The organism is Mucilaginibacter tolerans (genome assembly GCF_030519375.1).
Lineage (GTDB): Bacteria > Bacteroidota > Bacteroidia > Sphingobacteriales > Sphingobacteriaceae > Mucilaginibacter.
In genome coordinates, this window is record NZ_JAUMKB010000006.1 from 115,344 (window position 1) to 230,686 (window position 115,343).

The following is a 115,343-nucleotide window of genomic DNA, read 5'->3' on the forward strand; positions in this document are numbered from 1 at the left end:
TTTTTACCACTATAACCAATATAGTTTACCGAAATGGTTTGACCTTTAGGAACATCCTGCAGTGTAAATCTCCCGTTAGCATCGGTAACTGCTCCAAAATTACGTCCCTGAACTTTCACCGTTGCTCCGGTAAGTGGCAATCCGCCATCGCCGACTACTGTGCCGGTGACTGTATAGTTGTCATTGGGATTCACCCTTACCCCCTCAGCACGACTTTGTAATAAAGTTGGCGTAGGCGGCAGGCTCTTGGGTTTAAACGCAGATGCATTGCCCGCTTTTTTCTTAGATATATCACCAACCAATATGTCATTAGCGCCCAATGAATCCTTTTTAGGGCTCAGGTAACCGTATTCATATCCTTTATCTGCATTGGGTGATGGTTCAGCAGTAGCAGGTGCAGCTTTTGCTTTTGCTACTGATAAGTCAGAAGTTACAGGGGGAGCCTCCTTTAGCTCCACCTCATCAGCTTGCATGGTTGCATTTGACTTTGCTTCAACCTCTTTGTCTGCAATTACTTTTTTAGCTTGCGTTTGGGTTATCGCCTTATTTTCTTCGGTTCTCAGTGTATCTGCCGTAATTGTTGCATTTGAAGCGGCCGGCGTTTCCTTTTTTTCAGGAGCTAGGTTTTGAGCCACTACCCGCTTTGCTTCACTTTGACCATTCCGGTTGATAAAAAACCAAATACCTGCACCTAATATTACGATGATCGACGCAGCAGCAGATAATGGTATCCACGGAATAATTTTTCTCGTTTTCTTTTCAGTACGCTGATGTAAGCGATTGGCGAGTTCGGTCAGGCTGGCTTTCTGGTTACCGGGAGTTTGTTCAAAGCCTTCCATTGCATCAGCCAGGAAGGGATCGTCCAGAGCACGGCGTTCCAGCTCGTGCATGGCACGGGTGTTAAGCTCCCCGTTAAGGTACTTTCTTATCTGAATTATGTCGTCCGCTCTATCCACTACTTCTCTCCAAACATATTTTCAGGTTACGCTTCCCGTTCTGGATGTAACTTTTCACGTCATTCAAAGTAAAACCGGTTATTTCGGCTATTTCTTTGTAGCATTTCTCCTTTAAATAAAACAAATCGATACTTTGTTTCTGTACCGGGTTTAATTTTTCCATGCACCGCTCCAAAGCTTTCATTGCTTCTTCTCTGTTGCTTTCTTCAGGATGCAAAAGGGGTGTAAATTCCATAACCTCTTCCAAAGAAATTTCTTCAACCCGTTTTCCGGCCCTCAATTTCATCAGGCAGTGGTTTCGGCTCAGAACATAAACCCAACTTCTGAATTGTTTTATCTCGTGTTGTTTTACTTTTATAACCAGTTCTTCAAAAATGCCCATTACGGCATCTTTGGCATCTTCTTCATCCTTCAGGTATTTTAAGCAAACACCGTATATTAAAGATACATATTGTTCAAACAATTTACCCAATACTGCCACATCACCGCTTTCGCGGTAATTATTCAGTTGCGCTTCGTCGTCAGTATCGTTGGTTTTAACTGGTTTGCTAAAAAAGCTCATTTCAGACCGGCAAAATAAAATTTTTCATCCGCTTATGGAAATGTGAATTCTGCTGCATCTTATGAATAAAATCAACGATTATGAACAGGATCATATTACTTATTTTGACAATTTCATGTATCGCATCAATTAGCAGAGGCGATATACGACCCATACACGGAACTATTTATGATGCAACCGACAAATCTCCCATCATTGGGGCGATGTTAAAAGTTGAAGGTACATCGATAGCAACACAAAGCGATGCTCATGGCAGATATACTATAAAGGCCGATGAAGGAAAAACGCTTATTATTTCTTACATAGGCTATCAGACAAAACGAATAAAGATAGACTCTATTAAGAATAACAAAAGGATTGGTAACGACGCCTCCATTAGAATCGATATCTATCTGCAGCCCGCAACAAGCCAATTAAATGAAGTGGTGGTATCCGGATACGGAGTAAAGCATTCCAGGAGAACATTAGGGTATTCAACAGATAAAGTCACCAGCAAAGATTTGAACAAATCTTCAGGATATGTTGCTACCCAACTTTCCGGTAAAGTTTATGGCCTTTCTGTTGGTCCTGCCCCACAAGGTACCCCACCAGTCAATAGCAATATCAATACAAACAGCTACGGCTTCGCCGCACAAACAAATGATGAGCGCTATAAACCAATAACTGAAAATGCATTTTTAAGTGCGAAAGACAACCCCTTGTCTACTTTCTCAATTGACGTTGATGAAGCTTCTTACAGTAATGTACGGCGTTTTATAAACAACGGCCAGTTGCCCCCGGTTGATGCTGTACGGATAGAAGAAATGATCAATTATTTTAAATATGATCTTTCCGGTCCTTCTGACAACAGTCCTGTAGCGATACATACCGAGCTCTCATCGGCACCATGGAATCCTAAACATCGTTTACTCAGGATCGGGCTGAAAGCAAAGACAATTGATATGAATAAGCTACCGCCCTCAAACCTGGTTTTTCTACTGGATGTTTCAGGCTCAATGGGCGAGGCGAACAAACTGCCGCTTGTAAAAGCATCAATGAAAATGCTGGTCGATCAGTTACGTCCCGTGGATAAGGTTGCAATAGTGGTTTATTCGGGGCAAGCGGGGTTAAAACTGGCTGCTACTGCAGGGGATAAAAAAACCGAAATAAAAGATGCTATCGATGCCTTAGAGGCAGGGGGCTCAACAGCAGGTGGAGAAGGAATTAAACTGGCCTATAAAATAGCCCGCGAAAACTTCATAAAGAATGGCAATAACCGGATAATAATGGCTACAGACGGTGATTTTAACGTAGGTGACTCCAGCGATGGTGATATGGAAACATTAATTACCCGCGAACGCAGCAGCAATGTACCGATTACGATCATGGGGTTTGGAATGGGCAACCTGAAAGACAGCAAGATGGAAATACTTGCCGATAAAGGAAACGGGAACTATGCTTACATCGATAATTTGACCGAAGCGCGGAAAACACTTATCACAGAATATGGTGGCACCATGTTTATGATAGCTAAAGACGTGAAACTCCAAATTGAGTTCAATCCTGGAAAGGTCCAATCGTATCGTTTGCTTGGATATGAGGACAGATTATTAAACAAGGAAGACTTTAACAACGATAAGAAAGATGCAGGCGACATGGGATCGGGCCATACCGTTACCGCCTTTTATGAGATCATACCTGGGGGTGTAAAAGATGAATATAACTCAAGCGTGGATGCTTTGAAATATCAAAAGCTAAAAGAAAACTCGTCAGCAAACTCTTATTCAGACGAATTAATGACCATTAAATTCAGGTACAAACACCCTGATTCTAATTTAAGTAAATTAAATGTAGTAACGGTGCCAGACAAGCCGTTAGATTTTAATAATACTAGTAATGATTTCAGGTTTGCATCTGCCGTTGCAGAGTTTGGAATGCTGTTAAGGGGATCGGAATATAAACAAAAAGGAAGCTTCGACCAGGCCATCAAGATAGCGAAGGGAGCGAAGGGAAAAGATGATGATGGCTATAGGTCGGAGTTTATACGCCTTGCTGAAAGTGCAAAATCACTAGCCACAAATGGACAACTGGTCACCGAAGAATAACCCGCGCACTCATTAATTAAATTGAACATAGCCTAAACCTATCTATCCATCGCAGGGCCGGGTGAGAGCGGCCCTGCTTTTTTATTACAATATGGTATATTTAGCCATGGATGAAATAAAGGCTGATGTTCATGGTGCCCGGATGATCAACAAATATGGAGCACATCAACTTGTTTTGATGGCGTTAAATGAGCAATGGGCCGGTATTTTGTTGCATACCTTGGGTAAAGCGGTCCGTCTGAAATATCAATACGACGGCAGTGATATCACCTTTTACTTCCTGTTTGAACTGCCAGACATCAATAAAATGTTCAGCGTTCCGGTAAATGCAACCACAGAAACACGCAAGTGGCTAAGCCTGATTGATGGCAATGAGGTAACTGCCATCAGGGTTGGCTACCGAGATGGCAAGGGAGGGCTGTTACTTTATGGTGAACAGGTCCTTGTTATCTTGTAAACTCTGCCAGCGCTTTTTCTATACGACTGATCGTCTCCTTTTTGCCTAATAATGCAGCAATATCAAACACATGCGGACCATATTTACCGCCAACCAGCATAATACGGAAAGGCAACATCAGCTCGCCTGCTTTAATGCCATTTTCTTCAGCTAATGTTTTAAAAGCTTGTTCCAGGTCAACAGCTAATACATCTTCCGTATTGGCAAGTAAGCCCGTAAATGAAATAAAGAATGCTGTTTTAGCATCTGTCCATTTAGGTTTTACTGCATTCAGATCATATTCTTTTGGCTGCTCAAAAAAGTAAGACGATTGCTGATAAAAATCAGGCAACAACATGCAGCGTTCTTTTACAAGGTTAATTACAGTAAGCAGGTAGTCATCATCCTTAACCTGAACACCTTTCTCTCTTAACACTTTTAATACATCCGGCTTCAGTCTTCCACCTTCCGACCTCTTGATCCATTCTGCATTGAACCATTTGGCTTTTTCGAAATCGAATTTAGCACCTGCTTTATTTACTCTTTCTATAGAGAACTTTTCAATGAGTTCGCCCAAAGTAAATATTTCGTTATCGGTGCCGTCGTTCCAGCCCAGCATAACAAGCAGATTTAAGAATGCTTCAGGCAAAAAGCCCAGTTCACGGAAGCCGGGTGTCAAGTCTCCTGTTTTTTCATCAAACCAGTTCATGGCATATACCGGGAAACCCAACCGTGCACCGTCACGTTTGCTCAACTTGCCGTGCCCATCCGGTTTTAATATCAATGGCAGGTGTGCCCATTGCGGCATATCTGCTTTCCAGCCCAGGTATTCCCAAAGCAACAAATGCACCGGGGCAGACGGCAGCCATTCTTCGCCACGAAAAGCGTGGGTTATTTTCATCAGGTAATCGTCAACCACCACAGCCAGGTGATAAGTTGGCATACCGTCAGCCTTTAATAAAACCTTATCGTCACTCTGGCTGGTATCAAAGCTTACATGACCGCGTATCATATCCTCAAAATGGATATGCTCATTATCCGGCATTTTAATGCGTATCACGTGCGGTTCACCTGCATCTATCAATTGCTGGACCTGGTGCAAAGGCATGGATAATGAATTGCGCAAGGTATCACGGTAAGCATGCCCGTATTGAAAATTTGGTATCTCGCGACGATTGCGTTCCAGTTCTTCGGGTGTGTCAAAAGCATAATAAGCATGCCCTTGCCCAACCAAACGCTCGGCATATTCACGGTAAATCGATTTGCGCTCGCTCTGGCGGTAAGGCGCATAATGTCCGCCAGCAACCGGGCCTTCGTCAGGAGTCAATCCGCACCACTCAAGGCACTCCAGAATGTATTCTTCAGCGCCTTTTACATAACGGCTCTGATCGGTATCCTCAATGCGAAGAACAAAATCACCCTTATGTTTTTTGGCGAAAAGATAATTGAACAACACAGTACGTACGCCACCCAGGTGCAGGCCTCCGGTGGGGCTTGGCGCAAATCTTACTCTTACTTTTTTATCTGACATTATGCGGCAAAGATAGATGTTTTAGTCCGAAAGTCGGGAAGTCCGTGCAAGCCTGAAGGCTATATTGTTAATGGAGATCGATCATCCCGGCTACCGGACTTCTGCGGACTTTCCGACTCTACAAAAATTAACTATTTTATGTAATTTGGGCATGATTTCCGCGTTCCGTATTCAGTCGTTCTTACCGACTTTCGGCCTCCGGACTTCCCGACTAGAAAAATGAACCCATACCAACAAAGAAAACGCTGGAAATATTCATTGCTCGCTTTTGCGGTGGTCATAGCCAGCGGCTCTTTATTCTATACTGGTTACCTGGTTAAAAGCATCAAAAAGGCTGAGCGCACACGTGCCGAAATATGGGCGCTAAGTATCAAGCAGATCACCTCTTCGGACGACAATGATTTTTTAAACTACGTGTTCACCGTTCGCGATAGTTTAACGGTCCCGGCCATTATAGTTGATGACAAAGGAGAATTCATCACAACAAAAGGGCTGGATTCAACCAAAACTTACATTAAAATACCCGATATGCCGGGTGTAAAGACTCAACCGAAAAAAACATACGATCCGGAATATTTTAAGGCTGTATTAGAGACCATGAAAGCTCAGCATGAGCCTATTCGTCTTAAAGTATTTGGCGCCAATTGGTATGTTTATTACGAGGATTCGTTCGTGCTCACCCAATTAAAGGTTTTCCCATACATACAGTTGTCGGTAATAGCTATTTTCCTATTGGTAGCTTATACTGCGTTTAATACCTCGCGCAAATCAGAACAAAATCAGGTTTGGGTAGGCCTCGCTAAGGAGACCGCGCACCAACTGGGTACACCAATATCATCACTCATGGCCTGGGTTGAATTGATGAAGGAGAAATTTAACGCCGAAGACGACCCGCTGATAGCCGAAATGGAAAACGATATCAAACGGCTCGAAATAGTAGCCGACAGATTTTCCAAAATCGGCTCCAAACCAGTGATGGAAGAGTACTCGGTTTATGACGTGATCAAAGATTTTGTAGATTATTTCAAAGTCAGAGTAAGTAATAAGATCAACTTTGAAATTCATGGTAACCCATATCTGCGTGCAGGATTGAACATACCATTGTTCGACTGGGTATTGGAAAATCTTCTAAAAAATGCTGTAAATGCCATTGAAAATACCGGGAATATTAAGGTTGAAATATCGGGCAGTAAAACTAAAAAACAGGTTTATATCGATATTACCGATACCGGCAAAGGCATACCACGTTCTAAATTCGATACCGTTTTTCAACCAGGATATACGACACGCAAAAGAGGGTGGGGATTGGGCCTTTCGCTGACCAAACGTATGGTGGAGAATTACCACGACGGGCAAATATTTGTTAAAGACTCCGAAGTTGGCAAAGGCACCACATTCCGTATAGTATTAAAAAGTTTAACCCATGATACACAGACCACAGCCCAATGAGTACCCAACGTTCGCTCAGCCTTACGTTAGTTCAGTTCCTGATGAAAACGTTTTAGAGTTACTTGAAGATACCAAGCAAGTTACCTATGATCTGTTTAGTACCCTGAGTGAAGAGCAGGCCATGCATGCTTATGCTGAAGGTAAATGGACACTGAAACAGGTACTGGGTCATATGATAGATACCGAACGCACCTTTGCTTACCGCGCGCTTTGTTTTTCGAGAAACAACGTTGAACTGCCTGGCTTTGATCAGGACATTTATGTGAACAATACCGATTTTAACAGCCGTACCATACAGAGTCTTGCTGACGAATATCAAGCAACCCGCAAATCTAATCTGTTTCTTTACAACTCATTTAGCGAGGAACAATTACTTCGCGGCGGAAAAGCAAGTGGTTACCCCGTAACAGTAAGGGGGTTAGTGTATATGACCGCCGGCCATGAGCAATACCATTTGAGGCTGATAAAAGAGAGATACCTTTAGGTTGAGATGAAAGGAAGAACGGTCAAAGGCAAAAGGCTATTAAAAAGACAAGGTGAAAGATATCGGGACTAACCCTTTACCTTTCACCTTTGAGCTTTTACCTCCTCAACAAATTTATTCCTGCCCGTTACTAACCGGCATTTCTTTCTTTTCGATGCGGTAAGAGGCGAATAAACCTAATCCGCCGAAAATTGCGATCAGTGCAAAGTAGATGGCCTGATTATCATCTTCGATGCTTTTGAAGATGGTGCGGTCCATTAAATAAGCCAGGAACAACCCAGTACCGGCGCCTATTAATAATAACCCCCACTTTAATGTTTGATAAGGTGCAGATTGTGGTTTATATCTGCGTGGATCCATTCCCCTTTCTATCATTGCCATTCTTTCTCTTTTGTAGAGGTAAATTATTCCGAAGATCATGGCAAAGAAACCGAGGGAAATAATTATTCCCGTCATCATTCCAAATTCGGGTGTATCTAAATTATTCATCGTGTTTATTTTTTTAAGTTAATAATTTTTTGGCTTTCAAACCGCCCCAATGGCGTATTTGTAAGCTATGACGACATGCTTTTCGAGCAGGTTACAGTTGTTTTAAAAAAAGTTGTAGAAGTTGTAAGGGTTGGAGAGGGAGGGAGCGCAGGCTTTATAACATTTATAACTTCTACAACCTTTATAACAACTACAACCATTACAACCAAAAACCAAGTATATTTACACAAGGGCTGTAACCTAACCAGCCGTGAGGTCGTCAGAGAGAGTGTATACAATGCAAAGCAAGCTTTCGGATATAGAATTGATAGAACAGACACTGGCGGGGAACCAGGCGGCGTATGCTGATCTGGTAAAACGGCACCAGCGATTTGTTTTTACACTCGCCCTGCGTTTTGCAAAAAACCGGGAGGACGCCGAAGAGATTGCACAGGACTGCTTTATCAAAGCTTACCGCTCATTATCAGCATTTCAGCGGCAGTCAAAGTATAGTACCTGGCTGTATAGCATTGTTTACACCACGGCGATGACCTTCTTACGAAAGAAAAGGGTTGACACTGATTCGATTGACGATGAAAATACTTATATTCAGTTAGAGAATAGTTCATTGTCGCATGATGTTAATTCGGCCGAGAACAAATCGAGGTCGTATTACCTGAACCAGGCTATAACACAGCTGATGCCTGATGATGCGGCCATCATCACCTTATTTTATATGGGTGAACAATCACTTGAGGAAATCGGCCAAACGTTGGGCATTGAGGCTAATACGGTTAAAGTTAAACTATTCAGGGCGCGGCAGCGTTTGAAGGAGAAGCTGGAGCATACTTTAAAGCACGAGGTGAAAGAATTGATATGAATACGATAGAGGAAAAACTTTGGAACTATATTGACGGCACTTGCTCAGATGAGGAGAGGAAAGCCATTGATATATTAATTGGACAGGACGAGGTTTATCGCCGCAAATATGAACAATTGCTGGCCCTGAACAAGGAGTTCTCAAAAGTGGAGCTGGATGAGCCGCCCATGGCGTTCACCTATAATGTAATGGAAGCCATCCGTGCCGAACATGCCCGGCAGCCGTTAAAAGCAGGCATAAATAAAAGGATCATAAAAGGCATTTCAGGGTTCTTTATTGTCAGCATTGCGCTTTTACTAATCCTGACCATATCAAACGTACACACAGGGACTGCCAATATTTCAGTACATCTGCCTGACAACCTGCGACTTCCTGACATAAAAAATTATCTGAGCAAACCAGTGTTAGAAGGCTTCCTGTTTTTTGACATTGTGCTGGGTTTATTCCTTTTTGACGCCTGGCTGCGCAGAAAAGGTGTATCAAAACAAGTATAACGAGTCCGCGACTGTACTACAAAGGAAACACTTATGTAAAGAAAATTAAACAGTGTATAGGTTAAAAAACACATTGAAAAGTCAATTTGGACGCATAGGCTAAAAATGACATTGGCAAACGCCTATTGGTATAGTAATTGTAATACTTAATGTGAACTGGCATTCTTGCCGGTTTAATTGTGATAAGGTTTAGGTTGAAAGCCCCCAAACTGCAAGAGTGAGGGGGCTTTTATTTTTGCCCGAATTTTTTGCAATATTTTATTGCATAAGTTTCAAATAATCAAACTCCGCTATTGCTATTTTTCTTCGGCTTCGGCTTGCTTTTTCATTTTATCGTTCGCGACAATCACGATCTCAACCCTGCGATTTAATGCACGGCCTTTCGTAGAATTATTATCAGCTATAGGTTCTGTTGCACCCCGACCATCAATTTTCAGGCGAAATGCTTTAACCTGGTTATCGACCAGGTAGGCCTTTACTGCCGCTGCCCGTCGCACCGACAGGTCAATGTTACTATTACCATCGCCCTTATTATCCGTATGACCAACGATCAGAATATCTGTTTCCGGATTTTTCTCCAGCGAAGTTGCCAGGTTTTGAAGATTGGTTTGGCTTTCGGATTTTAAATCTGCTTTACCCGCATCAAACAAAATCCCTGAATCAAAATTGATAATGATCCCCTCGCCCTGCCGTGTTATTGTAGCTCCGGGGATGGAGCTTTTAAGTTCATTTGCCTGCTTATCCATATTGTGGCCGATAAAGGCACCCGCCGTTCCGCCAACTGCACCGCCTATTATTGTGCCTAAAGCTGTATTGCCCGCTGATTTTCCGATAAAACCACCAACTATTCCTCCTGTTCCGGCACCTATAGCGGCACCCTTCTGTGTTTTGTTCCGGGTATGGCAGGCAGAACCCAGAAGAAGTATGCAAACTGAAGTTATTAAAGATATGCGATTCAGGTTTTTCATTTTTCAAATACGTTCACACCTAAGTGTCAAAGCCGATGCCAACAGGCTAAACGGCAGTATATGAAGTCTTTTCAATATCCAAACTCATTAAAAGCCATATAATTGACCTTTTTTGAGGACGTGGAAGAACACAAAAAGCCCCGTTTACCGGGGCCTTTCCATAGACATGTTTGACAATCACTCAATCATTCGCTCCTGGTACGCTTGCAACACGGTATCCGGTACCATCAGCATCTTTAAATTCTTCGTAAAAAACATTATCAGGAGATACATAGAATTTCTTGTTATTCAGGGTGACTTTGCGGCAATCCTCGGGCAACTGATCTACTATATCACCAACTTTAAGGTTAGATGCATAAACTGTATTTTCTGACTGATCGGTACTGCTATTATCCATAATAGGGTCATCATTGTCAGACATCGGCTGATCATTTATAGTTGCATTTGCATTATCTGTATTCAATACGCCGTCTTTACCAGCCACTATGTATATCGAGCGGCCATTTTCATCCTGGCTTTGCTCATAGTACACTCCGTTATATTCATAATACAGTATACCGTCAATAGTGATTGGCTCCGCGCCCGATGGCAACGAAGGTACAGCCGCACCAACAGGTGGTACTACTACCTCATATCCGCCATTGTATGGCCTGTAGAAAGTTCCTCCGTAATAATAGTATGGATATGAATCCCAGTAGAATGAATAACACCCCCATGGCAAAACGCCCAGATACAACCCTATATGCGGATATCCCCATCCAAAGCCAAAGCGGAAGCCGGGGCCATAGTAGCCGTGATAGCCGTAATAATGGCCACGATAGAACCCGCCGCGGTAGGCCCCGTAATATCTGCCACCATGATAATAAGCGCCACCACGATATCCGTAACCGCCGCGATAGCCATATGTTCCGCGGTAACCATAACCACCGCGATAACTATTTACACCTACTCCACCTCTTACAGGACCACGATAGGCCATACCGGATCTGCCTCCGAATGACCCCCGATAAGCGGACCCTCCGCGAGCATCTACGTTACCCCGGAATCCACCTCCGCTGCGAAAAGCACTTCCCCCGCGGAAGCCGCCACCGGCAAATCCTCCACTATGAGCGCTGCCACCGCCACGAAAACCTCCGCCGTCATGAAAGCCACCTCCTCCACGGAAACCACCACCACTAAATCCCCCGCTATGACCGCCGCCGCCGTGGAAACCTCCACCGCCACCGCCATGGAAGCCGCCGCCGCCACCATGGGAGCCGCCACCACCACCGCGGTGCTGCGCATTTGCTGTGGCGAACAGCGCTATTGTCAGTAACCCTGTGAATGCGGATACCGACACATATTTAAACCATCTTTTCATAATCTCGTTTTCCTGAGTATAATATCTTATAGACTATTAACGATATGAAAGGTTTATTTGGTACGGTTTAAATTATTACACCGATCAGAAAACAAAAAAACCCGACCTGAGCCGGGCATGTTTGACATATGTAGATGATATTAGTTTTGCTTTTCGTCGTCCATCGGTATGCTGGCAATTCTGTATACCCTCATATTATTAGCATCGGTAAACTCTTCGTAGTAGATACCGTCAGGAGAGACAAAATATTTCTTACCGTTGAGTTTTACTTTGCGGCAATTATCTGGCAATTGATTTATAACATCACCAACTTGCGGCGCAGGGGGATTATCAACAGCGTCATCGCCATTAGTATTTAATACGCCATCTTTTCCGGCTATTACATATACTGTTTTACCTTTATCATTAACAATAGCCTGGTAGTAAACACCATTAAACTCATAATATTGCTGACCGTTTATTACAATTGAGCTGGCACCTTTTGGCAAGCCGGGTACTTCGGCACCCACCGGAGGGACAGTTACCTCATATCCACCACCATCATATGGCCTGTAAAATACCCCGCCATAATAATAGTACAGATCAGAACCCCAATAAAACGGGTAATAACCATATGGGAGAACAGCTATACGGAAACCCAAACCCGGGTAACTATAATATCCGCGCCCATATACACCCGTACGGAAGCCTACACCAACGCCACTGCGAAAACCGATACCACCGCCACCAAAGCCCCCGCCTACAGCAACCCGGACGCCCCCACTATGGAAACCACGCTGAGCATTAGCGGTCGAAACAAATGTTAGCGAAAGAAATCCTGCCAGCGCAAATACTGAAGTATATTTAAATAACCTTTTCATGATCTTTATAACCAGAATTTGTAATTCTTATTTTTTTTATTTGCTTTATTAGATTCAAAAATAGGTACCGGGTTTAAGCGTCAATCAATTTTAATGCAATTCTAATCTCTTTTAAAAACGGCCTCAGATTGACTATTTACGTGTATTTAACATAAATAGTATAACCCGGCAGCCCGGTTGCTGGTTTGTATCTGTTTTATTACAATTTTTTTGAACCCTTCGTCATTTTCACAGGCCACCATCCGGGCTATGCTTCCGTATTCTTCAGAATAACTTCAGTTTGTTTATGTAAAATTAACATAGCATTAACACGCATGTAACATGCAACCAATTATAAGCCGTGCATTCCACCGGGGGAATGCGTTATCTATTATTCCGTTTTTATTAATTTTAGCTGTAATTCCGTTTTCTGAATTGCTGTTTAATATTCTGCGTCATCAGTTCGTGAAGGGTGTATTTACATTCATCTTTGGTTTGCTGATCTTTCTTATACCCCTTTTTCTGTTCAGGAAACATTTAAGACTGTATCTAATATGTCTGATACCTATTCTTTTGATTGTTCCATTCAACCTGGCATATATACTCTACTTCCATTCTGAAATGTCAGAAGCAACCATTCTAATGATCCTGAATACCAACCACAATGAGGCCCTGGAATTACTACGGAGTTATTTCGTCGTACTGATCATCTTTATGGTGATATATCTATTTGGTCTTTATTTGTTGTACCTCAGGGTCCCAAACACGGTGAATACCAAAAAGACGGTTTACATTTCTTCCGTTTCATTAATGGCGTTGGCCATATCACCACTACCTATTTATGATCATCATGTCAGTTACTCTGAAAATATAAAAGACGCTCTATATGATATATTCCCCGGCAATGTAATAAATGGCATTACCCGTGTTTTTTACCAGGAAAAATTTGTTAGGGAAGGCGAAAGCGAGCGAAAAAACTTTTACTACCACAGCCGACAGGATACATCTATTAAAGACAAACAGATCCACATATTAATTATTGGCGAGAGCAGCCGCTATGACCATTGGGGGATTAATGGTTATCCGAGAAATACCTCTCCCAATCTATCAAAAAGAAAAAACCTTGTCTCTTTTAGCGATGCTGCCGCTGGAGGCTTTATGACTGAATGGGCAGTACCTCTGCTTTTAACTGGCGTCGGGGCTGATCATTATGAATCAAATTTTCATCGCAAAGGAATTATCGGCGCATTTAATGAGATTGGGTTTCAGTCCTACTGGATCACTAATCAGACAGATTATTTAGGGTATTTCAAAATACACTCGTTAGAAGCACAAAAAGGATATTATTTGCTGACTGATTTCAGATCGACCAAAAATGTGGTTATGGATATGCAATTGGTCGACACCCTAGAAAAAGTCTTGAACCAGCCTGGAAATAAGAAATTCGTTATCATTCATGGTTTAGGCAGTCATTATAGCTATAGCGCAAGGTATCCCGATCAATTCGACATGTTTAAACCAAGCAATAAAACCATCACCACCAAAATGACCGACAAGAAATTCAAAGATGTACTAATAAACAGTTATGATAATAGTATATGTTATACCGATGCGGTAATCGACAGTGTGATTGCCCTGGTTAATAAACAGAATGCCTTTTCATCAGTCACTTATATCTCCGACCATGGGGAGGATCTGATGGATGACAACAGAGGTTTAACTTCGCATCACCAGGGGTCGCCTCCAACCAAATATATAGCACATGTACCTCTTTTTGTGTGGTATTCGCCAAAACTGGAAGCTAAGTATCCCGATAAAATATCAAACCTGTTACAACACAAGGATGCAAGAGTTTCTTCACAGAATATTATTTACTCGCTTACTGGTATGGTTGGCATCTGTTATCCAACCCAGGATTCTCTTAAAGATATCACAAGCCGATATTATAAAGACAATAAACAACTGATAATGGGTGAGAGCCGAAAGATCTATCCTTGTCCTGCATTCAAATAGGTTATAGGAATTCCCTTTTGTAAGGATTAGCCTGCTTATTTCTTTACATCGAAAGTGAAACTTTGGCTGCCGGATTCCCCATTTGCGGTCATGCCCTGTATAATAGCAACATATTTTCCTTCTTCATCGGATGTATAAAACGATATTTGATTTTTGCCTGTAGTAGTAGTTCTTATTGTCGGCGCCCAATATAACAGGTTCCTGAAATCAGGCGTGTGGCTCGATATCTGTGCTTCCGTATCGTAAACGGGTGAATAGAACACCCTTTGCAATTGCATTCCTTCGTAATCCATCACCACAGCATGAGGGTCTACCTCTACACCGGCAAGATCAGATTTGTAGCTGGCATAACTCAATATACCCTCCGCATCAGCAGCCCCCCAGAAGTATCTGTCTTTAATCACATCGAGCCGTTTTATTTTTAATGGGTCGATTGCCATCACTTTGTTCATATCAAATATGGGTACGCCATCAAGCATCACCAGCGGATCACTATCCAAAAAGCCTTTATCGCCGATTATTCTTATTTCGAATGTTTTATGCGGGTGGAATACATTTACTTCTCTGATATATTCGCGCAAAACTTCTTCCATTGTGGTAAAACGGGTATAATCATCAAGCCTGTAAACCTTGTCGGGCCTTCCGTAGAAACCGGTACTATCTATGTATGGCTCATAAAATTGCTTAGTCTTACTCCCCGCATAAATATTTTGCACCTGCATTGCTGCGTTTTGCAATTCAAGGGGCTTTTGCATATCCGGAGTGAGCCCAAATGGGGGTAAAGGATTTTTTGAGAACTGTTCAGAAAACGGATTCTGGATATCGATATGATAGGTGGTATCGCGATGTGAATCGGTCTGAACCACAATTTCGCCTGGACCATACAAATCTTTGGTATTGAACAGGATGTGTCCGGCGGTATCGCTCTTGGCAGTAAACAATTGTACTCTTTTACCAGGTACAGAAAAATATGCGATCACATCAAATGCAGGTGTATTGGTTGCTGTATTGATGATCTTCCCCGCAACAATATGCCCATTATACTCGGGCAAAAAGGCAAATGAAGCCGGTTTATTTTGCAACACATCATTCCATTGAAAACGGCGCCAGCCCTGTGTCAGCATCAGGTTATCTGCTGCTTCTGTAGCTTCGGCTGAGTTATTCCGGATATAGTATTCCGGTGATTCTATATTTCCCCGCAGATCCGAACTTAACCAGAAATAACTTGCTATATCACCCGGTTCAAGAGTTTGATATGCGTCCAGGCGATATACAGACATGGATAAATTGGCCTCTGAAAGTTTGCCCGATTGATTTTTTGCATCCAGCAAAATATTTACTTTTTTTCGGCTACCGTAATTCTGCTGATCTGGAGCGGCATCAATTACCAGGTTTTTTACAGGACGTTTAAAATACAGTCGCTCACATACCGGGTGCCTATCGCCGTCAAAAAGCGTTAATTGCGATATACCCTCACCCAAAAGCGCCTTATCGAAAACAAAGGCTGCTCTACCATTAACTACCGGAGCTCTTTGTACCACCTTTACAGCCTGTCTGGTGTGCGCAAACAGGTAAACTGACCCGTCAGAACTAACGACATTGCTATTCACCGTAACCTGCAGTTTATCTGAACCATTATCGGTCAATGTCATTACGTACCCTTTTTCATTAACCTTTGGCAGGTCTTTTACAACAGGTGCATCACCGGCTTTAATCACTGCTTTATAGGTATTACCTTCAATGGGCGCAAATGAAAAATGTCCCATGCCAAATTTTAAGGGCTGAAATTTTACAACGGTATCATTTTTTTGATCGATCACCGCGCCTGTAAAATCAATACCCTTACCACTTTTGCTAATAGCTTTAAAACCAACCTTGCTGGTTAAGCCGTTTACCAGCTCGCCGCCTTCGGGAAAAAACTGGATATCGAAATCCGTTGTATTTATTTTAGTTAAAACAGGGACTCTTTGCGGGTTTACGATGGTGATTTTTTTATCAAAATAAAAATCAGGGCTAAAATTCTTCATCCAGTTGGTATATGCACGCAAATGGTAATTACCATTGTTCAGCGTTACAGGTATATATAACGATCCGCTTCCAGTGCCATTGTGCAGTTCCACCTTGGCCTGCATTACGGGGTTTAGAGCATCATCCAAAACTTCAACATAAGCCACTTTGCTCAGGTCAAATGGTTTGTGGAAACTGCCGTCCACAACATATACTTTAAACCAAAGTATCTCACCCGTCAGATAAGCCCCCTTGTCCGAATGAACGAATACTTTTTCCTGCAGGACAAGCTGGCTATGGTCTTTAAAACTGCTTTGTACCTCAGTCAACAGCTGAGCCTGTGAATTTAATGTAGCGAGCGCAGCCAGCAAAAAACCACATATTATATTTCTGAATAAGATTACCATATTTTATATCTTATAGTTTAGCCAACTAAACAATGTATTGCTCATTATTTCTTTATTTCCAGAATGATGGTATCGTAGTTGTACCTCTTATTGTGCAATCGGCACATTGCGCGCCAGTAGCCAGATAACCAAGCAAAGTGCCTCGCCGATCAGTAAATGGCGCAATCGCAAACTGCGTGCTCCCAAGTGGAATTAAAAACGAAGCCACCTGATTCTGACCAGTAAAGGAATGAAGAAACATACTATCTAAATCGCACTGGTATGGGTAAGCTGCCGTCCATGTTTGTGGCAATTGATCTTTGCTAATAAATACTCTTTTTTGCTGAATGTTAGTGACTCCAACGTAACCCAGCACTGGTTCTGATGGATCGGTAATGCAATGAATATTTCCTGGTACTTCAGACGGCTGTGCATCGAAAATGCTGCCTAATTGTTCGGTGTTCTTCTTAAGGTTCTGCCAAAAACTATATTCCTCCTTGGTCAAGGCATACTGCTTTACCAGAATACTGTATTTAGTTTCTAACTTCTCGGATGTTGACGATACCTGGGTTAACGGGTTCTGGTAAATAACATCATTTATTAATTTAGCCGAGGAAGCCAACACTATGTCATTTGAGAAATGATTTGCAAAACAAGTGTAAATCTGCTGTGCCTCCGTACGACTAACCAGCTCAGTACCGTTAGTAATATACCCTGCCTGGTACTTAGCATGAAAATTCCATGTTTCTGCATAATCCCAACGATAATAACGGGTATCATTGTTCGGATCATGCGTATTCACATATAATTGTATTCCATTGGGCTGTTGAATAAATCCTATACTATCAATAGCGGGGGTATTTTTTACAGATTCGTAGTCTGACATATATTCCTTGCCGGATTGCGTTCTGATATGTAAACGGTATTTGTTTGATACCGGAAGATTTAAGGAATACGAAACATATGTTCCATTCCCCAGTTCCTGCAAAGGATAAGTAGCATTTTGATCACTCTCTATTGTAAGCTGGGCGTTCTGTTCCGGGATTGCTTTTATTGATTCCGTTAAAGCTACTGTTCTGCTCAAACGGATAACCGTGGAATCCTGGCCGCTATTTATTACTCCTTCAACTACCAGGTAATTACTTTGCAAAGAGGGCAGTTTGGGGTTATAAGGTTTTTTACAGCTTACGGTCACAATGGTGAGTAAAACGAGCGCATATAAATAAAGATATTTCATCACTTAGAACCTTATATTATAATTGATAAATGGAATTGGTTTTGAAAATATTGAAAGTTGGTAGCCATTAATTGCTCCTCCCTGCTCACTAAAGAAAGTTGAATAAGCGTTAGCCCGTCCTGTAAGATTGTACACACCTATCGTCCATGAGTTGTGGGTTAGCTGATGAACCTTATGGTTACCTTCAATATTCATCGAAAAATCTGTCCTGAAGTAATCAGGTATACGGTATTCATTCCTGTCAGAATAAAATACTCTCTCTGATCCTGCGTATTCGTATTTAGCTATTGGCAACGTAATTGGTCGGCCCGTACTATAGGTGACATCAAAAGAGATGCTAAATCTATGGCTAAATCTGTAATTTCCGTTAAAGTTTACTGCATGTGGTTTGTCATAATTAGCCGGATAATAAGCGCCACCATTGATCAGCTCACCAGCATTCGGGTCGTCTTGTCTCAGGAAAGTTCTTGAATAAGTATAGCTCAGCCAACCGTTAAGTTTACCTGCCGTTTTTTTCACCAGGAACTCAACCCCGTACGCTTTCCCCTGCGTTTCCAATACATCTTGTTCAATATGGTGGTTTAGTATTAGTGTTGCACCACTTTTGTAGTCCAGATAATTGCTAATCCATTTGTAATACCCTTCTACTGACATCTCTATCGTATTTGATTGGTTATTATGATATATTCCTAACGATGCCTGTCTGCCAATCTGCGGTTTAATATTCGGATCACTTAGTTTATAGGTGTCAGTCGGTGATATCGCTGTTGTATTAGACAATAAATGAATGTATTGTCTCAGGGTATTGAATGATGCCTTTAGCGAGGTATTGTCGCTTATAGAATATCTTGCGGATAATCTAATCTCCGGTCCCTGATAAGTGTTGATCACTTTATTTTTGCTATAGGTGGTACTATCTATTATGTTTACGGTTTCCTTTGGTAGGTTAGGTGCATAATGGTCAACCGTTTGCGGGCCAAGATAGGCATACAATGAATACCTGATCCCTGCATTTACTGACAGTTTCGGGGTGATATCGTATTTGTCGCCTATATACAATGCACTCTCCAGCGCTTGCTCCATTTGCACACGGTCTGGTGCCAACAGCGATTTTGAACCGTTCGGTTCATTGTCGCCCGGATTGAGCTTATAGTAAATTGAACTAAGTCCAAAGTTTATCGCGTTTTTGGGATTCAGGTAATAGTTAAAATCTGTCTTCAAATCGTATTGCCTTACCGAGAACTTCAGCTTATAGGCATTCACCGGGTTGTCAGAACTGGATACATCATATTGGTAATCGTCTACACCAGTCATAAATACGCTGTATAGCTTGTTGTTATAGCTATGCTTCCACTTAATATTAGCGTTTTTGTTACTATAGCTGTAAGCCGTATCGCTGTTTAGCCGGAATTTATCCTGGCTTAAATATGTCGTCAGATACAAACTGTTTTTGTCATCTATCTGATGAGTGATTTCAAAGTTGCCGTCATAGAACGAGGCTGCGCTATGCTTATAGGCCTCAGGCAGCATGCTTAGCAGCCAATCGGAATAGGTTGTCCTCGCACCAAAGATAAACGAGGTCTTATCCTTGATGATTGGTCCTTCCACATTCAGCCTGCTGGTAAGCAAACCTATGCCGGCAGTTCCTGTAAATTTTTTCTTATTCCCTTCGCGATCACTTACATCCAGTACCGAGGACAGCCTGCCTCCATATTTTTCGGGAATAGTGCTTTTATATAACTCAATATTTTTTACAATATCCGGGTTGAAGGCCGAGAAAAATCCAAAGAAGTGTGAAGGATTATAAATGGTAGCATCATTCAGCAAGATCAGGTTCTGATCGGCAGAACCGCCCCTGACGTTAAAGCCTGTAGTGGCTTCGCCTACCGTTTGTACACCCGGCAAGGTCAGCACCACTCTGAGGACATCGGCCTCACCGAAGGCTGTTGGGATCTGTTTGATGCTTTTAATGTCCAGCTTATTCACCCCCATCTCTACGCTACGCACATTTGCCACCTTTTCTGCCGAAATCTTTACTTCTTTTAACGAAGTCACCTGTTCCTGCATCTCAATGTTCAGCTTTCCGTCCGAATACAGCACGATCTTTCTACGGGTGTCTTTCATCCCCAGTCCTTTAATTACCAGCGTTTGCCGGCCTTTAGGCAAAGTCAGCGAATAATAACCAAACTGGTCTGTAGCGATACCGATTTTAGTATCCGGGTTGTAAATACTTGCTCCAATTATCCCTTCGCCAGTTTTGACATTTTTTACATAGCCTGCCAGGTTTGCGGTGCCCTTTAAGTTGCCTGTCCTGAGTCCAATCTCATACATTTTGTTTTCTGTGGTTGCTTCAGGCACTTTTGCCGTTTTCTCTTCCGAATAGTCTACTATACTTTGAGGGGGATGTTCAGCGGCGGACGTTGAGGTAAAAAAGCCGGCGGCCAGATTGGGTCGCATTTCACGTCCTTTAGTTAAGAAAACGTTTTGGTCAAAAATTGAAAAATGATACTCTGTTTTATCAAAAACCATATACAAAATAGCCGGAAGCGTCCTGTTGGTTGCTTGCAGGGTGATTTTCAAACTATCAAATTGTGTCTGTTCGTAATAAAAATGATATCCGGTTTTTGACTGCAGATCATCCGCAAATTGTTGGATCCTGGCCGAATGAAAGTCGACATTTATTAATTTTTCTTCCTTATCCTGAGCGTTTGCCATTTTAAAGAGGACCAAAATACACAAGCCTAAAAGGTAAATTTTTTTCATTAGGATAATAGGGCGATAGTGGCTTTATAATTAGTTAGCTTTTCAGCGTGTTTCTATTGCTTGTAATGATTTTTTTACTAAGACACAAAACGTTAATTGGTCAAATGATCATAATATGACGCTATTTTAGCCATTGCTTCGTCCGGGTTATTCCCAAAATCAATATTATTTTGTTTAATATATTTTTGAAGCTCGCTTTTCTTTTCTTTCAATATTTTTAACATAGAGCCTTTGCCATTAATCTTATAATAGGCGTTCCCTTTTTTTAGATAATAATCATTCTTTTCATAAAAGTATGTTTCGGGACCCGTCGAGGCACTCAACGTGGTCTGAATGTTCTTCATTCTTTTTGCCAGAATTACTATTTTACCGGTATAAAGTTGTTCATAAAAACCCGTCGTTAGTCCCGCCTGGTTGTCACTGATCTGATCGGCGTCGAGCCTGATAAAACGGTGATTTAAATAGTTAAAATCGCGTACCCGGTCACTCAATAAACTAAACATTGAAAATTTGTTATACAAAAGCACAACGACAACGTTTTTGTTTACGTCATACATCATTGGTACATTCTCATACACTACGTCATCGTAATTTATATAACCAGGGGCCCAGGTTTTTGCCTCGTAAGGAAAAAGTGCACTGTTTTTTATTTGAGGATCGTAAGGCAAATATTCGTGACCATTGTATAATCGGGATTCCTCATTTATAGATTTAAAAAAGTGGGAAACTGTTTGTTGTAAATTAACGCTATCAGCAGATGCTGTCTGACCAAATGATCTGATGATAAAAAAAAAGCTTAAAAAGCATAAAATATATATTCTTAATATATGTTTCTCCATTCAATAATTTGGTTTGCAATTTGATCAGGCAAAGCGGAAGGAATTTACTAACTCTTTAGTTATAAACCAAATTTCTGGTCTAAATACGCGTCAATTAGCCTATTTGTATTAATCTTGTTACGACGTACCTCTTATTTTTTATCATACACAATAATTAGCTATCGATTCCGTCTAAAAATCGTTTTTATACATTTATATTAAATTGTGATTTAAATCGACTTTAAACCGAATATTTATGAAAGCGTTAAAGGTATTAGTGATTATTTTGCTCGCATCATTTAGCTATCATGTGGCAAACGCACAGACAGCACACCATCACAAAAGGCATCATAGTGTAAAACGCCATCATCACATGCTGAAAAGGCACTAAACAAAAAGGCTCACTGTAAGCAGCGAGCCTTTAAATTTTCAACGAGCTATAAATTAAAGCTTACGCTTAACTTCTACTATTTCATAAGCCTCAACAATATCACCTATTTCGATATTATTGAAGTTCTGGATATTCAAACCGCATTCATAACCTGCGTTTACTTCTTTCACGTCGTCCTTAAAGCGTTTCAATGAAGCTAACTCACCTGTGTAGATAACTACACCTTCGCGAATGATACGTATTTTGCTGTTACGGGTGATTTTCCCATCCAGTACCATACAACCGGCGATAGTACCCACCTTGCTGATCTTGAAGGTTTCACGAATTTCAACGTTCGCAACAATCTTCTCTTCAAAGGTAGGAGCAAGCATGCCTTCCATTGCCGCCTTGATCTCGTTTATCGCATCGTAGATAATTGAGTAAAGCCTGATATCGATCTGCTCCTGCTCGGCCAGTTTACGCGCACCGGTTGATGGGCGCACCTGGAAACCAATAATGATCGCATCGGAGGCTGAAGCCAGCAATACGTCAGATTCAGAAATCTGACCAACCGCTTTCGATATAATATTTACCTGGATCTGCTCGGTCGAAAGTTTTAGTAAAGAGTCTGATAACGCCTCGATTGATCCGTCCACGTCACCTTTAACGATGATGTTAAGCTCTTTAAAGTTACCCACAGCTAAACGGCGACCAATCTCATCCAGGGTAATGTGTTTCTGGGTACGTAAGCCCTGTTCACGCTGCAACTGCATGCGTTTATTGGCGATCTCGCGTGCCTCAACTTCACTTTCCATCGCATTGAACTTATCGCCTGCTGTTGGCGCTCCCTGCATACCCAACACCTGAACCGGTGTTGATGGGCCTGCAAATTCTACACGCTGACCACGCTCATTGGTCAATGCTTTTACACGACCGCTATAACAGCCTGCCAATATTGGGTCACCTACTTTCAGTTTACCGGCCTGTACCAATACGGTGGTCACAATACCGCGACCTTTATCTAAAGCGGCTTCGATCACTGTACCAACAGCACGTTTGTTCGGATTAGCTGTTAGTTCAAGCAATTCAGCTTCAAGCAATACCTTTTCCAGCAACTTGTCTACATTCAGACCAGTTTTGGCTGATATTTCCTGCGATTGGAATTTACCGCCCCATTCTTCAACCAAAATATTCATGGTTGATAATTGTTCGCGTATCTTATCGGCATTAGCGCCTGGCTTATCAATTTTATTGAAAGCAAATATCATGGGTGCGCCTGCTGCCTGGGCGTGATTGATAGCCTCACGTGTCTGAGGCATCACACTATCGTCAGCAGCGATCACAATAATTACAATATCGGTTACCTGGGCACCCCTGGCACGCATCGCGGTAAATGCTTCGTGACCCGGTGTATCCAGGAAAGTGATCTTACCTTTATTATCAGGTAGTGTTACTTCATAAGCACCAATGTGCTGCGTAATGCCGCCGGCCTCACCTGCAATTACGTTGGTTTTGCGGATAAAGTCGAGCAACGACGTTTTACCGTGGTCAACGTGACCCATGATGGTTACAATCGGCGCACGTGGCAACAAATCTTCCGGTTCGTCCGGTGTATCCAGATTGGCTTCTTCGTCTTCGGGTTTTACAAACTCAACCTGGTAGCCAAATTCATCGGCCACAATGGTTAAAGTTTCTGCATCCAAACGCTGATTAATGGATACGAACATCCCCAAACTCATACAGGTAGAGATGATCTGCGTAACAGGCACATCCATCATGGATGCTAACTCGTTTGCGGTAACAAACTCTGTTACCTTCAATACTTTCGACTGCAGTTCCTGTTCTAATGCCAGTTCTTCGGCACTTGCTGCAACATCATCACGTTTTTGACGACGGAATTTAGCACGTTGCGCAAATTTTCCTGATTTACCTGCACCGCTCAAACGGGCAAGTGTTGCCTTAATCTGGTCTTGTATTTCTTTTTCTGAAGGTTCTTCTTTAGGTGTACTTGGTGCACCTCTTCTGAAATCCGGCCGGTTACCGCCTGCATTTTGATTCCTGTTTCTGAAGTCCCCCTGCGGCCTGTTAGGATGATTCGGGGCACCATTACCCTGCGGTTGCTGGTTACCGCCTCCCTGTTGAGGGCCGCCGCCTTCTTTACGTTTTCTTTTACGCTTATGATCGGCTGCACTATTAGCGTTAGATGACGAAGCTACCGGCTGGTTGCGTTTGGGCTCATTTACCGGTAATTGTATTTTACCAACTACGTTCGGACCGCTTAAACGCTGTGCTCTTGCACGGATCACTTCATTTTCAGGTTCTTCGGCTACTGCTTCCGGTTGCTCTGCCACAGGTTTTTCAACCACTGGTTTGGCCGGCTCTTTAACCGGTTCCGGTTCAGCTTTTGCAACTGGTGCCTTTATCTCTTCTTTGGGTTCCGGTTTTACTTCCGGCGCCGGCTCTTTCTTAGCAACTACCGGTTCTTCTTTCTTCTCGTTACGATACGGTGCATCCAGATCAATCTTACCCACTACCTTCACACCCGGAAGATTTACATCGTTACGCTCTTCAGCCTTTGCTGGCTCTGGCTTCGGTTTCTCAACCGGAGTAGAAAAATGGCCGGTATTTTTGATCAGTATTTCCTCGTTTTCAAAATCTCTCGAACGGCGCTGTTCAACCGGTTTCTCCGGGGTCTGAACAGGCTCCTCCTTCCTGATCTTGCCGATACTAATCTGCTTGGCCTCTTCTTTAATAATTTTGTCAGCAGCAAATTCTTTCAACAGCGTATTGTACATATCACCGCTAAGCATAGCCATAGGCTGCTTTTCAACTTTATATCCTTTTGCGGATAAAAAATCGACGATGGTACCCATCCCAATGTTGAGTTCCTTTACTGCTTTTATTAATTTTATTCCTTTGTCTTCTGACATTTAATATTACTTTCTCTGCTTGGATAATGCAAAAATACGATTTTAATTTTGCTTATTTAGTTTATTCAAACTCAGCCTGCAGAATAGACAACACTTCTTTCACCGTTTCTTCTTCCAGATCGGTGCGTTTTACCAACTCGCCAACGCTTAAAGCCAGGACTGATTTCGCTGTATCAAGGCCAATGCGTTTAAACTCGTCAAGGATCCAGCTGTCTATTTCATCTGAGAATTCTTCAATATCCACGTCTTCATCCTGCTCATCAGCCTCACGGTAAACGTCAATTTCGTAGCCGGTTAATTTACCTGCCAGTTTGATATTATGTCCACCGCGACCGATAGCCAATGATACCTGGTCGGGTTTCAGGTACACTGCTGCTGTTTTCTTCTCATCATCCAGTTTAATAGATGTGATCTTTGCAGGCGACAATGCTCGCTGAATGTATAACTGTAAATTATTCGTATAGTTTATAACGTCGATATTTTCATTTTTCAACTCGCGAACAATACCGTGAATACGCGATCCTTTCATACCTACGCAGGCGCCTACCGGATCGATACGGTCATCATAAGATTCTACCGCAACTTTCGCTCTTTCTCCTGGTTCGCGTACTATTTTCTTAATGGTAATCAGACCGTCGAAAATTTCCGGTACTTCCAGCTCAAACAAGCGCTGTAAAAACTCAGGTGCAGTGCGCGAAATGATGATCTTCGGATTGCTGTTCATCATATCTACTTTGCTTACCACCGCTTTCACGTTATCGCCTTTTTTGAAATAATCGGCAGGTATCTGCTCTGATTTTGGCAGCAATAACTCGTTGCCTTCGTCATCCAGCACCAGGGTTTCCTTTTTCCAAACCTGGTAAACTTCGCCAGTTACGATCTCGCCCACGCGGTCTTTATATTTTTTGAAAATCTCGTCTTTTTCCAACTCCAGGATCTTTGAAACCAGCGTCTGACGTGCAGCCAAAATAGCACGGCGGCCAAAGCTTTCCAGTGTGATCTGCTCCACATATTCATCGCCTACTTCCAGGTCCTCGTCATATTTGTGTGCTTCTGCTAATTCAATCTCCAGGTCGTCGTCTTCAGAAAAACCATCTTCCATTACGGTACGCGTGCGCCAGATCTCTAAGTCACCATTATCGGTATTTACGATCACATCACAATTCTCATCCGTACCATACTTCTTCCTGATCATGCTTCTGAAAACGTCTTCCAGAACACTCATCATGGTTGGGCGGTCAATGTTTTTGAAGTCTTTAAACTCCTGAAAAGACTCAATTAAATTAATATTGCTCATTTTTTACTTGAATGATATTAAAACTTTTGTTTCTGTTATCTGTGCCAAAGGGACAGCGCTTTCAATTGCTTCAGCCTTTTTCCCCTTTTCTTTTTTTATTTCCTCTATTAACACGGCATCTTCGGTCATACCGGTCAGTCTGCCTTCTTTTTTGCTGCCATCGGCCATTTTTATAGCCAACTGCCTGCCCACGTTTTTTACATACTGGCGGGGCAGTACCAGTGGTGCATCGATGCCCGGGGACGATACTTCCAGGTTGTAGGCGTTCTCTATGATATTCTCTTCTTCCAAATGAAAACCTACATGTCTGCTGATAGCCGCGCAATCGGCAATACCGATGCCCTTATCACCATCGACCAATATGATCAGCTTTCCGCTTGAATGCATTTTTACACTCACCAAAAACAGGTCGGATCTGTCGGCGATCTTTTCCTCAACCAGTTGTGTCACCCTCTTTTCAATGTCCATTTATCCGTATTTTTAGGCCGATGATCATGCAGGTAAAATAAAAGAGGGGACTACTGCCCCCTCTAATTCTTTTAATTACGCTGCAAATATACAAATTATTATTTAAAATTCAATACCTGAGCGCATTTAATAGCTAAAAACCAAATCTTTATAGCTTATACTTCCGGGCCTTTTCTTTTCCCTAATATACTTCCAGGCGCTTGTTCCCTCACCATGCCGGAAATGCCTCAAAAAATAGGCCTGACCCCTTTTAAATGCGGTATCGGGAGTGAAGATTACCAAACTGTCCTTAACTGCGTATTTCCCCGGCTGAACATTTTGATAATCCTTCATATCAGTATCCGAGGGCATCTTATAAACCGGCAGCAAGCTTTCCCATGCTTCATTATTGGTGTCGCGACCGATATCTGCTATGATCAGCTTATCAAAGCCGGCAATTTTCAGCGAGCGGTTGCTATCTGTCAGGCTGATCTTTAAATCAACAAGTCTGGGATGATTGGAGCATCCGGCGAAAAGTATGATCGTTAAAAAAAGGATTGCTATTTTCATTTATCAAGCTAAGATACCTAAAAAGAAGTCCACTTATTTCTGCTTAATGGTATATTAGCAGCATGCCTGATATACCATTACAGGGAAACGGTTTTATTATCCGCGGTTGGAAAAAAGGCGATGAGGTATCGCTTCAAAAAAATGCCAATAATCCAAAGGTCTCCGCCTGCCTGATGGACCGTTTTCCATCACCCTATACAATAGAAGATGCTGTCAACTGGGTTAATGTTCTGGCCGGTCAAGATCCTGTCCTCAACTTTGCCATCACCATTAATGACGAGGTGATCGGTGGTATAGGCCTAGAGCCGAGGCAGGATGTTTATCGCAAAACGGCTATCATTGGTTACTGGCTAAGCGAAGAATTATGGGGCAAAGGCATAATGCCCGAAGCTGTAAAGCTGGTGACTGATTATGCATTTACATATCTCGATTTTATACGCATACAGGCAAGTGTTTATAGCAAAAACCCCGCATCTATGCGGGTACTGGAAAAAGCCGGCTATACAAAAGAAGGCATAATGAAAAATGCGGTCATCAAAGGCGGCGAGATTCTGGACGAACATTTGTATGCGGTTTTGAAATAGAGTTAGCGCGGGCAGCACGGGGGATGGCCTGAAAGAATCACGGAGCCATTACTTTCAAATCGAGAAAAACATAAGGCGGTGTCACATTGAGGTACTCGAAATGCAGTGCGGTATGGCCTTCCCCCGCTATGCTTCAAGTGCCTCAGCATTACACAACGCACGAACTTAATTTATTACTCTTCCACTCAGATCAACCGTTTTCGCAAAAGGGTTTAAATATTTGTTGGTTAGCACCGCAAATTCCAGACGCGTTATAGGGCGGTTCAAATCGAAAGTTCCTGTTAACTTAAACTGAGGCGCCCATGCTTTTTGCAGATGCAGCTGCAAAGTTTTAGGGTCCGTCAGTGTATAATCACTAATGAGCGAAAGCAGGTTCCCCAAAGTAAATTTATCGCCGGGCTTCTCTTTATTGAACCACAAAAATGCACGGGTATAAATCTCTAAGAGAACAGGCTTTATTTCTTCAGTGTTGACCATATCATTGGGCTCAAAATGTATTTCTATGCTATTTCCATTTGATTTTTGGACACCTTTTAGCAAGCCTGTCGCACAAACCTGCTGCACAGCCCTCCAATGAGGGTCTTTTTGTGCGATATCGGTGATTGGCAATAAATATCCTTTATAATCCAGTATTTCACCCTGTATGATTCTCACATGCAAATGTTTGGTGGTCGTTTTAAAGAAGGCGCAAAACGCGGCAGTTGCACCTACGCCTTGGCCCAATGTCATCTGCACTGACGGACACATGGTACTATTATTCACCTCATCGGTTACTGACAGTGCCTTTTCAGTTACCAGAACATTATCCAAATCGTTAACCACAATCGAACCTAAAGGAATAGTGTGAGATGGAAATTTGTCAAATTGAATACCTGTCGGAACAGCGTCACTTACTGCAATCGTTGTCCGGTACAATTTTGATTCACGTTCATAAGGTTTGGTGATATCGTCCATTACCATTCTTACCGCCCCTTTCACGTGCCTGCTTTCCAAAACTAAAGGAACAGGGGGCAAATTATCTGGCGTACCAAACTGACCGTCCAGCCCCAGGTTCTTATAGCCTAATTCCGTTTGCAGGTAATACACTAGCCCCAATGTGCGCAGTTTGGCCTTTTTATAAAGTTCGTCCTTATTCGTTATTGCGCCAGCGTTACTGTTGTTATACTTATCCCAATCGATCATATATTTATCATTGGGAATACTCCCGGCGCGAAGCATTTGCTTAATATCTTTGGCTTTTAGCCAGGAATAGGCCGATGCATCATATTCTAACGGTTTAGCAATGGTTTTATCGGCATTCCGCCCGAAATCTTTCAAAATAGCAATGCAGACTATTCGCTCCGTGTCGGTATTCCCTTCAAACTTAGCACCCGCCTTCGCCGCAACCTCGCCTGTTTCGGTCCCGTCTATCAGCACTTTGGTATCCACTTTAACCGCTTCTCCATTTACCATAATGGTTACTTCCCAGCCAGTGCCATCTTTTTTAACGGACGTCCAGGGTGTTTTCATTTTGACGGTAAGGTTCTTAACCGTATCGCATATCTTCTTCAAAATCTCAGCTCCGGTATAAGGTTCAAAGCGAAGGATAGAATTATGGGTAGTATCATAACCCAAACGCGGCCGGTAGTAATCAGTCACTTTTCTGTGAAATTCACCCCATATACCCGATGGTAAATTGCGGTTGGCTTCCAGCACAGACATACCACCCATGGTCATGCTACCGCCCAGCCAGGGACCGGGTTCAACCAATAATGTTTTTACCTTGCTGCGTGCACTTTGTATAGCCGCTGCAATTCCGCTGGCTCCGCCTCCGATCACCAAAACATCTGTTTTGATCGTCTCGGCACGGGAAAAAGTAAACACTAAAGACAGCAGGGGTATTAGTAATTTTTTTATCATCGGTTTAAATAAACACAGTGTAAACGCTAAAATATATGAAAGCTTGCCTCGCACCAAGACAACACATCGCTAAAATTGCTATTTTTACGCGAATGCTTGTTTGTCCTGAACAACATTCACCACATTAATCAACCCACAATCAATTAAAACTATGACAGACGAAGAATTAAGGTACCCCACCGGCAAGTTTAAACCACCCGTTTCGTATACGCAACACGCCATAAATGGTTGGATTAATGACATTAAAACTTTACCCGGCAAAATGCGCAATGCAGTATTGGGGCTTACCGAGCAACAACTGGATACACAATACCGCACCGGTGGCTGGACCATCCGTCAGGTAGTCCACCATGTTGCAGATAGCCACATGAATTCCATTATCCGATTTAAATGGGCATTGACTGAAGAAAAGCCGACCATAAAAGCGTATGAAGAAGCAGATTGGGCATTATTGCCAGATTACCGCCTGCCGGTCGAACCATCGCTTAAAATGCTCGAAGGTATACATCAGCACCTGGTGGCTTTATTCGAAAGCTTTACCGAAGAGCAATGGAACCGTACGTTCGTTCATCCTGAATCGGGCGACACCATACCCTTAAAACGCAATCTTGCAATATACGCCTGGCACGGCAAACACCACCTGGCACATATTACTGAAACCATCAAAAGATTTCAGAATTGAAGATTGACGGACTGATCTTCGACTTGGATGGCACGCTTTGGGATGCGTCTGAATCTTGTGTAAAGGCATGGAATAAAGCATTGCAAAATAAGGGCGTAACGGATTTTGTGATCACTCAGCAACATGCCCATGCATTTGCCGGTAAATTGCTGGATGATATTTTCGCGCAGTATTTCACCTTTTTGCCAAAAGAAGAATACCAGAAAATGGCTGATGCCTACGCTGAGCAGGAAAAATTTCACATGCGTGAACACGGCGGCAAGCTTTATCCGGATGTAAGAGAGCTATTGACCGCACTTGCCAAAAAATATCCGCTTTTTATTGTGAGCAATTGTCTTTCAGGATACATAGAGAATTTTTTAGATCAACATCAGCTTGAACATTTATTTACTGACCATGAATGTTCGGGCACTACCGGCAGACCTAAAGCTGAAAATATAGGAATGATCGTCGATCGAAATCAGTTGAAAAATCCCGTTTATGTGGGGGATACGATGGGTGATTTTGAGGCCGCGAAGAAGAATGAGATACCTTTTATATATGCGGAGTACGGGTTTGGGAAGGTGGATAGCGCTTTATATTCTATCAATCATTTTCAACAAATCCAAGATACCCTCGAAACAATTTATGTATAGTGTCATGCCGAGGCTGTCGACACATTGGCGGGCACAGGCCATTACGCACAACACTTCGACCAGCTCGTTGTGACACCCCTTTATTCTGCTCTCAATTCATTTATCTCGGCGAAATCCTCAAATAAACCTCAAAACCTACCGGCGTGCCGCCATATAGCGTCTTCAGTTCAGAAGGCGATATATTTAAAGTAGATTGAACTCCCGCCGTTAAATTTGTTTTGGCCATAGTTGCCAATATCCGGTTAACACCCAGCGTAAAAGCATTAATAGTAAAATTTGGATTGAGTGGATAAGTGTCAGTCAAGTCCAGCTCATCCGCATCTTTTTTTACATATTCATACCGACCATATACAGCCGTTTTATGCATTTGCCAGCTGCTTTCCAACAATGCCGATGGCAGCGTTTTATGGTTATCTGAGAAATGATTTTGTCCGTAAACCAGTGTAGTAGCTATGAAACTGTCATCGTCCAGCATTTTGGTATAAATGGCTGATGCTGTAAATCTATCCACATTTTGCTGTGGCTCGGCACCTTCAGGGCTATGTATCCAACCGTTTGATACCTGTAATGCCCATTCTTTGGATGGATTGTACGACAAGCGCAATGAGTAAGAATCAAATCTCATGGCATCAAAATTATAGCGGTACTCATCAGGCTCACGACCTGTAAATATTGATCCTTCCAATTTAATATCCTTATACCGGAAACCAAGCGTTGAAGTGCCGAAGGTAATATGTGTAGCATCAGCATAATGATGGGTAAGCGGTGCATCAGGGTTATTCATGGCTGATAAACGATGCATAAATACCGGCGGGCCCAATGCAGGTTCCCCCGGGTAACCGAAAGAAAGGGATACGTCAGCATCCTTAGCTATCCGCTGGGTATAGTTGACACTTAATTCAGCAAACAAGTCGTGCGGGTGTTGCATATCAACCAGCTTCTTTCCCTTGTAGGATTCGCCAGTCTGGAACAATAAAGGATAGCCGCCTGGTCCAACAAGAAAAGGGTCAAACGAGAACATTGTATTTACAGAGAACAATCCCTTTTTTCCTATTTGCCTTTGAGCCATCGCCATCAGCCAGTTGGGTGCATCAATTTTCCTTCCGCTCCGGTGCCCGGAATTAAACAGGTCCTGCTTGTTATATCTCAGGAAAAAACTACCGTGTATCATGGTCATCCACTTTTTCCCGTGAATCATATAGGCATACATCGGCGTTTCATCGGGCACCCACGACGTTCCCGAGCCATCACGGTTCATGGGTAAATCAAGCGAATATTGACTATTCATTTTCATGGACATTGTTGAGCCGGAGTCCATCTTCATATCGCCCATGTCCATGCCTTTCATGGAGGTATCCTTTTTCATGGGCTTTTTTTGAGCAGATGCCGTAGTTGCACCAATGGCAACGAATAATAGAAATATCTTAAATGTTTTCATCGATCATCATTAGTCGTTAAATAATAAATCTGCAGCGATAAAAGACTGCATAAAATCAGGGACGAATAACAGGGATCAGATACGGAAGATGTTGTTTATCAGGAAAAGACGAATACCCGGCGTTTTGGGAGGACCACGTTCGGTTACATTGGCAACTACCGGATTTTGAACAACCGGAGTAAAAATCACGAAGGCAGAAACCGGCAACGCTATCGGGAAGAATTGTGACCAGTGTAAAGGTGAATTGTTTTGATGGGCATCCTTCACCTTTATCTCGATCTTTTGATCTTTGCAGCATTTCATTTTGCTGCTTTGCAGTTTAGTGCAGGAATTAGCCTTAGCATCAACCTTAACAGAAGCCAAACGGTTAAAGCAATAATGCAGGTTCAGCGCAAAGCCCGACACTGTAGTTAAGTACAGCATCGCCAATACCATTATCACCGACCTTTTGAGCATAATACAAACTTAGGGTTTTACATTGTCATTACCAATACCCCACCATCTCGTAGTAATAATTAATATCTTAGTGCCATAAAACCAAAAAAATGAAACGCATTTATTTCTATCTGGCAGCCATGCTGATCGCATGTGTGTCGCAAAACAGCTATGCCCAAAACCTTAAAGTCCCGCAACTGAGCTCTACCCAAACCGTTACGCAGGATCTCGGCTTAGGGCAAATTACCTTAACTTATTCCCGCCCAAACGTACGTGGACGGAAGATATTCGGAAGCCTTGAACCCTATGGAACAGTATGGCGCACAGGTGCCAATGCAGCTACCATCATTAAATTTTCCGACGATGTAACCATTGACGGTAACAAAGTTCCAGCAGGCGAATATGGATTATTTTCCATTCCGGGAAAAGATGAATGGACCGTAATACTAAACAAAACTGCCCATCAATGGGGCGCTTACACCTATAAGCAGTCGGAAGATATTCTTCGCTTTAAAGTGAAGACGGTTAATCATGCTGAGCCTACTGAAACCATGACCATCCAGTTTAATGATGTGGATCAAACCAAGTGCGAGCTGGAAGTAAAATGGGAGAATATTTCTTTCTCATTTCCTATCAGTACCGAGGTTGACAGCAAGATTATGGCCAATATCGATGAGATCATGAACCACGATAAAAAGCCTTATTTTGAAGCTGCGATGTATTATTATGAAAATAATAAGGATTTGAAAAAGGCCCTGGAGTGGATAACCGATGCCGAAAAAACAAGTCCTAATGCACCATTCTACAAGGTTTGGAAAGCGCGCATCCAACTGAAAATGGGCGATAAAACCGGAGCACTCGCTACTGCACAAGAAGGCGTTAAACTGGCTAAAGAACAAAAAGACGCCGAATATCAGCGCCTGAACCAGGCCGTTGTCGATCAGGCAAAATAATTCTCCATCGTGTCATTGCAAGGCGGGTGGCGTGAGCAGCGCAACGAAGCAATCGCTTGCTATACAGGGCGAAGATGCATGGCCGCTCTGTATAGCAAGCGATTGCCACACTGCGTTTGCAATGAGATAGTTTTTTATTTTCCTTCCGCTCCCATCCTGGAAAATCCGGAAAAGGAAGAGGGCAATTTATTTTAAAAGCGCACGTTTTTGTTAAGTAATAATTAATTGGGAAGCTTTCTAATAAAGCAAAAAAAATAGCCGAACCTCGCGTCCCGCTATTTTCCCTAATTAATTTAATGCTATTATTTAACTAAAGGTAAATATAAAAACGATAATTTTAGTCGTGTAACCGGAATGTTACAATATGAAGGCTTATTGACTTAAAGCATAAGGACTTACCTTATAGTATATCAAGCTGATACTTTCCCCTGATTTTCAGCCTCATTCATAAATGCAATGTTGATCAGCCATGCAATGATGATCACCAGGAAACAACCAATGGCATTTAGCCACAAATAAGCGATCACTTCGTAAAAACCCAATATGCAGATAATAATTTCAGTTATTACAGCAGCTATAAATACGGCAGTGCCTTTTATTTTTTTAAGATAGAAAGCCACTATAAAAACGCCCAGTATCGTACCATAAATAAATGATCCCAGCTTGTTGACTGCCTCGAGCAAATTACCCAGCTTGGCCGCATACAAAGCCATCGCAATACACACCAGTCCCCAGAAAACTGTTGCCAGGCGCGAGGCGTTGAGATAAGTCTTATCGGATGCCGCAGGATTAATGACACGTTTATAAATATCCACCACCGTTGTGGAGGCCAGAGAATTGAGTGCACTGGCAGTAGATCCCATAGAGGCCAAAAACACGATAGCTATCAACAAGCCTATCAATCCATTTGGTAAAAAATGGATTACAAAATTCAGGAAGACATAATTGGTGTCGTCGGTGTCGGCCTTACTATTGTTTTTCTTTATCAGGCTTATGGCATTTTTCCGGATGGCTGATTCTAAAGCATCTGCCTGTCTCAAATTATTACTTGCCTTGTTTATTCGTTCTTGGTCTTTGCTGTCCAGCGCTTTCAATAAGTCATCAGCGTTACTTTTTTTCTGCAGAAATGCGAGCGCATATTGTTGCCTGAGATCGTTGTATTGATGGGCGTATTGTCCTGATTTAACCCGGTTTACTTCGTATTTATTAAAGAACAAAGGCGGTTGATTGAACTGGTAAAAAGCAAATACCAAAACACCGATCAATAAGATCAGAAATTGCATCGGTATCTTGATCAGACCATTCATAATCAATCCCATGCGGCTTTGACCTATTGAGCTTCCGGTTAAGTAACGCCCTACCTGGCTTTGATCTGTCCCAAAGTAGGATAACTGTAAGAAGAAGCCGCCAATCAGACCACTCCAAACATTGTAACGGTTACTCGGATCAAATTTCCAATCGATGACATTCATTCGGCCCAGTTTACCGGCTAAATGCAGCGCTTTAGTAAAGCCGACATTTGATGGAAGCAGGCTCACCACCATTACTCCGGCCAGGAACATCCCGAAAAAGATGATGCTCATTTGCAGTAACTGCGTGTAGCTTACTGCCTTTGTACCACCATAAACAGTATAGAATATTACCAATCCGCCAATAAAGAGTGTGGTGTAAACGGTGTTAATATCCAATATAGTGGATAAGATAATAGAGGGCGCATAAATGGTGATCCCGGTGGATAAACCGCGCTGGATTAAAAACAGCGCCGAAGTAAGCGCACGGGTTTTCAGATCAAAACGTTGTTCCAGAAATTCGTAAGCAGTATAAACCTTCAACCGGCTGAAGATCGGCACAAAGGTGATACACAGCACGATCATGGCCGGCGGCAAACCAAAATAGAACTGCACAAAGCGCATCCCGTCAGAATAGGCTTGCCCGGGCGCCGACAAAAAAGTGATCGCACTGGCTTGCGTTGCCATTACCGACAGGCCCACCGTATACCAGGGCATAGAACGGTTACCTACAAGAAATTGGTCGATATTTTGATTGCTGCCACTTTTCCAAACGCCGTAAACTACGATGGTTAAAATGGTAAGGGCTAAAACAATCCAGTCTATCAGGCTCATTTAAAGAGAATGGTGATGAGCCAAAATACGAAAATTAAAAAAACCAGCCATACGATAACGATACCGTAAAACTGGTTCCAGTTTTTTATGAATGAGGGTAATTCAGGATCAGTGTTGTCCACGGCCTCTTACAAATACCGCTACGAAAAGAAGAGCTGTCAATAAACCCAAAACACCACCAACAATGATCCATTTTATGCCAACTTCTAATACTGCGCCTGTCATCAGGCCAAATACCAGTCCAACCAGGTAATATAAATTGGTCACGTTAAATTCTTTTTTCTCTTCTTGATGATGATGTGCCATGGTATGCTTATTTACAACACTGCAAAAGTAATTGTTTCTGTAATGATTGCAATAGTTTTTTTACGGATTAGCTTTCGGCTTATTGATCATATTAATAAACAAACGGTACGCTCCCGGAACACCGGCGGGTAATTGCCTGAAAAATGCCAGCGAGGTATAAATAAAACGCCCTTTACCGTATTGGGTAGTGATCAGCGCGCCATCTTTTGATGATTCGCCGGGATCGGCCATTTGTAGCACCTTCTGGTATTGCGCATCAGCATCTTTGGTAAAGTATAAACCGCGTTCCTGCACCCAGCCGTCAAAATCGGCAGGGGTGATCTTATTAGGGTAGTTCAACACAGGGTTGTTGGGGTCGACCACGGTGATCTTGGCGTTCTCATCCGTCACGCGTTCATTTACTACCTTGAACGGATACGGACCGATATTTTTTGTCACCAAACCATTGCTGTTGTTATACTGCACCAGCAGGTTGCCGCCATTCTTTACATATTCTAACAGTTTAGGCTGCTCAATAGCCAAACGCGGGTCGACATTGTAGGCGCGTACTCCTACGATGATGGCATCATAAACAGACAGATCGCCGTTTAATATCTCATTTTCTGAAAGCTGGTGAACTTCGTAGCCAACTTGTTTCAGGGCTTCAGGGACCAGGTCGCCGGCGCCATTAATGTAGCCGATCTTTTTACCTGCAATTTTCAGATCAAGCTGAACCAGTTTAGCCTGTGCTGAGGGGAAAAGCGTAATGTTAGGGATATGATTATAATGGATGGACAGGATGCCATCTTTATAAGGCGTATTATCGCGGTCGTGGGTTACGGTAGCTTCTAATATACCACTTTGTGATTTGTTGCCTGAAGGCGTAATGGTAAAATCTTGCTCCCATTCATCACCCTTATTTTTATTGGTGAACTGAACCCGCTCCGGACTGATCTTCCATCCTGGAGGCGCATCAAGAGAAATAGCGCCTGAACCGATCTTTTCAAAAGCCTCTAATTTTACCTGAACGGTTTGCGGTTGCTGTGAGTTGAAGATGTAAACCTGGTCCTGAATATTGGCCGTTATCGGCGGGGCGATTTGGACAGGCTGATAAATCTCGCCTTTTGCCGGATCAGTATATTTATAAACCAACTGGCGCTCAAACTGGATTGGTGTTCCTTCCACAATAAACTCGTACTTTACCTTAGGCATATCCGGGTTTTCGGGATTACCTACTTTACGGTCCTCAGAGATGGCGTATGACCCTATGCCATGCGGTTGCTCTAACCAGTATGGTTGGGTAATTTTATCAGCCGGTATTCTGCTGTTAAAAGTTTGCACTTCATTTGCCGGGATAGTTTTTCCACTATTAAAATGCAACCCGTCAACCTGGGATACCTTTACCCTGTCGCTATACCTGTTTATGATCTGCGACCGTACATCGATACTATCGCCTAATCCGTAAGTCTGCTCGGCGGCATAACTTTCAAACCACAAGCCTGCACAAGCGGCAATCAGTTCGCTCACTTCTTTTGTTTTTTGCTCACGCCAATAGGTATCGTCTATCTTTTGAATACGGTCATACAGTTTTACCAATGTAGGAACCGATTTATCTGGATGGTTGGCATCAAATTCCTTAGTGATTTTTTCAATATCTGTACCTATTGCTTCTCCGCCTTTTATGCGCCCCCAGGTGGTGTTCACGCCGTCCAACAGGTCTTTTTCAGGAGCATCACCTTTCATTGTCTTAAAGTATTCGTACGCATCGCCGCGCTGCCTTGCCGAGCCAAAGCCCTGTGTTTTGTGGTTCGAGCGGCTTTCGGCAGCCATTTCGCCGTAGCCTTTACCTAATAAAGGATTGTAAACCCCAACATTCACCTTAAACTGATCAGGCGCTATTGTATTGGTATTGCCGAAGTTGAAGGTGTTCCATAGGATGCGTTTTGGCTGCCAGGTTTGCACATATTTTAATTGTTCAGGAAAGCGTTTCGGATCAGCTGCGGCTGTGAAAGCCTCCTGAGCAAGAATTGCTGACGCGGTATGGTTACCGTGACCGCCTTCACCTGTAGTAGGGAAGCGGCAGATGATCACATCCGGCCTGAACTTGCGGATCACCCAAACCACATCACTCAATATTTTTTCCTTGTTCCAGAGTTTCAGGGTTTCTTCGGGACCTTTAGAGAAGCCGAAATCAAGCGCACGGGTAAAAAACTGTTCTGCGCCATCTACTTTTCTCGCAGCTAAAAGCTCCTGAGTACGGATCAGCCCCAATAGTTCACCTTGCTCATTACCGATCAGATTCTGGCCGCCATCACCCCGCGTCATTGACAGATAACCGGTGCGATAATGCTTTTCCTGAGCCAGGTAAGCAAGCAAACGGGTATTCTCATCATCCGGGTGCGCAGCAACATACAGGACACTGCCTGCGACATCCAACTTCTTAAGATTCTGTTCGATAGTGACAATATCAGTAGGCGGTGCAGTTTGTGCAAAGGCACTACTTGCAACCAACAAAAATATAGGCAGAAAAAGGAAATGTCTCATAAAGAAAAAACAAGGGGTAAGATAGACGGATATTTTTAATACTTCAAATCTAAAACAAAACTGTTACGTTGCTAAATTGTTAAAAACTAATCAGTTGATTGAATTTTTAGACCCTCTTAATCAAATGATTACATTAAGATAACAAAACCCATCTTGACATAATCAATCGATTGATTAATTTTGTGCCATTGAAAGAAATGGATAAAGATAAGATCGATAAAAAGGAACATATCCTTGACGTTGCTGAAAAAGTTTTTTCAGAACTCGGATTTGATGGTGCTTCTACCCGGACAATTTCGGGCGAAGCCGGGGTGAATATGGCGATGCTGAATTATTATTTCGGTTCAAAAGAAGGATTATTCCTGGCAGTTTTTAACCGGAAGATATCAACATTCAGAAACCTATTGCAAAATATCGGCAGCGACGATACCACAACTTCGTGGGACAAGATCGAAAAGTACATCGACCTGTATGTGCAGCGAGTGGTTAACAACAACTGTTTCCAGAAGATGCTATACCAGGAGTTGACCATGCAACGCCGGGGTGATTTGGCCGACCAGATATCGAGCATACTAATGGCCAATGTTTCTGAGCTGAAAAAGATCATACAGGAAGGTATAGATAAAGGCGAATTTAATAAGAGTGTAGATATAGAGTTGGTAATAGCTACTATTTATGGCACAAAAAACTTTATCGTCAATACTCCTCAGCTTACCTCTGCTATGCTGGGATTCGACATTCAGGATGACAAAATACTGGAGGAAGTATTGAAACCCAGAATTGAAGTCTACATGAAAAAACTATTAAGAGCTTACTTAGTGAATGAACATGATAACACAAATAAATAACCCCCTTAATCACCCATTCAAAAAAATGGTGAAACCCCTCTACCGTTTCGCTATTGCGATTATGGTTCCAGGTTTAATGCTAACTTCCGCTGCTTCTGCCCAGGACAGGACACTGACTCTCGACGAAGCGATTAAACTGGGCATCCAGAATAGCAAGGTACTTAAGCTGTCACAGTCAAAAATTGATCAGGCTGTTTCAAAGTACAACCAGGCTAAAGATGAGGTATTGCCTACTGGCAGTGCAAGCTTTGGATACAACAGGGCCGAAATACCTGCCAATCATTTAGCTTTGGGAAAGGCCAGTTTTAACTTGCCGAGCAGCGCCGACGCCTATTTAGGTATTGTATCACTAAAAGAAACCATCTTTGCAGGCGGTAAATTAAAATTAGCCCAGCAATCCACTGATTTGCTGACCAGAGTTTCGCGTTTGGACGCAGACAAGGACAAAGACGAGATCGCTTATGATGTGATCACTTCATTTTACAACCTGTACAAAGTACTGCAAAGCAAAAAAGTTGTTGAGCAGAACCTAAAATCAATCGACGAACAGATCCACCAATCTCAACGCTTTTTTGATCAGGGTTTGGTAACCAAGAACGACGTGCTGCGTTTCCAATTGCAACGCTCAAATGTTGAATTGAACGGCATCGACCTGGAAAGCAACCGCAAGATCATCAACTACGACCTGGACATTCTGTTAGGCTTACCTGAAACTACGCAGATCAATATTGATCAGATCAAAGAAACAGATCGCCAGATTGGTTCAATAAGCAGCTATATTGATACTGCTATGGCAAACCGTCAGGAGGTACAGCAATTGGTACTGCAATCAAAGGTTGCTGATAACAATATAAAAACTATTCATGCCAATCAGTTGCCAACACTGGCGGCATCAGCAGGTGGTTATTATGTAGATGTTTCAGCAAACCCGCTTCCGCAGTCAGGTAAATACATTACCCCGTTGACTGTAGGCTTAACCTTCTCATGGAACTTCTCATCACTGTGGACCAATAAGAACAAAGTGACCGAAGCTAAGATCGAACGCGAACAGGTTTCGATTAACCAGGGCATCACTGCCGATAACATCCGCAAAGATGTAAACCGCAGCTACCAGGGATATGAGGAAGCTTTGAATAAGATCAAATTATTGCAAACCTCTATCGATCAGGCAGGTGAGAATGATAAGATCCTGCAATCGAAATATAAAAACAATGTAGCTTCTGCTACCGACAGGGCCGATGCCGAAACATTATTGTACCAGGCTCAGATCAACCTGGAACTAGCTAAAGCAGATGCAGGCCTTGCTTATTATACGCTCTTAAAATCAACCGGAAAACTTAACAAATAACAAAATTTAACTACCCAATACAATGGCACAGGAACAAGAACCAAAAAAGAAACCGAACAGGGTTATACCTATAATACTTGGCATAATACTCATAGGCGGTATTATATTCGGGATAAAAGAATACATCTACTATGGCAAACACATTGATACCGACGACGCGCAGATTGATGGCGATGTAAGTCCGGTAGTGGCCCGCGTAGGTGGTTATGTAGATAGTATCTTCTTTGAAGAAAACACCCACGTAAATGCTGGTCAGGTTTTAGTAAAAATCGACGACCGCGACTATAAAGTAAAATTAGAACAGGCCTTATCTGCTCAAAAAGGCGCAAGTGCAGGTGTTAATGTCGGTCAGTCACAAATCATTGCGACTGCGGCTAACTCATCAAGCGCCCGTGCACAGGCTGAATCCGCTGCTGCAAGATTAGAGAAAGCTAACAAGGATTATGCTCGTTACGCTAACTTGGTTAAAGACGGATCAATCACCCAGCAACAATTTGACCAGGCAAAATCAGATCGCGATGTAGCTGCTGCTACTTACCGTGCTGCTCAGGACCAATACAAAGCTGCTTTAGAACAGGTTGGAACAAGCCGTAATCAGTTGACTGTAACCAACGTTGGTGTTACTCAACGCCAGGCTGATGTTGACTATGCAAAACTGCAATTGTCATACACTACCGTTACAGCACCATCAGGTGGTATTACCTCTAAAAAGAATATCCAGCTGGGTCAGTTGGTGCAAGCCGGACAAACTCTATTTAACATAGTAAATGATAACAGCCTATATATTACAGCAAACTTTAAGGAAACACAGCTAACCAACATGAAGAACGGTCAGAAAGTAGACATCGAAGTAGATGCTTTCCCTGACTTGAAACTGCATGGCGAGGTTTACAATTTTTCGCCTGCTACAGGTGCTAAATTCTCACTGTTACCTCCGGACAACGCTACCGGTAATTTTGTTAAAGTGGTACAGCGCATACCTGTTAAAATTAAGATCGATGCTGATAAAGAAACACTGGCAAAGCTGCGTCCGGGTATGAGCGTAAACGTTTCTGTAATCTATAAAGACTAAATACAATGGCCGAAACTGGTTTTAAAAAATGGATCATTACTATTACGGTAATAACGGCCTCACTACTAGAGCTGATAGATACCACCATCGTAAACGTAGCCTTACCACAAATACAAGGCAACCTTGGCGCAACCCTTGAGAATGTTGCCTGGGTAGTTACCGGATATGCAGTGGCTAACGTAATTATACTACCCATGTCCGGGTGGCTGGGCAGTTTCTTTGGCCGTAAGAGCTACTTTATAGGCTCCATTGTATTGTTCACCGTCACCTCATTCCTTTGCGGTAATGCGCACAGCTTAAACGAGTTAGTTATATTCCGTATTATACAAGGCGTTGCCGGAGGTGGTTTAATATCAACCTCTCAAGCCATTTTGGTGGAAACCTGGCCGCGCGAGCAGATTGGAACGGCTACTGCCTTATTTGGTTTAGGTGCAGTGGTAGGACCCACCGTAGGGCCTACTATCGGGGGGTATATTACCGATCATTATACCTGGCAATGGATTTTTTATGTGAATATTCCGGTAGGAGCCGTGGCCGCGTTCTGTGCTTATACATTTATTAACAAAACGCCTAAGGATGCAAAAGGAAAGCCCATTGATTGGTGGGGGATACTCTTGCTGGCAATTGCTGTAGGCAGCCTGCAGGTAATATTGGAAAAAGGTGAGTCGGAAGACTGGTTTGCCAAAACTTACATATTAGTACTTACCATAACCGCTATTATTGGTACCATCTTATTTATCTGGCGGGAGACCACCTACGAGTTTCCGATAGTGAATTTCGGAATTATGCGACACCGGAGTTTCGCGGTGGGTATGTTCACCTCGTTTATATTGGGCTTTGGGTTGTATGGTTCGGTGTTCGTATTCCCGGTATTTTGTCAGAATTTGCTTGGTTTCACAGCACAGCAAACAGGTGAACTATTATTCCCCGGCGGGTTATGTACCATTGTGATGATGCCTTTTATAGGGAAAATGCTTAACAAGGGTATACCTGCGCAGTTTATGGCGACAGCAGGAATGTTCTTATTCTTTGTGTTTACCTTCATGCTCAGTGGTTCAACTTTAGAAACCGGTGAAGTTAATGTGTTAATACCACTGCTGATCAGGGGTGTAGGTATGGCGCTATTGTTTGTGCCATTAACTACCCTGGCTATAGCAGATTTGAAAGGACCTGAAATGGGGCAGGGAACAGGTTTGAATAACATGATGCGGCAATTGGGTGGCTCATTCGGTATTGCGGCCCTTACCACCATTATTCACATTCGCCAGGGCGTACACCGGAACAACCTGTTAACTAACATTAACCCGTATAATAATGCGTTTTTGCAACGCATGCACCTGATGGAGCAAGGCTTTATGGCGAAGGGCAAATCGGCTATTGATGCCACACAAATGGCTTACAGGGCTATTGAGGGTGCAGTTGTAAGGCAAACATTATTATTAACTTACAACGATGCCTACCTGATATCAGGGCTGGTTATGTTGTTTTCCATCCCTTTGATATACTTGCAGCCATTTAAAAAGGTCAAGGTAAGTGTGCCGACAGATGCTCACTAAATGTTAAAAGCCGTTCGGTTTTACAACTGAACGGCTTTCCCCAAAAAAAATTTTACAATTAAAAGTTTTGATATCAAACCCCAACGCCGGATCATTCCTAAAAATCACGCTTTGGAATTGAGTAATCTTATGGTTATAAAATTATGAGTTTTAAAACTATAATATCAAGGAATTGAATAAAATATTACTAACAAATTTAAATCTTTTCACATTTTAAAACGCTTCTGCCTCAATTCTGGCTGCATTTCGCTCATTATTCAGGCTGACTTTTCTAATTGCTTAGTATTTAAGCTCCTCCAAATATTTTTCTAAACAAAAAAGCTTAAAATTGGCTTATTATCGTGATATGAAAATGTTAAGCAGGCGCTACATTAAAACTTTATGGAAGGTTATCGTAGCCACTTTCATGGGTTTTATAAACGACAATGGGTTAAAGTTAAGTGCATCGCTGGCTTATTATACGGTCTTTTCACTTGCACCGTTAATCATATTAATTATTTCGATATCCAGCCTGGTACTAAGGCATTATGCGTTTAACGATGCATTATACGATCAGATGTCCCGGTTTATAGGGCACGACGCTACCGTTCAATTGCAGGAGGTGGTTAAAAACTTACAGCTTTCCGGCAAAACCGGCGTGGCCCTATTGTCGGGTATTATTATTTTATTAGTGGGTGCCAGCAGCATGTTTGTTGAGATACAGGATTCGCTTAATATTATCTGGCGGGTGAAAGCAAAGCCCAAAAAAGGTTGGCTGAAATGGTTGCAGAATCGCTTCCTTTCTTTTTCGCTGATCATAGGTTTAGGGTTTTTGCTGCTGGTAAGCCTTATTATTAATATCGTAATAAAGGCTTTAAGCACCCGCCTGGAGCATTTCCTACCTTACGTAACAGTAACTATTTTCGACCTGGTGAATCTTGCCGTTACCTTGCTGGTAATTTCAACTTTGTTTGGAATCATATTTAAATTCCTGCCCGATGTAAACATAAAGTGGAAAGATGTGCGTTCGGGGGCAATTTTTACGGCGCTCTTGTTTATGCTTGGGCAATATCTTATTGGTTTATATATACAATATACCGCCCAGGGCTCGGCTTATGGGGCCGCTGGTTCTGTTATCGTGATTTTGGTTTGGATATATTACACGTCCACCATTTTATACATTGGCGCTGAGTTCACTCAGGTATATGCCGAGGCCTCCGGGAGCAGAATAGAGCCCGCAGAGTATGCGGTACACATATTGCAAACCGAAATAGAGCATGAGGTTGCCAATCTCCCTCCACAAAACCCCGATTTACAAGGCAACCTAAAAAGCGTGAAAAAATCAGCGCATCAATAATTATCGTGGATATAGGTCATGATACGGACCATCTCATCACGAATTTCGCCGGTGGGCCGGGTGAAATTGTTATTCATGAACGAAAAAGCCAAACGTTTACCTTTCCTTGTTACCAGGTAACCACTTTGATTGTGATTATTAGATAGTGAGCCTGTTTTTGCCCATACAAAGGGTACACCGTTATCTGTTTTGTATGCCTTACGTATTGTCCCGGCAACACCACCTATCGGCATCAAACTATGTAATAAGTTATCATTCTTCATTTCATCAGATATCTTACAAAGTAATGCCACTATGCTTCTCGGCGTAAACAAATTATAGCGTGAAAGCCCGGATCCATCTACCCATTCCGGGGCATCCGGCAAATCATTCAGAAAGTGTGCTTTGGAATAAGCAATCACCGAATCGGCATTCATCACTTTAAACTTTACGGACGAGCAAACCAGTAATAATTGTTCAGCGATAAAATTGTCGCTTGGTTGCAGCATGTGTTTATAAACTGTATCGGCATTTGCATCATACACAATTTTAGCATTATCAATTAAGGGTAAATGCACTTCAGTTACCTCTTGCTTCAATGTATCCTGTAACAATGCTATGGCTAAGGCCGTGCTTGTTTTCCATGGAATTTCCTGATGGTAATCAACCGGAATATTCATAGCTGGATACACAAATGTATTGTTCAGGAATTCCCGCTGAACTTTATAGGCAGATGGTTTATAATTACTGTCACATTTTAAATATTGACTTAGATAAGACGGGCTGATTTGCAAAACTCCGTTTTTGTCAGCTGATAAAAAAGCGGCATTATTTTCAATGGGCAGTTCTGTTATCTCGGCCTGGTAATTGTCATTATAATCGTTCCAGGCCCAACCGTTTCCGAAGAAATCATTTTGATATTGCCCGGATGAAAAGAATAGTTTTTTATCTGAGCGTTTAAGAAAATCAAAACCCTTCACACCTTTCAGATCGGTATGCAAAAAAGCCGGATCGCCGGTGCCCCAGAATATTAGTGAATCATTTTGGGTAATATATTTAAAAGCAGGAATAGAATCACCTAACATCTTCAGGCAGGTATAAAAAGTAAAGAGTTTGGTATTGGATGCAGGCGTGAAATACTTATCCGAGTTCAGTTCATAAACCATCTTCTTTGCATCCATATCATACAATGCAAAACCTGTAAAATGATCTTTTACGATTAATGAGTGCTTAAAAAGCTTCCTGATTTTTCGCTTTCTGATTTTCCCTGCGTGGACGGCAGTATTTGTCAACAAAAATATTGTTGCAATTAGTAACATTCTCCTGCTTCTGCACATCATATAATTTTAGGTAACTAAAGTTTTATCGTAAATTTATTAATCCAATTATAAACAAATTGTTACTTAAACTATTTCATAAGACCAAGCTCCTGCCCGTTTTGGGTTTGATTTGTTTAATATGTTTTAGTTTTTTGCCGGCAAAGGCCCAATATTTCGACATCGACAACGGGTACAAATCAGTGCGGATACCCTTTAAACTGGTAAGAAACCTGGTGGTGATAAAATTAAAAATAAATGGCAGAGGGCCATTTAATTTTATATTGGACACCGGCGTAGGCCTGATGGTTATTACCGAGCCCAAATTAGTCGATTCCATAAACCTGCAAAATAAACGCACCATAAAAATGGGCGGCCTTGGCGAGGGTGATGCTTTCGAGGCATATGTGACCCCACCATTAAAAATAGAAATACCTGACCTGACGAGTTATGATGTTGCCGCAGCTATACTTAAAACAGACCATTTTAATTTGTCGAACTTTGTGGGCATACCAATTCATGGCTTGCTGGGGTATGAGTTCTTTAACAACCTGGCAGTTAAACTAAGCTTTGTAGATAGTACAATAACTGTTTACCGGCCCCGTGACGTACGCAAATTCAGGAAAGGCGAGAAATTACCAATGACTGTAGAGTATCACAAACCGTATATTCAGGCAAAAGTAAGGCTGCCCAATGGCACTGAACAAACGACTAAATTAGTGATAGATCTTGGAGCCGGTCATCCAATTTCGCTCGAAAACATGATCAAAAAAAACGGGCTTCCGCAGAAATTTATTATTGCCAACTTGGGTGTTGGTCTGGCGGGGCCTATTACCGGCTTTTTAAGCCGGATAGATGAAGTAGATGTTGGCAAATACCGGCTTAAAAAGGTAATCACATCGTTCCCAAACGATTATGACGAGGCAACAATGAAAAGTTTGTCCGTGCCCAGAGATGGTAATCTTGGGGTAGGAATACTAAAAAGGTTTACAGTAATATTTGATTACCAGGACAATGCCCTATATTTAAAGCCTAATACAAATTTTAGCGAGCCCTTTGAACATGATATGAGCGGCATCGAATATTATGCCGCAGGCGAGGGGTTTAAACATCTGATCATAAGCAGAGTTGAACCGGGTTCGGCGGCTGACGAAGTTGGACTTGAAAAGGACGACGAGATTACTTCCATTAATTTTAAGCCTGTCGGCGATATGACGATGGAAGAAATTGATAATATGCTTAAGTCAAAAAACGACCGCAATTTATTGATTGAGGTCTACCACGATCATCGGTTTGACAGGGTTATTCTCACGCTGAAGCGTAGAATTTAAACTCACGTCTATTTCAATTGGCTTATATTTTCGAAGAAAGCACTTTGCAAATCGAGTAATGATTTCACTTTTACTTTTTCTCCATAAGTGTCAAAACACAAAAACTCAACTTTTCCGGGCTGCCGGGTATCAATTTTTTCAAAAAAGTTGAAGGTTTTAAAAAAATAATGGCGGGTAATAATACTCTTTCTTTTGTTTGATCTGGAAGAATTTAGCCTGAACCCAAACGCATCAATCCATTGATGGATCCGGGTGTGAAGTGAGGATGCGATTTTTTTCATAGGTAATCTTTTCATTTCTAACGAAAAACTTTTCCCCTTGTTTTAATTGTGGGAGAATCGTTTTCACACACTCGTTCATAAAACATACTTAAACACAGCTAAAAACTCAGTGAATTTTTTTTCTAAAAATGAAATGTAACTTATTGAATAAGTTCGCGTACAAAGCTTTAATTAATTTATTTAACGTACCCTATATGAGACGAATTAGACACATATTACCATTAATATTACTAGTGTGCTTTATTAGTATTAATGGTTGTAAAAAAGACAAAACACCGGGTCCTTCAGGAGCTACCGGCGCTACTGGTGCCACGGGCGCACAAGGAGATATAGGCGCCACCGGTCCACAAGGACCGCAGGGCCCTGCCGGAGGCCCACAAGGCGCTACCGGAGCAACAGGTGCCACTGGTGCAACAGGCAGTACCGGTTCAAATGGAACTAACGGAACTAATGGCACAAACGGTGCTACAGGCGCAACTGGCGCTACCGGAGCAAATGGCGCTACTGGTTCAAATGGCACTAATGGTGCTACCGGCGCAACAGGTGCTGCAGGAGCAACTGGCGCTACTGGCGCCGCAGGGGCAACTGGTGCAACTGGTTCTGCAGGGGCAACTGGTGCAACTGGTTCTGCAGGAGCAACTGGCGCTACTGGTGCCGCAGGAGCAACTGGCGCAACTGGCGCCGCAGGAGCAACTGGTGCAACTGGCGCCGCGGGAGCTACTGGTGCAACTGGTGCTACCGGAAATGCAGATGTAAACACTTACTTATTTAGCAACAAGTCTATTTCAATAACAGGAACAAATTTCAATGTCCCTGCTATTACACAACCAATTGTTGATCAAGGCCTGGTATTGGTTTACATGAGCACATCATCAAGTGGCCCATGGTATCCGCTACCGTATACTCAGGGCGGTACAACGATCAGCCTGGTAAACTATAGCTTAGGTCAGATAAGTTTAATAGCAAGCACGAACCAAACCGGTATCTATCTTAAGGTTGTTGTAATACCGGGTAATTCGCTTACCCAATTGAGCACTGCCAACCCGCATTTAAACTTCAACAATTACAACCAGGTAGCTTCGGCACTGCGTTTGAAACAATAATCAAAAGTTAAAAATAACCCTGCCCTCTGATTGAAATCAATCAGGGGGCTTTTTGTTTGGCAATGTAACAATGCTATGATTTTTAACTATTTAATATTTTTAAGTTGAACCTTTGCGTTCTGTTAATGTCTTTATGATCTGACAATAGCACGATGTAAAGTATGAAACGCTTATTCCTTATTTTTCTTTTTTCTACCTTAATCTCGCTTTACGCCACCGCACAAACCGGACGGGAAGTTCATGGCACTGTAACAGACTCTACCAAACTCGGAGTACCCGGAGCTAATATTAAATTGATATCCGATAAAGGCGATAGTACAGTGACTATTACAGACCCAACAGGAAAATTTGTTTTTCCTGCAGTTAATGGTACCAAGCTTACACTTACTGTATCATCAATAGGTTATCAACGCATCAAGAAGCATTTTTCTTTGGATGCTGATACCAAGCCTGCTACTTTGGGTACAGTCATATTAAAACAGGAAAACAACACCCTACAGGGGGTAACCATAGTTGGTGTTAACCCGGTAACACTAAAAGAAGATACGGTTGAATATAAAGCCAGTGCTTATAAAGTACGGGAGAATGCACCGGTTGAAGATCTGATAAAGAAGCTGCCGGGGGTTGATGTTGATGTTAACGGGAATATTACCACCCAGGGAAAACAGGTAACCAAAGTAAGGATCAATGGCAAGGATTTTATGGGCGGAGACGTGCAAAGCGCCACAAAAAATCTTCCTGCCGATGTGGTGGAAAACATCCAGATGATAGATGACTATGGCGATCAGGCAAACCTGACCGGCGTAAAAACAGGTGAGCCGGACAAGATCATGAACATCACTATCCGTAAGGATAAAAACTATGGATATTTTGGTCAGGCTACTGCAGGCGATGGTGAGGACGCATTACCGAAAAGCCAGGGCTTGCCTGATGACAATCGCTATCTTTTCAACCTAAATGCATTCCGTTTTAATGGCGATCAGCAGATGGCTTTGCTTGGAAGCGTTAATAACACCAACGTAAACACTTTCTCATTTAACTCGAACACCGGCGGAGGTGGAGGAGGCGGTGGTTTTGGCGGGGGTGGCGGCGGCCGTGGAAACGCTGCTCGCGGCGCGCAAAACTCCGGAAGCCTGATTACCACACAAAATGGTATTACCGACGCCCACTCAATAGGTGCAAATTTCCGTGATCAATGGGGTAAAAAACTATCTGTTTATGGCAGCTATAGCGTATCCGACAACACAGTATCCACAAATAGTACTAACTTCCAGCAAAACACCAGTCTGCAAAACCCCAGCACTATTAATCAGCGGTCGAATGAATTGGATAAAAATTTTAATGAGCGTTTTACCTGGAATATGGAGTACAAGCCGGATACGGTAAATTATCTGAAAATCACGCCAACGTTTACCTATGCTACCACACGCACAACTGAAAATGAGGCTGATAGCACCAGGTTTCCTTACAACCCCATCAGGAACGCTGTGTTTAACACATATACCTCAAGTACCTCCAACGCACCCGCTTACGGTATAACTGCACTATACAATCATCGCTTTCACCGTAAAGGGCGCAATTTTAGTCTTAACGTTAATATCAACTCAGCACCTAGTACCCTATATCAGCACGTTGTATATAATTACACACTCGGCACGCCGCCCGGACCAGTTAACCAGGTTTTGCATACCAACAGCCGTACTACAACTATCGGTACTACATTATCATTCCTGGAGCCCATTGGAAAAAGAGACTACCTGGAAGTTAACTATGCCCTTAGTCACTCGCACACCACAAATAGCAAGTCAGCCGATTCTTCGATCGTTACTACTGATTTCCCGAGTATTCCCGACACCCTCAGGAGCACAGATTACAATTATAACTTCACAACCAACCGCTTTGGATTAAACTATCGTTTTGTTGAGAAGAAATATAACTATACGTTTGGTCTGTCCGCACAACCCGCAGTCCTGGATGGTTACTCGCCGCTAACCGGATTAACAACTCATGTAAATACTTTTAACTGGATACCTACCGCACGATATATTTATAATTTTTCGCGCAGCCAGGCATTTAGTCTCAATTATAACGGGTCAAGCAGTCAACCGAGCTTTACCCAGTTACAGCCTACTACTGATGTGTCAAATGCCTCCTATCCCGTGCAAGGTAACCCCTTCCTGAAGCCACAGTTTACCAATAATTTTTCTATTCGTTATAACCAGTTCAGCTTCGCTACGGGGAATATTTTATTTGCCAATGTTTCATTTCAGAAGATTGACAACCAGATCGTAACCAATCTTATTACCTATGCAAGCAAGAGTTCTATCCTCACCCAATATTTGAATGCAGACGGCTATTATAACATCAGCGGCAATTTCACATATGCCAAGCCATGGGACAACCGCAAGTTTACATTGATGTTTACGGGTACGGTAAATTACTCAAACGGTGTAAGTTACCTGACCAACGTCGGTGCCAGTGGCGATTCGGTAGCTAATAAAAATATCGCCAAAAACCTGCAAATGACTCCTGGCTTACGTTTCAGGGTAAATTTTACCGATATAATTGATGCACAGGTATTAACTAATTATGTTATCAACCGCACCGATAACTCTGTAAAAAACCCACTGAATCAGAACCTACTCACGCGTACGTGGAATATCGGCGTAAACGGTAAAAATTACTTCAAAGACTGGACCGTGAGTTATGACTATGGTAAAGCAATCAATTATGGCTATAGCTCAGCACTTGGGAAGGTAACCAACCCGAATATATTGAACATGTATGTGGAGCGGAGATTTTTAAAAGATCACAGAGCAACTATCCGCTTATCTGCATTTGACTTGTTTAATCAAAATACAGGATTTTCGACCAGCTCAGTACCTGGCTCATATACCGAAACTCATATTAACAGGCTATCGCGTTATTACCTGGCAACGTTTACCCTTCGTTTACAAAAATTTGCAGGGAAAGCGCCAACCCAAAACCCTGACAGAGACTTTAGGAGGGGAAATCGTGGTGATGGCCCGGGAGGTCCGCCACCAGGCGGTGGTCCGGGCGGAGTGCCGCAATAATGCTTAATAGTCATTTACAGAAGAGGCCGGTATTTTCAAAAATACCGGCCTCTATTCTTACACCAAATTTATAATCAATTATTATTGACCAATACATTATGGATAACCTGCTCCAGCTGCTGCAGATCAAATGGTTTAGCCAGGTAACTTTCAGCACCCGCATTACTTGCTAACAGTTGGATATCGCTATTTGCCGAAAAATAAATGACAGGTATATTTTTCAATGTGCTATCATTTTTCAAGGTCTGCGTAGCAACTATACCTCCGGCATCGGGTATCCAATTGTCCATCAGGATCACATCAGGGCGTATTCGCGAAACTTTTTCCGTTACATTATTACAATCTGTAAAGGCATGGACTTCCCAGCCTTGTTCTTCTAAAACATAACTGCAAATTGAAAGTATATCCTCATCGTCATCAAAAATGATAATCTTTTTCGTAGAGGCTTTATCCATATTATGGGGTCAAATCTTTAATCTATTTATACCTTTTTCGGGCTCAAATGTTTTAATTTTTTTTAATATAACGATATAGCTATATTTATGTGAGTTATCCCGTTTGCAAAGAACTGATTTTAACCTTACAAATCAATACACAATTGTTCCGGCTTCTTTTTTAATTGATTCTTTGAATTTAAAGGCAGATTTTGTCCCCTTAGAAAAAAATGTATACATACCTAATTAAATTGAGGTGAAGAAGGAAACAACTAATCCGGCGTTTGAAAATAGCCTGATGCGTACAGAAAATATAGACGCACAGCAAGAGCTTAGGGTGTATTTTAATGCTATGGATGAGGTATTCTTTTCGGTAGACATGATAAACAACCGGGTGATACAGATTTCTCCAGCCTGTGAAAAGCTCTACGGATATGACCCAGCCTATTTTTTTGAAAATCATTTATTTTGGTTTGATCTGATTCATCCGGATAACAAACACATTATTGAACAAGAGGATAGACAACTGGAACTCGGAAAAATTGTAGACAATCAATACCGTATCATCAGAAAAGATAAAGCTATCCGCTGGGTTGAAAATAAAATCATCCCAAAACTAGACGCCAATGGTAAACTGGTCAGAGTAGATGGTATCACCAGGGATATTACTGATAAGAAGATAGCCGAAGAGAAACTTAAGCAAAGCGAGGCGCGGTATCGCCAGATAGTGGAAACCGCACAGGAAGGCATTTGGACTATAGACAAATACGATAAAACCAATTTCGTCAACAAAAAGATGTGCGACATATTGGGCTATACCGCCGAAGCGATGATGGGTAAAGAGCTGTACGATTTTATGGATAAGGAAGGGAAAATATATGCCCTTGAGTGCATGGAGAGGCGGCGAAAAGGATCAAAAGAGAACCTCGATATCCGGTATATTACCAAAAGCGGTCAGGATGTATGGTGTAACATATCAGCCAATCCCATATTTGATGAAAAGGGTATTTATAACGGTTCCCTGGCAATGGTAACCGACATTACTCAACGAAAACGTGATGAGGAGACGGTCAAAAAATCGGAAGCTAATTTGCGCGCCTTATTTGAAAATACCGATACCGCTTATGTATTATTTGATTCCGATTTTGTCATTATTTCGTTCAATTCGCTGGCCCAAAAGTACTCTCAGGAGCAGAACAATCAGACCCTTTATGTAAATAGCTCGGTAAAGGATTACTTTACTGCCGAAAGGTGGCCCTTTATAAAAAATACGCTTGAAAAAGTTGCTAAAGGAGAGCACATAGCTTATGAAATAAGTTTGTCGAACCCGAGCGGAGTAAAATGGTATGACGTGCGCTGGCTCAATGTAAAAGATGCTGATGGAAAAAACACGGGTTTTATTTTGGCGAATAAAGAGATTACTGCAACTAAAAATGCAGAGCTGGAGCGCGAAAAGATAACTGCTGACCTGATACAGCACGATAAAGACCTGGAGCAATTTACTTATATCATTTCGCACAATTTACGTGCGCCGGTAGCCAATATTCTTGGGCTCGCGGGCATGCTTCACGACCATGACCTGGATGGCGAGGCCAAAATAGAAGTATTCGAGCGGGTAGCACAATCCATAAAAAACATTGATACGGTAATAAAGGACCTGAACCAGGTTTTACAAGCCCGCGAAATGGTGAGCGAAAAAAAGGAGACCATTTATTTTGATGACATTGTAGAGGCGTTTAAAGCCAGTATCCATGATGTCGTTCTGAATGAAAAGGTTCAGGTCAAATATAATTTTAATGAAGCTGAATCGATTTTTTGTATACCAAGCTATATTAACAGTGTTTTCTATAATCTCCTTTCCAATAGCATCAAATACCGCAAGCCGGGTATGTCGCCAATAATCACGGTAAAAAGTCGCAAAATTGCCGATAAAATAGAGCTTCGCTTTAAAGATAACGGGAAGGGCATCGACCTGGAAAAACACAGCCGCCATATATTCGGTATGTATAAACGTTTTGACCCTAGCATGGAGGGTAAAGGCCTGGGGTTATTCATGGTGAAAACACAGATCGAAGCACTTGGCGGAACGATAAAAATAAAAAGCAAAGCCGGCATGGGGACTGAGTTTGTGATACAGTTGCCTGGTTGACGCTGCAATATTTAATCAATCTCCCTGAACATAATATAAGCATCTACATAACCCAATTGCCGGTGATTAAACCCTTTAGGGATAACTCCGATGATCTTAAAGCTCAGTTTCTGCCAGAGTTGTACTGCAGCCTGATTGGTACTCACTACAAAATTGAACTGCATACCCTTATATCCCGATTCTTTAGCCACCTGCCAGGAATGATCAAACAATTGTTTACCCAAACCCCGGCCTCTGGCTTCCGGATGTACCATATAACCACAATTGGCAATATGCGCACCTAAACCGGGTTGGTTGGGTTTTATAAAATAAGTGCCCAATATTTTGCCATCTTCTTCAGCAACAAACACCTTCATGCCCGGCGCAAACCAAAGTTTAGAAAGATCTTCCCTTTGGCTATCAGGGTCGAAAGCGTACGTATCGCCGGTTTTGACAACTTGCTCGAAGATTTCCCAAATGCCGTCGTGATCGTTGCTAGTGGCTTGTCTGATGGTCATATAATTGTGGCGTTATGCTAGGATTAGGATAAATATAGATCGTGGGCTTGTTGGGGATTTATTGTTAAGATAAGGTTATTTTAAAAAATCTCCATCAATAATCAGCAGTTTAACGCCATTTTTTGAAATCGAGCGATGGCTGCTCAAACCGTCAGAAACAACATAGGTCATACCGGCAGTCAAAGTGAATTCCTCTCCGCTCTCCAATTCGCTTACAAATTCACCTTCTAAACAATGCACGATATGACCTTTTTGGCACCAATGGTCGGCCATGTACCCCGCCGAATAATTGACTATCCTGATGCGAAATCCGGGAAATTGCCAGGTTTGCCAGGTGGCTTCGCCGGTTTCACCGGGATGTATGGTTTTTACAATTTCCGACCAGTTAATGGCTTGAAAATCAATATTTGATAAGCTCATTTAGCGTGCTGTGAACAGCATAAAGCTACAAATAATGATCACATTGATTAGCACAATGATAGATACCGCATTCATATTGTGTTTGCTGATATGGGCCAGGTTATTATTTAACCGTTTTAGCCAACGGTTATTTAAAAGCACCAGATAATTCGCCAACATAAAAAACACCGCTCCAAACAGAAGAACAATATTTCCCGCCATACTGCCGGTTATCCATCCCGATCGTAACGCAAATTGGGCTAAAATCATTGCCGTTGTCAAAGTAATGATCAACAAGAAGCTCACATTAAATAATGATTTGAATTGAGGCAATTTACCCTGGCCGAAATTTCTGAATATCCACCTGTAAGACGCTACATAAATGGATTGATAAGACCTGATCATGGCTATAAATGTTTAAAGGTTAACGGCTTACAAATACCGATAGGGAAGGCATTTGCTTGTGATTTATTGGTTTAGTGTTATAACGCTTATATTTAAATAAAAGTATATTATTTCGAAATATTTTGTTATACAAAATAAAAAACAACCAAACAGGAAATATACAAAACTATATCAAACTATTGTATGGCTTCTTTTACATTAACCATGGCCAATAAATTCACATTTGGGTCAACAGTAATTGATGATGGTTTAGCTTTTACCGGAACAGACAAACTGGTTACTTTATTTTTAACCGAAACAATATGCGACTTGCCTGCGATGTATACTTCCAGTGGAAAATCGAAGACAATAGCTTGCTTTTGCTCCACTGTTAAATCGATTGATTTTTTTGTAGCGTCATAATGCCAGATAATGTTCAGGTGGGGGGCACCAGTCGTATAGATCCATTGTTTAAAAAACCGTTGCAGATTCTGTCCACTAGCGTTTTCCAGTTCGGCTCGCAGATTATCAGTGTTGGCATTCTTGCCATCATATTTTTTATAGTAAGCCCGGATGCCTTTCCAGTAGGCCACATCGCCCAGTTTGCGCCGGAGCATGTGCAATACCCAACCACCTTTTTGGTAACTGTTGGCATTGAGCAGCACCATGTAATTATCGTGAACAGTCGTATCCACCACAGCCGTTTTTCTCTTCTTCTCAAAATCAAAAACGGTTTCACGGTCCGCTTTCAGGCGTTTCTTCAAAGTGTCCACTCCATATTTATGCTCGAGGTAAACGTTGGTCATATAAGTGGCAAAGCCTTCGCTTAGCCATAGATGACTAAAGTTTGTCTCACTGGCAGCATCACCAAACCATTGATGCGCTATTTCATGTGCCATCAGTTCTTCGATCCCCCTATCGCCTACTGATTCCTCGAAATAAAAGATACAGCTCGAGTTCTCCATCCCGCCGAATATGGTTTTAGACTGAACATTGGCCAGTTTTTCAAAGGCATATGGCCCAACTTTACCGATATAATACGATAATATCTCTTTAGCTACAGCATAGCTTGTAAAACCCTTGTCTTTATTCTCAGGGAAAACATAGGTATAAACCGGGATATTATTGACTTCGCCTGTATGGTCTATCGCAAAGTCAGCCACTCCGATTACCATCACTTTGGTCGGGCATTGGGCTTTTTCGCTCCAATGAGTAAGTTTAAGATTATCAGGCAAGGCCTTTTCATCAACTTTTAAACCGTTTGATACTACCTGATAATGATCAGGTGCAGTTACTATGAAATCTACGGTCGCTTTATCGGCAGGCTCATCTACACAGGGCAACCAGTTATGTGCACGGTTGGGCCAGTTATCTCCAAAAAAGGTGCGGTGACCGAATTTGTTGGTGGAGATGATCAAGCCATCGGCGGGGATACCGCTATAAGTTAAGATGTAAGTATGTGCGGTTCCTGTTTTGCCATCTGTAGTAATAGTTAGATCGTCATCATTTTGGAGGAACGATACGGGCTTACCGTTTTCCGTCACACCACTTACTAGCATGCCTTTCCCACCTCCTCTTTGTTTTACCAGGTTGATTTGGAATGATCCGGCATCCCTCAGGTAACGCAGGCTTATTTCTGCCTGTCCTTTGATGGTATCATTTTTATCGTTCAATTGGATGTTGAAGCCATAATGTTGTACGTCGATAACAGCACCGGGCGATTGGGCTTTGGCAGATAAACAAAAAAGGGAGCCAAGGGATAGCAGGCAAAGAGTATACTTCCGCATAGTTGATTATTGATAATGCTAAAGATAAATTATTTAAACAAAAAGAGCGGCTTGCGCCGCTCTAAGGTTATTTTAGCATATTTCGAATTATATAAATTATCGATCCTCTGTCTGTAGTGTAAAGCTAAACGGCATTTCATACTCAACTTTAACGGGTTTACCATTTAGCATTCCAGGAAGCCACTCGCCTGTAATTAACTTTGCAATACGCAATGCTTCTTCATCACAGCCTCCTCCAATACGTTTGTTTATTTTATATTTTGAAACATCGCCATTTTCGTCTATGGTAAATGCTATTATTACTTTCCCCTGGATATTTTTCTCGCGTGCCTCGGCGGGATATCTTGTTTTAATAATAACTATTGCCAGCCGCTTCCCATCGCCGTCTAAATAAATCGGTGGTTGATCAAGCTTTCTCTTCGTAGTATCTGTTCCATTTATTATATCATATTCGCCATTTTTGCTGTTATCCCAGCGAGATTTTTTATAATCAATTAGTTTTTTGTGCGTGTAATCGTACACTATTTGTATGTCCCGATTATAATCATAACTGGTCCATACGCTGTCTTTCTGATTGTTTTTATAGAAACCCTTACGAAGCAACTTACTACTTATAAGAGCATACTCTCCCTGTCTGATATTTGTATCCGACTCTAAAACATCATACCTCTCTTTTAAGGATAATACGTCATCATACTTCGTTATCTGCTTGGTCTGAGCAAAAAGGCTTCCGGTTAAAGTAATGGTAATTAGTGACAAGATTAGTTTCATGCTTTAAATATAAATGGTATTTAAACAAGAAGAGCGGCTCACGCCGCTCTTAGGTTAATTTATCATATTTTAAATCCGACATCGTATATCCGACCTCCGAAATCATTTATCTTGGCATCCGGCGCATCATACTGGCCATGGCTGCCGGGTTGCTCATTTGCTTCATGACCTTGCGCATGTCTTCAAACTGCTTGATCAGTCGGTTTACCTCCTGCAGATCGGTCCCTGAGCCTTTCGCAATACGGTTACGTCTGCTTTGGTTGATGGAATCCGGGTTTTCCTTTTCATAGGGCGTCATCGAAAGAATGATCGACTCGATATTTTTGAAAGCATTATCATCAACCTCTACATTCTTCATCATTTTGCCAACGCCTGGTATCATGCCCATCAGGTCCTTCATGTTACCCATTTTCTTGATCTGCTGTATTTGGCTGTAGAAGTCGTTAAAGTCGAACTTGTTCTTGCGGATCTTCTTTTGCAGCTCGGCAGCTTCCTTCTCGTCAAATTGCTGCTGTGCGCGTTCAACCAATGAAACCACGTCGCCCATGCCCAAAATACGCGAAGCCATACGATCGGGGTGGAAAACATCCAATGCTTCCATCTTTTCGCCGGTACCGATGAACTTGATCGGTTTATTCACTACCGATTTGATCGATAGCGCTGCACCACCGCGGGTATCACCATCCAGCTTGGTTAAAACCACACCGGTAAAGTCGAGGCGGTCGTTGAACACCTTAGCTGTATTCACCGCATCCTGGCCGGTCATGGAATCCACCACAAATAGTATCTCATGCGGATTTACCGCAGCTTTTACCTGCTCTATCTCCTGCATCATCGCCTCATCAATCGATAAGCGACCGGCAGTATCCACAATGACCACGTTGTTGCCGTTCTGCTTAGCTTGGGCAACACCTTCTCTTGCAATGGCAATGGGGTCTTTTGATTCCAGATTAGCATAAACCGGTATACCGATCTGCTCGCCCAAAACTTTCAATTGCTCAATAGCCGCCGGGCGATATACGTCGCCTGCCACTAGTAAAGGTTTTTTATTTTTCTGCGTCTTTAGAAAATTTGCCAGCTTACCGCTAAAGGTGGTTTTACCCGCACCGTTTAAACCTGCGATCAGGATCACCGTTGGCGTAGCCGGAAAATTCAGATCAGCAGTGCTGCCGCCCATCAATTCGGTCAGCTCATCGTTCATAATCTTGGTAAGCAGCTGACCAGGGGAGATAGAGGTCAATACATTCTGGCCAATAGCTTTTTGCCTTACTTCATCGGTAAAGGTTTTGGCAGTTTTATAGTTAACGTCGGCATCCAGAAGAGCCTTGCGGATCTCCTTCATGGTTTCGGCCACGTTGATCTCTGTAATAGTTCCTTGGCCCTTCAGGACCTTAAACGCCCTGTCGAGTTTATCTGAAAGATTTTCAAACATGAGTATAAAATACTTTAATCTTTAAATTGAGGATGCAAAGTTAAGATTTTGAAGCAATTCCCGCTCCGCATAAAGTCAAAAAGCGAATCTTAATAAAAACCCTTTGCGCTTAAATTATGTGTTATTATCACCTTTAACTTTTTTTAACAAGTTGAAGTGTAACGCTCCGTGCTTTTTTCTCATCTTATAGCCATATACCTTATTGATGCGACTTTTTACTTTTCTGATTTTTACATTGCTCGCGGTTACCGCGTTTTCACAAACCACGGTTAAAAAATATGTTGCCACGCGAACTGAAAAGATCCCCAAAATTGACGGCGTTTTGGATGATGATGTTTGGCAAAATGTTCCCGTTGCCACTGATTTTGTTGAATTGCAACCTACTGCTGGTCGCCATGAAATCAAAGAAGAACGCACCGAAGTGAAGGTGATCTATGATAATACGGCCATCTATATCGCAGCCCGGATGTATGAAACGGATCCAAATAAAATAGCACGTGAATTAACAACCAGGGATAATGTAGCTGCCGACGACTTTTTTGGTATCATCCTCGATACTTACCATGATGGCATAAACGGTGTGGGTTTCTATGCCACAGCCGCCGGGGCTCAGTTCGACGCCAAATACACGCCACCTAATCAAAACGGGAACGTTGAGGATGCCAGCTGGAATGCAGTTTGGGAGAGCAAAGTAAATGTGGATGACAGGGGCTGGACGGCGGAATTTAAAATACCGTACTCCGCTTTACGATTTGCCAAAAAAGACGTGCAAAACTGGGGTCTTCAATTTATACGGGAGCGCAGGGGCGTAAACCGGCAGCTATTCTGGAATGAGCTTGACCCAAAGAAAAATGGCTTAATGAACCAGGAGGGTGAGCTTAATGGTATTGAAAAAATAACCCCTCCGTTGCGGCTTGCCTTTTATCCTTATTTCGCCACCTATGTTAACCATTATCCCTATAATACACCAGGACTCACCAACACCACCACTTCCTTTAATGGAGGTATGGACGTAAAATATGGCATCAACCAAAGTTTTACGCTGGATATGACCCTGATACCCGATTTCGGCCAGGTGCAGTCAGATAACCAGATTCTGAACCTGACACCATTCGAAGTAAAATACCAGGAAAACCGGCCATTTTTTACCGAGGGGACCGAGCTTTTTAATAAGGGGAATATCTTTTATTCACGCAGGGTAGGTGGTCAGCCGATCAATTATTCCGAAGCCTATGACAACCTGGCTCGGGGTGAAACAGTAATTAAAAACCCTACAGAAACCAGATTATACAATGCAACAAAATTGTCGGGGAGGCTAGCTAACGGATTGGGAATAGGGGTATTCAATGCCGTTAGCGCCCCGGCATATGCCACTATAAAAGACAGCCTGGGCCATACGAGACGATTCGAAACGGCACCGGTTACCAACTACAACATTATAGTACTGGACCAAAACCTGAAAAATAATTCGGCAATAACACTTATTAACACTAATGTAGAGCGGTTTGGGAAAGACTATTCAGCAGATGTCGGCGGGTTTGTTTTCAACCTGAACAATAAGAAAAACTCCTACAACCTGAGCGGATATGGTTTAATGAGTAACCTGTTTTATACTAATAGGAAAACCACAACAGGGTTTAACTATGAAATTAACGGCGGTAAAACACTTGGTAATTTTACATGGAACTTTGTTGAAGATCTGGTAGACAGCAAGTATAATCCAAATGACCTGGGAATATTGTTCAACAATAATTATTTCGATCACAACATCAACCTGCAATATGCGAACTATAAGCCTAAAAAATACTTCACCCAATGGGGCGTATTTTCAAACGTGTATTATTCCCGCCGTTTCAGCCCGTCTGCATATCAATACTTTAACCAAACTGTAGGCGGTTACGCCAATCTAAAAAACTTTTGGGGCTTCAATTTCAGGTTACAACATCAGGGTGCGGCAAATGATTTTTATGAACCGCGCACAGCCGGCCGCGTTTTCAGAGTGCCAGGCAGCTATATGATGGGACTAAATGCCTTCACCGACCAGGCCAAAAGGCTTTTCGGTGGGATCAGCGTTTTCCATCGCATATACACCACATCCGGGCGACAGGGCACTGATGCAGAGGCATTTTATAATTTGCGCATCAGCAATCGCTTCTCTTTAGGCCAGGATGTCACTTACAGCCCTTACATGCATTACACGGGTTACGAAACGATTGATAGCCTAAGCAATAACCCTATTTTTGCCCTACGCAATGTGCATACGGTACAAAATATTTTCAATTTCAAATACACGTTCACAAGCGACATGGGCATCACTTTCAGATTGAGGCACTACTGGTCAAAATTGAACGTTCTGCAATATTATGATCTTGCCCAAAACGGTTCGCTGGCTACTTTAACCTCCTCACATTTTAATCATGATAACGATCAGAACTATAATGCCTGGAATATTGATATGGTGTATGTGTGGCAATTTTCGCCGGGTTCGGAGATCAGCATCGCCTGGAAAAACTCGTCTTTAACCAATACCGATCAGGCTAAACTGGGCTATTTCCGAAACCTGCAAAACACTGTTAACGATCCGCAGAATAATAATATCTCATTTAAAATATTGTATTACATCGATTATCAGAATCTGAGGAAAAAGAAAAAGAGTTAAATCTCATGGGAAGGTATAAGTTACCCCCATAGCCAAACCTTCGGTCCCCTGTGCCCGGCTGGATGTATTCTTATCATACAGGAATGTACCGTTCATCGTTACATTGATCAGGCGGTTTACTTTTGCAGTAAGGGTTGCGTCTATACGGTGTGTAGTGTATGCCAGGGCCTGCTGATAAGGCACAAACAGGGCATAGCGTGCGTTGATATGCAAATTTGGCATCAGGTCCTTATCAATAGCTGCAACCATCTGAAAAGCAAGCTGATTGAGGAATGTATGATCTATTGCTACACCATAATTATCGGGCTGATTACGGTGAATGGTGGTATCCACTACAAAAGTCTGTTTCGCTGTACCTGTACCTAAGCGCAGATCGAAATATTTTACCGGCTTATATTCAAGACCGAGAGATTCCGTAAAATAACCCGGCGACATAAAATTAGATATCAACAAACCATCATCTACTGCATTTCCGTTGGCATCAGTATAGGTGTAACCCGGTGCAAACTGAGACTCAAAGCTAAAGGAGCCAAACAAATACCAATGTTTGGATAGCTGTGTGGCGATCTTATTATCCAAGAATATACGGTCATTGGTTTTGCGCTGTGTCTGGCCTTTATTTTTTGCAACACCGTATTGTAAGTTCAACTCGGTAGTATAATCCAGTGGCGATTTGTTGTATTCGGTTTTAAAATCAAAATTAGTACCCAGCGCCAATGAACTTACGCCACCCGCACTCCAGTTGCTGGTAAATGCTGATTGGTTAAAGTTTAACCCGAAAACGACGGTCTTACGCCAGTAACTTACCTTATAATCCAGCAATTGTACAGGTATTTGTTCTTCGCTGATCTGTAATGGTCTTACCCGCAGCGGCAATGCATTGCGACGTGGTTCCAAACGATATTTATTTAGTAAGTTGGTGTCTACTTTTAAGGTATCGGTATTTTGCGCGAAGGCTGAAGAGAACGAAAATAGAAGCAGAATTAGCCCAAGACCTATTTTTGACATAGTTGGCAAAGTAAAGGAAAAACAACTTTGTTTTAAAATCAAATCAATCTTAAACAGGATTTTTGCTTGTTTTATTGTCTGATAGACAATTGTAAAGCCGATTGCAGATAGTAGGCTTGGGGCGCAACCGACGATTAATATTAATTAGGCTTTGAAGCTTTATTGGCATTTAAAGATGGTTGTAAATAAATCCTTTTATTGCGCAGATATCTTTTTAGGCTGTTGCGGATATAAGTTATAAATTCATATTCCGTTGCCGTGGTAACAATAAAATAACCCGGGCGGTAATGTGTCATAAAATCTATCAGGTCTTGATCTTTCAGCTTTGTAATATTGGCTACGTATGAACGGTTAAAACGGTAGTCGATCACGTTTTGCTGGTAATCTTCCTCAATGATTCCCTGCAAATGTTTGGCTTCCCTTCCGCTGCGGCTCAGCGAATTCCACAAGGCGTCGATGCTGATGCCTGCCCCGCTCCCTGGAGACGAGGTGAAAGCTCCATCATATGCACTCGAACCATAAACCTTACTGAAGTTTCTTTTAGTGGCCTGCAAACGCTGAAGGGGAGTAACAAGCGTATCACGAATAGTTACTTCCTTCAACGGGATTGCCATGCGCCTCAATGAAATTAGTAAATTCGAGTTATCCTTTACCGTGAGGGTATCGGCCAGGTAATCAAGTTTCAGAAATACTAACTTATCACCGGTTTTGGCATCAATTTTAAATTCGCCTTTCAGATTATTATAGAAGGATTCCCCCGAAGTAAGGTTCATGATATTGGTACGAGCAACCCTTTCCTTAGTGTCTTTGTCGTACACAACACCTTCAACCGGGTTTTTATAATTGACAGCAGGTTTATCCTGGGCAGACGCCCCGAAAAACAGTCCGCAGAAAAGTAACAGCAGCCCAAGTCTCATTCTAAATCTAAAATTAAGCTTTTGGCCCTGCTTCATGCCACAATTTAACAAAAATTAACATCACTATTTCACTACAACCAGCTTTTGGCCAATCTTAATATTGTTGTCCTGAAGGCTGTTTAATGCTTTCAGATCTTCAACAGTTATGCCAAAACGCCGTGAAATAGAATATAGTGTGTCGCCTGTTACTACCGTGTACAATTTATTGCTCGTATCGGTTTGTATGGCCGAATCCTGCTTTGCAACAATTGTGTTATCATTTATTTGCGTCAGCACACGGTCTTCGCGTTTCTCTTTTTGCGGCTCGCTTTCAGGACTATCGTATTGAGTAAGATTGTACTTCTGAATTATATTGATCAACAGGTTCGGGTAGTTGGGATTGGTAGCATATCCTGCGGCTTTTAAGCCATTGGCCCAACCCGCATAATCATTCTTGTCAAGCTCGAAAAGCTTGGCATAGCGCGGGCGCTTTAAGAATTCAGAGTGATCCCGGAATGAATCCTCCGGCTTATCATATACCCTGAAGCAATCATTATGAGCGTCATCATCTTTATAGTATCCTTTACCCTTCCAGTCGCTGGTGCATTTAATACCAAAGTGATTATTTGCTACTCTAGCAAGCTCTCCGTTACCGCTGCCTGATTCAAACAAACCTTGTGCAAGTGTGATACTCGCCGGTATGCCGTAAAGGTTCATTTCCTGAATAGCAATGGTCTTAAAACGATCAATATAAGTCAGCGAAGTATAGGGAGTATAATTGGCAATGCCTTCCCGGTTTTCTCTTTGTACGATCGCGTTGTTTCGGTGTGCTTCGTGATTGCTGATCAGACCTTTGTGTACCGAACAGGAGCTGAATAATACTACGGAAAGGATTATAAGAGTAAAAAGTGCGGTTTTTCGCATAAGCAACAAATCTTAACCAATGGTATAAAATAATCTACGCCAAACTTAAGATTTAAAAATAAAATTATTGCTTAGTTTCTGCTAATTGCTTCTGATCCTGAGGATTTTCATCATAAGCGTTCAGATTGTACTTGCGAATAATAGCCAATACCTGCGCCGACCACTTGTGGCTGCTGCAGTACCCGCTTCTTTGGATGCCTTTTGCCCATCCAAGGTAATCGTAATGACTGAGGTTTTCGGCCAGGTGGCTGAACTGCTTGCGCTCTGTCATGATACGGGCGAAATCCTGGAAGGATTCTAATACCGAATTATATTTTCTATAATAGGTGCGCACCTTCTTGTTATCGTAGGTATATACGTGCGCATCATAGCCTTTTACACCAAACTGGTTGTTCAGGTTTCTGGCGATCTTGCTGTTGCCGTTGCCAGATTCGTGCATGGCTACTGCCAGTACTATACTTGCCGGAACACCAGTTTCGTGCATAATGCGAACAGCATTGTCCTTAAATTTCTCAATATAAGATTGCGAGGTGTTTTGAGCCGATACGGCTAATGTTGACACGATTAGGGATGTAATCAGTAATAGTTTCTTCATAATCTACTTTTTTCTAATGAGCATGATACCATCACGAACCGGGAGGATTAGCTTTTCAACCCGGGTATCGTTGGCAATCACATCATTAAGCTCGCGGATCGATCGGGTATCGGCATCGTCTTCGTTACCGTAAACCTTCCCTTTCCACAGAACATTATCAATTATAATTAGTCCGCCTGACTTTACTTTGTCAAATATTAACTGAAAATAATGTAAATTATTCTTTTTATCTGCATCAATAAAAACAATATCAAAATTATTTTCCTGTATTTCTACGATAATCTCGGCCGCCTGGCCGAAGTGTAGCTTGATTTTTTTATCCACATCTGTGGATTTGAAGTGTTGGACGAGCATCTCTTCCAGCTCACGGTTCACTTCAATGGTATGGATAATACCGTCCTCTGTCAGGCCTTCCGCCAGACAAATAGTAGCATAGCCTGTAAACGTACCTATCTCCAGGATACGTTTCGGCTGCATCATTTTGCTCAGCATGCTTAACAGCCGGCCCTGGTAATGCCCCGATAACATATGGGGTCGCAACACCTTTAAATAGGTCTCACGGTTAATCTTTTGCAAAGCCGCTGGCTCCGGATCGCAATGATCTTCCAGGTAGAGCTGAAGGTCATGGGGTAGGATCTCCATGGCGGCAAAGGTAAGAAAATTAAATTTAATGTGATTTTCCGACGGCTTACCCGTTGATTATCTTGGCGTTACGGATAATTAAAAATCCTGCATTGTGAGGTTCACCAAAATTAATGATTCTTCTCCATCCAGGATTGAAGTAAAATAATGGCAGATATATTGTCCACTAATTCCTTGTTCTGCCTTGCCTTTTTACCCATCCCGCTTTGAGCAATAGCAGCTGAGGCCATCTTAGAAGTAAAGCGCTCATCCAGCATTTCAACAGGGGTCTCGGGGAAAGTCTTTTTAAGAAGATTTACAAACCCTTTTACATGAATAGCCGATTGCGAAGGGGTATTATCCATCTGCTTCGGTTCGCCGACAACAAAACGCTCCACCTGCTCAGTTTGAAGATACTTTTTCAGGTAATCAACAATATCCTTCGGGTGTATGGTATCCAGTCCTGTTGCGATAATTTGCATAGGGTCGGTCACCGCAATACCGATGCGCTTGGTGCCGTAATCGAAGGCCATTACTCTCATTGCAGATATGAGATATGAGATATGAGATGTGAGAGCATAACGCCAAAGATATAGTTATTGGACGTAACTGTTAAATGTAAAAATATTGAATTAAGATGGCCTGTCTCAAATCTCATATCTAACATCTCAAATCTAATTCTTAATTTGCACCAAATGCAGTTTAAACACATAGCGGGGCAACAGGCTGTTAAGCAAAGGCTTATTAATACGGTGAAAGACAACCGTGTGAGCCACGCCCAGTTGTTTTTGGGGCCAGAGGGCTCCGGGAGCCTGGCGCTTGCTGTTGCTTACGCCCAATATTTATCTTGCGGGAACCGTCAGCCCGATGATTCGTGTGGGATTTGTGCATCCTGTCACAAGTATCAGAAACTGATGCACCCTGATCTGCATTTTTCCTATCCTTTCTTTGCCAAAGACAAAAATGATACGGCACTCTCTTTTATCGAACAATGGCGTGAGGCATTTTCAGCTAATCCTTACCTGAGCCTGGATATCTGGCGCAGTTACCTTGATGCCGAAAATAAGCAGGCCAACATCAATATTGCCGAATGCCATCAGATCATTAAAAAATTAAGCTTTAAGCCCTTTGAATCAGAATACAAAATACTGATCCTTTGGCTGCCCGAATATTTGGACAAGGAAGGTAATTCGCTGCTAAAAATTATCGAAGAACCGCAGCCAAATACGCTGTTTCTGTTGGTCGCCCAAAACCAGGACCAGATATTGAATACTATTTTATCGCGTACTCAACTGGTGAAAATTCCTGCGCTGACTTATGATGAGATCAAAGAGGAGTTGATGCAAAACCATCATCAAACTGAATTCGCAGCAGCGGAAATTGCCTATTTAAGCAATGGCAATCTGACCGAAGCGCTTTCCATGCTACAGCAGGAAAACAAAAGTTACCATACTTTATTTGTACACTGGTTACGTCTGTGTTTTGGCAATAAAGGATCGGAGGTAATGGATTTTGTAGAGCAAACCGCCAAAATGGGCCGGGAAAATCAGAAGAATTTTTTGCGCTACGGCATTAGCTTTATACGTGAGTGTTGTCTGCTGATGGCAGGCGCCGGAAACCTGGTTCATTTACCACCAAACGAGCTGGAAACGGCACAAAGGATGACCAACGTCATGAATACTGCCATGGCCCAGGCTATCAGTACCGAGTTGGAGAAGGCGCATTATCATGTGGAGCGAAATGCAAATCCGAAAATCTTATTTTTAGATGTATCTTTACAAATTATTAAAATTTTAAATTTTAAAACGCTCCCTGCTGGGACTCATTATATACCAAACTAAACTATGGGATGTGGAAGTTGCTCCTCAGGCGGATGTACCCCCGCCGGCTGTAAAAGTAATGGCTCGTGCCTTACTAACGGCTGTAGCAAATTAGATGTTTACGACTGGTTGTCCAACATGGACATGCCGGCAAATTATAAGGCTTTTTCTATTATTGAGGTGAAGTTTAAAGGTTCACGCAAGGACTTTTATGTCAACACCGATAATATTTACCTGGAAGCCGGAGAGCTGGTGGTGGTAGAAACACCTACCGGAGGTTTTGACGTGGGCCACGTCTCGGTAACCGGAGAGCTGGTTCGAATGCAGATGGTGAAACGCCATGTGAACGAAGCCGATGTAACCAAAAAGGTTTACCGTAAAGCCACCCCTGCAGACGTGGACAAATGGAAAGCTGCCAAGGAACTGGAGTGGGAAACCATGCACAAGACGCGCAAACTGGCGTTGGAGCTTGGCCTTTCGATGAAGATAAGCGATGTGGATTACCAGGGCGACAAAACAAAAGCAACTTTTTATTATACAGCCGAAGGCCGTGTCGATTTTCGTGAACTGATCAAAAAGATGGCCGAGGCCTTTAGGATCAGGATCGAGATGCGGCAGATCGGTATGCGGCAGGAAGCAAGCCGCTTGGGAGGCATCGGGTCATGTGGTCGTGAGCTTTGCTGCTCAACCTGGCTGACTGATTTCAAAACAGTTTCTACTTCTGCTGCGCGCTATCAAAATCTTTCACTCAATACTTTAAAACTGGCAGGCCAATGCGGCAAGTTAAAATGCTGCCTCAACTATGAGCTGGATACCTATATGGATGCGCTGAAATATATTCCGGATAATGTGAATATATTGAGGACCGAAAAAGGCGACGCCCGTCTGCAAAAAACAGATATCTTCAAAAAGCTGATGTGGTTCAGCTACCCGATGGAAGACAGCTGGATCCCACTGGAAATTGACCGGGTAAAGGAAATCCAGCAGCAGAATAAGGATGGCATATTTCCTCCGGATCTGGGCGAAAGCGTGGAGATAGAAAGCAAGCCGGTAAAAGTACTGGATTACGAAAACGTGGTTGGCCAGGATAGTCTTACCCGTCTGGATGAACGCAACCGCAACAAAAAGAAAAGCAAGAATAAGAATAAAAACAAACCCCAGGACAATAAGCCGCCACAGGGCGTAGTTGTTCAGCAACAGACGAAAGAGCAAAAACCAGCAGAAGCTAACAAAAACAATGGCCAGAATAATAAGAACCGTAACAACCGCCGTTTTAAACCGAACAGGAATAACCGGAACGATCAGAACAAGGGGAATGAAAGCGGCTCGTAATTTATTTTTTGCTGCATTGCCGGTTTTGGCTATGCTTTTTCTGAACGGTTGTAGTGATCCTGGCATGATCGTCGACCAGAACACACCCATTGATAATCATAATTGGTCATATGCCAATACGGTGAAAAATGAGGTTAAAATTGATGAGGCTTCTATCCTCTATAATATCTACATCAATCTGCGGGTAACCGGCGAATACAAATACTCCAACATATTTGTACTATTGCATAAAAGCGGACCGAAATTGAAGGGCACAACCCGGTTCGAGATCAAACTGGCCGACCTGGATGGCGAATGGTTAGGGAAGGGATCGGGTAATTTGTATAGCTACCAGGTGCCTATTATGACCAATTTTAAATTCCCTGAAAAAGGCACTTACACTTTTAGTATCGAGCAAAACATGCGTGATAATCCACTACATGAAGTAAACGATGTGGGTATGCGTGTGGAGAAAGCGAAGTAGTTTATTATCGGCGTTAAAAAATAACCTAGACTTGTCGGTCGCAAATATTTTTTATTTTTATACCTAAAATCGAAACCTCATCACATGAAGAAATTAATACTAATAGCCTGTTTTTCACCTTTATTTTCGGTTGCCCAAAAACAAACAGCCCTAAATGAGGATAGCATAAAAAATGTTAATGTCATTAAATATTATACCAAAGTTATCGCCAAAAAACCTAGTGACGATGCAGCTTACTTTAAACGGGGCGATGCGAAATATAATCTGAAAAAATATAAAGAAGCACTAACAGATCTTAACAAGGCAATAATTCTCAATCCCAAATACCTTGATGCCTATGTAGTTAGGGGATTGGCCAAAGTAGAACTTAAAGACGATAGGGGAGCTATCATTGACTACACTAAAGCTATTGGTATAAATCCTAAAGGTTCTGTGGCCTATTACGATAGGGGAATAGCAAAAGCCCGGTTGCGGGAATATAAGGGAGCATTAGCTGATTTTAACCAGGCAATTGCCATCGAGGCAACCGATGGAGATTATTATAATGAGCGGGGACTGACCAAAAATCACCTCGAAGACTATAACGGGGCAATTGAGGATTTTACCCAGTCGATCACACTTGATTCAACAAATGCGGCCCCCATTTATAATAGGGGAAACTCTAAATTTGAGCTTAAGGATTATAAGGGCTCCATTGAAGATTATAACAAGGCAATAATACTAACACCTAACGATCCTGATGCTTTTTATGCCCGTGGTGATGCCAAAAGGCTTCTGGAGGATTACAATGGCTCGATTGAAGATTATAACAAGGCAATAGCTCTAAATCCCTCTTTTTTGAATGCTTATAATAACCGCGGGATAGCGAAGTACAACTTAAAAGATTACCTGGGCGAAATTGCTGATGATACTAAAGCCATATCTATTGATCCCAAATACCCAAGCGCTTATTACAACCGGGCGTTGGCCAATGAAAAACTTAGCAATTTCAATGATGTGATTGATGATTGCGGTAAATACATTTTATTAAAACCCAAAGACCCAGATGGCTATTTGAAAAGAGGTGATGCTAAGTTTAACCTGGATGATTTCAAAAACGCTATTGTCGATTATAATATCGCGATCTCCATGAATCCCAAATACGAAGGTGCATATTATAGTCGTGGTTTGGCAAAACGAAGACTTACCCTATATAAAGAAGCTATTGAGGATTATAACAAGGCATTGGAGATCGCCCCCCAATATAGTGATGCTTACAACAGCAGGGGATATGCCAAATACTTGCTTAATGATAATACCGGCGCCTGCGCAGATTTTAAAAAAGCGGCGGATATGGGGAATGAATACGCACCGGAGAATATTAAAAAGTTTTGTAAATAATCATCTTCATTTAAATCTGCTAAATTTCCTACCTTCGTTTTGCTAATATTTTTATCAAATGAGTGTGGTTATCCTTGTCGTTTCTATCGTAGTACTTCTGATTGCTGTTGTTCTGTTCCTCCAAAAACCGAAAAGCGGGCATAGTGTATCAGACGAAGAACTACAACGTCTGCGCGAAGAAAATAACCGGTTGCAGATCACTTTAGCTAAGGCTGAAGAGCGGGCTACTGGGTTGATTGCGGAACGGGATAAAGCTGATAAAATATTACAGGACGAGCGTGTGCGGTATGATCAGGCTGTTACTAATCTGAACTCGGAATTACTTGCCGAAAAGAATCGTATGGCCAAAGCCGAAGAAGCCTTTAAAGCACAACGGGAACGCTTAACAGAACAAGAAAGGTCTATACAGGAAATACAGCAAAAATTTCAGCTTGAATTCCAGAATATTGCAAATAAACTTCTTGACGAAAAATCTCAAAAATTTGTTGAAACCAATAAGACCCACCTGGACATATTATTAAACCCGCTGAAAGAAAACATTAAAGCTTTTGAAGAGAAAGTTGATAAGGTTTATAATATGGAGGCTGCTGAAAGGAATACACTGAGAGGAGTAATATCGCAGTTGATGGAATTGAATAAGCTAATCAGCAACGAGGCACAAAACCTGACCAAAGCCTTAAAAGGTGACAGCAAAAAACAAGGTAACTGGGGCGAAGTGATACTTGAACGCGTATTGGAGCGTTCAGGCCTGGTCAGAGACCGCGAATACCGGATGCAGGCTAGCTTAATATCTGCAGACGGAAGCAGGCTGCAACCAGACGTTATTATTGATCTCCCCGATGAAAAACACTTAATTATCGACTCCAAAGTTTCCCTGGTTGCTTATGAACGGTTGGTTAATGCAGAAAGCGAAGATGACCGTAAGCTTTTTTCAAAAGCTCATGTGGAATCTATCAGGAATCATGTAAATGGCTTGTCCGCAAAAAACTATCACGACTTATACCAAATAAATTCACCCGATTTCGTATTACTTTTTATCCCAATCGAATCATCTTTTAGTTTTGCCGTACAACTAGATGCCGAATTATTCAGCGATGCCTGGGAAAAGCGCGTCGTGATCGTTAGTCCATCTACTTTGCTGGCTACCTTGCGCACAATATCCAGCATCTGGAAACAAGAGCGACAAAACCGTAATGTGCTTGAAATTGCCCGCCTGAGCGGCGCTATGTATGATAAGTTTGTTGGCTTCGTAGGCGATATGGAAAATATCGGCAAAAACATTAAACAAAGCCAGGCGGCTTATGATAGTGCGATTAATAAACTAACCGAAGGCAATGGCAATTTGACCAAAACCGCTGAAAAAATAAAAGGCCTAGGCGCCAAGGCCAATAAACAATTGGATCAGAAATTTATTGAAGACGGTGAATAATACTTATACTCCATAAACGATTTTCATTTCAATAACAGGATTAATATTATTGCACTAAAGTTTACAAATATGAGTTCACCAAAGAGAATGCTAATACTCATCATGATCATCTTTGCAGGGATGATGATCGTGAATGTAAACAGCATCATTAGTGGTATCGAGGAGCATCAGACCTGGCGTATTGTTGTTGCTTCCGGATCGTCAGTTATTATGATCGTACCAATTGTACTAATTCTTATCAGGCTATCCAGGATAAAGAAACAACAACCAACTGATAACAAATAAAAAATGCCCCAATAAAATGGGGCATTTTCATTGTATCATAATCTTTGTTAATTCGTAGCGCTCCACCCATCACTCCAGCCATTTCCACCGCCTTTGGTATCTTTTACCAGCTTTTCATATTTAGCTGCCTGGGCAGGGGTTAATACTGCTTTTATTTTCTTAACGGTGGCCTCGCGCAACGGACGTACGGCCACTACCATTTTATCGGTATTGCCTTTCTCATCCTTTTTTATTTTTTCAAATTTTTCAGCCGATTCTTTATAAATAGCGGCAATTTTCTCAGTCTGCTTATCGGTAAGTTTTAATTCCTTTTGCAAACCTTTGGCTTTTTCCGCAGGCGTGCCTACTCCGGGATGGGTTCCCTGAGCGCGTGCTGCTGTTAATCCTATAAACAAACAGCATATTAACAAAATTCTCTTCATGGGTTTTAAAGTTAAATATGACTTAAATATAGGTGTTATTTTGTTTATGGTTAACATATTACACATAATAATTGTTTATTTATCTGTACTGGCAGTCATAGGCATGCACATCGGGATACCGGCTTTGTGTTTGAACGTTAATTTATTCAAATGCACCGCCGTCACCTTATCATCACCCTCGGTTATATGCAAGAACTGATTTGGCGCCAGATTTTTAAAATGTTGCACTGTTTGGCTCCCGGCCCATTTAATTTCGATATCGTCAATCCGGTTAGCCAGGCCAATGCCAATCTCCTGTCTTAATGGCGACGAACCGAAGCTTCCGCCTGAATTGACATCTTTGTAAACACTCCTTTTTACTCCATTTTCAGTAAAAGTCACTTTAATGTGGCTGCCTATTGCGCAGCGGTTGGCCTTAACGCCTTCCAGTTTTAATGATATCCAGTTATTATTGCTTTGACCAGGGTTGACATACAACGAACTGTTGTACGAATCGCCTTTATAAGCGCCCCCCATTTCTATAAAAACATCTTGGATGCCCACATTCCTAAAATCAGCAAAGGCCACACCATGCCCTTTTTGCAAATTTCCCATGCGCGATGAAGTCGTTACATCAGCAAATCGTTTGCCATCTATATTTTTGAACAGCTTGTTAGGCACTAGTGAGCGGAAATCAGGATTACCGGTACCAAAGTACATATCCGGATAGCCGTCGTTATCGATATCACCAAAATTGGCGCCCATGTTAAAAACTACCTTATTCAGGCCTACTTCGTTTGTCACTTCTGTAAAAGTGCCATCATGGTTATTGTGGAATAAAAACGGATTACCCATCTTCGGGATAGGTCTCCCAAGACCCTCTGCGGCGGCATAGTACCCTAGTGGTACATTAGCCTTACCATTATAACCGCCAACCATTATATCGGGCCAGCCATCGTTATCATAATCAAAAAACCAGGTCGTAAAAGTGGGCTCTCTGTTTTTATCAAGCCCTGCCGCTATAGAAACGTCCTCAAATTCCACGGCTTTACCTGATTTGCACTTATTCTTTAACAAGTATTTATAACCATTCAGTGTTGATATAAATATATCTGGCCAGCCATCGTTATTATAATCTGCGGATGTTACCCCCTTTACAAAAGCCGTCAAATTGCAGTGTGCATTATCTGTAACGTTTGTAAATGTGCCGTCGCCGTTGTTGATGTAAAGCATACAGGTATGGGTCCCGCCGGCATCTCCACCACCAGAGTCTTCGGTACCAATAAATACGTCCAGATAGCCATCGTTGTTAAAGTCAGCCCATGTAGCCGCCTGGGTGGGGTGAAAATAAAGCAGTCCGCTGGGTATTGTAACATCCGTAAAAGTGCCGTCGCCGTTGTTACGTAGTAAGGATGGGGGTTGATTCCCAAAACCCTGCGTATTCCACGCGCCTCTTAAAACAAAAATGTCCAGATTGCCGTCGTTGTTATAATCCACCTGCTGAATATTCAAGCCGCCGGTTATTCCCTTGAGGCCACTTTGTTCTGTCACATTTGTAAAAGTGCCGTCTTTATTGTTTTGAAAATAATGCATAGGGTCGCTTATGTCCCAGCCAGAAGTAACTATATCCAAGTACCCATCATTATTAAAATCATCAACAATAACACCGCCGGCGCGGCCAAAAACGTCCAGGCCTAGGTCGGCAGCCATATCGGTAAATGGTTTTACCTTATAGCCGGTATCTGCATCTAAATTGGGAATCAGAAATTCTTTAGGCACTGCTTTAGGATAAGTGCCCAGAGTCATAAAAGCTACATTAAGCAGCCAACGTGACGACAGGTCGTCCGGATCAGATTTAAGTATGGATTCGTATACCTGGATAGCCTTTGTCGAGCCGGTTTTGATCCTGTGAACGCCTTCATCTTTTATAGGGAATATACACGACGAACCGGTATGATTGAGCATGCAATTACTGCGTTCGCCCAAACGCATATAGGCAATACCCATATCTGGAAGCATGTCGTTTACTGCGCTGAAATCCATTCTGTTTATCAGGTTTTCATAAATGTCCACTGCTTTTTGTTCCTGACCCTCTTTTAATAACAGTGGCGCCTTTACACTCAGCGCATACATATTGTGATTATTACCCCGCAGATTAAGAAGCGAGTCGATATAAACCAATTTGGGCTTGGCATTGAAAGGATTGGTCACAATGTCATTGTGCTTTTCCAACTTACGTAATAAGCTGATCATTTGCGCATGGGACGAAGGTCCCGCATTACGGTAGGCGATAAATCCTGTTATACACAACAATACCATCGCCGAGATGATAATTTTTGGTACGTACTTTTTGAGTTTCATGGTTTTTAATATTAAATGATCTTTAATATTTATTTTTCTACTTCAAGTTAGCGTTCATCGGCATACACATTGGGATGCCCGCTTTATGTTTAAATGTTAATTTGTTCAAATGCATAGCCATTGCCTTATTATCACCTTCGGTGATTTGCAAGAACTGATTTGGTATCATATTTTTAAAATGTTGCACGGTATGGCTTCCTGCCCAGGTGATTTCGATATCATCTATCACTTTCGCCTGACCAATTCCGATCTCTTGCCTTAAAGGCGATGAACCGAAACTGCCACCTGAATTGACATCTTTGTAGACGCTTCTTTTCACGCCATTTTCGGTAAAGCTCATTTTGATGTGGCTGCCTATGGCGCAGCGGTTTGCTTTTACACCTTCCAGTTTTAAGGATATCCAGTTATTATTGCTTTGGCCAGGATTTACGTATAGTGAACTATTATAGGAATCCCCTCTGTAGGCCCCGCCCATCTCTATAAAAATATCCTGAACTCCTACGTTCCGCAGATCAGCAAAGGCAACACCATGTCCCTTTTGCAAATTACCTGTGCGCGACGAAGTGGTTACATCGACAAATCGTTTACCATCAACATTTTTAAACATTCTATTCGGCACTAATGACTTAAAATCGGGATTGCCTGTACCCAGGTACATATCCAGGTAACCATCGTTATCCAAATCGCCGAAATTGCCGCCCATGCTGTAAACCACGTTGTTCAGGCCTACTTCCTTGGTCACTTCAGTAAAGGTGCCATCATGGTTGTTTCTGTACAGAAATGTATTACCCATTTTGGGAACTGGTTTCCCTAAACCTTCGGCGGCAGCGAAATAACCCAATGGTTTGTTCATCCGCATATTATAGTCACCGACCATTATATCCGGCCAGCCATCGTTGTTATAATCAAAAAACCATGTCGTAAAAGTCGGTTCGGTATTCTTATAAAAGCCTGCCTGCGTTGAAACGTCTTCAAATTCTATATCTTTGCCTTGCTTGCCCTTATTTTTCAGCAAGTATTTATCGCCATCCATTGTTGATACAAATATGTCGGGCCAGCCGTCATGATTATAATCAGCAGATGTTACACCTTTAACATATGCCGTCAGGTTGCAATGAGCCTTATCAGCAACATTGGTAAAAGTGCCATCGCCATTATTGATATACATCATACACGCGTGGACACCACCTGCGTCATGAAAACCAGCATTCTCAGCACCGATAAATACATCCAGGTAACCGTCGTTATTGAAATCGGCCCATGTAGCAGCCTGTGTCGGGTGGAAAAAGAGTAGTCCCGCGGGTATGGTAACGTCCGTAAAAGTACCGTCGCCATTATTGCGCAGCAATGATGGGGGCTGATTTCCGTAACCCTGGACGTTCCAGGCGCCTCTTAAAACAAAAATGTCCAGGTTTCCATCATTGTTATAATCCACCTGCTGAATGTTAAGCCCGCCTGTAATTCCCTTCAAGCCGCTTTGCCCGGTAACGTCAGTAAATGTTCCGTCCTTATTATTCTGAAAATAATGCATCGGGTCGCTTATATCCCAGCCTGAGGTAATAATATCCAAATAGCCGTCATTGTTAAAATCATCAACAATAACTCCACCGGCCCGGCTAAAAACATCGAGGCCGAGATCGGCAGCCATATCGGTAAACGGTTTTACTTTATACCCGGTATCCGCGTTCAGGTCGGGGATAAGGAATTCCTTGGGTACTGCCTGCGGATAAGTTCCCAGGGTCATAAAAGCTACATTGAGCAGCCACCGCGATGCCAGATCGTCCGGATTTGTATTCAGTATAGTTTCGTACACCTGGATAGCCTTTGCCGAACCGGTTTTGATCCGATGTATCCCTTCGTCCTTTATCGGAAATATACATGATGAACCATTATGATTAAGCATGCAATTGGTTCGCTCACCCAGCCGCATATAGGCAATCCCCATATCAGGAAGCATATCATTTACCTGGTAAAAGTTCATCTTATCCATCAGCTTTTCATAAATATCCACTGCCTTCTGCTCCTGTCCTTCCTTTAATGATAAGGACGCCCCAATACTCATTGTATAAATATTCTGGCCATTAGGCCGGCTAAACAAGGAGTCGAAATGGTGTAGTTTGGGTTTTGCATTAAAAGGATTAGACATATTATTGTTGCGTTGTTCTATCTCACGTAACAACCCGATCATTTGCTGATGAGAAGAGGGTGCTGAATTGCGATAAGTGATAAATCCTGTTATACATAGTAAGGCCGCCACCGCAATGATAATTTTAGGTATATGTTGTTTTAGTTTCATGGTATTAAATGCTAATGCATCATACTACAATTTGCACGGAGACATTTGCAGATGATCGTAAAAAAATTCTGTTTTTGCAGACTGACGTGTCAGATGATACTGATGTCAAACCGATTAAGAATAGTTGCATAATTGCGGCTGATACGCGCCTATAGCAGAGCACAATAAAAATCAACCAACCACACCAGCCCTCAGCGTGATGTGTATCTATTCCTAAAAATTGAGATTAAAATTAGCACTTGGGCGGTGGTGCCGGACTGGGGAGAATACATTTAACCAGGCCAGCATTAATACTTCCGGTAACATTGTCTATGATAACCACCGGAGAAGCAAAATGGTATTTTATTGCCTGTAGATTGTAATCGTTTAAAATACTTTGTTTACCAAAAGGCACATGATCTTTTTTGGCATTGGGAATATCTGCAATCTTTCGTGCAGTAATAAGATTTTGATTAATGAGCCTCGTCTTTTTATAATTAGGGATACACAGCAAGTACATGGTATCCTTTGTCATCCTCAGTTTAACGTAATTGTAGCTGTTGTTCTGAAACTGCACCTGGCCGGAGATAGCTGCATAATCTTTCCAGTCTTCAATGGTCGGCATTTTAACCGGAACCTTAACAGATACCAGATCATCCAAACTGTATTTATCCATGCTGATCTGCTCGGCAAACAATTTATCAGAACGATAAACAGAATAAAAGTACAATACCGTATGCCCATACAAGCTATACAGGTGTACCAAAAGCAGTGATATGGCTAATAGTTTTTTCACGAAAACGGCTAAAAACAGATCGCTTCTACAGGTTGATAATTTATAAAAATACAATCTATTTTCTAAATGTCAAGGAATCAACATATTTTAAACTAAAAATCCCGGTTATTATGCGTAACCGGGATTTGAGTCTGTAGATATATCGCTTATCTTCTTCTGCCGAAAATGCGCAACAGGAATAAGAACAGGTTAACGAAATCAAGATAAAGAGTTAAGCCACCCATCAAAGCCATTTTCTTGGCTGATGCATCGCCATATTCCAGACCGGCGCCTATTCTTTTCAGTTTTTGTACGTCGTAAGCTGTAAGGCCAACAAATACGGCCACACCTATATAGCTGATCAGCATACTTAATCCTGAACTATGTAAAAAGAAATTCACAATAGTTGCAACTATAATTCCGACTAACAACATCATCATTAAGGAGCCAAATTTGGTTAAGTCGGTTTTGGTAGTATATCCGGCAACAGCCATTATACCAAAGACAACCGATGAAGTTAAAAACACACCGGACACTGACGATGCGGTATATATTAGCAGGATGAAGCTCAAGCTGATGCCAGTGGCTGCGGAATAAGCAATATACAGTAATGATAGTCCTAAATAGGATATACGGTTAATGCCAAAGCTCATGATCAACACAAAAGCAAAGGGGGAAAACATGGCCACCCAGAATAAAATTGTAGCCTGACCTGTGGCAGGGTCCACTAACAATTGTAATAAAGAGGGTGTACTGGCAAATAAGTAAGCAGCAATTGAAGAAATACCTAATGCTACGAACATCCATGAAAACACACCTGCTATAAATTTACGGGACTGGTCCGCGTCTTCTATCTGGATCACGTTCTTATAAGTGTAATCCGGGTTTTGATTTTCCATTTTTAAAAAAAATTGATTTTTTATTTATACGAAGCTACGAATTTTTTGATGCAATTATCAATGTATGGGTATGCGGAGGTGCAAATGAGTAGATGTACAAATTAAGCAATCCAAATCATCTGTACATCTCCGCATACGCATATTGGCACATCAGTTGAGTCTCTTGATTAGTTGTTCTTCTACTTTTTTGAAGAACTGAAGCGGCTTAAGATTGCGCCAGATCATGTCGTCCAGATCACCGCCAAAGTTGATGTAGTAGTCGATATTGTTGCGTTTGAATTCGTCAATCACGTGCTGTCGAAAGTTGACCCCCGCTATCCAGCCATCTTCCACCTCCTGGAACCATTCTTCATAGTAACAATCATCCGATGAGTGAAAGTTAAGCACATTCTCACCTATCAGAACGAACTTATCTATTCCATTATCCATCATTAGCTCCAACAGCTCACGCTTTAGTAACATAATATCATTACTTATCGCGTCATTCCATTCGCCGATAAGCTCGATTATAGTATAACCACGGTCGTAATCGGCAAACAAAACTTTAAGGTATAAGGTATTTGAGCCAAATGAATCCCATTGCGGGTGTAGCAGATAGTTATACACCTGCTTATCAAACTCAAACTCATTATATTCTGTAGCATAAAAGGGTGAGTTCTCATCTTCAGATGCGATGTAGTCATCTCTCCATTTATAATATGGCTCTATCTCATGCATAGTCCAATCCTTCTTATTCTAATTGTAAAATCATACGCCCACTCACTCACCCTGCATGTGTACTTCGACCGCCCTGCGTACGCTTCCATATTTCATCAATAGTTCAGCTGCAGCGGTTTCATTCAGCCCGGTATAGTTCATCACCATGCGTGTACCACGATCAACCAGTTTGTTGTTGGTTAGTTGCATATCCACCATTTTGTTACCCTTTATGCGGCCTAACTGGATCATCACAGCGGTGCTTAGCATATTCAGCACCAACTTTTGTGCCGTTCCTGCTTTCATGCGCGTGGAGCCTGTCACAAATTCAGGGCCGGTTATTACCTCAACGGGATATTTCGCCTCTGCCGCCACCGGACTGCCTGTATTGCATACAATGCAGCCTGTAACGATATTTTTTTCGTTAGCCTTCCGTAAACCGCCGATCACATAAGGTGTAGTACCCGATGCAGCAATGCCAACAACCACATCGCGCTCGCTGACTTGGTAGACCGACAAGTCTCTCCAGGCCTGCGTCATATCATCTTCGGCAAATTCCACGGCCTTGCGTATAGCGCCATCGCCACCTGCTATCAGGCCCACTACCATATCAAACGGTACGCCAAACGTCGGTGGACATTCTGATGCATCAACCACTCCCAGGCGGCCGCTCGTTCCGGCTCCTATGTAAAACAATCGGCCGCCATTTTTCATTTTTTCGGCGGTAATTTCTACCAATTTTTCTATTTGTGGCAGTGCTTCAGCTACTGCATCCGCTACTGAATGGTCTTCCTTATTGATGTTTTTAAGGATCTCAGACACCGGCATTTGCTCCAGGTTATTGTAATGAGAGTCTTTTTCGGTAGTCCGTTCCATGGTAAATCGTTCTTTTAACAAAAATCGATAAAAATCATTAAATCCAAGTAAAGCGAGTATATAATTATTTGCCTTCAATTTCAATTGATTAACTTTGTACTCACAGTATGAAAAGAGCGGCGCAGATTATTTTCAAGTCAGCAATTCTTCTTTTGTTGGGTATCGCCATAGGCCTATACCTGGCTGAAAATACACGCCGTGGTTTTCCTTTCCCGGGCAGCAGTAAAGTCTCTAAAGTGCTGCAACTGGTACATCGAAATTATGTTGATTCGGTAAATGTAGATAGCATTGAGGGCGTTACCGTGAACAATCTGCTTCAAAACCTCGATCCGCATTCTCTTTATCTACCGCCTCAACAAGCTGAGTCCATTAATGAAAAGCTTGATGGGGGATTCAATGGTATCGGCATTGAATACCAGATACTTCGGGATACTTTGGTGATCACACAGGTGTATGGTGACGGACCGGCTCAAAAGGCGGGCATGGAGGATGGCGATAAAGTGATCGAAGTAAACAATAAGAAGTTTTCAGGCACCAATCTTACACCTTCAGCAGTAAATAAAGTTTTTAAAGGCGACAAGGATTCTCAGATAGCACTTTCTGTTTTAAAACCTGCAGACAAGTCCGTCAAAGTTTATCATCTCAAACGCGGTCACGTCGACCTCAGCAGCCTCGATGCATCCTACATGGCCGCTCCATCAATAGGCTATATTAAGATCAGCAAATTTGCAGCGACTACCGATCCCGACTTTCGCGACGCGCTCAAAAAGCTAAAGGAAAAAGGCATGCAGAAACTCGTGCTTGATCTTCGCGGAAATGGCGGCGGTTACCTGAGCGCAGCAACCGAACTGGCCAGCGAGTTTCTGGAAAAAGGTAAATTGATCGTATACACCAAAGGCGTTCATGAGCCGCGTGCCGAATATCTTGCGACAGATTCGGGCTTATTTAGAAGTGGTAAACTGGCAGTTTTGATAGATGAGTATTCAGCATCAGCAAGCGAGATATTGGCCGGAGCCTTACAGGATTTCGACCGCGCAGTTATTGTAGGCAGACGCTCATTTGGTAAGGGCCTGGTTCAACAACAGTTTACTTTCAATGATGGCTCGGCGGTTAACCTTACTGTAGCAAGATACTATACGCCCTCCGGACGGTCGATTCAAAAATCTTATAAAGATGGCACGGAGAGCTACCGCAACGAAGTGAACGAACGTGTTCAAAAAGGTGAGCTGTTTTCGGAAGAAAACTATTTAAAAGACAGCGCTTTTAAAAAAGCGGCTGTTTACCACACTTCATCCGGCCGCAAGGTATTCAGTGGTGGTGGTATTATGCCCGATGTATTTGTCCCCGCCGATACTACTGGTAATACCATGCTGATACAAGAATTAGGTAATCAACAGCTTTTCAATGCCTTTGTGATTGATAAAATGCAGGGCATACTGAACAGCTTTAAGACCGATGACAACTTTGTGAATGATTTCAAAGTAAGCGATAACCAGTTTGACGATTTTATAATCTACGCCTCCAAAACACTGAAGGAAATGGACTCCAAAGAAATAAAGATCTCAAAAGACAATATCAAACTATTACTCAAGGCCTTTGCTGCCCGCTTTAAATGGGGCGATACCGCTTACTACAAGGTATTAAACAGCGATGATGAAACACTAAAAAAGGCTATTTTGGCTATTGATTGAGCAAAACGGGCCCAGTATTATATATAATTGTTTTACCATCATCGTCCCGGAAAATAACTTGTGGATACCATGCATGTTTAGGTTTTACACTCCATGCTTTCACAAAGTTTGGTGTATGATCATTAGTGAGTACATTAAAATCGACATTCATATCGTAATATCCAAATTGCGCTACCACACAAGAATCTTTAAAGTTGACTATAGTAGTACCGTTTTTGCTTACCTCAGTCATATATAATTCCCTCAATCTTGGAAGCGATTGCGTTGAATGAGTATTCAAAGTAATTGCGTCATATCGGGCTCCTGTCACCTGTTGGAAGACGTTATTTTTAAAAGTATATCCAAAATCATAAGAAAGTACAGGAAGTCCGTTTAAATATTCGACAGCAAAAATATACTGGTAAACATTGGTGGTGCCATTTGTTGTAACGGTATCATGTAGTCTGATATACTCAAATTGCAGATCATTAGTTGGTAAATGATTTTGTGTAAGTAATTGAACAGCCGCTATGGAATCGGCAGCGGTGACTCCGAAACTCTGTCTCTTTATCTCGCTTATGCAGCCATTATCAATAGCGACGCCACTTTTTTTGCAGCTGGAGAATACGAATAGGGCAAACACTATGTAATATATCTTCATCATAATAAAAGTATTAGATTATAATAACTATTATTACGGGGCAAAGTATTCAAGTGTAACACCCTAATATGCAGAGGTGTAAATGCGTATGTTAATATAAATCATTCAAAAAAATATCTGCGCATCTCTTCATCCGCACATTTGCACGTCAAGACTACTTTTGTCTGAAGAATATCTGTACCGGTACACCCGAAAAATCAAAATTCTCGCGTAGCTTATTTTCCAGGAAACGATAGTATGGTTCCTTTAGGTATTGAGGCAGATTGCAGAAGAAAGCAAACATTGGAGAAACTCCGTTTATCTGCGTGATGTACTTTATCTTCACATATTTACCTTTGATGGATGGGGGGGGGAAGCTTTCGATAATAGGTAGCATTACCTCGTTCAGTTTCGAGGTAGGTATTTTCTTCTTGCGGTTCTCATAAACCTTCTCAGCCGTTTCTATTACGCGCAATACTCTTTGCTTTTCGGTCACCGAAGTAAACACGACCGGAACATCCGTAAACGGTGCGATCTTATTGCGGATCATCTCCTCGAAAACCTTGGTGGTTTTATTATTCTTTTCGATCAAATCCCACTTATTTACCACGATCACGATGCCTTTTTTATTCTTTTCGGCGAGGTGAAAAATATTGATATCCTGTGATTCGATACCTTCAACCGCATCAATCATCAATATCACCACATCGGCTTCTTCCAAGGCCTTGATGGTACGCATCACCGAATAGAACTCGATATTCTCTTTAACCTTTGTTTTTTTGCGTAGACCGGCGGTATCAACCAGCATAAAATCGTGTCCGTACTGGTTATAATGGATATGAATAGAATCGCGGGTAGTCCCGGCAATCGGAGTGACAATATTGCGTTCCTTGCCGATCAGTGAATTGATGATGGATGATTTACCTACATTCGGGCGACCAACAATAGCAAATTTCGGTAACGCGTTTTCTTCAAGTGGTTCGTCATCAAAATCCTTCACCACAGCATCCAGCAACTCCCCGGTTCCTGATCCGGTCATTGATGAGATATTGTAAATCTCGCCCAATCCCAGGCTATAAAAAACCGTTGCATCTGATTGTTGCGAATTATTATCCACCTTATTCACCACCACATATACCGGCTTTTTGCTACGACGTAATAGTGAGGCTATTTCATCGTCCAGGTCAGTAATTCCGGTAGTTACATCCACCAGGAAAAGGATCACGGTAGCTTCTTCAATAGCGATAATCACCTGCTCGCGTATAGCGGCTTCAAAAACATCTTCGGAGTGGGCCACATAACCCCCAGTGTCGATCACTGTAAACGGGCGGTTGATCCACTCGGCAACACCGTAGTGACGGTCGCGCGTAACGCCGCTAAAATCATCCACAATGGCTTTGCGACTTTCGGTTAAACGATTATATAAGGTCGACTTGCCCACATTCGGCCTGCCTACTATAGCTACTATGTTGCTCATTCTTGTTTAGATTTGAGACGTGAGAAATGAGAGTGAGATTGTTCGCGAGTCACTAAAGCAGTGTCTCAAATCTCATTTCTCATATCTCACATCTAAATTAGTCTTCGTACCCGAATTTCTTCAGGTAATTTTTTTTGCTGCGCCAATCGGGGATCACCTTCACAAACATTTCAAGGAAGATTTTTTTCTGGAAAAAATCTTCCATATCCTTTCGGGCGTAGGTGCCAACTTTTTTCAGACTTTCGCCGCCTTTGCCAATCAGGATGTTCTTTTGTGACTCTCGCTCCACAATAATTTCGGAACTGATACGGTACAGTTCGTCCCCTTCCTTGAAGGCTGTAATGATCACCTCTGTGCTGTAAGGAATTTCCTTTTCATACATCTTAAATATCTTCTCACGGATAATTTCTGATGCAAAAAAGCGGTCGTTCCGGTCAGTAAGAAAATCCTTTTCGTAATAAGCCGGATGCTCGGGCAAATGCTCCATCACAAAGTTCATCACGGCTACCACGTTGTGCTCCTTCAATGCCGAAACAGCGAATATGGCCTTCGGGTTTAGTTTTTCCTGCCAGTAAGCTATCTTTTGTTTCACAGTCTCCTCGTCCGATTTATCGATCTTATTGATAACCACGCATAACGGCGCGAATGAACCCTGTAATCTTTCCAGGATATCGCTCTCGTCATGTCTTTCGTTAATGTCCGTTACCAGCAAAACCAAGTCAGCATCTATCAGCGAACCATTTACCTGGTGCATCATAGTTTCCTGCAAGGCGTAGTGCGGTTTCATAATACCCGGCGTATCCGAAAACACGATCTGGTAGTCCTGGCCGTTTACAATTCCCAGTATACGGTGACGTGTGGTTTGTGCTTTTGGGGTGATGATAGACATCTTTTCGCCCACGAGCGCATTCATAAGGGTGCTCTTGCCTGCGTTTGGCTTCCCAATTATGCTTACAAAACCTGCCTTATGACTCATAGAAAAATAAATAAAATATTATTTGGACTGCAAAGAAACGAATTATATCTTTGCAGTCCAATTTAAAACGCCGATTTCGCTGTTGAGAATTGAAAATAGAGTGCGGGATGGAGCAGTTGGTAGCTCGTCGGGCTCATAACCCGAAGGTCGTAGGTTCGAGTCCTGCTCCCGCTACCTGAAAATGAGGCAGTTACTTTAGACGGTAACTGCCTTTATTTTTTTGTTAAAACAATGTTTAAACAAAGGCGATTTTGCTACTATCAGCTACCAGCCTGATCATTGTGGAAATTCCGAGACGCTTGACCAGGCGATTCCGTGCGGTTTAGTGCAGATAGTTGTGTAGTGATTAAGGGAAATCGCAATTAATAATCAATAAATTAACACGGTCAAAATGTCACGGAATTACCTTAATTAAAGTTCCAGAACGAGGTGGTCAACGGCACCGGAATTTCCAAACAGGATAATAAATGACACAGTTAATTGAGCACAACCCGCGGGCCGGCAGGGCAATTCCCAACCTTTTTACAAACAGCTAAATTTCGTACCATTCCTCCCACATAACTTCATCATGCTCCGTCCAAAACACGGAACTTTTGTTAAGAGTAGTGGCAATTTTGTGGAATTTATCGTAGTCAGTATCCAGCCAGTTTTCCCGGCTATCGAAGATATATGCTCCCTGCTCATAGGCGGCGGTGATCGTTTGAATCATAGACTGCAAGGAATCGAAATAGCTTACCGGGTGCTCAATGTAAAGCTGGGGGACAGAATAGAGATATATTTTGCCATAATGTTGACCTGGCTTACTGTTAAACAACAGCATCTCTTCGCCGTTCTCGCTGATCAACGGTAACAGCAACGGGTCGTAGTAAAATTTTCGAGAAAGCAACTTGTTTACAAAATCAAAGGTCAGCAAACCGCCATAGTCGGTCATTTGTCCATCCATCGGCATCCTTGTGCCTGCTTTCCATTGATAAAGTAATCTCAGGTCTTCATCCTCAATGGAAAAATTTGCCAGATAAACATCTATTTCTTCGTCAGTTAACGGCGGTAATAGGCCCCGATAAGCTACAGGGTTATGTTTCTGAAGGACCGTATCGAACGCATTAAGTAGTGTTTTGAACTTGTTCATTGTTAAGTTATCAAAATAAAAGTGAACTAATTTTCTTGATCGTTTCCCGGTTCACATTTTGTTTCGGCTGATATCCATATGTCCACACATTAGTGGTTGTTTCTTCCAACGTGATAATTAGCCATTCAGTTTATGCAGGACATCATTTTTGTAAACCTTGCCAACGGGCAGTTTCTTATCGCCAATAGCTATCTCATTGCCTTCAAAGAATTTAACCGCTTTGAGCGAAACCAGATAGGATTTATGGATGCGGGCGAATTTCGCGGCAGGCATCTGTTCTTCGAACTGGGTGAGGGTTTGTTTGGACATGATACGCTCCGCTCCGCGGTAAATAAAGATGTAATTCCCATAGGCCTCAACATAACTGATATCGTTAAAAAATACTTTGGTTAATTTTTTATCCGATTTGACCATTACGAAATCATGCTGATCGGCGTGTTCCGCCGCCGGATACCTGCTATGGTTGACTACTTTTTCTGTAGCCTGCACAAAACGAGGGAAGGAAAAAGGCTTAAGCAGATAATCAGTTACGGACAACTCGAAGCCTTCGAGGGCGTATTCCGGGTAAGCAGATGTAATAACGATGGCCGGGTATTTTTTTAATGTCCTGAGCATATCGAGTCCGCTAAGTTTAGGCATATTGATATCCAGGATGAGCAGGTCTGCCGGCTGCTTATTGATCAGCTGCATCGCTTCGAACGCATCGCGGCACTCGCCAACCAGGTTTAAATAGGGTACCTGTGTAATATAGGTCCGCAAAATGTCGCGGGCAATGGGTTCGTCATCTACTATGATACAGTTCAGGGTCATGTCAGTTCAATTGTAAGGTCAGTTTCAAAGCAGTCTGCATTCTTGTTTATGGTAAGGTTATGCTGACCGGGATAAATCAGATTTAGGCGTTGCCTGGCGTTCTCCATACCGAGCCCTCCTTTACGTTTTGCAGACGGCGTAGGCTCATAGCCGGGATCGATGGAGTTTTTAACGTTCAAATGCAGCTTGTCATCTTTCACCGAAAGCAGGATATGGATAAAAGCTGTCTTTTCTTTTGCCGTCGTAAAATGTTTAAAGGCGTTCTCCACGAATACAATCATGAGCAAAGGCGCTATGTATTGGCCTGTTGTATCGCCTTCAATGCCTAATTGAATGTCCGCGTTATTACTCAGCCGGATGCGTTCCAGCTCTACATAGTTAGCAATGTATTCAACTTCTTTTTGCAGCGTTACATAATGCTGACCGGTATCATAAAGCGAATACCGCATCAGATCCGACAATTTCAGCATCATGCCGGGCAGCTTTTCAGATCCAGTCACTGATAAACCATACAAATTATTCAGGGTGTTAAACAAAAAATGCGGGTTCAGTTGTGCCTTTAGATGACGCAATTCATTCTCCTTCTGTTCTTTGTCGCGTATCAGGCGATCAATGGCCACTTTGGCCAAGGAAGCCATAAGCGTAAAGGCCACCATGGTGAACGCAAAGTGCTGATCCTGCCAGTTAGTAACCACATCAGTAATATGAAACAGGTGCGCAAAGAGCCAGCCTATGGCGTTCAAGAAATAAGGCAATAACTCAATGAGCACCACCACCTGGACGACATAAATGACGATGCCGATAAGCCATTTGCGGCGCTTTAAGAAAGGCAGTACGAAAAGATTTTGCGTGTAACAGGGAATTGCCAGTTCCAGCATTTCCTGTAAGATTATACAAATCAAGGCTATGCCCGTCATTCGCGGGGGATATTCCTTCAGTAAGATGTACAGGAAAAACACGACGATCCAGAACGCCAATTGCGCATAAACCTTATAGGGCCAGGTAAATAAACGTGTCCAATCGAACTGTTTCATTATTCAAATAAACCAAGACTGGCAGTCACATCCAAATTTTGGTGATAAACGTACTTTATCTGGTGATGAACGTCGCCAAAGACGGATATCCCCAGCCTGTTTACGTTTGTCATCAATCATTGAAGGCTTGTCATTCTTATTTTTTTAGCTTTTTGTGCCTGGATACTTTTGGTTCATAATCTTAAAGTTTATGAAAACGAAACTCACCTTCATCATCTTATTTCTGGCCATCAGCAACGCTGTTTTTGCACAGCAGGACACGCTTATTAAGTCATTGCTACGCGACGTTCCCGTTTGGATGGCGCAGAACCATGTTCCCTGCACAGGCGTAGGGCTGATAGAAAACGGCCGCATTAAATGGCTTAAAACATTTGGCAATGTTCAGGGGGGACATCCGGCACCCATCAATACCTTATTTAATATTGCATCACAAACAAAACCCGTTACCGCCATGCTTACTATGCGGCTGGTACAGGCAGGTTTGTGGAACCTGGATGAGCCGCTTTCACATTACTGGATCGATCCGGATATTGCAGGCAACCCATACCTTAATAAAATCACTACCCGCACAGTGCTTAGTCATCAAACTGGTTTCCCCAACTGGCGTTCGGATAATAACGGCACTAAACTGCGTTTCAATTTTGAGCCGGGTACTAAATTCGGCTATTCGGGCGAAGGTTTTGAATACCTGCGCCATGCACTGGAAAACAAGTTTCATCAGTCATTGGACGTACTGATGAAAACCTACCTGTTTAAGCCGCTGGGCATGAACAATACGCAGTACTGGAGCGACGCTATTGATACTAATCGTTTTGCCGTGTGGTACAATGGGCAGGGCATCCGGTACAATATTTCAGTACAAACGTCGGTAAGTGCAGCTGATGACTTGATTACAACCGTTGAAGACTACTGTAAGCTGGGTATCTATACAATGAGCGGGCTTGGTCTGCCGGATACACTTTTTGCTGATATGATCCTTCCACAGGTAAAGGTAAAAGAGAACTATTGCCGGGGCCTTGGCTGGGGGCTGGTAATGGGCCTGCCCAATGGTGAATACGCATTGGAGCACGGCGGCTCTGATGTTGGCGTGCGCACGATGGCCATTTTTTTACCAAAGTCAAAAAGTGGTATTGTGGTGATGACTAACGCCGATAACGGCATGTTTGTAACAGACCTGGTCATCAAACGCGCACTTTCCTGCGGCACACAGGTACTGGAAACCATGAACAAAGGAGCCATTACCCACGAAAGAATAACTATTGCTAATGACGTGATCAAGAGCCACACCGGTACTTATGCCCAAAACAATGGCAAGCTGATGAAAGTTGAGCAAGATGGCAATGCTATCAAGGTATCCGGCGATGGCGTCCCTACCGCCGTGCTTTATCCCGAATCGACCAACAAATTTTTTCTCGAAGGCTATGATGTGCAATTGGAGTTCCCGGATAACAAGTCGCTGATAGTATATGAAAATGGTAAACAGGTAATGAAGATCAGCCGCCAATAATCATGAAAAAGTATTTGATCATCGCGGTTTTGGCTGTTATCGGTTTTAAGAGCGGCGCACAGAATATAGCCAATTTAAAAAAGGATATGTATGGTATTGCGTCCGATGCTACGCAAGGGCGGTTCACCGCTTCTGCCGGTTATTTAAAAGCCGCTAGATATGTAGAAGCGCAGCTAAGGGCTACAGGCATAAAACCGGGTTGGAAAGAGGCTGGCAAAAGAACATACCTACAACCGGTGCCCTTTAGCTGGGATGATTATTCGGGCAGCAAGATGAGGATAGGCGGCAAGATTTATCTTCATAGCGCCGAAAACTTTATCGTGGTTCAACGCGGCATTGCAAAAGAGGGAAGATGGGTGGTATTATCGCCCGGTGATTCAGTGAAGGGGAAACCGGTAGGCATTATCCTGCTTCCGAGCCAAAGCCAGGCCAGTAATTGGGAAACTACGGTTATCCGCCAATACCGGTTTGGGTATATGCACTATTTGCCCGATGGCACCAGTACCTCCGACGCTATGCCAACCATTGTGGTGAGCCCGGCACTGGCAAAAATGCTCACTAGAGGCGATAGTGTAAATGTAAAGCTCATCTACGTGTCTGAATGTAAAACCGGCTATAATGTAATAGGCATTGTGCCCGGAACAGATGGGAAGCCAGCGCATCAAGGCATAATAGTTGGGGCTCATCTCGATCATATCGGGCGCATCGGCAAACACATCTACAATGGCGCCAACGACGATGCCAGTGGTTGTGTGGCCGAACTAGGTGCAGCCAGGATGCTTGCTACGCATCCCGGCAAACGGGCAGTGATATTTGCATTTTTCTGCGGTGAGGAACTGAACCTGAAAGGCTCCCGCTGGTTTGCGGATCACTTACCTATTCCGCAAAGAGCTATTTCGATGACGATCAACCTGGAACAGCTTGGAAGTAAACACCGTTCATTCAACGGTGTATGGGCGCTGGGCGACCCCACTTTCAAAGCGGCATTTTATAAGGCCAGGACGGATTTTACCACTAAAGGATTGCAGTTCTCACCTACTGACTCGGTCAGAGAAGTGTTGAGTAACACAGATACTTATAGCTTCATGAAGAAGAAGATTCCTTCACTGCTGCTCGGTTCAGGCGGCTTTGACGAGCATCATACACCGCAGGATAAGATCAATTTGATCGATTTTGAGCATTTACAAAAGGTGACCGACCTGTTATATCATTTTATCAAAACTATATAATTATTTTAGAACGTATGACCAAAAAAGAAATTTTGTCAACGCTTGATAGCTGCCTTGACAACAAGTATTGGGGGTTCATCACGCTAAACGACCCCTATGCCTATATGGTCGACAGCCTGGAAATTCCGAGACGCTTGCCCTGGCGATTCCGTGCGGTTTAGAGCATATAGTTGTGTAGTGATTAAAGGGAATCGCAATTAATAATCAATATATTAACACGGTCAAAATGTCACGGAATTACCTTAATTAAAGTTCCGGAACGAGGTGGTCAACGGCACCGGAATTTCCACTTAGCCCGCAGGCAAACTTCTGCAACTATATTTAGATAATCCAGTGCCTTCGTTTCGACGCTTTTGATGTCACAGCGATTTACTCAAACTTACCATATGCTTTTACTATTTGTTATTTGACCAGTTAGTTCAAGGTCTTAAGATTGTCATTTGGATTCTGGTCAACCAGATATCCAAGCGGATCAATTGCCACAGTGTGGGGTTTACCTTTAACAATTATGGTTAATTTACGGTCCCCTCGTTTGAATTTGTATCGCTTAAGGTAAACAAAATGAGCCTTCGTGCTGCCTTCTTTGTCTTTGGTATCCTGCCCAAAAACACCGATGTCGATGTAGTCATTCATGTTTGATGCTGACGTGTCTTCGCCTTTATCATTAAGCCGGGTTTTATCAATATTCACATTGAGATCGATTTTATATTCATCCTTATTCCCGGTCGGTTTCACTGTGACTGAGCTAATCTTATTATCATAAAGCGTTACCCTTTGCCAGGTATCAGTCAGGTAATATTGCAACGAATCAGGAGTATGTTTCTGCAGATAGCGGTATAGGTCATTTGCCCCGGCAAAAGGGCCGGTACTTTTAAAAGCATAGGCACTTTTAAATTCACGCAAAGCATTGTTCAGGCTGTCTTCGCCTATTAATTCCCTCAAACCATACATTCCGACGCCGACTTTATCTCCCCACTCAAACCACTTATCAGCTTTGATAACGGGCTGTTCTTTTTCATCCATACGCCTGCGGACAAACAGGTAATACCACAATTGGTTCAGCACGACGGGGCGCATATTAGCCTTGCCATATTTCTTCTCGTTCATTACAAGTGCATCATAGTTAGCCAAACCCTCGGGTATTACAAGCGACCCGTTAGTGCTATTTGGCGCTACCTGGAAACGCCACCATTGTTGTGCAAGGGCCCTGGTAGCGTTTGAATATAAGTAGTCAAATTGATCCGGGTTAGTAAAGTTGGCGTTCCAGCCGTTGAGTTCTGAATAGGTATTCAAAGTAGTTGTCGCAGCTTCACGGGGGCCGTAAGGTGCGGTTTCAACTTGCCTGATATTGTTAAAGGGATAATTCCCGTAAACGCTGCTGTAGTATTTCAAGCCGTCTTTATAGGCTTTGAGATAACGATCGACGTTGTTGCCATGTTCCGGATCATAATAAACGTCAATGTTAACCTTGTGACCAACCATTACGCTGTCCTTCCGGTCGACATACCTGCCCGAGAGAATTCCGAATGGCACATACATACCCGGCTTATTTTGTACGTAATGAAAATAATTACGCCCGTTCTGTTTCCATTGCCTTATCAGATCGCCATGCGTAATGGCAAGCTGGTCATTCTCGGTGCTTACGGTTACATCGATGCTTACCAGGTCGGCCGCTTTCCCAGCTTTTAAATTCATAATGCCTGTAGGGTCGTTCTGCGATACTTCTTCTTCTTCCTTAGGTGGCAAACCAGCTTTTTTCCGAACATAAGGGCTGCTTATTTCATCGTCATCATCATAACCCAGGCCAGGCAGACCGCCGGTAAAAAATGTGCCGTTGTTTAATAAGTTATTAGCATAAAGGCCATTGGTAAACCCTTTGTGTATAACTGACGAATTTATCTGCAATATCGCAGAGTCTCCCGGAGCAAGCGGTTTATCGAAATTATATACCCTGAATTCGGCTGTATCCCGTTTCGATCCAAACCAACTGAAAAATCCGCGCGAATAGAGCAATGGATAAGTAAAAGCCATAGGCTTCCCATTTATACTGATAGAATAGTCAGTCAGTTCATCGCCGTCCAACAGCATTGCGTATATGGGCTGGCTGTTTTTATTGGTGATGGTTACCGCTGCTCTGACGAGTTCTTTCTTTTCGTACGGGAAAAGATCAACATACATTTTAATATGGGTAACTTTGGGCAATGGCAGGCTCTGGAAATGTTTAAGCGTCTTTTCATAAATGATGGAGCGGTCTTCGTTTTCAGTTTTGGTAAGGTACTCATTCACGTAGCTTATGTTATAATAAATATATCCTCCGGCTGCCAGGAACAACGGTAGTAAACCGAAAACAAAAAGTTTAGTCCTCCCATCGAACCTTTCAGGGACAAGCTGTAATCTTTCTTTAAATGATGAATTAACACCACGATTATAGAAAAGCGCCGCAATAATGATAAGCAACCCGGCTGCCAACAGCCAATACAGATCGAACCAAAGCACGGGTCTAACCATATGCCCCATACCGTCCATATCAGACATGCCGGATTTAGGGGTATAAGAGTATAATAGCAGGTGGTAGTCAAACGTGCCGGTAGTATCCAGGAAGAACATTCCTATCCATAGCGTGATGCCAAATGCGTAAGCTGCAAATTTATTATTGAAGATTACCTGAACCAGATAACAGAGAACTGCTGCCATGAGTAATTTAGGCAGTAGGATAATCAATATGTAGCAAAAGTAGGCCCCAAAATTGAGATGCGTAAACCCTTTAATTAATTGAACAATTACCCCCACTACCAAAGGCACCAGCGATAAGCCCGTTGCTATGACTAAAAGTGAGATCAGTTTTGACCCGTTCAATACCCAGTTTGGCGGTGGCAGCGAATCGTTGATGAAAGCGTAGCGCGTAAGTTTGTCACGCTGCAGGGTTTCACCGGTGTAGAACATGATGATGAAAAAGATGAAGAACGGAAAAGCGTCGGCGAAGATCCCAAGAAGTGAAACTGTTCGTGGCAGGTCAGGCACTCCATAGTTATTATCTCCCAGCCAGAATACAAATCCTAAAAACACGCTGCCTGCCCCTACGATTATCCAGAAATAATTATCGCGGATAATATTTACTAACTCGAGTTTTACAAGGCTTTTTAAGGTGATTTTGTTGTACTTGCCCGAAAAACTTACAGCCGGTATTTTGAGCAGTTTATTTGATCGCGTACCCGTTTCATCAATAGCCGCTTTGTCGCGTTTACCGGCAAAAAACCTCTCGAAATTGAACCGGAAATAGGTGATTATCAATACCACTAAACCAAGTCCGGGCCAAAGGAAGCGATTTACAGCCAGCGGGCCATTCATCGCGATGAGCGAGTTATTATGCTCTGCTGTACTCGAATTGTTCATTTGAAACCTTACGCCATTTAAGCCGAACGGGTCGGAGATACCAATAACAGTCGTGTTGGTAGTATGATCGAGAAAGAACAGGGCGATGAAATAAAAAAGGAATAATAATATGCCGCCAAAGTAGATCACCTTAACATTTCGGGTAATAGCGACCAGGCCGAAGAAAAGCGACGAGGTAAAGAATACGTTAGGTATTGCAATAAGCAGAAACGGATAAAGATAATAGATGAGCCGGTTTGGACCATATTGCGCTGGAACAGTCTTTCCCGTTAACGGCCCGATAAAAGTACTAAGATATATGGCTACCGGCACAGCAAGAGCGATTAATATCATAAATACAAAAGAGCCAAGATACCTGCCCCAGAAATACCCGTTTTTGGTAATAGGATAGGTAAGATAATAGTCTTTCGTCTGATATTCGATGTCCCGATACAATGCTGTTCCCATCAACGACGAGCTGATGAGCATCATCATCATGGTCATGCCGCAACACCAGAAAGTGATGAGATAGGGTGAGTTGATATGTTCCTTCTCGCCCACGGGTAAAGAACCGGTGGAGAAAGCGAACATTGTAAACAGCAATACAGCTGAAAAATAAAGGTAAACGGCGGGCCTGCGGACCCGATTCCGGATCTCGAACAGAAATATTTTTGAAAACATAAGCTATTGTTTTTGAGTGCTTTACATAGTATTCACATCTACACGTGTGGCAATATTGCTGAAGTAAACATCTTCAAGATTAGGGGCAGTTAAACTAAAACCATCCTGCGGCTGGTCATCCTCTTTTAATACCCTGATATGCAGCTTTCCCGATTTAAGCTGGGTGGATATTACATTGTAAACGTCCCGGTAATATTGTATCTCGGATTGGCTTATCGCCTTAGAATAGATTTTGCCTTCCAATTCTTTTACTGCTGTTTCGGGATCGCCTGCGTATAAAACTTCACCAAGACATATAATGGCGAAGTTGGAGCAAAGCGTACTCACATCTTCAACAATGTGTGTCGAGAGAATTACGATGGTATTCTCGCCCAACTGACTCAGCAGATTGTAAAACCGGTTTCGTTCAGCCGGATCGAGACCTGCTGTCGGTTCATCAACGATGATCAGTTTGGGGTCGCCTATAAGTGCCTGCGCTATGCCAAAGCGCTGTTTCATACCGCCGGAATAAGTACCCAGATGTTTTTTGCGATCTTTAAACAGATTGACTTTCTCTAACAGGCCAAGGACCAGGTCTTTCCGTTCACCTACATTGCCTACGCCCTTTAGTTGTGCTATATGATCAAGCATCCGTTCGGCTGATATTTTGGGATATACGCCAAACTCCTGAGGCAGGTAGCCCAGCAATTGCCTAACCTGCGTTTTGTTTTTTAATACATCCAGGTCATCCAGGAAAACACTGCCTGAATCCGCTTCCTGCAGCGTGGCGATGGTGCGCATCAACGATGACTTGCCTGCACCGTTGGGACCAAGCAGGCCAAACATGCCATTTGTAAGCGTCAGCGAGACATCCTTTAAGGCTGTTACACCGTTAGCATAAGTCTTAGACAAAGAATTGATTACTAATTTCATAGCTATTTAAGATTTAAAAGATGTTTTACCGCCGCGCCGTTTACTACCAGCGTCGCGCTGTCGGCTAAATGATAATTTAAGTCGGCCGATGTGCCGCCCTTGATCACCAGCTGGCTTTTATTGCAAATATCCAGGTTGCTTTTGGCGAATTTGTTGTTGCCGCCAATGGTTAAAGCTGATCCGCTCCCGCTACTTTGGCCAGTAACGCCATTCAATATATTGATCCGATTATTTTCAAGAACTATATTACTCGCATGATCTGCCTGTATTTTAAGGCTATCTAAACTGAAACCTTTAATTAATGTGGGATACCATCTTATATCCCGCGCCACAGTATCGGTTACCGGTGCACCGTTTGTAGTGTATCGCGCATCCGTTTTCAACAAAGAAAGCTTAGAACAGGAAATGTATAGGACATAGTTGGCCGCAATATTTCTGTAATGATCCGGAAAGGCGGCGTTTATCACCAGTCGCTTGCCTTGCTTATTTACACGCAGGAAATCTTCAGCGCCTGGATTAGCCAGCACTTTATATGGTCCTTGAACAATGATGATATTTACTGCAGTGGATGCGTTCAATTCGATCTCATTAAAGTCATGATAGTTTAAACTGATATAGTCACGGTACGGATTTGTGTAATCACCTTTCCGGTACTCCGCTCTGAGACTAAGGTCATAAGCAATCAGGCTGATGATTAATATAGCCAGGGTTATTATTAATATCTTATTGCTTGTCTTCATGTTCTTCCTTGTTCGATTTAGTAATGGATTGTTTAGCCAGAAAATTTTCATACTGCTGCCGCACCTCGTCTATGGATATGTCCAGCAGGTAGATATTTTTAAAAAAATCGGGCAGATTTTGCTGCACAAACTGTTGTTTGCGATAAGCCTTTACCTTCTCAAACCCATCGTCGGCTACAAAAAGGCCCAGGCCACGTTTATTATAAACTATCTCCAGGCTCTGCAAAAATTCGTAAGAGCGCATCACCGTGTTAGGGTTAACTTCCAATTCTACAGCCAGATCGCGCACCGAGAGTATCTTTTGCCCGGCTGTCCATTTTCCGGCCAGGATATTCTCGCACACAAATGCGGCAATCTGCAGGTATATCGCTTCGTTATCTTTAAATTCCATATCAAACCTGCTTTTCCCTTAACCTGAAATAAGCTGCAACCCATATTAACACCGCCGAAATGCATAGGACGGTCAGGATCGCCTGTGGGGGTATGGCCTTCGTAACAATGGAGTAATACTTATCGCCTACATTGAAATTGAGAAAGCCGAAAGGCATAGCAGCCTTAATCACATCAAGACCAATAATGGCTTTAAGGAATACCGTGTTGAAAATCATCAGTACCACATAACCGATAAAAAATGCGAACCCTGTTTTAATAAAATGCAGCTTATTGAAAAATATAGCTCCAAAAAGGGCAATTGCATGAAGCAGGGAATAAATAGTCAATACGGTATAAAAGCCCCTTTGCTGAATGCTGAATAAAACAAAATGTTGATTGGGCTCCCAGTGTTTCGCATTTGCCAAACCAATAAGCCCCAGGTAAAATACAGCCGTATAAATCAACAGGAATATGAGATAAGAATATAGCCAGCCAACAAGAAATTTTTCAAATGCAGTTGCCGGGAGCGTTAATGCAGCCATAGCTTTTTTCTTATCGCCAAAATCGCTGAAAACGGTACTGGTAAATATGGTCCCCGCAATAAGCATAAGTATGACGAATATTGCTGTTTGCAAACCCGGATCAGGTGGTTCGGGTATAACAAAAAACAGAAATGCTCCGCCAAGTAATATAACCCCCGCCAGTACGGCTATAGACATAAGATAGATGCGGTAATGCTCGGCAGTGTGCTTAACAAAAAGACGGCAAAAGCGCCGTAAGCTAAACAAATTATTCATTGCCGCCTCCTTCTTCGAGTATTTGAGGCACTTTGCTACTGCCGGAAGTAACAGCATTGAAAAGCAGTTCAAGATCCATTTTACTGAATTTGCCTGATGTATTTTGAACAATAGCATGTTTACCTCGCATGCTCTCCTCTTCATAAAGCACATTTACCCCGCTGGTATTCTCAAATACGCCGAACAGTAATTTATCGGTGAGCGTATCGACTGAACTATTTACGGCGATCTTGTGGTCATTCAATATCAAAACTGTATCGATCAGGCTATCAAGATCGCGAACCTGGTGAGTGGAAATGATAATGCAGCGCTCGTCATTCAGAACAGATGCGATCAATTTCCGGAACTGCACCTTTGAAGGGATGTCGAGACCATTAGTTGGTTCATCCATAATCAATACCGAAGCGTTGGTAGCTACTCCAAAGGCGATCATAACCTTTTTTTGCTGCCCGTAAGACATATTGCTCATCGTCTGTTCAGGATCAACATCCAATGTTTTCAGGTAAGCATAAAAATCAGTTATGCTGAATTTTGGATAGAAGGCAGCGGTGTTCTTTAAAAATTGTCCTGGCGTAAGTGCCGGAACGTAAACCTCCTCTGCAAGGAAGAAAACGTTCGCAAGTGTATGAACCATCCTCTCTGAAGTTTCAGCGCCGTATATAAAGCATTTCCCGTGTGCCGGAAAGGACAGGCCCGAAATACATTTCAAAAGGGTGGATTTTCCTGATCCATTCTTTCCCAATAAGCCGTAAATATGTCCCGGAACAAGCGAAAGGTTCAAGTTTTTAAAAACCGGTCGGCCTTTTTTATACCAAAAGTCAAGATTTTGAACTTGAATCATATTAGTGTATTAGTATAATAGTACACTACAAATGTAATGATCGTTCTCATAAATCCAAGAAAAATGAGATATTTTATTTCTGCGTTGAAACAGATAACCCTTGCAGGGTGATTAAAAATTTATAAGTTTAAAATAATTTCAATCAGGCCCCCTCATGATTACTGCAAATGATCCATGTTTAGACCCTTACTTGCGGCTTGTTTCTTTTTTATCTCCGTATCTGCTGTTTTTGGCCAGGACGCTGATTTTTTTAAACCAAACCCGCATCGTCGCGAGTTAAAGGCAACAAAAATTCCGGGCAATATAAAGGTAGACGGCATTTTAGATGAGCCCGAATGGAGTTTAGCCATAGGTGCTTCAGATTTTATCCAGGTTGAACCATACCAGGGTCAGCCGTCAAATTATACAACAGTAATTAAAGTACTGTATAACCAGAAATACCTGTATGTGGGCGTCGTATGTAAAGATCCCAAGGGTAAGAGAGCGATCATGGCGACAGACTTTGTGCGGGATTTTGACTATCTGAGGCATGACCTAGTGAACCTGGCTTTTGACACTTTCAATGATCAGCGCAATGCCATGGTTTTTGCGACAAACGCTTATGGGGTGGAACGCGATCTGCTCGCGTTCGATGATATTTATTATGACATAGATTGGAACGGGCTCTGGACTGTAAATACATCACGCAGCGATTCGGGCTGGGTTGCTGAGATGGCCATTCCCTGGAAAACATTAAGATACCCCAAAAGTAAGGACAGTATACAGAGTTGGGGTTTCAATGCATATCGCAACCGGAGACTTACTAACGAAATCAGCGCCTTTTCACCCTTTCCCCGCATATTTTCATCTGCCCATATGAATTATGCTGGTGTACTAACCAACCTGCAGCCCCCGCCACCTGCTACGAATATCATTGTCGACCCTTACGTTCTGGCATCTGAAGATCACTATGCAAATTTTGCAGGTGCAAAGCCACATACCTCAAGTTTTAAATATGGAGGAGATCTGAAATGGGCGATCAATCCAAATACAGTGCTTGACCTTACAGCGAATACGGATTTTGCTCAGGCAGATGTTGACCAGCAAGTAAATAACACTACCCGTTTTAATGTTTTTTTCCCTGAGAAACGCCAGTTTTTCCTTGAGAACGCGTCACTCTTCGGGGTTCAAATCAGCATGAATGGCGATCAGGCCGGCGGCAATATGCGCTACCAACCTTTTAATAGCCGGAACATCGGTTTGGATACAAGCGGCAATCCGATTCCGATAGTTGGTGGGGGACGTTTTGTTTACCGTTCGGCAACGGTGAATTATGGCGCAATGGCAATCCGTCAGCAAGGGTATAACGGGGGGTCAGCAACCAACTTTTTTGTAGGCAGATTCTCGCAAAACTTTGGTCACCAAAGTCGTATTGGGGGCATTGTTTCACTTAAAGAACAGCCCGGCGCAGCCAACTTTGAATCCACTATGGACGGTTTTTTTAGGTTCAATGAATCCAATTCCATCAATGCGATTGTTACGCAATCAACTACAACCAATACCGGAGCTAAAGGATTTGCAGGCGTGGTTCAGTATTTCAACAATACCAACAATCATGAAATATGGTTGACAGAATCGGTTATAACAAAGGATTTTGATCCGCAAATGGGTTTTGTTTCACGCAGTGATGTGATTGCGACCACACCTGGTATAAACTATTTTTACCGGGGCAAACTGCTCCCGTTTAAGAGCTTCCTGTTAGCTTATGCGCCAGGCATTTTACCGGAAATTTATTATACAGCATCTACGGGAAAGTTTGCAGAGGCCCATATCCCTTTTTACCCTGTTTGGTTTAATTTTAAAAATGGCGGCTATTTTGGATATGGTTTTGAATCGATATGGCAACACCTTACTTCGATTTTTTCGCCCCTGAATCTCAACATTGCACCTGGGGATTATCATTACTTTAATCAGCAGATATATTTATCGACCGACCCATCAAAAATATTGAATGCGATGATCTCGTTTACGTCGGGGTCTTATTTTAATGGAAGATTAACAACTATCGATTATAAAGTACAATTCGCTCCAAGTCCACATGTATCTTTAATAGGGGAGTATAATCGGAATCATTTCGATCACGTAGGAGCCGACAATACCAGTGAACTTGTTAACTTGTATATTTTACAGGGCCGTTTTGCGCTTAATCCTCATCTGCAATTTAGCGGCATATACCAGAAAAACTTACTCAACAACTCTAATGCATACAATCTGAGATTAGCCTGGGAGTTTTCGCCACTGAGCTATGTGTACTTTATTTATAACAGGGGTATCAACAACCAACTGCGTACGCGACCGATAATCGACCAGACAGAGGACCACATTATTTTCAAACTGAGTTATTTACAGCAGTTTTAACCAATGGGAAGCATAACAAAACAATTAAGTATATTCAAACCATCTGAAATTTATCAACCAATTTTATAACCTTTTTAAACTATCAAATCATTTATGAGTAAGAGCACTACTTATCTTGAATCCAAACAGCACTATCCTATCCTCGATGGTTTGCGCGGCGTGGCTTCTGTTGTGGTTATTGTTTTTCACGTGTTTGAAACCTTTACGGGTGGTAACCGCTTTATTCAAATCATTAATCACGGCTACCTGGCAGTGGATTTCTTCTTTTTATTGTCGGGTTTTGTAGTTGCCTATGCTTATGACGACCGCTGGACTAAAATGACCCAATGGGATTTTTACAAAAGAAGGCTTGTGCGTTTGCAACCCATGGTTGTATTGGGCTCTATTATAGGGGCAGCGCTGTTTTATTTCCAGGTTAGCCCTGTTGCTTTTCCAAATATTGCCAGCACACCCGTGTGGGAGGTATTACTTCTAATGGTTATAGGCGCTACATTAATACCCGTTCCTGTTTCAATGGATATCCGTGGCTGGCAGGAAATGCACCCATTGGACGGCCCGGCCTGGTCATTGTTTTTCGAATATATTGCCAATATTCTTTATGCCCTTGCTGTCCGTCGTTTTTCAAAGCTTGCTCTTTCTATTTTAGTATCACTGGCAGGGTGCATGATGATAGGTTATTTAATTTTTGGCCCGCAGGGCGATCTCATCGGTGGCTGGTCAATTACCGGCGATCAACTCTTTGTAGGGTTTACACGGGTGCTTTATCCCTTCTTTGCCGGGGTTTTGCTTTGCCGCATCGGCGGAATCATCCGTATTAAAAATGCCTTTTGGTGGTCCAGTCTGATGATTCTTATCGCACTTAGCATTCCCCGCATAGGCGATGAACATCATCTGTGGATGAATGGCATTTATGATGCGGCTTGCGTAATCTTCGTGTTCCCGGTTATTGTTTCGATAGGGGCCGGCGGAATATTACATAGCGCGAGGTCGGAACGTATCTGTAAGTTTTTTGGCGATATTTCTTATCCGCTTTATATTACTCATTACCCTTTGATCTATGTATTCACTGCGTGGGTTGTCAACAACAAAATACCATTGGGGGTTCACGGCATGTTGATGGGGCTGCTATTGGTGATAGTGAGCATTGCAATTGCATACGCTTCCTTGAAACTATATGATGAGCCCGTTCGCGAATGGTTAAAGAAGAAAGTTTTAATGAAAAAGGCATAGTACGTTGGCGCAAGCGCATTTAATAACGAGAGCCATGAATTGGTTAATTCATGGCTCTTGTATTTTTTATATGCCGCCTCATTTTGCATTCGCCTCAGCAAACTGCTGAATGTCATTTTTGCTGAATGTTACCAATTCGATAATGTTTGCGTGACGCCGTAAAAATGGAGGAACAGTCTGAAGTGCTTCTTCCTTGTTGTCAAATTCACTGATAAAATAGGATTTATGAACACCGGATTTGCAACCCCAATAGGCATGTGTAAGCAAATGCGAACCAGACTCTACAAATAACTTAATCACATGCTGACACTCAACGGTGTTTTCTGAATGTGGTATTTCGATTAAAAAAGTTGTCATTTTGTTCAGATTTAATATGATAATCGGTTAACTATTATGCTCCTATTACAACCCGAACCAACGGGCCTTTCTGCTTGATCCAAAATATTGTTTATCTATTACCAGTGCTTCAGATGCATCGTGGTGAATGCCAAAAGGCTTCGGGCCAGAGAAAAAGTCAACATCCACACGGGCCACTTCTCCCTTACCAAACTCGATATAACAGGAGCCAGCTCCGGTATAAGTCGCTTCGTTTTGCTTACCATGATAGGTGGCTATAATAGAAGCAGCAGCAATTTTTGCAGCGCCTTCGGCAAATACACCGGCTTTAGGTGTTCCTACGCTGGTCACATCACCAATAGCATACACATTAGGGAACCTGGTCAATAAGTTCTGTCTGTCGACAGGTATCCATCCGTCAACTGTCAACCCGCTTTGCTGCACCACATCAGGCGCGACATGTTTTGGGATACCGAGAAACAAATCGAATGGTATTTCAGTGCCATCATCAAGCACGGCTATTTTCTCACGAAGCGATGCTACCTTATGCTGGGGAATAAAATGAATGCTTCGCTCTTCAAACGCCTTAATTAACGCTTTCGATGAATCCGGTGAAGGAGGAATAGGTGATCCAAACGGTATCACAAGACTGATCGTACAATCATTGCGTATGCCTGCACTAACCAAATAATCATGCAGCATCAACGAGCCTTCGCTTGGTGCGGGTGGGCATTTAAACGGGGCACCGCATACACCCACTACCGCATGCCCCTTTTTAAAGTCCGGGATCGTATCTCTTAGTTTTACAGCACCTTCAAAAGTGTAATACTCGTTGCCAAATTCAGCAAGGCCGGGCGTTGCGTTGATGTCATAGTTTGCGCCAAGCGCAACCACTAATACATCGGCTTCATAGATGCCGTTTTGTGTAGTAACCGCTCTTGTTACAGGATTTATAGCCGTTATAGTTTCCTTGCGAAACTTTACCCCCGGCTTTACAATACTGCTATAAGGAATTTTGATCGAATCCGCCGCCTTGTGACCAAACATGACATCGAGCTTTGAAAAGCCGAAATAGAATGTGTCATTCTGATCTATTAGGGTCAGATCAAGGTTGTCACCAATAGTTTCGGAAAGGATGGAAGTAAGTTCCAATCCTCCAAACCCGGCACCCAATACCACTACACGTAGTTTCATGTTCTATTTCTTTAACGGTTGTTTAATAAAGATTTTTGAGATTACGGTCAGCGACGGGCATAACCCTGTAACGGCCCCGAGAATAAACCCGGCCGCAGGAACATAGAGCACCCAGTTTGCTTTGGAGAAACCTGTAAGATAAATGCCAGTCCATAAGATCGTACCTACAAAGGCAAACCAAATGCGCATGGATGTTGATGCTCTCATAATTTAATGCTGTGCCAGGGGTAAGTGATTTCGATTAATTCATCATACTTGGTTGAGCTACAACACGCAGGTATGGTTTAACAATCTTCCAGCCGTTCGGATATTTCTCCTTTGCTTCGTCATCCGATACTGCCGGCACAATGATCACATCCTCACCCTTTTTCCAGTTAACCGGAGTGGCAACTTTGTGCGCTGCAGTAAGCTGCATGGAATCAAGCACGCGCAATATTTCATCGAAGTTGCGGCCTGTTGTCATGGGATATGTTAATTGCAGTTTTACTTTTTTATCGGGGCCTACTATAAATACCGAACGTACTGTTTGATTGGTAGCCGCGGTTCTGCCCTCTGAAGTGCCGGGCTCATCAGCAGGAAGCATATCGTATAATTTAGCTATGGCCAATGCCGGGTCGCCTATCATCGGATAGTTTACAGCATACCCTTGTGTTTCTTCAATATCCTTTTCCCATCTTAAATGACTTTCTACCGGATCTACACTAAGACCAATAACCTTACAGTTTCTTTTTGCAAATTCAGGTGCCATTTTTGCCATGTAACCCAGTTCGGTAGTACAAACCGGTGTAAAATCTTTTGGGTGGGAAAACAGAATAGCCCAGCCATTACCAATCCAATCGTGAAAATTGATGGTGCCTTTTGTTGTTTCGGCTTGAAAATCTGGTGCGATGTCGCCTAATCTAATACTCATGATGTTGTTTGTTTAATTGTTTGACGATAATGGTGAAGTAGAAATATTGTTTATAGTAAAATATGCTTCTTTCTGCAGTTCTCACATTCGTAGGCTTTCGGCTTAACCGTTCCGAATGAGATCAGCTTTATCACAGTGCCAACAAATGTTTTTTTTTATAATCGATCAGATTACCACCACATGCCGTGCACCGTATCCCAATAACTGTCCGTTTAATAATGATCTTATCCAAATCGAGCAATGCCATAACAGGATTAAAGTTGTACCCGATTTAAAAAAATCTGAAATAAAAGGGACGAATATTCGCCGTTAGGGATGAATGATAGAAGATTTGTGAAGAAGAGCAGAGTTGCGTATTAGTTTTCGCTTATTCCCAGGGCCTTGAAGAGCTCTTCCCGGTATGATTTACCAATGGGAATCTTAGTTCCATTGACGGAAACTTCAGTAGGGAAAACGTCGTCTATAAGGTTAATGTTTACCGAATAACAGCGATGGATACGCATGAACTTTTGCACATTGAGTTGTTCAATAAAGTCGTTTAACGTAGATCGGACCATCACTTTCTTTTGCGATTTAAGATGTAGTGTGACATAATTGGCATCACTCTCCAGGTAGAGTAAGTCGCTAAAAAATATTTTTCTGAACACATAACCGTCCCTTACAAACATGAACTCTTTCGCAGTATGAGCGCTCCGTTGTTCCGGCTTTGTATCGCTACGATTACCGGCAAAATTGCTGAATGCGATTTCAATGGCAGCAAACAGTTCTTCTTTGGTAAAAGGTTTAACAATATAAGCATGGGGCCTTACTTTTTTTGCCCGGTCAATTGTTTCGCCATCGCTATTGGCGGTTAAAAAAATAAAAGGGATCGGGTGCAATTCATTCAGCTTTTCGGCTACATCGATCCCATCCTTTTTACCCGACAACTGGATATCCAGCAATAATAGGTCAGGCTTGTCCTTTTCCAGCATTTCTATCGCCTCTGTGTAATTTATCGCAGGCCCGCAGTGAGAATAACCCAATTCATTAAGCGTGTTTAAAATTGTTCTGGCTATTACCAGTTCATCCTCTACAATACCTATTTTTAAAACGCTCATCTGCTTTAGTCTTCTTGCTTACGTAAATTGCGGTTAGTAAAATTAATGATAAATACAGCGCCGTTCTTATAATCGTATTTCACCCGGCCCCCAATTTGCCGGCTAAGATCATGGATCAATTGCATACCCAGAGTTGTTGTGCGGGTCAGATCAAAATCCGACGGCAAACCCGGACCATTGTCAGAATAGATCAACTCATATTTACCTTCATCCATAACGCGAATTTCGATATCTATTTCTCCTTTCGCTACACCATTGAATGCGTATTTGAAAGAATTGGATAGCAATTCATTCATAATTAACCCAAGCGGGACAGCCGAATCAATATCAAGGTACAACACGGGCACTGCCACATTCATTGATATCTTATTTTGCTTCTTATATACACTCTCCACCTGACGGGATAAGTCATCTACAAAGCGTTTCAACTCAATGCTGCTCAGGTTTTCAAACTGATACAGGTTTTGATGTATCAGAGCTATGCTCCGAACACGGTTGCGCCCCTCCATTAATGCATCTTTTGCGGCATCGTCATTCACAGTTTTACTTTGCAACTCCAGCAGACCCGAAATAACCTGCAAATTATTCTTAACACGGTGATGGATTTCTTTCATCAGCACATCTTTTTCCGATAGCAATTCGGCCTGTTCTGATAATGATTGCTTCAACTGACCTGTTCTCTCGTTTACCGTTTGTTCCAATTTATTTTTTTCTATGGCTAATTGTCTCGTTCTCCACTTTATTATCCAATAAATTGTGGCTATTAATACCAGTGTAAGTAATGTAACAAACCACCATTTAAAGTAGAATGGCTTTAAAACCAGCAATGGAATAGTTAACTCGCTTTTACTCCACGCCCCTTCGCGGTTTTGCGCTTTGATATGCAACAGGAGTGTCCCGTATGGCAGCCCGCTGATGCGGATCGAGTTTTCATTGATATAGTTCCAATCTTTATCTACGCCATCGATTTTGTAAGCATAATGATGTACCTCGTCCCTAGCATAATCCAGTAACTGAAATTCAAGGGTGAAAAAGCGGTCGGTAGGCGCCAGCGTGATTTGCGAGGAAGTAAGCAAATCATTGGTTTTATTAATCAGCTTGTTTTGGGAGCCTACAAACTGGTTAAAAGCAATGATACGCAAAGGCACGTTTAAGGATTGAACATCTGTTCTGAAATCTGCAGGATTAAAAGCGACGATGCCGTCCAACCCGCCAAAAAAGAGCCGGCCGTCTTTCGCCTTAAAAGACGAGGTTCTGTTAAACTCGTTGTTTGTAATGCCATCTGTGGTGGTATAGGTATTGACAGAAAACGTTTTTTTGTTGAAACGGACAAGGCCGTAATCAGAGCTGATCCAAAGGTTATGATATTGATCCGGTTCAATCCGGTACAACACATCCGACGGAAAACCGCTGGCAATATTGAATTGCTGAAATGTATTTGCTTTTCTGTCCCAGCGGTATAAACCTTCTCCGTTTGTGGCCAGCCAGAAAATACCGTCGTTGTCAGCATATGCGTCCTGTAAATTAAGCTGGGAAATTAAGGGCGACTGATCATTGGCAACGGACCATTGATCATCATGGTCATTCTTAATCTTGTATAACCCATTTTCTGCGACTGCCCATATTCTGCCTGCTCCATCCTTAAAAAATCTATATACAAACTTCGCTTCCGGCTGCTTTTTTGATTCGTAATGAAGTGAATCAAACCTTTTGCTGTTGGAGTTGAAAATTGTAAACCCGTTCGTTCGTCCCAACAACAGCAAGCTATCATTTGCCGAGAACATCGACCATATTTCATTCCTTTGACTATCCGGATATTTAGAGAGTGTATTATTCTTAACATCATACCCGTACAGGTTATAACCACCGCAATACAAGGACGAATGATGATTGATAAGTGCATATTTGTATTGATCATCAGTGGCGTTTTGCATTCGGCTACCTTGTTGCTGGAAGATATGGGTCCATATATTTGCCACAACTCTGCCGGTTTCATCAGCGTATATACCCCTGGCCTGGTTGTTTTTTTCGACAGATTGTTGTTTGGTGGTAAAGTAGGGTTTAAACCGGTTCTTTTCTATCTTCAACTGCAACACGCCGAGCGAGGTGCAAAGCCAAAGGTTTCCAAAATTATCGGGGAAAAGCTTGTATATAAATAAATTTTCGAAGGTTTTTATTTCTGATTTTGAAACTATTTGAAAAAAGACATTTTCATTCCATAGGTAAAGCGCGTCTGTGCCGATATATAATATGCAGGATTTGCCGTCCGTAGAGCTTGCTGCCTGGTACCAATATTTTGCTTTTAGACTGTCTGTATTAAATCCTTTTACATTGGCTGGAAACTTACTATCACCTCCATGCGTTATCATACCGATACTAAATGTATTGGGTTGCACGGCAGTTGTATAAGTAATTAAAAGATCGTGCTGACTGTTGAAACCGACAGGCCATGATCTGAGCGCATCTTTTTGTGTAAAGCCAATCACGGTATCCGGCGTTACTAAATACTGGGTGGTCTGGTTGAATATTTTCAACAACGCTTTTCCCATGCCGAACATACAGAAGGGGCCTGTAGCCCGATAATCTAAAGAGGATAAGGCATCCGGTTTATCCCAGTCTTTCATTTCATAGCGAAGCGTAAATCCCTTTTTGGAAGTATATTGCCAAAGCCTGAAAGGATGTGCTGCGAGGAAATCAATTTGATTAGTGCCGTCATTCGATATCCAGTAAACATCCTGCTCTTTGAAAGGAAGGTTGGGGAAAGCGGCGGTAAGTGTTTTAACCTCCTGCGTAACTGCATTCATTACATCCACCTTACCATTAGTGGTGAGCTGGAATCCGGTGCTGCCGTATTCAATGAAAACATTATTGGCATCATCCTTTGCCAATTGAACTACTTTGTTTTCCTGCAGATGATTTCGCTGACGGGTAAAAAGCAAACAGTTTTTACCATCATAACGGTTTAGGCCATTGCGCGTGCCAAACCACATGAAGCCTGCCTTATCCTGCAAACCGCAAAAAACTTCATGCGAGGCGAGTCCATCTTCTATAGAGATCAGCCTTTTGTTGACAGTATATTCTGCGCGAGTATTATGTTCGGGGTTTCCCTGTCCAAAAGCAACAGAAGCGGCTATCGCTAAAAACAGAATAAGCGCAATGCGAAAAAAAGTAAAGCGGCCCATGATAGCATTGAAGGTACATTATATTATTCAAAAGCTTTAAAGTCCGCTAAAAAGTCCATAGTCTTTATTTCACAATCTGGGACTACTACGTGCCGTAATCAAATTGAAATGTAATATTTGCTTAATACGAAACCGATGCGAATTGCTTTCGTAAAAAGTGGTTATATTTGCGTTACCTCAGCCTCGTCGATCATAAACTACGGTTTATTGTCATCATCAAAATTTTTATTAAAAGGTTTAGCATTACTTACTAAAAGGATAAGTATTGCATAACGTGCGCGAGTATAATTCGGTATAAATGAATTACGTGGAGTCAGGGTGCATTTCTGCTTTCAGGAGCATTAATGACGTTTGGGCAATAGTTTTTGTTATAGATAAAATGTCTGCATTACCCCTTTTTGCAGCACTATTTGGTATAAAATATCCAATTAAAGAACCGGCTGAATAATTACTACATATGGATGAAGGCTTGCATAGGGATCGACCTGTAGTAAGGTTAAGAGCGTTTCGGGCAATTGACGACCCCGTTGCCTGCGAGCTTTTTATTGAAGGGCACACACATGTATTGACAAGTATAGGGGTAACCAAAGTCACCTCGTCCAGGCATGAATGGACCAGTAATCCGGCGGCTTTCGTCATTATTGTTGAATCGTTGGACGGTAAAAAAGTATATGGCGGCGCTCGCGTACAAGTAGCGGGTGGTACTGAGCCTTTGCCCATTGAACAAGCCACTGTTGGATTGGATTCATCCGTTATTAAGCTCGTATGGAAATATGCGCAGTTTGGCACCGGAGAAATATGCGGCTTATGGAACTCGCGCGAAATAGCAGGTTATGGTATTGGCAGTATATTTTTAACCCGGGCCGCGGTAGCAATTTCCACCCAGATCGGTTTGACTTCGCTTTTTGCATTGTGTGCCCAGTATACGGTCGCCATGGCACAGAGTGTAGGCTATCACCTTGAAAATAGTGTCGGCAACAGTGGTACATTTTATTATCCCAAAATGGATCTTCTGGCCACTGCTATGCTGCATGAAGATATTGAAACGCTTACCACTGCACAGGATGAAGACCGGAATGCCATATTAAAATTAAGGGAAAGCTTAAATCTTATCCGGATAGAAGTGCTGCGAAAAAAGTCGATCGAGATACACTACGAGCTGAAAATTCCTCACCTCGAAAACTGGGATCTTCAGGCCACAATCGCAAATGCTAAAAGGACTTTTAAAGAAAAAGACTGGACCGAAGCACGGCTCAATTTATTGTAGCGAAACATTGGTTCCCTGGCAAACTTTTTCGTGACAATTAAATTATATTTGCTTATAGTTTTATGAATCCTATCGAAGAACTCATTACACATCCTGAAAAATCAGGTAATATTTATACTCCTATCATTCTGAGGCTCAATAAGCCGGAGGATAAGAAAACATACGACAGACTCTTATCTGAAAAGATCGCGTTGTTTATCTCAGACGAAATAGAAAGCCAGTTAAAGGAGCTTATCAAAAGCCAAAGGCCCTGGGTGAGGATAAAACACGATGAGTATCCCGGACTGATCGCTAACTATCTTAATGGAATAGATATTAATACTTATGGTGTTTGGGTTTATTATCCCTGGAGCCGCAGGCTGGTCCATTTGCTGGATGAGGAAGAGTTTACAGAGGTTCGCACCAACCGTAATCAATATAAAATTACACGCCGCGAAAGAGACCAACTGGCCACAAAAAAGATCGGTATTATCGGTCTTTCCGTCGGGCAGTCTATCGCGCTTACACTATCTATGGAGCGGGGATTCGGCGAATTACGCCTAGCAGATTTTGATATACTTGAACTGAGCAATCTAAACCGTATTCGTACGGGTGTACACAACCTTGGTGTGCCTAAAGTAGTTATTGCTGCGCGTGAAATAGCCGAGATCGACCCATTCCTTAAGGTAACTTGCTTCTTTGATGGCCTGACCGACGCAAATATGGATGATTTTTTTACCGGTGGGGGCAAACTGGATATTCTGGTAGACGAATGCGACGGCTTAGACATTAAGATACTCGCCCGATACAAGGCCCGTGAACTACGCATACCAGTGTTAATGGATACCAGCGACCGAGGCATGCTGGATATCGAGCGTTTTGACCTGGAACCTGACCGCCCATTGCTGCATGGCACGGTTAGCGGGATCAATCCTCAAAACATTAAGGAATTATCCAACGAAGATAAGGTGCCCGTTATCCTGCAAATGCTTGGTGTAGACAATATATCATCACGCGCCAAAGCGTCAATGGTTGAAGTGGAGCAAAGCATTAATACCTGGCCCCAGCTAGCCAGTTCGGTAGCATTGGGTGGTGCAGCGGGCGCCGATACGTGCAGGCGAATATTGCTGGACCAGTTCCGGGCATCAGGTAGATATTATATCGATTTTGATCAGATTGTTAGCGATACCAAAATAAATCTTGCACCACAAACTAACAGAAGTAATCCGTTCAAACCGCTTTCGGAAGAAGAAATGCAAAGGCTGGCAAAACAAGTATCCGCCGAGACCAGCCCTTCGGATATCATGCCATCGGACCAGGTCATTAAGGACCTGGTTAATGCGGCTTGCGCAGCTCCTTCAACCGGGAATGATCAGCCCTGGAAATGGCTTTACCATCATGGTACACTTTATCTGTTCCATGATGAACACCGCTCTTTCTCATTTGGCGATTACCGTAACATAGCGTCCTATATTTCCTTTGGGGCAGCTTATGAAAATTTGAATATCCATGCGCTGAAGCAGGGCCTCGAACCCTATTACAAATTTGTTGCCAGAGATGGCAGCAAGATGGTTGCCGTAATCCGCTTTAGAGCAATTGAAAATAAACTATTAGTTCAACAGCTTGAGCCACTGGACAAGGCAATATTTAAACGACTTACCAACCGTAACCAAGCCCCTAAGGCAAACATCCAATCCGATATTTATCAGCAACTGATTTTGTTCGCCGAGTCGATACCGGGGGCAAAACTCCAGGTGTTTACGGATGAAACCGTACTTAGTGAGCTGGCAGGAATCATTGGCTTCTGTGACCGGGTAAGATTACTAAGCAAAGAAGGCCACTTTGATTTTGTTCATCGAGAAATGCGGTGGACCGGCGATGAGGCCGAAAAAAGCCGGGACGGTATTGATGTCAAAACACTTGGTCTGAGCAATTCGCAAATGGCAGCGCTTGGTGTTATTAAAAGCGAACAGGTAATCAGTACCATTAACGACCTGGACGGCGGTAAGGCATTGGATATGCTGGCCAAACGTACTGTATCAACGGCGTCTGCACTTTGCCTGCTTACTTTACCTAAACATGAATTAAAGAGCTTTTTTGAAGGAGGCAGGGCGATGGAACGTTTATGGCTGGCAGCTACCAATCTTGGATTAGCCATTCATCCGTTGATATCACCACTGTATTTATTCCCGCGAGTTGTTTATGGAAATGGAGAAGGTCTCGATCCAAAATTTGTACCTGTTTTACGGGATTTACGTAAAAAGTTTTGTGAGCTGACCGATATGGATGATGACCGTGCAGAAGTGTTCCTGGCTAAAATTGCAATTGCTCCTGAGCCGGAGTTAAAGAGTTTCAGATTACCTTTAGAGAAAATGCTTATAATAGAATAAATTAAACCCTATTACCTGTCATGCTACTGGCAGAACCTGATTTACATGAAAAGGATCATTTTTTTACTGCTGATTTTACTAATAGCGCCCGCTGCAAAACTGGCTGCGCAATCGCCCGTAGCTTTTACCGGCGAGAACACCATCATTGGTAAAAATGTATCTATACTAAAAGACAGCGCAAACCATTATGATTTGCAAACCGCCAGCAAATCAACCGCTTTCGTGCCATCATCTATCGAAACGCCCAACCTGCAGTTAAGTAAATCGGCATTCTGGCTTAAGTTTTCCATTCACAATAAATCATCATCCGACCGACTGTTGCTGGCGCTTGATTACCCCACACTTTCTGTATGTGACTTTTATTACCCTGAGAATGGCCATTATCAGGTACAAAAACTTTCCGATACTTTACCATTCGGGCAAAGGAAATATCAGCATCAAAACTTTTTGTTTGATCTTAAATTACCTAAAGACAGTACTGCCACCTATTACCTGCGTGTAAAAAGCTCTGAGCAGATGGTGTTACCACTTATCGTTGGAGAACCGGCGCAAATTGCCCAGTCCCTGCTTGTGAAAAATATCCTATGGGGGATTTTTATTGGGCTAATTGTTGTAATGGTGGCCTATAACTTCTTTATTTATCTTTTTACCAGGGACCACAGTTATGTATGGTATGTATTATATGTTTCGTTCATAGGTCTTACGCAAACTACCTTAAGCGGTTATACTTATCATTTCCTGTTCCCGCAAATGCCTTTACTCTTCCATAAGAGTATTATTATTTTCCCGGCGCTGGCAGGTATTTCGGCAATGATGTTCGTTAGGGAATTTTTGGATACTAGAAATCGGACACCAACACTACACAAAATTTTCCCGGTAGCCATCATTTTGTATAGCTGCGCTATTATATTCCGGCTGGCAGGTGTTGACCAGGTGAGCTACCGAATGATCGATATCTCTGCAATCTGTACTACATTTCTTATTTACGCGGTTGCAGTAAAAATATCCCGCCAGGGTTACAGGCCGGCACGGTATTTCCTGTTTGCCTGGACTATCTTTTTTGCGGGCATCCTTATGTTCACCTTGCGCAACCTCGGCGTATTACCATATAATAGCTTCACCAATTACACCATGGAATCAGGCATCGCTATTGAAGTTACCTTGCTTTCTATTGCGCTGGCCGATCGTATCAATGTTTTGAAAAGGGAAAAAGAACTATCACAAGCCGAAGCCTTGCGCACAGCCCACGAAAATGAAAGGATCATAAGAGAGCAAAATACGTTTCTTGAAATAAGGGTTAAAGAACGTACTTCCGAATTGAACACCGCGCTGGAAGATCTGAAACAAGCACAATCCCAACTGATCGAACAGGAAAAAATGGCTTCATTGGGTCAGTTAACTGCCGGCATAGCGCACGAAATCAATAACCCCATCAATTTTGTTACATCCAATGTC

At 42.5% G+C, this 115,343-nt stretch carries 97 protein-coding genes and 1 tRNA gene (2 of these 98 cut by a window edge); 37 read left to right on the plus strand and 61 right to left on the minus strand.

Features of this window, described 5'->3' with window-relative positions; translation table 11 throughout:
* Together Q3A68_RS10455 and Q3A68_RS10460 are read right to left on the minus strand one after the other, a co-directional pair.
* Positions 1-956, minus strand: partial view of a TonB family protein gene (locus Q3A68_RS10455; RefSeq protein WP_302901028.1) — the 5' portion only. Its footprint begins 367 nt before the window's first position; 956 of the gene's 1,323 nt are visible here — the first part of the coding sequence; the start codon lies at positions 954-956; the stop codon falls past the left edge of the window.
* A complete protein-coding gene (locus Q3A68_RS10460; protein ID WP_302901029.1) occupies positions 949-1,518 on the minus strand; it encodes an RNA polymerase sigma factor in 570 nt (189 codons plus the stop codon). The genes Q3A68_RS10455 and Q3A68_RS10460 overlap by 8 nt, the downstream gene beginning before the upstream one ends.
* 80 nt (positions 1,519-1,598) lie before the next feature.
* Between Q3A68_RS10460 and Q3A68_RS10465 the strand changes: the two genes are divergently transcribed.
* Both Q3A68_RS10465 and Q3A68_RS10470 read left to right on the plus strand, forming a co-directional pair.
* The gene (locus Q3A68_RS10465) at positions 1,599-3,602 is read left to right on the plus strand and encodes a vWA domain-containing protein (protein WP_302901030.1); all 2,004 of its coding nucleotides are present in this window, start codon (positions 1,599-1,601) and stop codon (positions 3,600-3,602) included.
* A gap of 106 nt (positions 3,603-3,708) precedes the next feature.
* Entirely contained in the window at positions 3,709-4,059 is a 351-nt protein-coding gene (locus Q3A68_RS10470) for a hypothetical protein (protein ID WP_302901031.1), read from the plus strand.
* Here Q3A68_RS10470 and gltX read toward each other — a convergent pair.
* Positions 4,049-5,569, minus strand: a complete 1,521-nt coding sequence (gene gltX, locus Q3A68_RS10475) for a glutamate--tRNA ligase (protein WP_302901032.1) — start codon at positions 5,567-5,569, stop codon at positions 4,049-4,051. The two genes, Q3A68_RS10470 and gltX, sit on opposite strands and share 11 nt — an antisense overlap.
* Before the next feature lie 219 nt (positions 5,570-5,788).
* Here gltX and Q3A68_RS10480 point away from each other — a divergent pair, with 219 nt between their 5' ends.
* Positions 5,789-7,018 (plus strand): sensor histidine kinase, encoded by a 1,230-nt coding sequence (locus tag Q3A68_RS10480; protein WP_302901033.1) that lies wholly within the window; start codon positions 5,789-5,791, stop codon positions 7,016-7,018.
* Positions 6,993-7,502, plus strand: coding sequence for a DinB family protein (locus Q3A68_RS10485; RefSeq protein ID WP_302901034.1), 510 nt, complete (start codon positions 6,993-6,995; stop codon positions 7,500-7,502). Before Q3A68_RS10480 ends, Q3A68_RS10485 begins: the two co-directional genes overlap by 26 nt.
* 114 nt (positions 7,503-7,616) lie before the next feature.
* On the opposite strand, the gene Q3A68_RS10490 is transcribed toward Q3A68_RS10485, so the two are convergent.
* Positions 7,617-7,991: a DUF6249 domain-containing protein gene (locus tag Q3A68_RS10490; protein WP_302901035.1), complete on the minus strand. Its 375-nt coding sequence runs from the start codon at positions 7,989-7,991 to the stop codon at positions 7,617-7,619.
* A gap of 277 nt (positions 7,992-8,268) precedes the next feature.
* Here Q3A68_RS10490 and Q3A68_RS10495 point away from each other — a divergent pair, with 277 nt between their 5' ends.
* Positions 8,269-8,850: an RNA polymerase sigma factor gene (locus Q3A68_RS10495; protein WP_302901036.1), complete on the plus strand. Its 582-nt coding sequence runs from the start codon at positions 8,269-8,271 to the stop codon at positions 8,848-8,850.
* Entirely contained in the window at positions 8,847-9,344 is a 498-nt protein-coding gene (locus Q3A68_RS10500; RefSeq protein WP_302901037.1) for an anti-sigma factor family protein, read from the plus strand. The genes Q3A68_RS10495 and Q3A68_RS10500 overlap by 4 nt, the downstream gene beginning before the upstream one ends.
* Before the next feature lie 296 nt (positions 9,345-9,640).
* On the opposite strand, the gene Q3A68_RS10505 is transcribed toward Q3A68_RS10500, so the two are convergent.
* The 3 genes from Q3A68_RS10505 to Q3A68_RS10515 form a co-directional block, all read right to left on the minus strand.
* The gene (locus tag Q3A68_RS10505) at positions 9,641-10,312 is read right to left on the minus strand and encodes a YiaD family glycine zipper/OmpA-like lipoprotein (protein WP_302901038.1); all 672 of its coding nucleotides are present in this window, start codon (positions 10,310-10,312) and stop codon (positions 9,641-9,643) included.
* Positions 10,313-10,493: 181 nt separating this feature from the next.
* Positions 10,494-11,672, minus strand: a complete 1,179-nt coding sequence (locus Q3A68_RS10510) for a DUF6515 family protein (protein WP_302901039.1) — start codon at positions 11,670-11,672, stop codon at positions 10,494-10,496.
* Between the two features lie 140 nt (positions 11,673-11,812).
* Positions 11,813-12,532 carry a DUF6515 family protein gene (locus Q3A68_RS10515; protein ID WP_302901040.1) on the minus strand — a complete coding sequence of 240 codons (720 nt, stop codon included), beginning with the start codon at positions 12,530-12,532 and terminating at the stop codon, positions 11,813-11,815.
* A 321-nt stretch (positions 12,533-12,853) separates the two neighbouring features.
* On the opposite strand from Q3A68_RS10515, the gene Q3A68_RS10520 reads away from it, so the two are divergent.
* Entirely contained in the window at positions 12,854-14,524 is a 1,671-nt protein-coding gene (locus tag Q3A68_RS10520) for a phosphoethanolamine transferase (RefSeq protein WP_302901041.1), read from the plus strand.
* 35 nt (positions 14,525-14,559) lie between these two features.
* On the opposite strand, the gene Q3A68_RS10525 is transcribed toward Q3A68_RS10520, so the two are convergent.
* The 4 genes from Q3A68_RS10525 to Q3A68_RS10540 all read right to left on the minus strand — a co-directional run bounded on the left by Q3A68_RS10525 (position 14,560) and on the right by Q3A68_RS10540 (position 21,756).
* A complete protein-coding gene (locus Q3A68_RS10525) occupies positions 14,560-16,938 on the minus strand; it encodes a hypothetical protein (protein WP_302901042.1) in 2,379 nt (792 codons plus the stop codon).
* 52 nt (positions 16,939-16,990) lie between these two features.
* Positions 16,991-18,154, minus strand: a complete 1,164-nt coding sequence (locus tag Q3A68_RS10530) for a DUF4249 domain-containing protein (protein WP_302901043.1) — start codon at positions 18,152-18,154, stop codon at positions 16,991-16,993.
* Positions 18,155-18,157: 3 nt separating this feature from the next.
* Entirely contained in the window at positions 18,158-20,869 is a 2,712-nt protein-coding gene (locus Q3A68_RS10535) for a TonB-dependent receptor (RefSeq protein WP_302901044.1), read from the minus strand.
* A gap of 140 nt (positions 20,870-21,009) precedes the next feature.
* Positions 21,010-21,756, minus strand: coding sequence for a hypothetical protein (locus tag Q3A68_RS10540; protein WP_302901045.1), 747 nt, complete (start codon positions 21,754-21,756; stop codon positions 21,010-21,012).
* Between the two features lie 235 nt (positions 21,757-21,991).
* Here Q3A68_RS10540 and Q3A68_RS10545 point away from each other — a divergent pair, with 235 nt between their 5' ends.
* Positions 21,992-22,126: a hypothetical protein gene (locus Q3A68_RS10545; protein WP_302901046.1), complete on the plus strand. Its 135-nt coding sequence runs from the start codon at positions 21,992-21,994 to the stop codon at positions 22,124-22,126.
* 53 nt (positions 22,127-22,179) lie between these two features.
* Here Q3A68_RS10545 and infB read toward each other — a convergent pair whose 3' ends face one another.
* The 4 genes from infB to Q3A68_RS10565 all read right to left on the minus strand — a co-directional run bounded on the left by infB (position 22,180) and on the right by Q3A68_RS10565 (position 27,349).
* A complete protein-coding gene (gene infB / locus Q3A68_RS10550; protein ID WP_302901047.1) occupies positions 22,180-25,035 on the minus strand; it encodes a translation initiation factor IF-2 in 2,856 nt (951 codons plus the stop codon).
* 61 nt (positions 25,036-25,096) lie between these two features.
* Entirely contained in the window at positions 25,097-26,332 is a 1,236-nt protein-coding gene (nusA, locus tag Q3A68_RS10555; protein ID WP_302901048.1) for a transcription termination factor NusA, read from the minus strand.
* Positions 26,333-26,335: 3 nt separating this feature from the next.
* Positions 26,336-26,800, minus strand: a complete 465-nt coding sequence (gene rimP / locus Q3A68_RS10560; RefSeq protein WP_302901049.1) for a ribosome assembly cofactor RimP — start codon at positions 26,798-26,800, stop codon at positions 26,336-26,338.
* Positions 26,801-26,926: 126 nt separating this feature from the next.
* Positions 26,927-27,349 (minus strand): hypothetical protein, encoded by a 423-nt coding sequence (locus Q3A68_RS10565; RefSeq protein ID WP_302901050.1) that lies wholly within the window; start codon positions 27,347-27,349, stop codon positions 26,927-26,929.
* Between the two features lie 62 nt (positions 27,350-27,411).
* Here Q3A68_RS10565 and Q3A68_RS10570 point away from each other — a divergent pair, with 62 nt between their 5' ends.
* The gene (locus tag Q3A68_RS10570; protein ID WP_302901051.1) at positions 27,412-27,933 is read left to right on the plus strand and encodes a GNAT family N-acetyltransferase; all 522 of its coding nucleotides are present in this window, start codon (positions 27,412-27,414) and stop codon (positions 27,931-27,933) included.
* A gap of 165 nt (positions 27,934-28,098) precedes the next feature.
* Here Q3A68_RS10570 and Q3A68_RS10575 read toward each other — a convergent pair whose 3' ends face one another.
* The gene (locus tag Q3A68_RS10575) at positions 28,099-29,832 is read right to left on the minus strand and encodes an FAD-dependent oxidoreductase (RefSeq protein WP_302901052.1); all 1,734 of its coding nucleotides are present in this window, start codon (positions 29,830-29,832) and stop codon (positions 28,099-28,101) included.
* A 151-nt stretch (positions 29,833-29,983) separates the two neighbouring features.
* Between Q3A68_RS10575 and Q3A68_RS10580 the strand changes: the two genes are divergently transcribed.
* Positions 29,984-30,514 carry a YfiT family bacillithiol transferase gene (locus Q3A68_RS10580; RefSeq protein WP_302901053.1) on the plus strand — a complete coding sequence of 177 codons (531 nt, stop codon included), beginning with the start codon at positions 29,984-29,986 and terminating at the stop codon, positions 30,512-30,514.
* Positions 30,511-31,149, plus strand: coding sequence for an HAD family hydrolase (locus Q3A68_RS10585; RefSeq protein WP_302901054.1), 639 nt, complete (start codon positions 30,511-30,513; stop codon positions 31,147-31,149). Before Q3A68_RS10580 ends, Q3A68_RS10585 begins: the two co-directional genes overlap by 4 nt.
* Before the next feature lie 100 nt (positions 31,150-31,249).
* Here Q3A68_RS10585 and Q3A68_RS10590 read toward each other — a convergent pair whose 3' ends face one another.
* Both Q3A68_RS10590 and Q3A68_RS10595 read right to left on the minus strand, forming a co-directional pair.
* Complete coding sequence (locus tag Q3A68_RS10590) at positions 31,250-32,587, minus strand: hypothetical protein (protein ID WP_302901055.1); 1,338 nt, start codon at positions 32,585-32,587, stop codon at positions 31,250-31,252.
* Positions 32,588-32,662: 75 nt separating this feature from the next.
* Positions 32,663-33,043 (minus strand): HYC_CC_PP family protein, encoded by a 381-nt coding sequence (locus Q3A68_RS10595; protein ID WP_302901056.1) that lies wholly within the window; start codon positions 33,041-33,043, stop codon positions 32,663-32,665.
* An 89-nt stretch (positions 33,044-33,132) separates the two neighbouring features.
* Here Q3A68_RS10595 and Q3A68_RS10600 point away from each other — a divergent pair, with 89 nt between their 5' ends.
* Entirely contained in the window at positions 33,133-33,975 is an 843-nt protein-coding gene (locus Q3A68_RS10600; protein ID WP_302901057.1) for a DUF2911 domain-containing protein, read from the plus strand.
* A gap of 410 nt (positions 33,976-34,385) precedes the next feature.
* On the opposite strand, the gene Q3A68_RS10605 is transcribed toward Q3A68_RS10600, so the two are convergent.
* The 3 genes from Q3A68_RS10605 to Q3A68_RS10615 all read right to left on the minus strand — a co-directional run bounded on the left by Q3A68_RS10605 (position 34,386) and on the right by Q3A68_RS10615 (position 38,927).
* Complete coding sequence (locus Q3A68_RS10605; RefSeq protein ID WP_302901058.1) at positions 34,386-36,098, minus strand: sodium:solute symporter family protein; 1,713 nt, start codon at positions 36,096-36,098, stop codon at positions 34,386-34,388.
* 108 nt (positions 36,099-36,206) lie between these two features.
* Complete coding sequence (locus Q3A68_RS10610) at positions 36,207-36,404, minus strand: hypothetical protein (RefSeq protein ID WP_302901059.1); 198 nt, start codon at positions 36,402-36,404, stop codon at positions 36,207-36,209.
* Between the two features lie 60 nt (positions 36,405-36,464).
* Complete coding sequence (locus tag Q3A68_RS10615) at positions 36,465-38,927, minus strand: PIG-L family deacetylase (RefSeq protein ID WP_302901060.1); 2,463 nt, start codon at positions 38,925-38,927, stop codon at positions 36,465-36,467.
* 197 nt (positions 38,928-39,124) lie between these two features.
* Between Q3A68_RS10615 and Q3A68_RS10620 the strand changes: the two genes are divergently transcribed.
* The 5 genes from Q3A68_RS10620 to Q3A68_RS10640 all read left to right on the plus strand — a co-directional run bounded on the left by Q3A68_RS10620 (position 39,125) and on the right by Q3A68_RS10640 (position 45,087).
* Complete coding sequence (locus Q3A68_RS10620; RefSeq protein ID WP_302901061.1) at positions 39,125-39,775, plus strand: TetR/AcrR family transcriptional regulator; 651 nt, start codon at positions 39,125-39,127, stop codon at positions 39,773-39,775.
* A gap of 25 nt (positions 39,776-39,800) precedes the next feature.
* On the plus strand, positions 39,801-41,123 hold the full coding sequence (locus Q3A68_RS10625; protein WP_302901062.1) for a TolC family protein: 1,323 nt from the start codon (positions 39,801-39,803) through the stop codon (positions 41,121-41,123).
* 22 nt (positions 41,124-41,145) lie between these two features.
* Positions 41,146-42,195 carry an HlyD family secretion protein gene (locus Q3A68_RS10630; RefSeq protein ID WP_302901063.1) on the plus strand — a complete coding sequence of 350 codons (1,050 nt, stop codon included), beginning with the start codon at positions 41,146-41,148 and terminating at the stop codon, positions 42,193-42,195.
* A gap of 5 nt (positions 42,196-42,200) precedes the next feature.
* Positions 42,201-43,751, plus strand: coding sequence for a DHA2 family efflux MFS transporter permease subunit (locus Q3A68_RS10635; RefSeq protein ID WP_302901064.1), 1,551 nt, complete (start codon positions 42,201-42,203; stop codon positions 43,749-43,751).
* Between the two features lie 346 nt (positions 43,752-44,097).
* Positions 44,098-45,087: a YihY/virulence factor BrkB family protein gene (locus tag Q3A68_RS10640; protein ID WP_302901065.1), complete on the plus strand. Its 990-nt coding sequence runs from the start codon at positions 44,098-44,100 to the stop codon at positions 45,085-45,087.
* Here the strand turns inward: Q3A68_RS10640 and Q3A68_RS10645 are convergent.
* The gene (locus Q3A68_RS10645) at positions 45,081-46,406 is read right to left on the minus strand and encodes a D-alanyl-D-alanine carboxypeptidase/D-alanyl-D-alanine-endopeptidase (protein WP_368045667.1); all 1,326 of its coding nucleotides are present in this window, start codon (positions 46,404-46,406) and stop codon (positions 45,081-45,083) included. The two genes, Q3A68_RS10640 and Q3A68_RS10645, sit on opposite strands and share 7 nt — an antisense overlap.
* Before the next feature lie 131 nt (positions 46,407-46,537).
* Between Q3A68_RS10645 and Q3A68_RS10650 the strand changes: the two genes are divergently transcribed.
* Positions 46,538-47,713: an aspartyl protease family protein gene (locus Q3A68_RS10650; RefSeq protein ID WP_302901067.1), complete on the plus strand. Its 1,176-nt coding sequence runs from the start codon at positions 46,538-46,540 to the stop codon at positions 47,711-47,713.
* Between the two features lie 8 nt (positions 47,714-47,721).
* Here the strand turns inward: Q3A68_RS10650 and Q3A68_RS10655 are convergent, their stop codons facing one another.
* Entirely contained in the window at positions 47,722-47,994 is a 273-nt protein-coding gene (locus Q3A68_RS10655; RefSeq protein ID WP_302901068.1) for a hypothetical protein, read from the minus strand.
* A gap of 194 nt (positions 47,995-48,188) precedes the next feature.
* Here Q3A68_RS10655 and Q3A68_RS10660 point away from each other — a divergent pair, with 194 nt between their 5' ends.
* Positions 48,189-49,097, plus strand: a complete 909-nt coding sequence (locus Q3A68_RS10660; RefSeq protein WP_302901069.1) for a hypothetical protein — start codon at positions 48,189-48,191, stop codon at positions 49,095-49,097.
* A 161-nt stretch (positions 49,098-49,258) separates the two neighbouring features.
* A complete protein-coding gene (locus Q3A68_RS10665; protein WP_302901070.1) occupies positions 49,259-52,171 on the plus strand; it encodes an outer membrane beta-barrel protein in 2,913 nt (970 codons plus the stop codon).
* Positions 52,172-52,245: 74 nt separating this feature from the next.
* On the opposite strand, the gene Q3A68_RS10670 is transcribed toward Q3A68_RS10665, so the two are convergent.
* Positions 52,246-52,626: a response regulator gene (locus tag Q3A68_RS10670; protein WP_302901071.1), complete on the minus strand. Its 381-nt coding sequence runs from the start codon at positions 52,624-52,626 to the stop codon at positions 52,246-52,248.
* 235 nt (positions 52,627-52,861) lie between these two features.
* On the opposite strand from Q3A68_RS10670, the gene Q3A68_RS10675 reads away from it, so the two are divergent.
* Positions 52,862-54,754 (plus strand): PAS domain-containing sensor histidine kinase, encoded by a 1,893-nt coding sequence (locus Q3A68_RS10675; RefSeq protein WP_302901072.1) that lies wholly within the window; start codon positions 52,862-52,864, stop codon positions 54,752-54,754.
* Between the two features lie 11 nt (positions 54,755-54,765).
* Here Q3A68_RS10675 and Q3A68_RS10680 read toward each other — a convergent pair whose 3' ends face one another.
* The 6 genes from Q3A68_RS10680 to ffh all read right to left on the minus strand — a co-directional run bounded on the left by Q3A68_RS10680 (position 54,766) and on the right by ffh (position 60,024).
* Positions 54,766-55,251 carry a GNAT family N-acetyltransferase gene (locus Q3A68_RS10680; RefSeq protein WP_302901073.1) on the minus strand — a complete coding sequence of 162 codons (486 nt, stop codon included), beginning with the start codon at positions 55,249-55,251 and terminating at the stop codon, positions 54,766-54,768.
* Positions 55,252-55,326: 75 nt separating this feature from the next.
* A complete protein-coding gene (locus tag Q3A68_RS10685; protein WP_302901074.1) occupies positions 55,327-55,671 on the minus strand; it encodes a DHCW motif cupin fold protein in 345 nt (114 codons plus the stop codon).
* On the minus strand, positions 55,672-56,055 hold the full coding sequence (locus Q3A68_RS10690; RefSeq protein WP_302901075.1) for a hypothetical protein: 384 nt from the start codon (positions 56,053-56,055) through the stop codon (positions 55,672-55,674).
* A 176-nt stretch (positions 56,056-56,231) separates the two neighbouring features.
* Positions 56,232-57,821, minus strand: a complete 1,590-nt coding sequence (locus Q3A68_RS10695; protein ID WP_302901076.1) for a M1 family metallopeptidase — start codon at positions 57,819-57,821, stop codon at positions 56,232-56,234.
* Between the two features lie 96 nt (positions 57,822-57,917).
* The gene (locus Q3A68_RS10700) at positions 57,918-58,592 is read right to left on the minus strand and encodes an energy transducer TonB (RefSeq protein WP_302901077.1); all 675 of its coding nucleotides are present in this window, start codon (positions 58,590-58,592) and stop codon (positions 57,918-57,920) included.
* A gap of 106 nt (positions 58,593-58,698) precedes the next feature.
* Entirely contained in the window at positions 58,699-60,024 is a 1,326-nt protein-coding gene (gene ffh / locus Q3A68_RS10705; RefSeq protein WP_302901078.1) for a signal recognition particle protein, read from the minus strand.
* 205 nt (positions 60,025-60,229) lie between these two features.
* Between ffh and Q3A68_RS10710 the strand changes: the two genes are divergently transcribed.
* On the plus strand, positions 60,230-62,683 hold the full coding sequence (locus tag Q3A68_RS10710; RefSeq protein ID WP_302901079.1) for a DUF5916 domain-containing protein: 2,454 nt from the start codon (positions 60,230-60,232) through the stop codon (positions 62,681-62,683).
* Between the two features lie 3 nt (positions 62,684-62,686).
* Here the strand turns inward: Q3A68_RS10710 and Q3A68_RS10715 are convergent, their stop codons facing one another.
* The 6 genes from Q3A68_RS10715 to ruvX all read right to left on the minus strand — a co-directional run bounded on the left by Q3A68_RS10715 (position 62,687) and on the right by ruvX (position 67,269).
* Positions 62,687-63,691, minus strand: a complete 1,005-nt coding sequence (locus tag Q3A68_RS10715; RefSeq protein ID WP_302901080.1) for a DUF3078 domain-containing protein — start codon at positions 63,689-63,691, stop codon at positions 62,687-62,689.
* A 140-nt stretch (positions 63,692-63,831) separates the two neighbouring features.
* A complete protein-coding gene (locus Q3A68_RS10720) occupies positions 63,832-64,608 on the minus strand; it encodes a hypothetical protein (protein ID WP_302901081.1) in 777 nt (258 codons plus the stop codon).
* Positions 64,609-64,671: 63 nt separating this feature from the next.
* Positions 64,672-65,511: a glucosaminidase domain-containing protein gene (locus Q3A68_RS10725; protein ID WP_302901082.1), complete on the minus strand. Its 840-nt coding sequence runs from the start codon at positions 65,509-65,511 to the stop codon at positions 64,672-64,674.
* A 64-nt stretch (positions 65,512-65,575) separates the two neighbouring features.
* Positions 65,576-66,106 (minus strand): glucosaminidase domain-containing protein, encoded by a 531-nt coding sequence (locus Q3A68_RS10730; RefSeq protein WP_302901083.1) that lies wholly within the window; start codon positions 66,104-66,106, stop codon positions 65,576-65,578.
* A 3-nt stretch (positions 66,107-66,109) separates the two neighbouring features.
* Entirely contained in the window at positions 66,110-66,748 is a 639-nt protein-coding gene (locus Q3A68_RS10735; RefSeq protein ID WP_302901084.1) for an O-methyltransferase, read from the minus strand.
* 110 nt (positions 66,749-66,858) lie between these two features.
* Positions 66,859-67,269 carry a Holliday junction resolvase RuvX gene (ruvX, locus tag Q3A68_RS10740; RefSeq protein WP_302901085.1) on the minus strand — a complete coding sequence of 137 codons (411 nt, stop codon included), beginning with the start codon at positions 67,267-67,269 and terminating at the stop codon, positions 66,859-66,861.
* A gap of 153 nt (positions 67,270-67,422) precedes the next feature.
* On the opposite strand from ruvX, the gene Q3A68_RS10745 reads away from it, so the two are divergent.
* From Q3A68_RS10745 to Q3A68_RS10770, 6 genes are all read left to right on the plus strand, one after another.
* Positions 67,423-68,568, plus strand: a complete 1,146-nt coding sequence (locus Q3A68_RS10745) for a DNA polymerase III subunit (RefSeq protein ID WP_302901086.1) — start codon at positions 67,423-67,425, stop codon at positions 68,566-68,568.
* A 3-nt stretch (positions 68,569-68,571) separates the two neighbouring features.
* Positions 68,572-69,879 carry a PSP1 domain-containing protein gene (locus tag Q3A68_RS10750; RefSeq protein ID WP_302901087.1) on the plus strand — a complete coding sequence of 436 codons (1,308 nt, stop codon included), beginning with the start codon at positions 68,572-68,574 and terminating at the stop codon, positions 69,877-69,879.
* Complete coding sequence (locus Q3A68_RS10755; RefSeq protein ID WP_302901088.1) at positions 69,863-70,342, plus strand: gliding motility lipoprotein GldH; 480 nt, start codon at positions 69,863-69,865, stop codon at positions 70,340-70,342. Before Q3A68_RS10750 ends, Q3A68_RS10755 begins: the two co-directional genes overlap by 17 nt.
* Positions 70,343-70,426: 84 nt before the next feature.
* A complete protein-coding gene (locus Q3A68_RS10760; RefSeq protein WP_302901089.1) occupies positions 70,427-71,722 on the plus strand; it encodes a tetratricopeptide repeat protein in 1,296 nt (431 codons plus the stop codon).
* Between the two features lie 58 nt (positions 71,723-71,780).
* Positions 71,781-73,151 (plus strand): DNA recombination protein RmuC, encoded by a 1,371-nt coding sequence (locus Q3A68_RS10765; RefSeq protein WP_302901090.1) that lies wholly within the window; start codon positions 71,781-71,783, stop codon positions 73,149-73,151.
* Between the two features lie 69 nt (positions 73,152-73,220).
* Positions 73,221-73,436, plus strand: a complete 216-nt coding sequence (locus tag Q3A68_RS10770) for a hypothetical protein (protein WP_302901091.1) — start codon at positions 73,221-73,223, stop codon at positions 73,434-73,436.
* 47 nt (positions 73,437-73,483) lie between these two features.
* Here the strand turns inward: Q3A68_RS10770 and Q3A68_RS10775 are convergent, their stop codons facing one another.
* From Q3A68_RS10775 to murQ, 7 genes are all read right to left on the minus strand, one after another.
* Positions 73,484-73,858, minus strand: a complete 375-nt coding sequence (locus Q3A68_RS10775; RefSeq protein WP_302901092.1) for a Spy/CpxP family protein refolding chaperone — start codon at positions 73,856-73,858, stop codon at positions 73,484-73,486.
* 75 nt (positions 73,859-73,933) lie between these two features.
* On the minus strand, positions 73,934-76,198 hold the full coding sequence (locus Q3A68_RS10780) for a CRTAC1 family protein (RefSeq protein WP_302901093.1): 2,265 nt from the start codon (positions 76,196-76,198) through the stop codon (positions 73,934-73,936).
* A 37-nt stretch (positions 76,199-76,235) separates the two neighbouring features.
* Positions 76,236-78,494: a CRTAC1 family protein gene (locus tag Q3A68_RS10785; protein ID WP_302901094.1), complete on the minus strand. Its 2,259-nt coding sequence runs from the start codon at positions 78,492-78,494 to the stop codon at positions 76,236-76,238.
* Between the two features lie 232 nt (positions 78,495-78,726).
* Positions 78,727-79,269, minus strand: coding sequence for a hypothetical protein (locus Q3A68_RS10790; RefSeq protein WP_302901095.1), 543 nt, complete (start codon positions 79,267-79,269; stop codon positions 78,727-78,729).
* A gap of 146 nt (positions 79,270-79,415) precedes the next feature.
* A complete protein-coding gene (locus Q3A68_RS10795) occupies positions 79,416-80,147 on the minus strand; it encodes a Bax inhibitor-1/YccA family protein (protein ID WP_302901096.1) in 732 nt (243 codons plus the stop codon).
* Between the two features lie 150 nt (positions 80,148-80,297).
* On the minus strand, positions 80,298-80,864 hold the full coding sequence (locus Q3A68_RS10800; protein ID WP_302901097.1) for a hypothetical protein: 567 nt from the start codon (positions 80,862-80,864) through the stop codon (positions 80,298-80,300).
* Positions 80,865-80,906: 42 nt separating this feature from the next.
* The gene (murQ, locus tag Q3A68_RS10805; RefSeq protein WP_302901098.1) at positions 80,907-81,719 is read right to left on the minus strand and encodes an N-acetylmuramic acid 6-phosphate etherase; all 813 of its coding nucleotides are present in this window, start codon (positions 81,717-81,719) and stop codon (positions 80,907-80,909) included.
* A gap of 107 nt (positions 81,720-81,826) precedes the next feature.
* Between murQ and Q3A68_RS10810 the strand changes: the two genes are divergently transcribed.
* On the plus strand, positions 81,827-83,410 hold the full coding sequence (locus tag Q3A68_RS10810; RefSeq protein ID WP_302901099.1) for a S41 family peptidase: 1,584 nt from the start codon (positions 81,827-81,829) through the stop codon (positions 83,408-83,410).
* Here Q3A68_RS10810 and Q3A68_RS10815 read toward each other — a convergent pair.
* The 3 genes from Q3A68_RS10815 to era all read right to left on the minus strand — a co-directional run bounded on the left by Q3A68_RS10815 (position 83,400) and on the right by era (position 86,482).
* Positions 83,400-84,053 (minus strand): hypothetical protein, encoded by a 654-nt coding sequence (locus Q3A68_RS10815; RefSeq protein ID WP_302901100.1) that lies wholly within the window; start codon positions 84,051-84,053, stop codon positions 83,400-83,402. The two genes, Q3A68_RS10810 and Q3A68_RS10815, sit on opposite strands and share 11 nt — an antisense overlap.
* 151 nt (positions 84,054-84,204) lie before the next feature.
* Complete coding sequence (der, locus tag Q3A68_RS10820) at positions 84,205-85,506, minus strand: ribosome biogenesis GTPase Der (protein WP_302901101.1); 1,302 nt, start codon at positions 85,504-85,506, stop codon at positions 84,205-84,207.
* A gap of 97 nt (positions 85,507-85,603) precedes the next feature.
* Positions 85,604-86,482 (minus strand): GTPase Era, encoded by an 879-nt coding sequence (era, locus tag Q3A68_RS10825; RefSeq protein WP_302901102.1) that lies wholly within the window; start codon positions 86,480-86,482, stop codon positions 85,604-85,606.
* A gap of 101 nt (positions 86,483-86,583) precedes the next feature.
* Here era and Q3A68_RS10830 point away from each other — a divergent pair.
* Positions 86,584-86,656: transfer RNA gene (locus Q3A68_RS10830), tRNA-Met, on the plus strand.
* Positions 86,657-87,014: 358 nt separating this feature from the next.
* On the opposite strand, the gene Q3A68_RS10835 is transcribed toward Q3A68_RS10830, so the two are convergent.
* From Q3A68_RS10835 to Q3A68_RS10845, 3 genes are all read right to left on the minus strand, one after another.
* A complete protein-coding gene (locus Q3A68_RS10835) occupies positions 87,015-87,611 on the minus strand; it encodes a hypothetical protein (protein ID WP_302901103.1) in 597 nt (198 codons plus the stop codon).
* Positions 87,612-87,728: 117 nt separating this feature from the next.
* Positions 87,729-88,421 carry a LytR/AlgR family response regulator transcription factor gene (locus Q3A68_RS10840; protein WP_302901104.1) on the minus strand — a complete coding sequence of 231 codons (693 nt, stop codon included), beginning with the start codon at positions 88,419-88,421 and terminating at the stop codon, positions 87,729-87,731.
* Positions 88,418-89,455 (minus strand): sensor histidine kinase, encoded by a 1,038-nt coding sequence (locus Q3A68_RS10845; RefSeq protein ID WP_302901105.1) that lies wholly within the window; start codon positions 89,453-89,455, stop codon positions 88,418-88,420. Before Q3A68_RS10845 ends, Q3A68_RS10840 begins: the two co-directional genes overlap by 4 nt.
* A 190-nt stretch (positions 89,456-89,645) precedes the next feature.
* Here Q3A68_RS10845 and Q3A68_RS10850 point away from each other — a divergent pair, with 190 nt between their 5' ends.
* Both Q3A68_RS10850 and Q3A68_RS10855 read left to right on the plus strand, forming a co-directional pair.
* Positions 89,646-90,962, plus strand: coding sequence for a serine hydrolase domain-containing protein (locus tag Q3A68_RS10850; RefSeq protein WP_302901106.1), 1,317 nt, complete (start codon positions 89,646-89,648; stop codon positions 90,960-90,962).
* Between the two features lie 2 nt (positions 90,963-90,964).
* Positions 90,965-92,191 (plus strand): M28 family metallopeptidase, encoded by a 1,227-nt coding sequence (locus Q3A68_RS10855; protein ID WP_302901107.1) that lies wholly within the window; start codon positions 90,965-90,967, stop codon positions 92,189-92,191.
* 414 nt (positions 92,192-92,605) lie between these two features.
* On the opposite strand, the gene Q3A68_RS10860 is transcribed toward Q3A68_RS10855, so the two are convergent.
* The 6 genes from Q3A68_RS10860 to Q3A68_RS10885 all read right to left on the minus strand — a co-directional run bounded on the left by Q3A68_RS10860 (position 92,606) and on the right by Q3A68_RS10885 (position 99,906).
* On the minus strand, positions 92,606-96,244 hold the full coding sequence (locus Q3A68_RS10860; protein WP_302901108.1) for an ABC transporter permease/M1 family aminopeptidase: 3,639 nt from the start codon (positions 96,242-96,244) through the stop codon (positions 92,606-92,608).
* 21 nt (positions 96,245-96,265) lie between these two features.
* Entirely contained in the window at positions 96,266-97,156 is an 891-nt protein-coding gene (locus Q3A68_RS10865; RefSeq protein WP_302901109.1) for an ABC transporter ATP-binding protein, read from the minus strand.
* A gap of 2 nt (positions 97,157-97,158) precedes the next feature.
* Positions 97,159-97,896 (minus strand): hypothetical protein, encoded by a 738-nt coding sequence (locus Q3A68_RS10870; RefSeq protein WP_302901110.1) that lies wholly within the window; start codon positions 97,894-97,896, stop codon positions 97,159-97,161.
* A complete protein-coding gene (locus Q3A68_RS10875; RefSeq protein WP_302901111.1) occupies positions 97,880-98,287 on the minus strand; it encodes a GntR family transcriptional regulator in 408 nt (135 codons plus the stop codon). Before Q3A68_RS10875 ends, Q3A68_RS10870 begins: the two co-directional genes overlap by 17 nt.
* A 1-nt stretch (position 98,288) precedes the next feature.
* On the minus strand, positions 98,289-98,987 hold the full coding sequence (locus Q3A68_RS10880; RefSeq protein ID WP_302901112.1) for a hypothetical protein: 699 nt from the start codon (positions 98,985-98,987) through the stop codon (positions 98,289-98,291).
* A 70-nt stretch (positions 98,988-99,057) separates the two neighbouring features.
* Positions 99,058-99,906 (minus strand): ABC transporter ATP-binding protein, encoded by an 849-nt coding sequence (locus Q3A68_RS10885; protein WP_302901113.1) that lies wholly within the window; start codon positions 99,904-99,906, stop codon positions 99,058-99,060.
* A 174-nt stretch (positions 99,907-100,080) separates the two neighbouring features.
* Here Q3A68_RS10885 and Q3A68_RS10890 point away from each other — a divergent pair, with 174 nt between their 5' ends.
* Both Q3A68_RS10890 and Q3A68_RS10895 read left to right on the plus strand, forming a co-directional pair.
* Positions 100,081-102,303, plus strand: coding sequence for a carbohydrate binding family 9 domain-containing protein (locus tag Q3A68_RS10890; RefSeq protein ID WP_302901114.1), 2,223 nt, complete (start codon positions 100,081-100,083; stop codon positions 102,301-102,303).
* A gap of 93 nt (positions 102,304-102,396) precedes the next feature.
* Entirely contained in the window at positions 102,397-103,533 is a 1,137-nt protein-coding gene (locus Q3A68_RS10895) for an acyltransferase family protein (protein WP_302901115.1), read from the plus strand.
* Positions 103,534-103,611: 78 nt separating this feature from the next.
* On the opposite strand, the gene Q3A68_RS10900 is transcribed toward Q3A68_RS10895, so the two are convergent.
* From Q3A68_RS10900 to Q3A68_RS10925, 6 genes are all read right to left on the minus strand, one after another.
* Entirely contained in the window at positions 103,612-103,890 is a 279-nt protein-coding gene (locus Q3A68_RS10900; RefSeq protein WP_302901116.1) for a hypothetical protein, read from the minus strand.
* A gap of 45 nt (positions 103,891-103,935) precedes the next feature.
* A complete protein-coding gene (locus Q3A68_RS10905; RefSeq protein WP_302901117.1) occupies positions 103,936-105,063 on the minus strand; it encodes an NAD(P)/FAD-dependent oxidoreductase in 1,128 nt (375 codons plus the stop codon).
* 3 nt (positions 105,064-105,066) lie between these two features.
* Positions 105,067-105,270, minus strand: coding sequence for a hypothetical protein (locus Q3A68_RS10910; RefSeq protein WP_302901118.1), 204 nt, complete (start codon positions 105,268-105,270; stop codon positions 105,067-105,069).
* 34 nt (positions 105,271-105,304) lie between these two features.
* Positions 105,305-105,973: a peroxiredoxin gene (locus tag Q3A68_RS10915; RefSeq protein ID WP_302901119.1), complete on the minus strand. Its 669-nt coding sequence runs from the start codon at positions 105,971-105,973 to the stop codon at positions 105,305-105,307.
* A gap of 356 nt (positions 105,974-106,329) precedes the next feature.
* Entirely contained in the window at positions 106,330-107,070 is a 741-nt protein-coding gene (locus Q3A68_RS10920; RefSeq protein WP_302901120.1) for a LytR/AlgR family response regulator transcription factor, read from the minus strand.
* Between the two features lie 5 nt (positions 107,071-107,075).
* Positions 107,076-110,252 (minus strand): histidine kinase dimerization/phosphoacceptor domain -containing protein, encoded by a 3,177-nt coding sequence (locus Q3A68_RS10925; RefSeq protein WP_302901121.1) that lies wholly within the window; start codon positions 110,250-110,252, stop codon positions 107,076-107,078.
* 457 nt (positions 110,253-110,709) lie between these two features.
* Here Q3A68_RS10925 and Q3A68_RS10930 point away from each other — a divergent pair, with 457 nt between their 5' ends.
* The 3 genes from Q3A68_RS10930 to Q3A68_RS10940 all read left to right on the plus strand — a co-directional run.
* On the plus strand, positions 110,710-111,519 hold the full coding sequence (locus tag Q3A68_RS10930) for a hypothetical protein (protein WP_302901122.1): 810 nt from the start codon (positions 110,710-110,712) through the stop codon (positions 111,517-111,519).
* Positions 111,520-111,581: 62 nt separating this feature from the next.
* Positions 111,582-113,888: an Rv1355c family protein gene (locus Q3A68_RS10935; protein ID WP_302901123.1), complete on the plus strand. Its 2,307-nt coding sequence runs from the start codon at positions 111,582-111,584 to the stop codon at positions 113,886-113,888.
* A 45-nt stretch (positions 113,889-113,933) separates the two neighbouring features.
* Positions 113,934-115,343 carry the 5' portion of a sensor histidine kinase gene (locus Q3A68_RS10940; protein ID WP_302901124.1) on the plus strand. Its footprint extends 717 nt past the window's final position, so 1,410 of the gene's 2,127 nt are visible here — the first part of the coding sequence; it begins with the start codon at positions 113,934-113,936; the stop codon falls past the right edge of the window.

Coding starts and splice junctions, on each gene's coding strand:
- Q3A68_RS10660 (WP_302901069.1), top strand. CDS start 48,189: ATGAGACGAATTAGACACATATTACCATTAATATTACTAGTGTGCTTT.
- Q3A68_RS10920 (WP_302901120.1), bottom strand. CDS start 107,070: ATGAGCGTTTTAAAAATAGGTATTGTAGAGGATGAACTGGTAATAGCC.
- Q3A68_RS10570 (WP_302901051.1), top strand. CDS start 27,412: ATGCCTGATATACCATTACAGGGAAACGGTTTTATTATCCGCGGTTGG.
- Q3A68_RS10755 (WP_302901088.1), top strand. CDS start 69,863: ATGAAAGCGGCTCGTAATTTATTTTTTGCTGCATTGCCGGTTTTGGCT.
- Q3A68_RS10850 (WP_302901106.1), top strand. CDS start 89,646: ATGAAAACGAAACTCACCTTCATCATCTTATTTCTGGCCATCAGCAAC.
- Q3A68_RS10865 (WP_302901109.1), bottom strand. CDS start 97,156: ATGAAATTAGTAATCAATTCTTTGTCTAAGACTTATGCTAACGGTGTA.
- Q3A68_RS10595 (WP_302901056.1), bottom strand. CDS start 33,043: ATGCTCAAAAGGTCGGTGATAATGGTATTGGCGATGCTGTACTTAACT.
- gltX (WP_302901032.1), bottom strand. CDS start 5,569: ATGTCAGATAAAAAAGTAAGAGTAAGATTTGCGCCAAGCCCCACCGGA.
- Q3A68_RS10910 (WP_302901118.1), bottom strand. CDS start 105,270: ATGAGAGCATCAACATCCATGCGCATTTGGTTTGCCTTTGTAGGTACG.
- Q3A68_RS10460 (WP_302901029.1), bottom strand. CDS start 1,518: ATGAGCTTTTTTAGCAAACCAGTTAAAACCAACGATACTGACGACGAA.
- Q3A68_RS10575 (WP_302901052.1), bottom strand. CDS start 29,832: ATGATAAAAAAATTACTAATACCCCTGCTGTCTTTAGTGTTTACTTTT.
- Q3A68_RS10630 (WP_302901063.1), top strand. CDS start 41,146: ATGGCACAGGAACAAGAACCAAAAAAGAAACCGAACAGGGTTATACCT.
- Q3A68_RS10745 (WP_302901086.1), top strand. CDS start 67,423: ATGCAGTTTAAACACATAGCGGGGCAACAGGCTGTTAAGCAAAGGCTT.
- Q3A68_RS10710 (WP_302901079.1), top strand. CDS start 60,230: ATGCGACTTTTTACTTTTCTGATTTTTACATTGCTCGCGGTTACCGCG.
- Q3A68_RS10925 (WP_302901121.1), bottom strand. CDS start 110,252: ATGGGCCGCTTTACTTTTTTTCGCATTGCGCTTATTCTGTTTTTAGCG.
- Q3A68_RS10665 (WP_302901070.1), top strand. CDS start 49,259: ATGAAACGCTTATTCCTTATTTTTCTTTTTTCTACCTTAATCTCGCTT.
- Q3A68_RS10800 (WP_302901097.1), bottom strand. CDS start 80,864: ATGCATGAGATAGAGCCATATTATAAATGGAGAGATGACTACATCGCA.
- Q3A68_RS10495 (WP_302901036.1), top strand. CDS start 8,269: ATGCAAAGCAAGCTTTCGGATATAGAATTGATAGAACAGACACTGGCG.
- Q3A68_RS10485 (WP_302901034.1), top strand. CDS start 6,993: ATGATACACAGACCACAGCCCAATGAGTACCCAACGTTCGCTCAGCCT.
- Q3A68_RS10535 (WP_302901044.1), bottom strand. CDS start 20,869: ATGGCAAACGCTCAGGATAAGGAAGAAAAATTAATAAATGTCGACTTT.
- Q3A68_RS10470 (WP_302901031.1), top strand. CDS start 3,709: ATGGATGAAATAAAGGCTGATGTTCATGGTGCCCGGATGATCAACAAA.
- Q3A68_RS10795 (WP_302901096.1), bottom strand. CDS start 80,147: ATGGAAAATCAAAACCCGGATTACACTTATAAGAACGTGATCCAGATA.
- Q3A68_RS10875 (WP_302901111.1), bottom strand. CDS start 98,287: ATGGAATTTAAAGATAACGAAGCGATATACCTGCAGATTGCCGCATTT.
- Q3A68_RS10730 (WP_302901083.1), bottom strand. CDS start 66,106: ATGAAGAAACTATTACTGATTACATCCCTAATCGTGTCAACATTAGCC.
- Q3A68_RS10525 (WP_302901042.1), bottom strand. CDS start 16,938: ATGGTAATCTTATTCAGAAATATAATATGTGGTTTTTTGCTGGCTGCG.
- Q3A68_RS10935 (WP_302901123.1), top strand. CDS start 111,582: ATGAATCCTATCGAAGAACTCATTACACATCCTGAAAAATCAGGTAAT.
- Q3A68_RS10505 (WP_302901038.1), bottom strand. CDS start 10,312: ATGAAAAACCTGAATCGCATATCTTTAATAACTTCAGTTTGCATACTT.
- era (WP_302901102.1), bottom strand. CDS start 86,482: ATGAGTCATAAGGCAGGTTTTGTAAGCATAATTGGGAAGCCAAACGCA.
- Q3A68_RS10900 (WP_302901116.1), bottom strand. CDS start 103,890: ATGACAACTTTTTTAATCGAAATACCACATTCAGAAAACACCGTTGAG.
- Q3A68_RS10490 (WP_302901035.1), bottom strand. CDS start 7,991: ATGAATAATTTAGATACACCCGAATTTGGAATGATGACGGGAATAATT.
- Q3A68_RS10480 (WP_302901033.1), top strand. CDS start 5,789: ATGAACCCATACCAACAAAGAAAACGCTGGAAATATTCATTGCTCGCT.
- Q3A68_RS10780 (WP_302901093.1), bottom strand. CDS start 76,198: ATGAAACTCAAAAAGTACGTACCAAAAATTATCATCTCGGCGATGGTA.
- Q3A68_RS10770 (WP_302901091.1), top strand. CDS start 73,221: ATGAGTTCACCAAAGAGAATGCTAATACTCATCATGATCATCTTTGCA.
- Q3A68_RS10905 (WP_302901117.1), bottom strand. CDS start 105,063: ATGAAACTACGTGTAGTGGTATTGGGTGCCGGGTTTGGAGGATTGGAA.
- Q3A68_RS10635 (WP_302901064.1), top strand. CDS start 42,201: ATGGCCGAAACTGGTTTTAAAAAATGGATCATTACTATTACGGTAATA.
- rimP (WP_302901049.1), bottom strand. CDS start 26,800: ATGGACATTGAAAAGAGGGTGACACAACTGGTTGAGGAAAAGATCGCC.
- Q3A68_RS10775 (WP_302901092.1), bottom strand. CDS start 73,858: ATGAAGAGAATTTTGTTAATATGCTGTTTGTTTATAGGATTAACAGCA.
- der (WP_302901101.1), bottom strand. CDS start 85,506: ATGAGCAACATAGTAGCTATAGTAGGCAGGCCGAATGTGGGCAAGTCG.
- Q3A68_RS10695 (WP_302901076.1), bottom strand. CDS start 57,821: ATGCGGAAGTATACTCTTTGCCTGCTATCCCTTGGCTCCCTTTTTTGT.
- Q3A68_RS10845 (WP_302901105.1), bottom strand. CDS start 89,455: ATGAAACAGTTCGATTGGACACGTTTATTTACCTGGCCCTATAAGGTT.
- murQ (WP_302901098.1), bottom strand. CDS start 81,719: ATGGAACGGACTACCGAAAAAGACTCTCATTACAATAACCTGGAGCAA.
- Q3A68_RS10610 (WP_302901059.1), bottom strand. CDS start 36,404: ATGGCACATCATCATCAAGAAGAGAAAAAAGAATTTAACGTGACCAAT.
- Q3A68_RS10640 (WP_302901065.1), top strand. CDS start 44,098: ATGAAAATGTTAAGCAGGCGCTACATTAAAACTTTATGGAAGGTTATC.
- Q3A68_RS10515 (WP_302901040.1), bottom strand. CDS start 12,532: ATGAAAAGGTTATTTAAATATACTTCAGTATTTGCGCTGGCAGGATTT.
- Q3A68_RS10785 (WP_302901094.1), bottom strand. CDS start 78,494: ATGAAACTAAAACAACATATACCTAAAATTATCATTGCGGTGGCGGCC.
- Q3A68_RS10810 (WP_302901099.1), top strand. CDS start 81,827: ATGAAAAGAGCGGCGCAGATTATTTTCAAGTCAGCAATTCTTCTTTTG.
- nusA (WP_302901048.1), bottom strand. CDS start 26,332: ATGAGCAATATTAATTTAATTGAGTCTTTTCAGGAGTTTAAAGACTTC.
- Q3A68_RS10815 (WP_302901100.1), bottom strand. CDS start 84,053: ATGATGAAGATATATTACATAGTGTTTGCCCTATTCGTATTCTCCAGC.
- ffh (WP_302901078.1), bottom strand. CDS start 60,024: ATGTTTGAAAATCTTTCAGATAAACTCGACAGGGCGTTTAAGGTCCTG.
- Q3A68_RS10580 (WP_302901053.1), top strand. CDS start 29,984: ATGACAGACGAAGAATTAAGGTACCCCACCGGCAAGTTTAAACCACCC.
- Q3A68_RS10930 (WP_302901122.1), top strand. CDS start 110,710: ATGGATGAAGGCTTGCATAGGGATCGACCTGTAGTAAGGTTAAGAGCG.
- Q3A68_RS10880 (WP_302901112.1), bottom strand. CDS start 98,987: ATGTCTATAGCCGTACTGGCGGGGGTTATATTACTTGGCGGAGCATTT.
- Q3A68_RS10520 (WP_302901041.1), top strand. CDS start 12,854: ATGCAACCAATTATAAGCCGTGCATTCCACCGGGGGAATGCGTTATCT.
- Q3A68_RS10700 (WP_302901077.1), bottom strand. CDS start 58,592: ATGAAACTAATCTTGTCACTAATTACCATTACTTTAACCGGAAGCCTT.
- Q3A68_RS10835 (WP_302901103.1), bottom strand. CDS start 87,611: ATGAACAAGTTCAAAACACTACTTAATGCGTTCGATACGGTCCTTCAG.
- Q3A68_RS10855 (WP_302901107.1), top strand. CDS start 90,965: ATGAAAAAGTATTTGATCATCGCGGTTTTGGCTGTTATCGGTTTTAAG.
- Q3A68_RS10750 (WP_302901087.1), top strand. CDS start 68,572: ATGGGATGTGGAAGTTGCTCCTCAGGCGGATGTACCCCCGCCGGCTGT.
- Q3A68_RS10655 (WP_302901068.1), bottom strand. CDS start 47,994: ATGAAAAAAATCGCATCCTCACTTCACACCCGGATCCATCAATGGATT.
- Q3A68_RS10680 (WP_302901073.1), bottom strand. CDS start 55,251: ATGACCATCAGACAAGCCACTAGCAACGATCACGACGGCATTTGGGAA.
- Q3A68_RS10765 (WP_302901090.1), top strand. CDS start 71,781: ATGAGTGTGGTTATCCTTGTCGTTTCTATCGTAGTACTTCTGATTGCT.
- Q3A68_RS10600 (WP_302901057.1), top strand. CDS start 33,133: ATGAAACGCATTTATTTCTATCTGGCAGCCATGCTGATCGCATGTGTG.
- infB (WP_302901047.1), bottom strand. CDS start 25,035: ATGTCAGAAGACAAAGGAATAAAATTAATAAAAGCAGTAAAGGAACTC.
- Q3A68_RS10720 (WP_302901081.1), bottom strand. CDS start 64,608: ATGAGACTTGGGCTGCTGTTACTTTTCTGCGGACTGTTTTTCGGGGCG.
- Q3A68_RS10840 (WP_302901104.1), bottom strand. CDS start 88,421: ATGACCCTGAACTGTATCATAGTAGATGACGAACCCATTGCCCGCGAC.
- Q3A68_RS10590 (WP_302901055.1), bottom strand. CDS start 32,587: ATGAAAACATTTAAGATATTTCTATTATTCGTTGCCATTGGTGCAACT.
- Q3A68_RS10625 (WP_302901062.1), top strand. CDS start 39,801: ATGGTGAAACCCCTCTACCGTTTCGCTATTGCGATTATGGTTCCAGGT.
- Q3A68_RS10670 (WP_302901071.1), bottom strand. CDS start 52,626: ATGGATAAAGCCTCTACGAAAAAGATTATCATTTTTGATGACGATGAG.
- Q3A68_RS10735 (WP_302901084.1), bottom strand. CDS start 66,748: ATGGAGATCCTACCCCATGACCTTCAGCTCTACCTGGAAGATCATTGC.
- Q3A68_RS10620 (WP_302901061.1), top strand. CDS start 39,125: ATGGATAAAGATAAGATCGATAAAAAGGAACATATCCTTGACGTTGCT.
- Q3A68_RS10895 (WP_302901115.1), top strand. CDS start 102,397: ATGAGTAAGAGCACTACTTATCTTGAATCCAAACAGCACTATCCTATC.
- Q3A68_RS10690 (WP_302901075.1), bottom strand. CDS start 56,055: ATGATCAGGTCTTATCAATCCATTTATGTAGCGTCTTACAGGTGGATA.
- Q3A68_RS10890 (WP_302901114.1), top strand. CDS start 100,081: ATGTTTAGACCCTTACTTGCGGCTTGTTTCTTTTTTATCTCCGTATCT.
- Q3A68_RS10915 (WP_302901119.1), bottom strand. CDS start 105,973: ATGAGTATTAGATTAGGCGACATCGCACCAGATTTTCAAGCCGAAACA.
- Q3A68_RS10885 (WP_302901113.1), bottom strand. CDS start 99,906: ATGATTCAAGTTCAAAATCTTGACTTTTGGTATAAAAAAGGCCGACCG.
- Q3A68_RS10760 (WP_302901089.1), top strand. CDS start 70,427: ATGAAGAAATTAATACTAATAGCCTGTTTTTCACCTTTATTTTCGGTT.
- Q3A68_RS10500 (WP_302901037.1), top strand. CDS start 8,847: ATGAATACGATAGAGGAAAAACTTTGGAACTATATTGACGGCACTTGC.
- Q3A68_RS10510 (WP_302901039.1), bottom strand. CDS start 11,672: ATGAAAAGATGGTTTAAATATGTGTCGGTATCCGCATTCACAGGGTTA.
- Q3A68_RS10605 (WP_302901058.1), bottom strand. CDS start 36,098: ATGAGCCTGATAGACTGGATTGTTTTAGCCCTTACCATTTTAACCATC.
- Q3A68_RS10615 (WP_302901060.1), bottom strand. CDS start 38,927: ATGAGACATTTCCTTTTTCTGCCTATATTTTTGTTGGTTGCAAGTAGT.
- Q3A68_RS10725 (WP_302901082.1), bottom strand. CDS start 65,511: ATGCGAAAAACCGCACTTTTTACTCTTATAATCCTTTCCGTAGTATTA.
- Q3A68_RS10540 (WP_302901045.1), bottom strand. CDS start 21,756: ATGGAGAAACATATATTAAGAATATATATTTTATGCTTTTTAAGCTTT.
- Q3A68_RS10565 (WP_302901050.1), bottom strand. CDS start 27,349: ATGAAAATAGCAATCCTTTTTTTAACGATCATACTTTTCGCCGGATGC.
- Q3A68_RS10545 (WP_302901046.1), top strand. CDS start 21,992: ATGAAAGCGTTAAAGGTATTAGTGATTATTTTGCTCGCATCATTTAGC.
- Q3A68_RS10645 (WP_368045667.1), bottom strand. CDS start 46,406: ATGATGTGCAGAAGCAGGAGAATGTTACTAATTGCAACAATATTTTTG.
- ruvX (WP_302901085.1), bottom strand. CDS start 67,269: ATGAGAGTAATGGCCTTCGATTACGGCACCAAGCGCATCGGTATTGCG.
- Q3A68_RS10685 (WP_302901074.1), bottom strand. CDS start 55,671: ATGAGCTTATCAAATATTGATTTTCAAGCCATTAACTGGTCGGAAATT.
- Q3A68_RS10530 (WP_302901043.1), bottom strand. CDS start 18,154: ATGAAATATCTTTATTTATATGCGCTCGTTTTACTCACCATTGTGACC.
- Q3A68_RS10465 (WP_302901030.1), top strand. CDS start 1,599: ATGAACAGGATCATATTACTTATTTTGACAATTTCATGTATCGCATCA.
- Q3A68_RS10870 (WP_302901110.1), bottom strand. CDS start 97,896: ATGAAGACAAGCAATAAGATATTAATAATAACCCTGGCTATATTAATC.
- Q3A68_RS10715 (WP_302901080.1), bottom strand. CDS start 63,691: ATGTCAAAAATAGGTCTTGGGCTAATTCTGCTTCTATTTTCGTTCTCT.
- Q3A68_RS10860 (WP_302901108.1), bottom strand. CDS start 96,244: ATGTTTTCAAAAATATTTCTGTTCGAGATCCGGAATCGGGTCCGCAGG.